This window comes from Pseudomonas sp. W5-36, assembly GCF_046540455.1.
Lineage (GTDB): Bacteria > Pseudomonadota > Gammaproteobacteria > Pseudomonadales > Pseudomonadaceae > Aquipseudomonas > Aquipseudomonas graminis_B.
Genome location: NZ_JAXCIQ010000002.1, coordinates 1 through 115,343 on the forward strand (window position 1 = coordinate 1; position 115,343 = coordinate 115,343).

Below are 115,343 nucleotides of genomic sequence, written 5' to 3' on the forward strand. Positions count from 1 at the left end.
TTGTGGATTTTTTTATGAGCGGTGGTGGGTTTGCCTGCCAGGGGCCGGGGGGAGGGGGTAGACCCACAAACACGGCGGGCCCCCCCCCCGGCAATACAGGGGGTACAAGGGGCGCGGCGCTGTCGTGTTCTGACGGCAGCGTCATCAGGCCGGCACCTGCATGCCATGGCGCAACTTGACCCAGGCACGGGTCAGCGCGGATGGACGCCGCCACGGGCGCATTGGCCGCTGAATTTCATCGGCCAGATCGCGGCCCACGCGGGCAAAGGCATAGCGTTCTTCGGCGAATCTTTGCCCTTCGCCCGCGATGCGCGCGGCAAGCTCGGGGTCGCTCTGCAGCAGGCGGATCTTCTCGACGGCTTCGTCTTCGGAGCGGTAGAACATGACGTTGCGCCCCTCTTCGAAGCCCAGCAGATCGTCCTCTTCACCCTGACTCCACGCGAGGAGCACGCAACCGCAAGCCATGGCTTCGAAATTCTTGATCATGAACTCGCCCATGCCGATGTCGGCGCTGACGAAAATCCTGATGCGATTAAGGGTTTCCAGGTATTCGGCGCCAGAGGCCGTGCGTGTCACCAGCATGCCGGCGCGCTGCGCGAGGTTTTCCACCAGCTGCTTGCGCTGGGAATACTCGCGGCTCTTCAGACTGCCAAGGAAGCCCACCGGAATGTCCCGGGGCTGCCCGAGATTGCGCAGCATTTCCTGGTCATAGCCCTTGGACACGAATACCGCATCAATGCCTTCGCCGCGCATACGCCGCGCCACCACCGCGCCCGACAGCAGCGCGCGACTCCACGGCAGTTGCCGGTACAGGCGCGAGTACATCCCGTGGTATTTGCTCGCGCTCATGTAATTCTGGTAAGCATCGTGCTCAAGAAAGATCAGCCCCGGGATGCACTTGAGCACCGCGCGCTGGCGAGCAAGCCGTTTGACCCGGGAGAAGATCACCACCCGGTCGTAGCTCTGATAGTCGACCGAGGCCAGAAACGGCCCGAGATTCAGCTGCTGTTGCTTGCTCAGGCGAAAGATGACGCAGTCGTCACACTGCTGCCGTACGGTTTCGTACAAGCCGTCCAGTATGACGCGCTGTTCATCCATCACCAGTAACATGACTTTCATACGTTCATATACCGAACTGCGAATACAAAAATGGCAGCGGCAAGGGGTGCCACTCTGCGCTGCGGGCGTCGGATCAGTCCTGGCTGCGGATCTTGTCGACGATGGCTGTCGTTGAACTGTTGGCGACAAGCCCCAACACTTTCACGGTGCCGCCATAAGAGGCGACGATGTCAGCGCCGACGACCTGATCAACCGAGTAGTCCCCGCCCTTCACCAGCACGTCCGGATGGACATGGGACAGAAGGTTTTCCGGGGTGCCTTCCGGGAAGCTGATCACCCAGTCCACCGCGCCCAGACCTGCCAGCACCGCCATGCGTCGATCAACGCTGTTGATCGGGCGGCCCGGGCCTTTCAGGCGACTCACCGACGCATCGTCGTTGACCGCCACGATCAGCCGATCGCCCTGCGCGCGGGCTTGTTCCAGGTAGGTGACATGGCCGGCGTGCAGAATGTCGAAGCAGCCGTTGGTGAAGACGATGGTTTCGTTGTGGGCGCGGGCGTCGTCAATGGCCAGCAGCAACTGATCGAGGGTCAGCACGCCGCGCTCGGAACCTTCGGCACGCTGGATGGCGCGACGCAACTCGGGCGCACTGATCGCGGCGGTGCCCAGCTTGCCTACGACGATGCCCGCCGCAAGGTTCGCCAGCGCGACCGCGTGCGGCAACTCCTCACCCGATGCAATGGCCGCTGCCAGCGTGGAAATCACCGTATCGCCGGCGCCGGTCACGTCGAAGACTTCCCGCGCACGGGCCGGCAGGTGCAGCGTCGGTTGGTCCGGGCGCAGCAGGGTCATGCCGTGCTCGCCACGAGTGACCAGCAACGCACCCAGATCGAGGTCTTTCATCAACGCTGCGCCTTTGGCGACCAGCTCTGCCTCGTCGACACAATGGCCGACGATGGCTTCAAATTCACTGAGGTTGGGCGTGATCAGGCTGGCGCCACGGTAGATGGCAAAGTCTTTGCCCTTCGGGTCGGCCAGCACGGGAATGCCACGGTCCCGAGCTGCCTTGATCAGGACTTGATGGTTCTTCAGCGCGCCCTTGCCGTAGTCGGACAGGACCAACACTTTGACGCCGTCGAGCAAGGCGTCGACCTCGCGGCTCAGGGCCTCGGGATCGGTGGCAAAGGGTTCTTCGAAGTCGATACGCAGGAGCTGCTGGTGCCGGCTCATTACGCGCAATTTGACGATGGTGGGCTGGTGGGCGATGCGTTGGAAGCAGGCGACGACGCCAGCGGCCTTGAGGCTGTTGCTCAGGCTGTCAGCGGCTTCGTCGGTGCCGGTGACGCCGACCAGTGACGCCTTGGCGCCCAGTGCTGCGATGTTCAACGCCACGTTGGCAGCACCGCCCGGACGGTCTTCGATCTGGTCGACTTTGACCACCGGCACCGGCGCTTCAGGGGAGATTCTGGAAGTGCCACCGTGCCAGTAGCGGTCGAGCATGACATCGCCGACAACTAACACTTGAGCCTGATCAAAACGCGGCATGGACAACTTCATCGAACAACCCGTGGCAGAAATGGACAAGGACGGAATCTTAGCACAGCGATCAGCGCTGGCTGGCCGGTTGGCCTCGAATCCCTTAGTGCTTCAAACGGCGCTTCAAATGGCGCCTTTAATGGTGCATCGGCTGTTGCAGTCAGGGACGCGGAAAGCGGCGAACCCAGAACACCTCATGCCGGCGAACAGCCTTGCGGAAGAATTCGTCGTCTCCCGTCAGCGGCCATTCGCGGCCGGCCAGCCAGCGTTGAATCTGCCGACGCAGGCGCTTCTTCAGGGGTGGTGGTCCCTGCAGGTCATGCTGCATCGCCAGAGCCATGGCTTTATCAAGTTGCACGTCCGCACTGAGCGACGTACTCCAGAGCTGATCAACCGACGGCGCTTCAACGAACGGCGGCAGCGCCACGCCTTTCCCCGCCAGACCCATGGGCCAGCGATCGTTGTCGTGCAGGTGATTGGCATAGAACAGCGCCACATCAGGCGTGTGCGCGCTTCTGTTCACCGCCTCATATAGGGCTTGAGTCGTGGCGATGTGGTCAGCGTGGGGGTCGAGCTCAGGGTGCGGCATGACAATGACGTCCGGTCGATGCGCGTCGAGCAACGCTGCAAGATCGGCAACAAGATTGTTCCAGGTCGGCGCGCCGTCCCGATCCCCTGGCAACAGCGAAGGGTTGTGCTGCCGCGCGCTGCGGATGTCGGTTTCTGAAGAGTCGCGAGAGCCAAACGGCCGATCCGGCGACTGCGCCATGGCCGGCAGTTGCAGGCAGTAGTAGCCCAACTGCACGCACTGGCTCTGGGGCACACCGCCCCACAACGGAATCGCCAGGCTGTCCCACGTGCGCAGGCGACCCTTGAGCCGCGCGGCATCGGCGCGGTTCAGCCCCAGTCGTTCATAGCGTTCGGCCTCGATCTCGCCCTGAGTCACCGTCACGATGCTGCACTCGGCAGCCTGGCTGTACAGGCCAAACGCTGCCAGTTCGGCATCGTCGGCGTGGGGCGCGAGGATCATCAACCGTTGCTGGCGGTAATCCGGGTTGCTCAGCACGTACAAACGGGCGGCATTGCCGATGCGACAGAACCCGCCCTTGAGGCGCAATGTGCTGTCAGCAACGACGTCGCGCTGACCGGTGAGGTTCACGTAGCGACGCCCGGCGAAACCCCGTTCGAAATCCTGGCGGTCGTCGCCGGCCAACACGTAAGGGTCCAGCCAGCGACCCAGCCAGCTGCTGCGCAGATCGAGCTCCAGCAGCAGCGTTTCGCCCTCGGCCAATGGCTCGCTCAGTTGCAGCATGCCGTTGACGACGGAGACAGCCTGCGACTGGGCCGCGTCGGGAAACTGATAGCGGTAGTCGCTCTTGGGCGAATAAAACAGATGGTCGGAGAACCAGGCTTCGTGGGCCACCCAGGCAGCAACGATCAGCAACGGCACCAGCCACCACGCGACCCCGATACCAATGCCGATCAGCAGCACCAGACCGATGATCAGCGCCAGACGCTTGTTGCGCCGATGTCGTTTCAGAAGCTGCTGCTTGCGCCCGGACATGTCATCCAACCTTGTAGACAGGCACCGCCTGGCACCAGCGGTCTTTGTATTCACGATCGGAGCGGCCGAAGGAATAGCGCAATGGCTTGTTCACCGCCCTCGCGTCAGCCCAGGCGTTCTGCGTGTTGACGAAGCTCAGCACGCTGCCGGCGCTCAGCGCCTGATGGGCCGGATCCACACCGCCGTTGATGTATTCCACCGACACCCAATGCGGCGACTCGACCCTGTACAGCACCTGAGCGGCAATGGGCTTGCCCTCCAGCAGGATCATCGAGCCGGTCATGAACTCGCGCATCAGCTCGAACACCTTGGCCAAGTGATCCTTGCCCGGTACATCGAAGCCCCAGCGGGCATGAAACAGGCTTGAGTAAATGCGCGCTTGTTCCTCGGACGTGAAATCCAGCATCGGCTGCACGACCCCGCCCGCCTCCTCAAGTAACCGCTGCTCGCGACGCTGGTTGTAGCGGAATTTCTTGGAATAGTCCTCGGGCGCGCGGGCGATCGCCAGGCTCTCGGCTTGCGGCTTGAGGGTGTCGATCTGGCCGGCGTTCAACTCCGACACATAGCTCATGCGCTGGCGCACTGGCACTGTCACCCCAGGGGCAACCGGCAGAATGATCTCTGCATTGCCCAGATCGAAGACCCGCCGATCACGCTGCTTGAGCACCTTTTTAGCCAGCGCCAGATCCCGGCCCCAGCAGGCGACCGCAGCGACAACGTTGCCGTCCTGCAGCCAACCCAGATACCGAACCGGAATATCCGCCAAACCGGCCAGACGCTCGATCACCTGAGGGTGCGTGGCAACGCTGCCGCCAAACTGCTGCCACGCGGTGGCGTAGGTCGATGCATCGATCGGGGTCCAGCCTCGCTCACGCCATGCGCGCAAGTGACTCAGCATGCATCGACTGCCCGATCGATTTCGACAGGCTCGTCTTCTTCGAACTGTTTGGCATGCAGGCGCGTGTAGTAACCGTTCAGCGCCAGCAGCTCGGCATGGGAACCGCGCTCGACGATACGGCCTTCGTCCATCACCAGAATAACGTCGGCTTTTTCGATGGTGGTCAGGCGGTGGGCGATGACCAGCGTGGTACGGCCCTGCATGACTTTTTCCAGCGCCTTCTGGATGTGGCGCTCGGACTCGGTATCCAGCGCCGAAGTTGCTTCGTCGAGAATCAGCAGCGGCGCATTTTTCAGCAGCGCGCGGGCAATTGCCAGACGCTGACGCTGGCCACCGGACAGCAGCACGCCGTTCTCGCCGACGAGGGTCTGATACTGCTGAGGCAGTTTGTCGATGAACTCGTCGGAATAGGCATCGGCCGAGGCTTTTTTGATCTCTTCCAGCGGCACGCCCGCCAGATCGCCATAGGCGATGTTGTTGGCGATGGTGTCGTTGAACAGCGTGACGTTCTGGTTCACCAGGGCGATCTGTCGGCGCAGGCTGCGCAGGGTGTAATCCTGAGTCTGGACGCCATCAAGGAGGATCTGGCCCTGCACATGATCGTAGAAACGCGGGATCAGGCTCGCCAACGTGGATTTGCCGCTGCCGGAGCGACCCACGAGCGCGACCATCTGGCCGGCTTCGGCGACAAAACTGACGTCGTTCAGCACGCGTTTTTCCGTGCCCGGGTAGGTGAACGTGAGGTTTTTGACCTCCAGACGGCCGGAAACCTTGTCGCGCTCTACCGTGCCCAGGTCCTGTTCAGTTTGCTCGTCCAGTTGCTCGAAGATGCTCTCCGCACCGGCGACGCCCTTCTGGATGGTGGAACTGACTTCGGACAGCTGGCGGATCGGCTTGGGCAGCAGGCCGGCCATGGTGATGTAGGCCACCAGATCGCCCGCCGAGGAATCGCCGCGCAGATAAAGGACAAGGAACATCACGATGGCCATGCCGCTGTAGGTCACCAATTGCAGCATCGGCGTGTAGACGGCACCGGTCTTGGTCATCGCCAGTTGCTTCTTGGTGTTGCTGCGGCTGGCCTTTTCGAAGCGGGCCTTTTCGTAGTCTTCGCCGCCAAAGCTGCGGACCACGCGATAGCCGTGAATGGTCTCGGACGCCACGTGAGTCACGTCGCCCATCGCCACCTGAATCTTCTTGCTCTGCTTGCGAAATTTCTTGCTGGTGCTGTTCACCATGACCGCGATGAGCGGCAGTATCGCCAGCATCACCAGGGTCAGTTTCCAGTTCATCCAGAGCAGCGCGCCGAACAGGAAGATGACCGTCATGCCTTCACGAATCACGACTTTGATCGCGTCGGTGGCAGCGCCGGTGACCATGGTCACGTTGAAGGTGATGCGCGAGATCAGATGCCCGGAGTTGCTGTTGTCGAAGAAGCGGTTGGGCAGCGTGAGCAATTTGTTGAACAGCACGACGCGCAGGTCATGGACCAGCCCGAGGGAGACGCGGGCCAGGAAGAAGTTGCCCAGATACGAGCCGGCACCTTGCCACGCCGCGATCAGCACGATCATCAGCGGCACCGCCTGCAGCAATTGCAGGTGGCCAATATAAGGGTTGCCGGGGAACAGGCTGGCTTCGGGATTGGCCAGGCCATCGACGAAGTATTTGAGGATGTAGGCGAGCATCGGCTGGGTGGACGCAAAGATAAGAAAGCCGACAATGCTCAAGCAGAAAAGGCCTATATACGGCCGCACATAGGTCAATAGACGAAAGTAAATCGCCAGGGTCGTTTTAGCTTGAGGATCAGGACTGCTCATGGGAATCCGCACGAAAAAATTAGGCGGGCATGGTAGCACAACCCATATTTGTCGACCCCTGCTGCGACCCAAGCGGGGCCGACTCGGGTAACATGCCGCATTTGTTCAGGTAAGTATGCCGATGCACCCAATGGAACACAGCGCCTATCTGGCCTTGCGAGAAAACGCCACCGTGCTCGAAGCGGACGGATCCGGTGACAAGGTTCTGTTGCTTGAGGACGGCACCATTCTCAAACTGTTCCGCCGCAAGCGCCTGATCAGCTCGGCCTTGCTGTTTCCCTACGCGCAACGCTTCGCCGACAACATCGAGGCCCTCAAAAAGCGCGGCATTCCCTGCCCGGACGTCATCGCCACCTACCGAATTGCCAGCATCAGCCGCGACGGCGTGCGCTACACGCCGCTCCCCGGCCTGACCATCCGCCAGGTGCTGAAAGAGCACGGTGAAAGCGCGCCACTGCGGGCTGAGCTGGGTGCGTTCATCGCCCGCTTGCACGATCAAGGTGTTTATTTCCGCTCGCTGCATCTGGGCAACGTGATCCTCACCCCCGAGTCAAAACTGGGGCTGATCGATATCTCTGACATGAAGTGCCAGCGCAGGACGTTGAGCGACTCGAAGCGGCTGCGCAATTTCCAACACCTGCTGAGGTATAAGGAAGATCGCGCGTGGCTGGTGGAAAGCGATGCGGGCGTGGCCTTTATTTCGGCTTACACCAAAGGCCGGAGCGCGCACTTTACGGCGCGTTTGCAGGCGCTGTTTGCGTAGAGGCGTCGGATTGGACGCCCAGCAGTTCGTCGAGGCGCTGCAGGGTGATTTTAGGAATAACCCGCTCCGGCATGCGGCTGACGCGGGATAGGTTGAACACCTGCATGCCGGTTCTTGGGAGAATCTTGCGGGCCATCAGCGCGAAGCTTGGCAGGATGTACTGCTCGAAATCCTCGTCCAGGCTGCTGGGCAAAGCCGCTTCTCCCTTCTCGTAAAAGCGCCCTCCGCCCTGACGCAGGTCCATTCCGACCACGAACACCTGACGAAACCCCAGATGGCAAACCAGCTGCAAGGCGCCGAAAGGAATGGTCCGGCTGCCGAAATAGCCTCGTTTGAGGTTCAGGCTGAAGCCGATACGATTGGGCTTGCGACGCAGCAGGGAGAAGTTCGAGATCAGCTCATCGTCGTTACGGATAGACCACGCATAGGCTCGATCTGACATGACGGCCTTGCCTTCCTGGCGATTGACCCGCTCCAGCAGATAGATCTTTTTGCCGTTCAGGGCAGTGGCGTCAGCCGCGTGAATCGCTTGAAGCACATCAAGGCTCATCGCCAGATGCTCGCCATGGCTGACCCCCATCAGTGCGAGCGCCGGCCGGCCGATGACGAAATTCGGATCGTCACACAGGTAATAGAAAGGCCGTATGCCCTCGTCGACACAGCGCACGATCGAGCCGTTCATGGCGACAACCGGCAGGCTCCGGTAATTGTGAAGCGGGAACTCGTTCGCCGAGGGTCCGGACGCCAGCAGCAGCACCGGCCCTGTGACAGAACGCCGTGAATGCGCGAAGTCCTGCAGGCAAACTTCCAGATCATGCCCTACCAGCCAGCGTTGCTCGCCCCGCGCTTCAACCCTCAGCACGCCGCGCCTCCCGCGAGATGGCCACGGCGCCGGCCAGCGGCAGCCAGAGCCATTCCCACACCAGATTGGGTGACCCAACGAAAGTGTGCAGCTCGACCGTCATCACCACGCCACCGGCGCAGAGGATCGCCAGCCAGAGCCGGGCGGTCTCCGAGGTCTTACGCGCTCGCGCCAGACAAGCGCCGGCGTGCAGCATTGTCGCCAGCAGCAGCGCCAGACCGACGATGCCGAACTGGTAGAGCACCTCGAAATACAGGCCGTGGGTATTGCGTACGATTTGCCCGGTGGAAAGGTGAACTTCCCCCAGCGGCGTACCGGCGCCAACCCCGAACCACCAGTGCCCGGCCAGTCGCTCGAACACCGCCAGCCAGACTTCGTTGCGCCCCGTCACGCCGCGGGTCTGCACTTCGTACGCCAGCTCGCTGAAGCCGAATATGAGCACGAGCGCGATGACGATAGCCGCCGGGATGAGAATGTTGCGGCGCAGTTTGCCGCTGGTCATGGTGCCGAGCAGCACCAGACCGCCGACCGATGAAGCCAGCCAGGCGCTGCGCGCGAACGTGAAGTAGATGTAGGTGGCAATAAGGGCGCAGCACAGCAACCAGAGAGCGATTTCGGCACGACGCCGTGAACGTAGCGTCAGCCAGACCCCGGCCAGCAGAAACAAGCCGTAGTTCATGCCGGCAACGATGGTGTTGCCGAAGTCGGCCACATCGGTCACGCCCGAGCCGGCCAGTGACATCTGCCGATAGCCCAGAACAAAGGCGCCGTGAATGGCGAGATTGAGCATCGAAAACCCGGCGAACAGGGCGACCACCGCCACCGAGATCTTGAGGATTTTTTCCCAGTCGAAGGTGCCGCTCGCCCGTATCACTCCAACGCCGATGAAAAACACGAGAATGAGCAGAAGCCGACGCAGGGATTTCATGTCGTCGTCGGCCAGGAGGCTGTTGATCAGCAGATAGGCGAACAGTAGCAGGACGGTATACGTCAGCGGACTGACTGAAAATGACCGCCGACTCAGCGCCGGCGCGGCGCAGAGCAAGGCAATGACCAGCGCCGCGCGAATGAACGCAGCCCAGGAACTTGACTCACCGGGCCACCAGAACGGCCCGAGAAATATGATCAGCATCACCACTGCAAGCAGTAAACCTGCAATGTACCCCGCACGTGCCGGCAAATTTTTTACAACCATTCCAATCCATATCCTGTGCTATGCAGCCGGGCGTTCATTGCTATCAGAGGCCAATGGCTGCCAGCGGTTCGAGTGAAATCAGGTTTCCGAAGTGAGCGCGACGACTTGCGGCAGCTGCCAGAAAACCGCTTTTACCGCCTCGTCGCTGAAACGGTCGTGCAGCCGCTGCAGCATCGCATCCGCGCAGGACTGGCGCAGTTCGGCGTCCATCCGCGAAAGATGTACCAGCCCTTGAGCCAACGGCTCGGCACCGCCCAGGGGGAACAGAATGCCCACGCCTTCGACGACTTCCTTCGCGCCGCCACAGGCTGTGGCCAGCAGCGGCACACCGGCCACCATGGCTTCGAGCAAGACCATGCCGAAGGGCTCGTGATCGGAACTCAGCGCGAATACGTCGAAGGCCTTGAAGTAGCGGCTGGCCTGGGTCACTTGCCCCGCCAGCATGACCTCGTGGCCGATGCCCAACTCGACTGCCAGGTGCTTGAGGTCTTGCTCCATTCGGCCCTGACCGAGAATCACCAGCTGGCTGTCAGCGGGCAGGTCGGGCAACGCCTGGGCGAAACCGCGAAGGAGCGTCGACTGGTCCTTGTCAGGGTGCAGCCGACCGACATTGCCCACCACCCACGCCTCCTGCGCCAGGCCCAATGCGTCGCGGGCCTCTTCGCGGGACAGCAGCGTAGCGCTGAGCTGATCGACATCGATGCGGTTGTAGAGGGTCTGGATACGCTCGGCCGGCCACTTGGGGAGGCATTTGCGTATGTCATCGCGCACGGCATCAGACACGCCGAGCAGGCTCAAACGGGAGCGGAACAGGTTAGCCAGCACCTTGCGGCTGCGACGCCGGTAATCACCAAACGCATGATGAACACCGATCACCGGCAAGCGAGTCGCGACGAGGGCGATGTAGGTCGGCTTGAAACGGTGGGTGATGCAAAACTGAAAGCTGCGCGACGCCGCGATCTTGCGCAGATCGCGAATGGCTCCCACCTTCATGCCACCAATGGCTTTGGAGCTGTACTCCATGAACAGCACTTCGTCCGACGCGCAGCTGGCTGCAACGTCGGCATCGGCGGCGCCGGTCAGAAATACCGTGGTGACCCGGTATCCCCTGCCCACGAACAGGCTGGCGTATTGACGGGCGCAGTCGAGGAACGGCCCGTCATAGCCGTGGCAGAACTGTAAAACATGACGCTCAGCTGAGCGTGTCATGGGTGTCCACGCCGTCTTTGACCACCAGAATGTCTTCCATGATCAGGTACTCCAGATCCGAGCCAAAGAACATGTTCAGCGCGTCGGTCGGCGAGCAGATCATTGGCTCGCCGCGGCGGTTGAGCGACGTGTTGAGCGAGACACCGTTGCCGGTCAGGTCTTCGAGCGCCTTCATCATGTCGTAGTAACGCGGGTTGTACTCGCGCTTGAGCACCTGGGCGCGGGACGTACCGTCTTCGTGGACGACTTCCGGCACACGGGTTTTCCACTCTTCCGCCACTTCGAAAGTGAAGGTCATGAACGGCGCCGGGTGATCGATCTTGATCATCTGCGGGGCGACGGTGTCGAGCATCGACGGGCAGAACGGCCTCCAGCGCTCGCGGAACTTGATCTGATGGTTGATGCGGTCGGCCACGCCGGCGACGCTCGGGCAGCCGATGATCGAACGACCACCGAGGGCGCGTGGGCCGAACTCCATGCGGCCCTGGAACCAGGCCACCGGATTGCCCGCGACCATGATTTTGGCGATGCGCTCGGGGGTGTTGTCGATCTGGCGCCAGGCCGGCTTGCTTGGGTGGCGGGCGCAGGCGGCGATCACGTCTTCGTTGCTGTAGGACGGGCCGAGGTAGACGTGTTCCATCTTCTCGACCGGCACGCCGCGAGCGTGGGAAACGTAGGCGGCAGCACCGACGGCAGTGCCGGCATCACCCGACGCCGGCTGAACGAACAGCTCTTTCACATCGGGGCGCGCGATGATTTTCTGGTTCAGCTTCACGTTCAGGGCACAGCCGCCGGCAAAGGCGAGCTTGCCGGTTTCCTTGAGGATGTCGCCCAGATAATGATCGATCATCTGCAGCGACAGCTTCTCGAACAGCGCCTGCATGCTGGCGGCGTAATGGATGTACGGCTCGTCGGCGATGTCGCCTTCGCGCTTGGGACCCAGCCACTCGATCAGTTTCGGCGAGAAGTAGAAGCCTTTGCCCTTCTCTTTGTAACGGCGCAGGCCGATGACGTTGGCGTATTCGGTGTTGATCACCAGTTCGCCGTTTTCAAAGCTGGCCAGACGGGAGAAATCGTATTTGGTCGCGTCGCCGTACGGTGCCATGCCCATGACTTTGAATTCGCCGTCGAGCATCTCGAAACCGAGGAATTCGGTGATCGCGCCATACAGGCCACCGAGGGAATCCGGATCGAAGAATTCCTTGATCTTGTGGATCTTGCCGTTTTCGCCGTAGCCGAAGAAGGTGGTGGCGTACTCGCCCTTGCCGTCGATGCCGAGGATCGCGGTTTTCTCTTGGAAACCGGAGCAGTGATAAGCGCTCGATGCGTGAGCCAGGTGGTGCTCGACGGGTTCGATCTTGATCTTTTTCGGATCGAAACCGAGTTGTTCCAGGCACCAGACGATCTTGTTGCGATAGCGCTTGTAGCGGCGGTTGCCCATCAGGATCGCGTCGAGTGCGCGGTCCGGGGCATACCAGTAGCGTTTGGCGTAGTGCCAGCGCGCTTCGCCGAACAGGCTGATGGGCGCGAAAGGAATGGCGACGACGTCGACATCGGAAGGCTTGATGCCCGCTTGTTCGAGGCAGAACTTCGCTGACTCGTAGGGCATGCGGTTCTTGGCATGCTTGTCGCGAACGAAACGCTCTTCTTCGGCCGCAGCAACCAGCTTGCCGTCGATGTACAGGGCTGCGGAAGGATCATGGCTAAGGGCGCCGGACAGGCCAAGGATCGTCAATGCCACTAGGGTCTAGCCTCTTAAGTCTGCATGCAGGCATCACGCGCCTGACAAATAAGGTGTGTCTGGCGCCACGGCGGCAGACAGCTAAAGGGCGGGATTATAGCGTAATGGCTCTGGAAGTGGTCGCAGGGAATGAAGTGCCGCGCGATGCATGCGTAGGACCGGCTTTAGCCGGGAAGAGGCCCGCATTGACACCCTCGATTATGCGGTGTGACACCCGGCGCCTTCACGGCTGAAGGCGGGCCTACAGGTTCGCTCCTCATCCCGTGCGTTAACTATTTAGCACCACGCGCTCCGGCGTTCTGATTGATTGATCGCTCGACGAATCATCGGGCTCTCGCCCGGCTCGCGCCTGCCATTTTGCGCAGAGCTCACTCAGGAATGCTTAACGCCATGGAAACATTTTCACCCAACCCGCCGGCGCTGGATCGGCTGACGACGCTGGCCACCGTACTCGACGCCGAGCTCCAGCATCTTCCGGATGCAGAGGCTTGCCTCAATACCCTGCCCCAGCCACTGAGCGCGGCGCACCAAAGGCTGTTGCTCTCGACCATCGAGCGCTTTTGGGCCCACGCCAGCGCCCGTGACATTTCGCGCCGCGAGCTGTTCGTGACTTGCATCGAATTAACCCTGCGTGATGACCTGCTGCTGAACATCGAAGAAGGCGAACTGCACCGCGACTATGCGCGCTGCCTGCCAGGCATGGAGGCTCGGGAGCATGTCGTGTTTAGCGCACTTGAGCTCCAGCTCGATGCACAGCGCAGCATCGAATTCGCCGGAGCGATCGTTGCGACCGCCCAACCGGGGCACACGCTGCTCTGGTTGCCGGGACAAGCCGTCGAATGCTTCGTGTCGAACGAGGCATTGCGCCAAGAGCTCGCCCGTCGAACCAACCACCCACTTCTGCGGTTGCCCCTCCTGCGCCTGATGCAAGACAGCACGCGCGACGCCTGGCTCGAGATCTCATCCGGGGGCGATGTCTTTCTGGAACCGGCCCAGCCTTCGGACTTTCAACTGAAGCCCATCAAAGGCTCGCCCTACGACCATGCCTTTGATCGCCTGCTGGCCAGGCAGCGTGTGGACATTGACGCGCTGTTCGCGACCGCCCACAACCTGTCGCATCAAACCCTTCAGGCCCGACTTGAAGACCTGCTCCACCAGCCGAAATCCTGGGGCCCCGACGGCGCCATTGCCGCTGCAGAGGAACGCCGCGCCCACCGCGATCAACGCCGCGTACGCCCCGGCTGGCTGGAAATGGCCAGCACCGAGCAGCGGGAGCGTTACGCCTCGGGCCTGATGAATTACGAGCGCGCGCGCAGCGTGTTGATGAGCGTCATGGACGGTGCCGCGTCCCCGGAGCAGTTCGCACGCAACCGTCTGCGCGCGCGACTGGCCAATGACTTGGGTATCGACGTCAATCCTGACGACATCCTGATCAGCACCCAACGAACGCTCCCCATCACCGGTACACCCTTCACAGCCATCCGTACGCTGACGAAGCTGGCGCTTTACGGCCTGCACCCGGGCGACGCAACGCCAGGTTCGGCATTCCAGATGAGCACCCGCCTGACCCGCAACGGCCAGCCGCTTGAGCCTGAATACAGTGCCCTGACGCCGGCCTACCTCGCCGAGGTCGTCAACGAGCAGGACCTGCGGATCCGATTCGGCCCAGCGCAACGCGAATCCCTTGGCTCGCCGACCACCCAGCGTCTGATGGCCGAGGCCATGCATCACCAACTCATCGCCCAAGCCCGCGGGGCGGAGTTGCAAGGGCACATTCAGCCCTCCGATCTGGCCCTCATCGAGGCACTGAATCCGGACACCGTCGCGCCGAGAAACCCCGCAGTGGCCGTTCAGCAGATCAAGCTGAATGTGCACGACACCCTGAGCAGCGTGCTGCTGTTGCGCACGCTCGAAGCCTCGGGGCGGTCGGACGGGTTGCTGATGTTTACCCCGGACAGCCCACTGCCTCGGCAGTTTTACCGCTTCGAGAACGAACGCCAACTGCTGGGCGAACTCGTGAGCTGGAGTCGGTCCGCAGATCTGAGTCGATTCTTGCTGGAGCAGATCACCGTCGGCAGACGGGCAGCCCTGGAAGACCAGTTGCGCGACTTGAGCGAAAAACCGGCGCCGGCTCAGGACTGGATCAGCTACGCGACCCTGCCCGATTACAACGCCGGTTTGCGGGCACTGGTGTCGGCACGGGTAAAGGTGAAACTGTCCGAACAACGGCTGCACACGCCTGACTGGTTCCTGCGAGCCTCCGCCGAACACCGCAGGCAACTGGTAGCACTGGAAGATGCGATTGTGGGTGCAGGTGAAATCTATCAGGCCGCTCCGCACACGCAGGTGACCGAGTTCGACGCCTACGCCCATCAGACAGCCACCCGCAAGATCAACGAGCTACTTGGTCTGCCGCCCGCCACGGTGGACCCTGACCGAATCATCATTCATACGCCCCGCGAAACCCTGTCCTACACCCAGATGCTGCGCGACGGTTACGACGACACGCTTGGGCTGCTCAAGGCATCTGCCGACACCACCGCCACCTTCAGCGGCCCCGAGGGCATCAACCTTACGCCACTGAGTCCGGAGAAAGTCGCCGGTTCGGTTCGTGGCCAGTGGCTGTCCGATCAGTACATCACGATGATTCGTCAGCAGCTGCTGGCGCCCGACAGCGAGGGTTATGACTGGCGCCGTCAACACAGTCTGGTGCTGACACAGCTGCAAATGCGCGCTGACGCGCTGCGCAGTTTTCTCCAGGGACACATCGACGCTTCACAACTGCGCTGGCTTAGCACTTCCATTCTCAACATGCATCAGGGCAGCCCCGCGGAGCGCCTGCACTACCCCGTCTACCCACTGAAGTTGAACGTGGACGTGATGGGCGTCGCCTCACGCGCCGAGACCATTCAAGGCTGTTTCCTGCTAACACCGCCTGAGGCGAGCACGCTGGGGCAGGTAATGCTGTATACGCCTCAGGCACCCGATGGCCGCGCCTTCCGACTGCTAAGCACTTTCAGCAACACCCTGTTGAGCCCGGGCATGGGCGACTACTACTTGAAGCGCGCCCGTGTGAAGGCCGGGATGCCGCTGGCATTTGCCCTGGCTGAACTGAAGAAAGGCGGCGGTCACAAACCTGCGTTGCCGAGCAAGCCGTTCAGCAACCTCCACGAGGTGTGCTTCAACCACGTTATCGAGCGCAAGATCCGCGATGTCGAGGACACCACGACCGGTCGTGCCGACATGCTCTGGCGACAGGTCTGGAGCAGCCTGGAGCTGATCGCGACCGCAGTGACCTTGCCCTTCCCCCCTGCCAGCTTTGCCGTCGGCATGGTCATCGCGGGCGCTGACGGTTATCGCGCACTGCAAGCCCTCGACGAGCGGGATCACGCGACCGCCAGCTTCTACGTGCTCAGCGCCTGGCTGAACACGGCGGGCGCTGCGGGTGATCTGCACTCGGGAATGAAAGGATTGGGCGGCGTGCTCAAAGACCTGACCGACCAAAATGCGGGCGGCAGGTATGCCCGGTCGGTTGCCCATGCCACCGATGAGACGCTGCAACCGATCGTGGTGGAGAACGAACTCTTCTGGGCCCCGCCACAATCTGCCAACCGCCACGTTCCGCTCCACAGAACCCGCGCGCTGATCCCCGAAACGCTTCAGCCCACCGGGCGTTATGCGCAAACCGATGTGACCGGCGTGTGGAGAGCCTTGCAGCAGGACAACCCGCCGGTGCGCGCCGCAGACACACTCGTCCATCCGCTTCACGCCGTTGATGTCTCTCTGGCGGACGCCGTGCCTCTGACCCGTCCGCACGGGCAGGGTGTCAGCGTCGTTCGCGGGAATTGCTACATTTCCCTGCAGGGCCAGACCTACCAGGTCCAGTACGACGCCAGGCTCGCCATTTGGCAGATCGTCGATCCGCGTAACCCGTTCGCCTTCTTTGGCCGCCAAACGGTGCGCCTCAACAGCCAGGGGCACTGGCAACTGCTTGAGCCAGCGCGGTTGCGCGGCGGCGTTCTGCCTTCATTCCGCCGGCTGGACGAAACCCCGGCAGGCCCCTCCACGGCGGTGGGTGACTTGAGCGATTACGAAATGCCGGAATCGCTGCAGCCCTACGTCTTCGGCATCGTCAGCCCAAAGCAGGCTGAACACTTTGAAGAAGGCCCGTTTGGTCTGCATGAGTTTTTCGACGACATTTTCCAGGGCGGTCGCTCGACCTACAGGACCCTGCGCCAGAATCTGTACCGCGATGCGAAAGCGTTCTTCGAGCAGCCGCCCCTCCCCGGCAAACCCGAGCTGCCAGTGCTCGCAGATGGCGTGACGACCCAGGGCTTCTTTGATGCAGTACTTGAGAAATCGAGCGGCCTGGTGATTGGTGAGGCACCGACGTCCATTGCCAGCAAGCAACTGCTGATCGACAACATGCCGTTGCTGGCAGAGCGCAAGGTCGAGGTGCTGTACATCGAGCATCTGCAGACCGACCAGCACACGCACAAGCTGCAGAAATACAAAGCGCTCGGCAGCAAGACGCGCAGCGGCTCCCACATGCTCAAGCATTATCTGGAGACCGTGAACGAGGGCGCACTCAAAAACGGCAGCGACCGATACGACTACTACCATCTGATCAAAGCGGCCCACCGAAACGGCATCGACGTTCGGCCGTTCAGCTCCTCGGTCAGCTATGACTACGCCGATAACGAAGTGGCGTCCGCTGCTGGTGACGCACTTGCGCCGCAAAAGATGGCAGTTTTCTTTGGTCACAAAGTGATCAGTGGCGACGTGCAGACGCATCCTGGCAGGCGCTGGATCGCGCTGCTCGACCACCGCACCGCCAACACCTGGCAGCAACAGCCGGGTATCAGTGAACTGCAAGGCGTACTCAGCGTGCGCGTCGAAGACGTACCGGTGGGCACACCACCCCAGATATCCCTGGACAGCGATGCCGTCATCAGCAGCGCTGCCTCGCGCGCAGATTTCAAAGTGCAGATCGGCAACCCGACTGTCCACAACGTGGCCGGCGCATCGTCGCCCGACAGTCCGGCCGGCACGTCACTGGACGACGCGCTTTACAGCTTTTTCGAACGACGCTCGCCCATGGAGTGGGGCCTGGACCCTAACCGCCGCGCCATCGTTTCCCATCGCAGAAGCGAGGTAAACCCGTACATCGGCGAGCACGGCTTTGAATGGAATCCGGCCGGTTACTGGACCCGCGCCGAGGCGGCGAACTGGAGCAGCGACTATCCTCTGGGCGCCATTCAGCAGTCACTGATCGATGACCGCTATCAACTGCCTGGCGACATGCAGAGCATCTTCCATGACCTTGCTCACTTCCGTCACAGAGGCCTGAATCCTGATTACTCTTTCATCGAAAGTCATTTGATCGAGGTGCGTGAACGGTTCTTCGAACTGGCGAATACGCTGCAAAAAGACGCGCGCTCGGTGCTCAACCTCGCCCTGCCTGAGCGCGTGATGTTGCCTGAAGTAAAAGCCGACACGCCGTTAAGCATGTTCATCGAAGAGTTGTACGAGAACACGTCCGGCGTGGTCATCGGGGAATCCCATTCGGCACGCGCCAGCAAGCGCTTCATCCTCGACAACATGGAACATCTGGCGCGCCAGGACGTGCGCACGCTGTACATGGAGCACCTGTTGACCGACCTCCATCAAGCCGATCTTGATCGCTTCGCTGAAACCGGGCTGATGAGCAAACGTCTGCTGCACGACCTCAAGCACATGGACAGAACATTTCTGACAGACCCGACTGGCGCCTACTCATTTGAGAACCTGGTGATTCAGGCCAAGCGGCACGGCATTGAAATCCGTGCCATCGACTGCACCGCCAGCTATTTCATCCGCCATCTGCCGAGCAGCTCCAACACCACGTGCCAACAGGTGCTCAGCTATTTTGCGTCTCGTACGATACGCAAGCACCAGCAGGTGATGGGGCCTCACAAGTGGATTGCCCTGGTGGGTGAAAGCCATGCCAACACGTTCAAGAACAGCGTGCCGGGCATCGCTGAACTGGAGCAAGGGATTGGCGTGCGGGTGATGGACGTGGCCCCGGGCAAGGCGCGCGGCATCATGATCGATCCGGGTGAACAGATCGCTGCGGGGCTGGGACACGAGCCGGTGCTGGTGAAGAATGACTTCCGCGTGGAGATCGAACTGCCCGCGCGACCTCAACTCGCGACCCCGGTGGGCGGCAGATTGCACAGTCCGGGCATGTTCCTGCTCGACGAATCCGTGGCCTTGCGGCCAACGATCGTGCATCGCTCAAGGGACCGCACGCTCAAGCACACGCCGGTGCGCTTCAATACCGCGGGCAAAGCCTACGTCGAGCGCGAGTCATGGCCGCAGGTCAATCGTCAGCCGTTCGATGACGTGCAGGCCCTGATCGACGCATTGGTGGAGATGAACCTCAATCACGTGAGCTGACGGGTCAGTCCGGCGCTTTTGAAACCGTCGGAATGCGCTGCTCCAGCAACTGGTGCAGCGCGCTGTCCGCCGGCCAGTTGCGCATGAAGCGCGCGCGATCTTTGGCGAACGCCGCCGCGAACGAGGTCTGGGAGCCATGCTGACACATGGCGTCCAGATCGATGAGCGACCAGCGATCGTTGTGCCAGAACACGTTGTGGCCTTTGAGATCGCCGTGGCTGATGCGCTCGCGGATCAACTGCGCAAACAACAGATCCAGCGCCTGCAACTCGGCTTCCGGCGCATCGCCGCTGGCCACGTAGGGCGCAAAGCGCTCGATGATGTCGGGGCCGGGCAGAAACTCGGTGACCAGGAACGCCTCTCGGCGCAGCCATACGAAGCGTTTTTCCAGCAGCGCCAGCGGTTTGGGCGTTGCGATGCCGAGGAACCGCAGCCGATTGCCTTCGCGCCATGAGTGCCAGGCGCGGGACGGTCGCCAGAACCGTTTGAGCCAATGCGCCAGGTTCTTGATGTTGTAACGCTTGATCACCAGCTCGCGGCCGGCGACGTCTACCTTGGCGACGCTGGCCGCACCACCGGTCTTGTACAGATGACCGCCCTCGACCAGCACGTCGGCCTTTTCCAGCACCGGCAACATCGACGCCACTTCCTCGCGACGAATCGCGCGCAGGGCGAACGGCCCGTCTTCGACGCTGAACAGGCTGCATTCACGGCCGATCTTGATCAGGTAATCCCGCAAGCGCCAACTGCGCACCTTGTCGATCTGCTTTTGCAGGGCCTCGACCGGCAAGCCATGCTCGCCATTGCTCAGCAGGTAATAGACCAGTAATTCTTCGGTGAACGGCTCCAGCGACTTCGGCAACTGGGCGAAGAACACGCCGAGGTTTTCCAGCACTTTTTGCCGCGACAACGGCTTGCCGGCTTCCTCAACGCGAATGCCTGCGCCGTCGATCACGTACAAGGTCGAGCCCTGACGCAGCAGATTGTCCAGGTGCAGATCTTCCTGCCACAGGCCTTTGGCGTGCATCTGGCCCACAACGGCGAGCGCATCGCCGAGCACCGACTGTTGTTCATCGGCCAGCGGCGGCAGCGCTTCCACCGATTTCCAGGCATCGCCCAGACTTTCGGCCTGATCCAGAAACTCGAACAGCAGCCAGCCGCCCTCACCTTCCTGCAGCCCGTCGGCCAAGAGCAACGGCGTCGGCAAGCCTTGCTTTGCCAAAGCCTGCACGCCGTCGCGCTCGCGCTGGAAATGCCGCGGGGCTTTCGGCCCGACCAGCAGCTTGGCCAGGACCGTGCGCCCGCGCCAGATGCCGGCGCCGACGTAGCGTTGCCCGGGCAGGACGCGCAGCAGGCTGAGCAATTGCAGCTCGGCAGGACCGGCCGCATCCTCCAGCGCAATGTTCATCGGCAGCGCCGGAGTGCGACCGGCGTTTTTCAGTTCAGACAAACGCATCGGCGCCCTCTTTGATCAAGCCTGTCCAGATTGCAGATCTGACAGGCAGTGAATCTCGTGTGCATCAAAACCGGAAATCACCGGTCACGGCGCTTGTGACTGCCCCGCTTGGCAACCCGCTGCCACCAAGCGTCAACCAGCCCGCTGTCGGTCGGGGCGTGCAGATAAGCGGCGAGCAGCTCGCGGATTTCGGTCTCGTTCCAGACCGGTGCGCGGCGCAGCAAAGGCTCGATGTCCTTGACCCGGTCGCGCTGGCCGAAGATCGACTTGCGCGTCTTCTCCAGGTCGATCAGCTGCGCCATGTACTCGCCGCCCCGCGCACGCATGAAAATATGCTTGGGATAGAAACAGCCATGCACCTGCCCGGCCTTGTGCAGCGTGCGCGCCAGTTGCCCGCAGGCCTGCAGAATCGCCAGACGCTCGGTGGCCGGCCGCTCGTGCCAGTCCTGCAACAGCGTGTCCAGGTCGGTCCAGCCATCCAGCGCCCGGGTCATGAGAATCGCGCGGCGCTCGCCGTCGACTTTCCTGTCGGCGTAAAACACCGCATGCAGCGCCGGAATGCCCAGCTTCTGATACAGGCTGATGTTGCGAAACTCCCGGGAAAACGAAGGCTCGCCGAACGGGTGATGCAGGGTGTACGTCAGGTAGTTGCTCTGGCGCTTGAGGTAATAACCGGAGCCTTCCAGCTCCAGGCGAAACACACTGCTCCAGCCGCCGCGACCGGTGTTGGGTTCATCCACCGCGTCGAGTTCGACGTTCCACAACGCATCGAAGTCCGCCAGACCGTGCCGCTCCAGCAGCCCCCTGTCGGCGTCAGCAATGAAAACACTCATTCACGACCCTCAAAAAAACTGACGATGTGGCGGATGCGCTTTTTGTCTGATTCGTTCAAGCGTTCGCGCCCACGGTATTGCAGATAGAAGCGCAGACGCTGAGTGGCCGACAGATGATATTTAGCCACCTTGTCTAGGCACGCAAGGTCTTTGGTGATCCGGTAGCGCAGCATGAAGCTGACCCAGAACGCCCCGTTGGGGCAGTCGATCAAGAACACCGTTGCCTGATCGTCCACCAGCAAGTTGCGCCACTTCAGATCGTTATGGGTGAAGTGATGGTCGTGCATGGTTCGGGTGTAACGCGCCACCTGCTGGCTGACGCCGTTGACCCATGAACGGCTGTCCAGGCGCGTGTCGTTGACCCGCGCCAGTTCGGACAAATCTTCGGTGCGCGGCAGCTCTCGGGTGATCAGCGCGCCGCGATCATACGCAGCGCCGTTGCGCTCCAGGCCCCAGGCGACGACTTCTGCCGTCGGAATGCCCCACTTGGCGAAGCGCTTGAGGTTCTGCCATTCGGACTTGACCCGTGGCCGTCCCAGATACCGGCGCAAACCCTTGCCCGCCGCGACGTAGCGCTTGACGTAGTAGTTCACGCCACCGCGTTCGACGCGGATGACTTCGGACAACGGATCGCGGGTCAGCCGCTCGCCTTTGAGGGCGAACACGGCGTCGAGGGTGCCGAAGTCGTCCGTCAGCGCGGCGTAGCCAGGCTCCAGCTTCCAACCCGCCATCAGAGCGCATCCCCGTAACGCAGTTTGCGCTGATAGAGCTTCTCGGCCTTGCCTTCAAGCCAGCTCAACAGCGCCGATTCCTGGGCGAGGATCTGCCGCAGCGGCTGCTGGAAATAGCCCTTGAGAAAGCGCAGTTTGTCGCGCCGGGTCAGGCCGATGTCCATCGCCGAGAAATACAGCGCGGCGAGGTCTTTGTTGCGCCAACGCTGGGTAATCGCCGGGCGCGTCTGGGCGCGGTGCAGGTCGATCACCGAGAGCCTGAAATCATCAGGCGTGACCGGCGTGTCGGTGTGCAGCAGAAAATGACAGATGTAGCAGTCGCGATGATTAACCCCGGCGCGGTGCATCATGCCCACCAGCCGAGCGACTTCAGCGATGTACGCGCGCTTCATGCGCGGCTCGGGCGGCTCGGTGCGCCAGTTGAGGCTGACGTCTTCCAGGCTCTCGGTCGGCGCCAGTTCTTCGGTGATGATGAACGAATGCTGCGTGGCTGGATTGTTGCCGCGCTCGCCGTACGCCACAGCGGTCATGGTCGGCACGCCGACTTCATGCAGACGGTTGACCGCGTCCCACTCCTGACCCGCGCCGAGCACCGGCAGTTTGGCGGTCAGCAGGTTCTTCGCCACTTCACCCCAGCCGATGCCGCGGTGAATCTTGACGAAGTAACCGCGCCCGTTGACCTCGGTGCGCAACGTGCGCCGGTTTTCGAGCTCGCGATAGACCTGGCCTTCAAGCGCCTCGACGGCTTCGAACGCATCGCGCCCGGCCCAGAGGCTCTTGAAGGGTTCAACAAGGATCAGTTTCATCCGTGGTGCTCCGCCAGAATCACATCCGCAGCGTGCTGCGGCATGCTGTAAAGATCAGCCGTGTCGGCGAATGTCAGCCCGTTGCGGCTCCAGGTGCTGCGCGCGGCGGCGTCCTTGAGGATGCGGGCCAGGTACTGATTGAGCTGGTTCTGTTCGAACGGCTCATCGAGCACCAGACCGCTGTCGGCCTCGGCGATGTAATGGGCGTAGCCGCACACCGCGCTGACCAGCACCGGGAGTCCTGCCACCAGCGCTTCAAGCAGCACGGTGCCGGTGTTTTCGTTGTACGCCGGATGAATCAACAGGTCGGCGCCCAACAGAAAACGCGGAATGTCGCTGCGCCCTTTCATGAAGGTGACGTGATCGCCCAGGCCCAGCGTCGTGCTTTGCAGCTGGAATACCTTGGGGTCGTCCTGGCCGATGACAAACAGTCGCGTGCGTTTTTTCAGTTCAGCAGGCAGCGCCGCCAGCGCCTTGAGGCTGCGGTCGACGCCCTTGGTCTTGAAGCCGGAGCCGATCTGCACGAGCAACAGGTCATCGTCGGCCAGCTTGAACTCGCGACGGAATTCAGCGCGGATTTCAGCCGCATTCGGCGGTGCGCGGCGGTCCTGAGAGATCCCCGGCGGCAGCAGATGAAAGCGCGCGAGCGGCGTGTCGTAATGCTTGATGAAAAGCGGCTGCTGCACCTCGGAGATCATCAGCACTTCGGTCTTGGCGTCTTTGCCGAACACCGCGCGTTCGTAGTCGGCGAAGTGACGGTAGCGGCCCCAGTATTTGTACAGGCCGTGGCGCAGGTTCTGGGCCTTGTCTTCGTAGCAGCCATCGGCGGCGTAGTACACGTCCAGACCGGGCATCTTGTTGAAGCCGATCAACCGGTCCACGGGACGCTTGGCCAGGTCGGCATTCATCCAGTCGGTGAGCTTTTCGTTGCGGCGGTGGTTGAAGATCGCCTTGACCGGCGCCACCAGCACTTCGAAGCCGGGCGGCACGTCGCCCTCCCAGATCAGCGTGTAGACGCGGATTTTATGGCCGCGCTGCTGGCACTCCAGGGCGATGCGCATGAAGTCACGCTGCAGGCCGCCGAAGGGGAAGTATTTATAAAGCACGAATGCCAGTTGCATCAGGGATGTTCCTTTGCCAGCAATAGCGCGCCTAACTGGTTCGCTACCCGCTCGGGATTCAGGCGAGTAAAGCACATGGGCCACTCGCGTTCGGTATCGACCTGACGCTGATCTTCAGGCGTCGGTCGGTAGGTGCATTTCTTTTGCAGGCACGGCGCGCAGGCGGGGTAATCGGCCGCCAGATGAACCTGCGAACGGCCGTAGGCGCCGGTCAGACCCGGATTGGTCGGGCCGAACAACGAAAGCGTCGGTACGTCCAGTGCGGCAGCCAGATGACCAAGACCGGTATCAACGGCGACGCAGCCCTGGGCGCTCGCCAGTACGCGAGCAACCCCTGCCAGATTGAGTTTGGGCAACACGACGGCATTATCAAGGCCATCGGCAATGCGCTCGGCACGCGCCTTCTCGGCCGGGTTGCCCCACGGCAGTCGCACTTCCAGTCCTTGGTTGATCATGCGTTCGGCCAATTGTCGCCAATACAGCTCGGGCCAGTGCTTGGTGTCCCACGTGGTGCCATGCAGGAACAGCACGAAGGGCGCGTCGTGTGTGGCAGTGAGCAGGCGGCTGCGATCAAGGCCGTAATCGCCCAGTCCCGCAGGCACCTGATAGCCCAGCGCCTGGCCGAACAGCTGACGCAAGCGCTCTACCGCATGCTGGCCCCGGGCAACGGCGTAGGGGCGATCGTAGAAACGAGCGGCCATGGGCTCGCGCGCAGAAGTCTTGCCCAGCCCGGCGACAGGCGCTTTGACATAGCGGGTCAGCCAGGCACTTTTCAGCAGGCCCTGGGCGTCGATCACCAGATCGTAGTGGGTGTCGCGCAGGCGCTGTTTGAACTGGCGCCATTCGCCATTCTTGACGGTCTGCCAGAGGTTCTTGCGCCAGCGACGGATCGCCACCGGAATCACGTTGGCGACCGCCGGATGCCAGGTCGGGATCTCGGAGAAGCCCTCTTCCACCACCCAGTCGAACTGGATGCCCGGCAGCGCGCCCATGGCGTCGGTCAGCGCGGGCAAGGTGTGGATCACGTCACCCAGTGACGAAGTTTTGATCAGCAGTACCCGCAAGTCAGGCGACCTCGACCGGGGCGGCGCCAATGCGGCCGAGGGCCTGGATCACCGAATCCGGCTCCAGCAGGCGCAGGCAGTTGTAATGGCCGAAGCGGCAGGTGCGCTCGAAACACGGGCTGCACTCGATGCCGAGGCGGACGATCTCGACTTCATCGGCCAGCGGCGGCGTGAAGCCCGGCGAGGTCGAACCGTACACCGCCACCAGCGGGCGATTCAGCGCGGCGGCCACGTGCATCAGCCCCGAATCGTTGGAGACCACGGCGTCCGCGCAGGACAGCAGGTCAATGGCTTCGGCCAGTGACGTGCCGCCGCTGAGGTTCATGGATTCTTCGCGCAGGCCCGGAATCAGCCGCTCACGAATGCTTTCGCCCACCCCATGGTCGTTCTTGGAGCCGAACAGCCAGACTTGCCAGCCTTCACGAATCTTCGCTTCGGCGACCTTGGCGTAATGCTCGGAAGGCCAGCGCTTGGACTCACCGAACTCGGCGCCCGGGCACAGCGCGAGCACGGGCCGATCAAGGCTCAGACCGAACTTGGTTAGCGCCGCGTCACGGCTGGCGGTTTCGATTTGCAGGCTGGGTTTGGGATAAGGGCGCGGCAATTCAGCGCCCTTGTCGTAGGCCAGCGCCATGAAACGTTCGATCATCAGCGGGTAACGCTGTTTGTCGAGGGTGCGCACGTCATTAAGCAGGCCGTAGCGAAACTCGCCACGCCAGCCGGTGCGTTTGGGAATGCCGGCGAAGAACGGCACCAGCGCCGACTTCAGGGAATTGGGCAGCAGAATCGCCTGATCGTACTGGCCCTTGAGGGACTTGCCGATGCGCCTGCGCGTGGCCAGTTCCAGCGCGCCATGGCCGAGCGGGAAGCTCAAGGCCGTGCGCACTTCAGGCATGCGCTCAAGGATCGGCCGGCTCCACTCGGGCGCCAGCACATCGATTTCGCACTGCGGGTGACGCTGTTTCAGGCACTGGAACAGCGTCTGCGCCATCACCATGTCACCGACCCAGCTGGGCCCTACGATCAGAATTCTCATGCTCATCCAAAAACGACCAGAAACGAGCAGGGAGGCCCATCAAACTGCGTGATGCTTGCACACACAGCCTGACGCCTCCCTGTCATAGCTTTATATAGATCCGTCAGATCCGGACCCTGCCAGCAATCAACCCAGCCCCAGCTGCCCCCAGAGCCGCATCACTTCACGCCGTTCGGTGGCGAACTGGTCGCCGGCCACAACACCCGGATCGTTCTGCAACGCCTGTCGGTGAGCGGCCGAGCGGTAGGCCTTGTAGGCCTCACGCAGCAGTCCGGCATCGGCGGCGGCCATCAAGCCCGCCTCTTCAAGGCCTTCGAGAATACGGATGTTATCGGTGTAACGAAGTAGCGCGGGATGCTCTCTGGACCACGCCAGAGCCGCGTATTGCACCATAAATTCAATATCGACGATACCTCCGGCGTCCTGCTTGAGGTCGAACCGCGCCGTCGGTTCAAATGCATTCGCCCCCTTGCCGGCCGCCGTTGCGCGGGTGCCGAGGTTGTCGCGCATCTTGGCGCGCATCTCGCTGACCTCCTGACGCAGCTTCGGCAGATCCCGCTCACGGCCCAGCACCAAAGCGCGAACGGCTTCGAACTGCCGGCCGACATCGGTGCTGCCCACCAGCACCCGCGCGCGCACCAACGCCTGATGCTCCCACGTCCAGGCCTCGTTCTCCTGATACCGGGAAAACGCCCCGAGCGAGCTCACCAGCAAGCCCGCCGCGCCAGACGGGCGAAGGCGCATGTCGACTTCGTACAACTGCCCGGAGTTGGTCTGGGTGGTGATCAGGTGAATGATCCGCTGACCGAGCCGGGTGAAAAACTGCGCGCCATCGATCGGCTTGGCGCCGTCGGTCTCAGCCTGGGGATCGCCGTCGTGGATGAACACCAGGTCCAAATCAGAGCCGTGTCCCAGCTCAATGCCGCCGACCTTGCCGTAGCCGACGATGACAAAACCGGGATCGCACAAGGTGCCATCCGGACGCCGCGGCGCGCCATGGCGGGCAACAGTGTGGCGCCAGGCGAGCGCCAGCACTTGCTCCAGAATCGCCTCGGCGAGCCAGGTCAGGTAATCGCTGACTTTCATCAGCGGCAGGCTGCCGGTGATTTCCGACGCAGCCACGCGCAGACGGTGCGCCAGCTTGAAATGCCGCAGGGCTTCCATTTGCTGTTCGAGATCGTCCTCGGGAATTCGCGTCAGACGCTCGCGCAGCTCAGCCGCCAGTTCAAGCGCCTGGGGCGGGCTGAACAGGCGACCTTCGTTAAGCAACTCATCGAGCAGCAACGGAAAGCGGGCGATCTGTTCGGCAATCCACGGGCTGGCCGCGCACAGGGTCAGCAATCGACGCAGTGCGCCGGGGTTCTCAGTGAGCAACACCAGATACGCCGAGCGACGGGCCACCGCTTCCACCAGCGGCAGTACCCGCTCCAGCACCAGATCGGGATTGTCGTGCTCGACCGCTTGGGCGAGCAGGCGCGGAATAAAGGCATCAAGCCGTTCGCGCCCCAGACGCTGCATTGAGCGCAGCTGTGAACTGTTGCGCAGGTTGCTCAGATTTTTCAGGGCCTTTTGCGCGTCGGCGAATCCGCCCTCCTGGAGCTGGAGGCAGGCGCTTTCCTCGTTCTGCGACTCTTCCCACAGCGGCAGCCACTCGCCACCGACGATTTCTTCGCCGTGGTCCTGCTGCCCATCTTCCTCGTCCGGGTCAGCGATGACCTGCCGGAAGTGCCACGCGACCCGCTCACGCCAATACATCAGTCGTTCATGGAAACTCGCCCAGTCGGCAAAGCCCATCATGAAGGCGATGCGCGATTTATCCTGCGGGTCGTCGGGGAGCATTTGCGTCTGCCGATCGGCGATCGCCTGAATGGCGTGCTCGGTGTAGCGCAAAAACTGATAGCCCTCACGCAACTCATTGATGACCGCAGCCGGCAAATAGCCCTGTCCTTCCAGGGTTTTCAGCACCTTGAGCAGCGGCCGCTGCTGCAGACTCAAATCGCGCCCGCCGTGAATCAGCTGGAACGCCTGGGCGATGAATTCCACTTCGCGGATGCCGCCGGACCCGAGCTTGATGTTCTCGGCCATTCCCTTGCGGCGGACTTCCTGCTGGATCAACTGCTTCATGGTGCGCAGCGCTTCAATGGCGGAGAAATCCAGGTAGCGGCGATAGACAAACGGCCGCAGCATGTCGAGCAACTCGCTGCCCTTCTCCTGATCGCCGCCCACCACCCGCGCCTTGATCATGGCGTAGCGTTCCCAGTCGCGGCCCTGATCCTGGTAGTACTGCTCCAGCGCGTTGAAACTGAGCACCAAGGCACCGGAAGACCCGTACGGCCGCAGGCGCATGTCGACACGAAAGACAAAGCCGTCGACCGTGACCGGGTCCAGCGCCTTGATCAATCGCTGACCCAGTCGGATGAAGAATTCCTGATTGTCCAGCGGCCGCTTGACGCCCTGGGTTTCGCCGCCTTCGGGGTAGGCAAAGATAAGATCGATGTCCGAGGACAGGTTCAGCTCGACGGCGCCCAGCTTGCCCATGCCGAGGATGACCATCTGCTGCGGCTCGCCGGTCCGACGGCCGGTCGGCGTGCCGAATTGCCGGCAATGCCGCTCATACAGCCACTTGTAAGCCAGATCAATGCAGCCATCTGCCATGTCTGAGAGATCGCGGCAGGTTTCCACCAGATCGGCCTGCCGGGTCAGATCCCGCCAGATAATTCGCACTTGCTGGCGCGTACGTTGACGACGTAGATTACGCCCCAGTTCATCGTCGCTGGCAGCCTGAATGACGGCACTGGCGATGTGCCCAAGCAGCTCGCCGGGCGCAAAACTGCGCTCCAGCTCACCGGATTCAGCGAGGTCGAGCAACATCAGCGGATCGCGCGAAACCTGATCGGCAACAAAATCGCTGGCCGCACAGACGCGGTCGAACGCCTGCAGCCGCGCCTCCGGCCAGGTCTGAAACGACTGCCTGGCTTCATCTGTCAGGGAATCAAGCGCGGTGCGCCAGGATTGGCCGGCCCGCGCGACCAACGGCATAAGGACAGCCGGCAGCTCGGCCAGCAGGGGAAGGCTCATGTTCTATCCTTGATCGGCGTTCAATTGCCAGCCCGACAAGGCGGTCGTAAACACGCCACGGACGGACTGTCGAACAAAGGTTAAAAATTGCTGATGGCTGGCGTTTCTTGGCTGCCAGCAGGTTATATCAGGCGACTCGTCAGATTTTTGCACCGACAACACTGCTTTATCGGACACTGCAACACGAGCGAAAACATCGCTTCGCTGTAGTTTTACTACTGTATATACAAGTCAAAAAGCTGAATTAGCCCAAGATTTGTAGTAAAACTACACAACGCCGGGAACCCATCCGGCCATCCAAGAATTTACATCGTCTGCCCACAAGGCCAGTCGTAACAAACTCAGGCAACCGATTCTGGAAGCCTTTCCGCCCTGGAGCAAGCCATGCAAGACCTCGATCCCGTCGAAACCCAGGAATGGCTGGACGCCCTGGAATCGGTTCTCGACAAAGAAGGCGAAGACCGTGCTCACTACCTGATGACCCGTATGGGTGAGCTGGCCACACGAAGTGGTTCGCAACTGCCTTACGCCATCACCACGCCTTATCGCAACACCATCCCCGTTACCCACGAAGCACGCATGCCTGGCGACCTGTTCATGGAACGCCGCATTCGCTCGCTGGTACGTTGGAACGCATTGGCGATGGTGGTCAAGACCAACATCGGCGACCCGGATCTGGGCGGCCACATCTCCAGCTTCGCTTCCAGTGCAACCCTGTACGACATCGGCTTCAACTACTTCTTCCAGGCCCCGACCGACGAACACGGCGGCGACCTGATCTACTTCCAGGGTCACGCATCGCCAGGCGTTTACGCCCGTGCGTTCATGGAAGGCCGTATCACCGAAGACCAGATGAACAACTTCCGTCAGGAAGTCGATGGCAACGGTCTGTCGTCTTATCCACACCCGTGGCTGATGAAAGACTTCTGGCAGTTCCCGACCGTTTCCATGGGTCTGGGTCCGATTCAGGCGATCTACCAGGCGCGCTTCATGAAGTACCTGGAGCACCGCGGTTACATCCCTGAAGGCAAGCAGAAAGTCTGGTGCTTCCTGGGCGACGGCGAGACCGACGAGCCGGAATCCCTGGGCGCCATCGCCCTGGCCGGTCGCGAGAAGCTCGACAACCTGATCTTCGTCGTGAACTGCAACCTGCAGCGTCTGGACGGTCCGGTTCGCGGCAACGCCAAGATCATCCAGGAACTGGAAGGCGTGTTCCGCGGTGCTCAGTGGAACGTGAGCAAAGTCATCTGGGGCCGTTTCTGGGACCCACTGCTGGCCAAGGACGTCGACGGCATCCTGCAACGTCGTATGGACGAAGTCATCGACGGCGAATACCAGAACTACAAAGCCAAAGACGGCGCGTTCGTGCGCGAACACTTCTTCAACTCGCCAGAACTCAAGGCGATGGTTGCGGATATGTCCGACGACGAAATCTGGAAACTCAACCGTGGCGGTCACGACCCGTACAAGGTCTACGCGGCGTACCACGCAGCGGTGAACCACAAGGGTCAGCCGACCGTGGTTCTGGCCAAGACCATCAAGGGTTATGGCACCGGCGCCGGTGAAGCGAAAAACACCGCGCACAACACCAAGAAGGTCGACGTCGACAGCCTGCGTCACTTCCGTGACCGCTTTGACATCCCGATCAAAGACGATCAGCTCGAAGCCCTGCCGTTCTACAAGCCGGAAGAAGGCAGTGCCGAAGCGCGCTACCTGTCCGAGCGTCGCGCTGCACTGGGCGGCTTCGTGCCACAGCGTCGCGCGCAGAGCTTCAGCCTGCCGACCCCGCCACTGGAAACCCTCAAGGCGATCCTTGATGGCTCCGGCGACCGCGAAATCTCCACCACCATGGCCTTCGTCCGCATCCTGACCCAACTGGTCAAGGACAAGGAAGTGGGTCAGCGCATCGTTCCGATCATCCCGGACGAAGCCCGTACCTTCGGTATGGAAGGCATGTTCCGCCAGCTCGGCATCTACTCGTCCGTAGGACAGCTGTACGAGCCGGTCGACAAAGAACAAGTGATGTTCTACCGCGAGGACAAGAAAGGTCAGATCCTCGAGGAAGGCATCAACGAAGCCGGTGCGATGTCTTCGTTCATCGCTGCAGGTACTTCGTACAGCAGCCACAACCAGCCGATGATTCCGTTCTACATCTTCTACTCGATGTTCGGTTTCCAGCGTATCGGCGATCTGGCATGGGCCGCAGGCGACAGTCGCACCCGTGGCTTCCTGATTGGCGGCACCGCCGGTCGTACCACCCTGAACGGTGAAGGTCTGCAGCACGAAGACGGCCACAGCCACATCCTGGCTTCGACCATCCCGAACTGCCGCACCTTCGATCCGACCTACGGCTACGAGCTGGCGGTGATCATTCAGGACGGCATGAAGAAGATGTTCGAAGAACAGCAGGACGTTTTCTACTACCTGACCGTGATGAACGAGTCCTACACGCAACCTGCCATGCCGGCCGGTTCCGAGGAAGGCATCATCAAGGGCATGTACCTGCTCGAAGAAGACACCAAGGAAGCCGCACACCACGTACAGCTGCTCGGTTCGGGCACCATCCTGCGTGAAGTGCGCGAGGCGGCGAAGATCCTGCGCGAGCAGTTCAACATTGGCGCGGACGTCTGGAGCGTCACCAGCTTCAACGAGTTGCGTCGCGACGGCCTGGCCGTAGAGCGCAGCAACCGCCTGAAGCCCGGCCAGAAGCCACAGTTGAGCTACGTTGAAGAATGCCTCAACGGCCGTAAAGGTCCGGTGATCGCTTCGACCGACTACATGAAACTGTTCGCTGACCAGATCCGTCAGTGGGTTCCGACCAAGGAATACAAAGTTCTGGGCACCGACGGCTTCGGCCGTAGCGACAGCCGCAAGAAGCTGCGCAACTTCTTCGAAGTTGACCGTCACTTCGTGGCGCTGGCCGCCCTGGAAGCCTTGGCCGATCGCGGCGATATCGAACCTAAGGTCGTGGCGGAAGCCATTGCCAAGTTCGGCATCGATCCTGAAAAGCGCAACCCGCTGGACTGCTAAGGTCTGCGTAACGATCGAATAGAGCGCTGAAATGTGCGCGAAACAGCCGCCGATGCGGAATTTACTTCGGTAAATGAGCATCCAGGCTGTTTCGTCGCAGATGAATCAGCGCAGTCGAGGAACAGGTTCTCCTAAGGAGAGACATTGTGAGTGAGTTAATTCGGGTACCCGACATCGGCAACGGTGAAGGTGAAGTCATTGAGTTGATGGTCAAGGTCGGTGATCGCATCGAAGCTGACCAGAGCGTGCTGACGCTGGAGTCGGACAAGGCAAGCATGGAAATCCCTGCGCCTAAAGCCGGTGTCATCAAGGCGATGAAAGTGAAGCTGGGCGACCGTCTGAAAGAAGGCGACGAACTGTTTGAGCTGGAAGTGGAAGGCGAAGCGGCGGCCGAGCCTGCTGCTGCACCTGCTGCCGCCGCGCCCGCCCCTGCTGCTGATAAGCCAGCCGAGAAGCCAGCCGAAGCCGAAGCAGCCCCTGCCGCAGCGGCTGCACCTGCTGCGTCGGATACCGTTCAGGATATTCACGTTCCGGACATCGGTTCGTCGGGCAAGGCTCGCATCATCGAGCTGATGGTCAAAGTGGGCGACAGCATCGAAGCTGATCAATCCCTGATCACTCTGGAATCCGACAAAGCCTCGATGGAGATCCCGTCTCCTGCCGCAGGCATTGTCGAAAGCATCAGCGTCAAGGTTGAAGACGAAGTCGGCACTGGCGACCTGATTCTGAAACTGAAAGTGGCGGGTGCTGCACCGGCTGCCGCGCCTGCTCAGGCGGCTGCACCGGCTCCGGCCAAGGCAGAAACGGCTGCTCCGGCTGCCGCTGCTCCCGCACCGGCTGCCAAAGCTGAAAGCGCTCCTGCACCTGCCGCTGCACCTGCGAACAATGGCGCCAAGGTTCACGCTGGCCCGGCGGTTCGTCAGTTGGCTCGCGAGTTCGGCGTCGAGCTGAACGCCGTGTCGGCAACCGGCCCTCACGGCCGTGTGCTGAAAGAAGACGTGCAGGCGTACGTCAAATCGATCATGACCAAGTCCAAGGACGCGCCTGCTGCTGGCGGCGCTGCCGGCGGCATGGGCATCCCGCCGATTCCGGAAGTCGATTTCAGCCGTTTCGGCGAAACCGAAGAAGTGCCGATGACGCGTCTGATGCAGCTGGGCGCAACCGGTCTGCATCGCAGCTGGCTGAACATTCCGCACGTCACGCAATTCGACCAGGCCGACATCACCGACCTGGAAGCTTTCCGTATCGCGCAGAAAGCCGTGGCCGAAAAAGCCGGCGTCAAGCTGACCGTGCTGCCGCTGCTGCTCAAGGCCAGCGCGCACATGCTCAAGGAGCTGCCGGACTTCAACAGTTCGCTGGCACCCAGTGGCAAGGCGATCATTCGCAAGAAATACTTCAACATCGGTTTCGCGGTGGACACACCGGAAGGCCTGCTGGTCCCGGTCATCAAGAACGTCGATCAGAAGAGCCTGCTGCAACTGGCGGCCGAAGCAGCTGAGCTGGCTGAGAAAGCGCGCTCCAAAAAGCTGTCGGCCAACGACATGCAAGGCGCCTGCTTCACCATCTCCAGCCTGGGTCACATTGGCGGGACCGGCTTCACGCCGATCGTCAACGCGCCGGAAGTGGCGATCCTTGGCGTGTCCAAGGCCACCATGCAACCGGTCTGGGACGGCAAGGCTTTCCAGCCCCGCCTGATGCTGCCGCTGTCGCTGTCCTACGATCACCGCGTGATCAACGGCGCCGCTGCTGCGCGCTTTACCAAGCGTCTGAGCGAATTGTTGGCGGACATCCGCACAATTCTGCTCTAAGCCGCCAACGGACGGTAAAGGGGACAGCGGTAAAGGGGACTGATTTATTTACAACGCTCCACCGTAAATGAATCTGTCCCCGTTCAGCGCCCCCGTTCAGCGCCAGGTTTAACGAGCTGCCACGCTCGTACCTCAACCCCGCTCACTGGCGGGGCTTTTTTTGCCGTTTGAAAAGCACTCATTCACGGCAACAAGTTCCTACAGTATTCGGTCGCGCTGCCGATAGCTGATCATGCACAAACACCAGCCGCTTGACCCTCACCCCGACAATCCGACCAATTACCTCCAGTAAATCAACCGTCTGCCGACAGATTTATAGCACTAAGCCATCGCGCTCACTTGTCAGCCCGTGCGCCATGATGCAACCTTGCGGCACGCGACTTAAAGACGGGCTCCTTGCCCGCGCGACAGCACCCTGAAAGCGAGTTCCTTCCATGAAAAGCCAACCTGATGCTGCCGGAAGACCGGCGGCCGAGGTCGTGACGCAACTACCGGTGCCCTCGCGGCTCGGCATGCTGCGTTTCGAGCGGCTGAATGAACCCAGCTGGGCCATGCTTTACCTGGACCCGAACTGCGAAAAGCACTTCAGCATGCCTGCCGTCGAACTCTGCGCGCTGGTGGGTACGCCTTACGCCAGTCTCATGGAGCCCGAAGCGCGCTATCAATTGCACGACGCCGTGCAGATGCAGCTGGCGGGCAGCGCCCATTACCTGATCCGCTACACCCTGCACACGACGCGCGGCCCGTTGGGTCTGGTGGAGATTGGTGAAGGGTACAAGCAACACAATCGGCATCTGCTGCGAGGTTACCTGATGGTGGTCGATGGGCAGGTCGAGCCCGGCGAACTGATCATCAGCCCCGATCTGGAGGTGCAGAACTCCCGCCTGCAGATCGCGCTGGAACTCAATCAACGAGCCCAGCACGAACAGTTGCTGCATCTGGAGCGGGTCCGCGCGCAGCAAAGCCTGATCCTGCGCCTGGCGCGCCATCGTTACAGTTCGAACAATTCGCTGCAGGAAGCGGCGGAGCTGATCACCAAAAGCGCCTGCGAGATCTACAACATCTCCTGCGCCAGCCTGTGGAACCTCAACGGCAAAACCCTTGAGCCGATTGCCGAGTATCGCCGCGATACCAGCACATTCCCCAAGACCGGCGCGATCGATATCAGTGAATTTCCCAGCTATCTGGACGTGCTGCACACCAGCCGCGCCATCGACGTCAACGATGTCGAGCAGGACCCGCGCACGCGCGAGCTGGTTCAGCGACTGCGAACCCAGGACATCACCGCCATTCTTGACGCTGCTGTGCGCATCGATGGCCAGGTGGTGGGCGTCCTGTGCCTCGAGCAAACCGGTATGCCACGGGAATGGCAGTCCGATGAGATTGCTTTTGCCGGTGAGCTCGCCGATCAGTTTGCCCATGCGATCAACAACCACAACCGCCGCACCGCCACCAGCGCCCTGCACCTGTTTCAGCGTGCCGTGGAGCAGAGCGCCAATGCGTTTTTGCTGGTCAATCGGGACGGCGTGGTCGAGTACGTCAACCCGAGCTTCACCGAGATCACTCAATACCCCGCCGAGGAAGTCCACGGACAGCAACTCTCGGAGCTTCCGGCGCTGGAGAATCTCAGCACGCTGCTGCTCGATGCGAACTCCAGCCTGGTCAACGGAAACAGCTGGCAGGGCGAGTTCAAGAGCCGACGCAAAAACCTGGAACCGTACTGGGGCCAGCTGTCGATTTCCAAGGTGTACGGGGATAACCGCGAGCTGACCCATTACATCGGCATCTACGAAGACATCACTCAGGCCAAGCTCTCCCAACAGCGGATCGAGCGCCTGGCGTACACCGACAATCTGACCAGTCTGGGCAACCGTCCGGCGTTCATCCGCACCCTGGACGAGCACTTTGCCCGCGACGTCGAAACGCCGATCAGTCTTTTGCTGGTGGACATCGACAACTTCAAGCGCATCAACGACAGCCTCGGCCACCAGACCGGCGACAAGTTGCTGATCAGCCTGGCTCGCCGCCTGCGCAACAGCCTGAGCCCGACCGGCATTCTGGCGCGCTTCGCCAGTAACGAATTCGCTGTACTGCTCGACGACACCAGTCCCGAAGAAGGCCAACGCGTTGCCAGCCAAGTGCTGAGCACGCTGGACAAGCCGATGTTCGTCGACAATCAGTTGATCAGCGTGACCGGCTCCGTCGGACTCGCCTGCGCCCCCATCCATGGCCGCGACCCGCAGACGCTGATGAAGAACGCCGGCCTGGCGCTGCACAAGGCCAAGGCCAACGGCAAGCATCAGGTGCAGGTGTTCACTGAAGCGCTGAACGCCGAAGCAAGCTACAAGCTGTTCGTCGAGAACAACCTGCGCCGCGCGCTGACGCAGAACGAACTGGAAGTCTTCTACCAGCCGAAACTGTGCTTGCGCAGCGGCCGCTTGTTGGGCATGGAAGCGCTGTTGCGCTGGAATCATCCGGAAAAAGGTATGATCCGCCCGGACCAGTTCATCAGCGTCGCCGAAGAGACCGGCCTGATCATCCCGATCGGCAAATGGGTCGCGCGTCAGTCCTGCCGCATGAGCAAGCAACTGACTGCTGCCGGCTACGGCAAGCTGCATGTGGCCATAAACGTCTCGCCGAAGCAGTTTTCCGATCCGGAGCTGGTCTCGTCGCTGGCCAGCATTCTGCGTGACGAACAGCTCGACCCGTCCCTGCTGGAACTGGAACTGACTGAGGGCTTGCTGCTGGAAGCGACCGAGGACACGCGATTGCAACTTGAGTCGCTGAAAACCTTGGGCCTGACCTTGGCGATGGATGATTTCGGTACGGGTTATTCGTCGTTCAGCTACCTGAAGAAATTCCCCATCGACGTGATCAAGATCGACCGCAGCTTCATTCGGGACATCCCGGATGATCAGGACGACATGGAAATCACCTCGGCGGTCATCGCCATGGCCCACAACCTCAAGTTGACCGTGGTCGCCGAAGGCATCGAGACGGCGGAACAACTGGCGTTCCTGCGTCGCCATCGTTGCGATGTGGGTCAGGGCTATCTGTTCGACAAACCGATTCCTGGCGAAGAGCTGATCGAGAAACTGCGTCGCTACCCGCGTGGCCCACTGGCCTGACCCCCCTTCCCCGCATCACACCAGTGCGGCACACTTGCCGCCCTGCATTTGCATCAGCCGATTCTGACCCCATATACGGTTTTCACTGACAAGTTGGTTGTCCTGCCCCAGAGAGGATGTGCCTCATGGTTTTGCGCTCGGAAATTCTTGTGAATAAAAACGCTCTCCCCACCGCTCAGCAGGCACTGCCAGGGCGCGAAACTCCCATGGCCCTGCCCGAAACCCATTTCGTCAACGGCACTCCTTTGCTTGGGCCGTTCTTCAACGACGTTGAGTTCGCGATCTTCGGTTTGGGCTGCTTCTGGGGGGCTGAACGGCGCTTCTGGCAGCAAGAGGGTGTGGTCAGCACCGTCGTGGGCTACGCGGGCGGCTTCACGCCGAACCCGACGTACGAAGAAGTCTGCTCGGGGCTGACAGGCCACTCCGAAGTGGTCCTCGTGGTGTACGAGCCTGCGAAGGTCAGCTATGAGCAACTGCTGGCGATGTTCTGGGAATTGCACAATCCGACACAGGGCATGCGTCAGGGCAATGATATCGGCACGCAATACCGCTCGGTGATCTATGCGACAACGCCTGAGCAACTGCAGGCGGCCAAGGCCAGCGCCGAGGTGTATCAGGCCGAGCTGAGCAAGGCCGGCCTGGGGGAAATCACCACCGAGATCGACCAGGCGCCCACCGTGTACTTCGCCGAGGCCTATCACCAGCAATACCTGGCGAAAAACCCCCAGGGCTACTGCGGTATTGGCGGCACCGGCGTCTGCATGCCGCCGAGTCTGGCGGGGAACTAAGCAGTCCCATTGACACACCGGGCGCTCTTCGCAGGACTGGCTTTAGCCGGAAAGGTGTCGGCTGTCACGTCGCAGAATTGAGGGTGTTGCCACTGGCCCCTCCCGGCTGAAGCCGGTCCTACTGACACCGCGCGTAACCCTTGTAGGACTGGCTTTAGCCGGGAAGAGGCCAGCCGTCACGCCGTGGAAATCAGGAGTGGTTACTCCGCAATCAGCCAATCCATCTTCCAGTCACCCTGGGTCTGGCCGAGCTTCTTCGCCAGCCATGGCATCAACTCGCGCAGCTCCTCTTCCAGCCCCCAAGGCGGATTGGCGATTGCCAGGCCGGAGCCGTTGAGGCTGTTGGGCGTGTCCAGCGGATGCACGAACAACTCGACCCGCAGCAGCTTCGGCGCGCCGGTTTCGGCCAGGTCCTGATAGAAGCGCTTGAGCGCGCGCTGGTCCTTGATCGGGTACCAGATGGCGGCGACGGTCTGGCGCATCCGTGCGATGGTTTCCTTGAGGGCGACGGAGCAGCGCTTCATCTCGTCGAGCTGCTCGAACGGAGGATCGATCAGCATCACCGCGCGCTTCTCGTGAACCGGCAACAACGCGCGGGGCACGTGCCAGCCTTCGCCAAGGTGCACGGCGACACGGCGGTCGTATTTCATGTTGTCTTTGAGCAGCGCGCCGTCTTCCGGGTGTTTTTCGTTAAGCAGCACGCGGTCCTGCTCGCGGGTCACGCGGCGGGCCAGTTCGGGAGAGCCCGGGTAATAACGCAGTTCGCCGGTCTTGCGGTTCATGTGGCGGATCGCGTCGATGTAACCAGCCGCCATGTCAGGCACGTCATCGGCATCCCAGAGACGACCTATGCCTTCGATCCACTCGCCGGTGCGCGTGGCCTGATCACCCTGCAAGTCATACAGGCCGATGCCTGCGTGGGTGTCGAGGTAAGCGAGTGGCTGCTCCTTGCGCGACATGAGTGCGATCAAGCGAGTCAGAACGATGTGTTTGAAAACGTCGGCGTGGTTGCCGGCGTGGAAGGCGTGGCGGTAGTTCATGGCGGCTCCTGGAAGGCTGCGGAGTTTAGCAAAACAGCTGAAGCTGCGCAGACCGCTCATGCCCTGACAACCGGAGGAGCCCGAACGACAGGCAAAAAAATCCCCGGTTAAGCCGTTACAAAACCGGGGTGAGGCATTTTCGCGGGCCAGAGGGTGACCAAACCGTACCCCGCGCAATGTAAGTGATCGGATTATGCCAAATGTACTAAACAGTTACATAGCCGAAAACGACACGGTGATGTGTATGCCAGACATCCGCAACCTCGACACTTGCCGAGCCACCATCGGCGCGACCAGAATCGGTTCAATCTGAAAAAACGGAGCGCACGTCATGATGCACGCAGACCTCATCGACCAGGACGACCTGATCAGCCAGCTCAGGGCGATCGGTTTAGACGTGCCTTCCGGTCTCAGCGCCGAACAGGCGTGCGCCCAGGCGGTGCGCGGACTGAATGACGATCGCGCCCGCGAACTGCGCAAGCTGGTGGAGAAACTGCTGAGCGGCAGCGCAACGATCCTGCCGGCCGTGCGCCAAGCGATTGATCAGCAGTTGTTGCCCGCGTTGGCGGCATACAACAAAAACACGCCTCGTTAGTTCGAGTATCGCTAACGTGTCCAGACAGGCACTTACAGGACGCCGGTCATAAGCAAGATGTTGCACCCGGCTGGCAATACTGGTCCGCCGGGGTATAGGTAAAACTGGCGCTTCCCGTTACATCGGCGGGCAGTGCGATATGAACGATTGGAATAAAAGACCCGCCTGTGCTTCTGAAAAAGTCCCATTGATCATGCCTGGCGCCTTTCAAACCACTGGCCTGTTCATAAAAGAACGCCTGAATGGGAAGTTGATTGGGAATATCCTGCGCCCATGCCTGGACCATCAACTCATTGTAATGATGCTGCAAACTGGCCGGTACCAGGTGCATGGCCTGAAGAGACTGATAGAACGATTCCGCACCCAACTCGTTCATCGAATCTCGCACATCGAACGAACATACATAACCATAAATATTGTTTTGATTGGCACCTGACGGGCCTTGATCAAAGTGCGCTTTCCATTGGGCCGCTGTCGAGATGCCCTGGGACTGGCAGCGAGCGCTCACACCGGGATACTGATTGCTCTCACCGCACCCAGGCTGCGCGCGAATCCATGTGTAGCCGTCGATGGGGAAAGAGCACAGCACTCGCAGGTGCTCTTTGCCTGCGGGCGCAGCGAGGATGGGATAGAGGATGAATCCGTTGTCTGTGCCCACCGCCAGGTGGTCGAAATTGGCGTCTTTGCGCAGATAAGAGAAGGATACGCCTGTCCTCCCGGGAACTGGGTTCCAGGCGTGGTAATCCATGGACTCGTTAGTGCCCCTGAACAATACCCCGGAACATAAAAACGCCGGCATCGACTCACTGCCGCAGTTGCGCCGAGTGTCCTGATAATTCGCCTGAATGGCCGCCGCCACCGCCGGGCCATCTAATGTATTAACGCTCTGACTCTTCTGAGGAGGCATGGTTTGACTGGTGCAACCGCAGACCAGCGCGATGGATAAAAGCAGGACGGACAGTTTCATGATGAGCGCTCATTGCCACAAACCGATTCCTTAAACAACGAAGGCCTTAAGGGTGTGGAAGTTTTTATACGCGCGCTATCGACTCACGAAAACTGTCAGAAATGACAGTGCCACCGAGATGGTTTTTTGAATTTAGCCACTTTGCCGCAGGGGCCTGATTCCGTCATTCAGAACTGACCGGAGCGATCATTCAGGACGGGGAGTTATTTCGAATCAATCTAACTGGCAGCAAATACGCCGGGCGGCCATGTGCTGCCGGGGAAGAGCTCCCCGGGCAGACTCACAGGTGTGATGGCCGTACTTTGCGTACAAGCCGCGGTGTTACAGCCGCACACTCGCAAACGTCGACTCGTTACGCGCCTGACTCAGCGCCGACAGCGGGCCTGACAACGGTGCGAGAACGATCGACTGCGGGATCGGCAGCATTGCCACCTGCTGCGTGGTATTGGAGCCGACGCGTTCGTCCCGTGGCGGAATGCCAAAGTATTCGCGGTAGCATTTGGAAAAGTGCGGCGTGGACACGAAGCCGCAGACCGAGGCCACTTCGATGATCGACATCGGCGTTTGCTTGAGCAACTGGCGGGCGCGGATCAGGCGCAGCTTGAGGTAATAGCGCGACGGCGAGCAGTGCAGGTATTTCTGGAACAGCCTTTCCAGCTGACGCCGGGACACGGCGACGTACACGGCGAGCTCATCCAGATCGATCGGTTCTTCGAGGTTGGCTTCCATCAGCGCAACGATTTCCTGCAGCTTCGGCTGATTGGTGCCGAGCATGTGCTTGAGCGGCACACGCTGGTGGTCCTGTTCGTTGCGGATGCGTTCGTAGACGAACATTTCCGAGATCGCGGCGGACAATTCGCGGCCATGATCGCGGCTGATCAGGTGCAGCATCATGTCCAGAGGCGCGGTGCCGCCCGAGCTGGTGAAGCGGTTGCGGTCGAGGGTGAACAGCCGCGTGCTCATGGCGACGCGGGGGAAAGCTTCCTGCATCGCGGCCAGACATTCCCAATGCACGCTGCAATCGAAACCGTCCAGCAAGCCCGCGCAGGCCAGTGCCCAACTGCCGGTGCACACCGCGCCCAGACGACGGGACTGGCGCGCCTGGCTTTGCAGCCAACTGACGTGTTCGCGGGTCACGGTGCGCTGAATGCCGACGCCACCGCAGACGATCACGGTGTCAAGCACCGGCGCTTTGTGCATGGCGGCGTCCGGGGTGATCTGCAGGCCGTCGCTGGCCCAGACCTGGCCGCCATCCGCCGTCAGTGTGGTCCAGCGATACAGCTCGCGGCCCGAGAGCTGGTTCGCCATACGCAGTGGCTCGACCGCTGACGCGAGGGAGATCAGTGTGAAGTTGTCCAGCAGCAGGAAGCCGATGGATTGGGGCGCACGGTTCTGGGGTTGAGCCCCGGAGTTGAACGTAGTCATCACACTTCTCCTCACGCGTAAAACGGTTGAAGGCCTCAGCAGAGGCTCTCGTTGTATCGCCCTCATCTGCGGAGAGCTTGGTCATTGCAACGCAAATGCCATGCCTAAAGTTGAATGGGCATTCAATAACTCCCGATTGCGACGTCGCGAAGCGTCTATTCGGGAGCGACACAACGATTCAAATCGCGACCCCCGGAATGGCTGGGGCGCAGGCGTGGCGGGCGGGATGAGCAATTCCGTAGCACTTGTGTGAACCATCGAATCGGCGGGCGGTCCGGGAGTGTCACCCGATGCACGGGGGGATCGACAGTCGGCGTTGGACCATGGATACGGATGGCATCCCGCCAGCTCAAGAGTGAGCGCGCGCCAAAACGTAGCGGGCTCAGTGGGGCGTGGGCGAAAAGCGAGCAGGCGGTTCTTATGCACCTGCTCCTGTCCCGGGGCTGTCCCGGGCGCTGGCGTTACCGACTCAACATTCGACGGCGCTGACCGCCAGCCCGCCGCGGGACGTCTCTTTGTATTTGTCGTGCATATCGGCGCCGGTGTCGCGCATGGTGCGAATGACGCGGTCCAGCGAGATGAAGTGCTGACCGTCGCCGCGCAGGGCCATTTGCGCGGCATTGATGGCCTTCACTGCAGCGATGGCGTTGCGCTCGATGCACGGCACCTGAACCAGTCCGCCCACCGGATCGCAGGTCAGGCCGAGGTTGTGTTCCAGACCGATTTCAGCCGCGTTGCACAGCTGTTCGGGCGTGGCACCCAGAATGTCCGCCAGCCCGGCCGCCGCCATGGCGCACGCCGAACCGACCTCACCCTGGCAGCCGACTTCGGCGCCGGATATCGATGCATTCTTTTTGCACAAAATACCGATGGCTGCGGCACCCAAGAGGTAATCGACCACGTTGGCTTCGCTGACCTCGTCGCTGAATTTGACGAAGTAATGCAGCACCGCCGGAATGATCCCCGCCGCGCCGTTGGTGGGCGCCGTGACCATGCGACCTCCCGCGGCGTTTTCTTCGTTGACCGCCAGCGCGAACAGGTTGACCCACTCCATCGCGCTCAACGTCGAGCCAATCACGTTCGGCTTGTTCAATTCCAGAAGGCTGCGATGCAGACGCGCTGCGCGACGACGCACGTTCAGGCCGCCCGGCAAAATACCCTCGTGCTTCAGGCCCAGCTCGACGCACGCTTGCATGGCACGCCACAGGTGCATGAGCCCGGCACGGATTTCGTCTTCGCTGCGCCAGACCTTCTCGTTTTCCATCATCAGCTGCGAGACTCGCAAGCCGTGGGTCTCGCAGAGCACCAGCAGCTCATCGGCACTGGAGAAATCGTAAGGCAGCACGGTTTCGTCGCGATCCAGCACGCCACTGGCGGCCTGGGCTTCATCGACGACAAAACCGCCGCCCACCGAGTAGTAAGTGTCGCGATGAAATTCGCCGTGCTCATTGAACGCGACCAGCGTCATGGCATTGGGATGGAACGGCAGGTTTTCGTCGATGAGCAACATGTCGCGCTGCCAGACGAAAGGGATCGGGTGATCGCCGTTGAGCTTCAAGGTGTCGGTCTCACGCAGTTCGGCGATGCGCTGACCGATCAGCCCGGGATCAATCGCATCGGGCCATTCGCCCATCAGGCCCATGATCACCGCGCTGTCGCTGCCATGGCCGACGCCGGTTGCCGACAGCGAGCCATACAGCCGCACTTCAACGCGACTCACCTGCTCTAGTTGATCGCGTTCGCGCAGGCCCTGGACGAACAACGCGGCAGCGCGCATGGGGCCGACGGTGTGTGAGCTGGAGGGGCCGATACCGATCTTGAACAGGTCGAACACGCTGATAGCCATTAACCGCAAACCTCCGAAAACAGGGCTCCCGGCGCGCCGCGCGGCCGGCGACGGAGCTGCTACGCTCAAGCAGCGATCCATCGAGATGGCGGCATCATCAGCCTTTTGTTTTACGAGGCGGCGTCTCACACCGACTCACCCATGCCCACCAACGTCGCGTCTGCTTTAACCGATACCTGAACACGATCGGCTGCCGATTCCGGCACTTTTTGCCGTATCGTCACTCTGCTTTTGTCCCGGGAATCATTCGGCGAGCAGGGAAAAAACCTGTAAGCGACGTCACTGATACTGGATACGACGCCCTGTGTACTGGATACGACGCCCCCTGTAGGCGTTTGTTTTTCCCTGTTACATGATCGTTGTCGACTCAATCGCCAGACGCAGTGATGGAGCTGTTTTCCCAACTTGACTCGCCGACACCAGAAAACGCATCAGCTGCGGTTGATGCCGAGAAGAAAACACCAAAGGAGTCCAACATGAAAGGTTCACAAAGGCTGTTGCTGGGCGTTGCGCTGAGTCTTCCTATCCTGGCCCAGGCCGCAGAGCCCGCCGCTTGCCAGATGGTCAATTTTTCCGATGTGGGCTGGACCGACATCACGGCGACCACCGCCGTCACCAGCGTCGTGCTGCAGTCGTTGGGCTACAAAACCAAAACCACGATGATTTCCGTGCCCGTGACCTACAAGTCGCTGGCCGATGGCAAGAACATGGACATCTTCCTCGGCAACTGGATGCCGACCATGGAAAACGACATCAAGGCCTACCGCGACGCCGGCACTGTCGAGACCGTCCGCGCCAACCTTGAGAACGCCAAGTACACCCTCGCCGTTCCCCAGGCGCTGTACGACAAGGGGCTTCACGACTTCGCCGACATCGTCAAATTCAAGAAAGAACTCGACGGCAAAATCTACGGCATCGAGCCGGGCAACGACGGCAACCGCCTGATCCAGAGCATGATCGACAAGAACGCCTTCGGCCTGAAAGACGCAGGCTTCAAGGTCGTCGAATCGAGCGAAGCCGGCATGTTGTCCCAGGTCGACCGCGCCTCGCGACGCAGCACCGACGTGGTGTTCCTCGGCTGGGAACCGCACCCGATGAACACCCGATTCAAGATCAAATACCTCACCGGCGGCGATGACTTCTTCGGCCCCGACTTCGGCAAAGCCACCGTCTACACCAACGTGCGCAAGGGCTACACCACCGAGTGCAGCAACGTCGGTCAGTTGTTGAAGAACCTGTCCTTCACCCTGCCAATGGAAAGCGCGCTGATGGGCAATATCCTCGACGAGAAGAAAAAGCCTGAAGTGGCCGCCAAAGCGTGGCTGAAGGCCAACCCTCAAGTACTCGACACCTGGCTGGCGGGTGTCACCACCGTGGACGGAAAACCTGGCCTGGAAGCCGCAAAAGCCGAGCTGACGAAGTAACTCGACAGGCAGGCGGGTACGCCCGCCTGTTGTCCTCTTTTCATCCCGCACGCGGACAACCGACATCATGCTGACTGATCATAAAATCCCTCTGGGCGAGTACATCGCCGGCTTCGTCGAATGGCTGACGCAGCACGGCGCCAGCACCTTCGACGCCATCGCTTCGTCACTGGAAACCATGATTCACGGCCTGACCGGCGGGCTGACCTGGTTCAACCCCTTCGTGCTGATCGGCCTGGTTGCCCTGCTTGCCCACTTCATTCAGCGCAAATGGGGCCTGACCGCATTTGTGATCATTTCCTTCCTGCTGATCCTCAATCTGGGGTACTGGCAGGAAACCATGGAGACCCTGGCGCAGGTGCTGTTCGCCACGGCGGTCTGCGTAGTGATCGGCGTGCCGCTGGGCATCATTGCCGCGCACAAGCCGATGTTCTACACCTGCATGCGACCCGTCCTCGACCTGATGCAGACGGTGCCTACGTTCGTTTACCTGATCCCGACCTTGACGCTGTTCGGCCTCGGCGTAGTACCGGGCCTGATTTCGACGGTGGTGTTCGCGATCGCTGCGCCGATCCGCCTGACCTACCTGGGCATCTGTGATGTCCCGCAAGAACTCCTCGACGCCGGCAAAGCTTTCGGCTGTTCGCGCCGTCAACTGCTCTCGCGCATCGAGCTGCCCCACGCCATGCCGAGCATCGCGGCCGGCATCACCCAGTGCATCATGCTGTCGCTGTCGATGGTGGTGATCGCCGCGCTGGTGGGCGCGGATGGCTTGGGCAAACCTGTGGTCAACGCACTGAACACTGCTGATATCGCTCTGGGCTTCGAAGCGGGCCTGGCGATCGTATTGCTGGCGATCATGCTCGACCGGATCTGCAAACAACCGGACGCCAAAGTGAGGACCGACGCATGAGCATCATCAAATTCGATCAGGTTGACGTCGTCTTCTCCAAAGACCCGCGTGAGGCACTCAAGCTGTTGGACCAGGGCCTTACGCGGGCCGAAATCCTCAAGAAAACCGGCCAGATCGTCGGCGTCGAAAAAGCCACGCTGGAGATCAACAAAGGCGAGATCTGCGTGCTGATGGGCCTGTCCGGCTCGGGCAAATCCAGCCTGCTGCGCTGCATCAACGGCCTGAACACGGTCAGCCGCGGTTCGCTGTTCGTCGAGCACGAAGGGCAGCAGATCAATATCGCTGCCTGCACCCCCGCCGAGCTGAAGATGATGCGCACCAAGCGCATCGCCATGGTGTTCCAGAAGTTCGCCCTGATGCCGTGGCTGACCGTGCGCGAGAACATCAGCTTCGGCCTGGAAATGCAGGGCCGCCCCGAGAAAGAGCGGCGCGCACTGGTGGACGAAAAGCTGGAGCTGGTCGGCCTGACCCAATGGCGCAACAAGAAGCCGGATGAGCTGTCAGGCGGCATGCAGCAGCGGGTCGGCCTGGCCCGCGCGCTGGCGATGGACGCTGACATTCTGCTGATGGACGAGCCGTTTTCGGCCCTTGATCCGCTGATCCGCCAAGGTTTGCAGGACGAACTGCTGGCGCTGCAGAAGAAGCTGAACAAGACCATCGTGTTCGTGAGTCACGACCTGGACGAAGCGCTCAAGCTCGGCACCCGCATCGCGATCATGAAGGACGGCCGGATCATTCAGTACAGCGTGCCGGAAGAGATCGTGCTCAATCCCGCCGACGAGTACGTGCGGACATTCGTCGCCCACACCAATCCGCTCAACGTGCTGTGCGGCCGGAGCCTGATGCGCCCGATCACCCAATGCACGCGCATCAACGGTTCTCAGGTCTGCCTGGACCCGAGCGACGACACGTGGATAGATCTCTCTGAAGGCAACGCCATCACCGGCGCCCACCAGCATGGCGCGACCCTTGATCTGCAAAGCTGGGAGCCGGGCCAGTCAGTGGAAAGCCTCGGCCGCAAACCGACCGTTGTCCACTCCGACATCGGCATGCGCGACGCCTTGCAGATCCGCTACCACACCGGCAACAAGCTCGTCTTGCAGGAGAACAACCAGTTGGTCGGCATCCTCGGCGACAGCGAGCTGTACCACGCATTGCTGGGCAAGAATCACGGCTGATTGCAGCTGCAAGCTTCAAGTTTCAAGCTGCAAGAAAAAGGCCGCCACGCCTCGACTCTTGCGGTTTGGAGCTTAAAGCTTGTGGCTGCCTTTCTGCGCCTGCAACTTTTTGTTGATTGAACGTTCAATTAAAAAGCTTTACAGTGAACGCCGTTTCCAGCCACCCACGATCACCCGGCAGATCAAGGAGCCCTACAGATGCCCAAGGTCGGTATGCAACCCATTCGGCGTCAACAGTTGATCCAGGCCACCCTTACGGCGGTCGATCAGGTGGGGATGGGCGATGCCAGCATTGCGCTGATCGCCAGACTGGCGGGGGTCTCCAACGGCATCATCAGTCACTACTTTCAGGACAAGAACGGCCTGATCGCCGCGACGATGCGCCACTTGATGAATGCGCTGATCGCCAGCGTCGCCGAACGGCGCCGGGCATTGAACGACGACAGCCCGCGGGCTCACCTGAAAGTGATCATCGAGGGCAACTTCGATGCCAGTCAGGTCAACGGTCCGGCGATGAAAACCTGGCTCGCCTTCTGGGCAACCAGCATGCATTCGCCCTCGCTGCACAGGTTGCAGCGGATCAATGATCACCGCCTGTATTCCAACCTCTGCTGCCAGTTCCGTCGCGTATTGCCGTTGGATGAAGCACGCAGCGCAGCCCGAGGGCTGGCGGCATTGATCGACGGATTGTGGCTGCGCGGCGCGCTGTCGGGCGACGCCTTCGACACCGAACAAGCGCAACGGATCGCCTACGAGTACATGGACTTTCAACTGGCAAAAGCGCCGAGCTGAAGCAGCCGGCATCACGACCAAGGCAGCGCACGGCGCACTCGGTCGTCACCCACCCAGATTACTGCGAGGATTTTATGGCCCGTTTCGAACTGCAAAAACTCTACATTGACGGCGGCTACGTGGACGCCAGCAGCAACGCGACCTTCGAGGCTATCAACCCAGCCAATGGCGAAGTCCTGGCCCAGGTCCAGCGCGCGACCCAAGAAGACGTCGAACGCGCTGTCGTCAGCGCTGAAAAGGGCCAGAAAATCTGGGCCGCCATGACCGCCATGGAGCGCTCGCGCATCCTGCGTCGTGCCGTCGACATCCTGCGTGAACGCAACGATGAGCTGGCCGAACTGGAAACCCTGGACACCGGCAAAGCGATCTCCGAAACCAAATACGTCGACATCGTCACCGGCGCCGACGTGCTGGAGTACTACGCCGGCCTGGTGCCCGCCATCGAAGGCGAGCAGATTCCGCTGCGTGACACTTCATTCGTCTACACCCGCCGCGAGCCGCTGGGCGTCACCGTCGGCATCGGCGCGTGGAACTACCCTATCCAGATTGCCCTGTGGAAGTCCGCCCCTGCGCTGGCAGCCGGCAACGCAATGATCTTCAAGCCAAGCGAAGTCACCTCGCTGACCACGCTGAAACTGGCAGAAATCTACACCGAAGCCGGCGTGCCGGACGGCGTGTTCAACGTGCTGACCGGCGCCGGCAGCGACGTCGGCAGCTGGCTGACCGAGCACCCGCGCATCGAGAAAATCTCTTTCACCGGCGGCGTGCAGACCGGCAAGAAAGTCATGGCCAGCGCCTCGAGCTCGTCGCTCAAGGAAGTGACCATGGAGCTGGGCGGCAAATCACCGCTGATCATTTTCGACGACGCCGATCTGGATCGCGCCGCTGACATCGCGATGATGGCCAACTTCTACAGCTCCGGTCAGGTCTGCACCAACGGCACTCGCGTGTTCGTGCCGAACGCCCTGAAAGCAGCCTTCGAAGCGAAAATCCTTGAGCGCGTCAAACGCATCCGCGTCGGGAATCCGCAGGACGACACCATCAACTTCGGCCCGCTGGTGAGCTTCGCGCACATGGAAAATGTGCTCGGCTACATCACCAAGGGCAAGGAAGAAGGCGCCCGCCTGCTGATCGGCGGCGATCGTCTGACCGAGGGTGAGCTGGGCAACGGCGCGTTCGTTGCGCCGACCGTGTTCACCGACTGCACCGATGAGATGACCATCGTCAAAGAGGAAATCTTTGGCCCGGTCATGAGCATCCTCAGCTACGAAACCGAAGAAGAAGTGATCCGCCGCGCCAACGACACCGAAATGGGTCTGGCTGCGGGCATCGTGACCAAAGACCTGAACCGCGCGCACCGCGTGATCCATCAACTGGAAGCCGGTATCTGCTGGATCAACGCCTGGGGCGAATCCGACGCGAAAATGCCGGTCGGTGGCTACAAGCAGTCGGGCGTGGGCCGCGAAAACGGCATCAGCTCGCTGGCGCAGTACACACGCATCAAGTCTGTGCAGGTTGAGCTGGGCGACTACGCGTCGGTGTTCTAGAAGCAGTTTTAAGCGGCAAGCGGCAAGCCTCAAGACAAAGCAACTGCAGTCCTGGTCTGCCGCTCACCCCATCAATCTCGCAGGCGCCGTCTCGCTGCTTTTTCTTGCAGCTTGAGGCTTGACGCTTGCAACTCCCAAGGAGATTTATCTTGGAATACGACTACATCATCATCGGCGCCGGCTCGGCCGGTAACACCCTCGCCGCCCGTCTCACCGAAGACGCAGGCGTCACCGTGCTGTTGCTTGAAGCCGGCGGCCCGGACTATCGCGCCGACTTCCGCACTCAGATGCCGGCCGCGCTCGCGTTCCCGCTGCAAGGCCGTCGCTACAACTGGGCCTACGAGACCGAGCCAGAGCCACACATGAACAACCGCCGTATGGAATGCGGTCGCGGCAAGGGCCTGGGTGGCTCGTCGCTGATCAACGGCATGTGCTACATCCGCGGCAACGCCATGGACTACGACGGCTGGGCAAAAAACCCGGGCCTGGAAGACTGGTCTTACCTCGATTGCCTGCCGTACTTCCGCAAGGCCGAAACCCGCGACATCGGCCCTAACGACTACCACGGTGGCGAAGGCCCGGTCAGCGTGACCACGCCTAAAGCGGGCAACAATCCGCTGTTCGCCGCGATGGTCGAAGCAGGCGTGCAAGCCGGTTATCCGCGCACCGACGACCTCAACGGTTATCAGCAGGAAGGTTTCGGCCCGATGGACCGCACCGTCACGCCGTTCGGCCGTCGCGCCAGCACCGCCCGTGGCTATCTGGACGAAGCGAAGAAGCGCTCGACCCTGACCATCGTCACTCACGCGCTGACCGACCGGATTCTGTTCGACAACAAGCGCGCCGTCGGCGTGGCCTACATGGTGGGCGACAGCGACACCCGCATCGAAGCCCGCGCTCGCAAGGAAGTCCTGCTGTGTGGCGGCGCCATTGCTTCGCCACAGATCCTGCAGCGTTCCGGCGTTGGCCCTGCACCGCTGCTGAAGAAGCTCGACATTCCGGTCGTTCACGACCTGCCGGGCGTTGGCGAAAACCTGCAAGACCACCTGGAAATGTATTTGCAGTACGCGTGCAAAGAGCCGGTCTCGTTGTACCCGTCGCTGCTGTGGTGGAACCAGCCGGCCATCGGTGCCGAGTGGATGTTCCTCGGTAAAGGGATCGGCGCCAGCAACCAGTTCGAAGCGGGCGGTTTCATTCGTTCGCGCGAGGAATTCGAGTGGCCGAACATTCAGTACCACTTCCTGCCGGTCGCGATTAACTACAACGGCAGCAAGGGCGTGCAAGAGCACGGTTTCCAGGCGCACGTCGGCTCGATGCGTTCGCCAAGCCGTGGTCGCGTGCAGCTGAAATCGAAGAACCCGCGTGAATACCCGAGCATTCTTTTCAACTACATGGCGTCCGAGCAGGACTGGCAGGAATTCCGCGACGGCATTCGCCTGACCCGCGAGATCATGCAGCAGCCAGCGCTGGACCAATACCGTGGCCGCGAAATCAGCCCGGGCATCGACGTGCAGAGCGACGAGCAGCTGGACACGTTTATCCGTGAGCATGCCGAGACTGCGTATCACCCATCCTGCTCGTGCAAGATGGGCACCGATGAAATGGCTGTCGTCGATGGCGAGGGCCGCGTGCACGGGATGGAAGGGCTGCGCGTGGTGGATGCGTCGATCATGCCGCTGATCACCACCGGCAACCTCAACGCACCGACGATCATGATGGCCGAGAAAATCGCCGACAAGATCCGTGGCCGCGCCCCGCTGCCGCGCAGCACCGCCGATTACTACGTCGCCGGCGACGCGCCCGTGCGTGGCAAGCCGATGCGTGAAGTGGGCCCGTTGGCGCAGTAACAGGCGCGACGTGGGCATATGTCAGTCCCACTAACGGCGCGCAGTGCGTCAGTAGGACCGGCTTCAGCCGGGAAGGGGCCAGTGGATACACCCTCGATTTTGCGGTGTGACACATTGCGCATTCCCGGCTAAAGCCGGTCCCACAATGGTCGTGCGCTGTGTCAGTGGGACCGGCTTCAGCCGGGAAGAGGCCAGTGGCTACACCCTCGATCTTTGCGGTGTGACACATGGCGCATTCCCGGCTAAAGCCGGTCCCACAATGGTCGTGCGCTGTGTCAGTGGGACCGGCTTTAGCCGGGAAGGGGCAAGTGGATACACCCTCGATTTTGCGGCGTGACACCTGACGAATTCCCGGCTAAAGCCGGTCCCACAATGGTCGTGCGCTGTGTCAGTAGGACCGGCTTCAGCCGGGAAGAGGCCAGTGGGTACACCCTCCATTTTGCGGTGTGACACCTGACGCATTCCCGGCTGAAGCCGGTCCCACAATGGTCGTGCGCTGTGTCAGTGGGACCGGCTTCAGCCGGGAAGAGGCCGGTGGATACACCCTCGATTTTGCGGTGTGACACATGGCGCATTCCCGGCTAAAGCCGGTCCCACAATGGTCAAGCGCTGTGTCAGTAGGACCGGCTTCAGCCGGGAAGGGGCCGGTGGCTACACCCTCGATTTTACGGTGTGACACCTGACGCATTCCCGGCTAAAGCCGGTCCCACAATGAGCACGCGCCGTGTCCGTGTCATCCATCCCTCCCCCGCTGCAGTGATCATCCGCGCTATGATTCGGGCCGTTGCCTGTCCGAATCGCCAAGGAGCCTTCCTGCATGTTCGACTTTTCCGCTCAGCTCAAGCAGCGGTTCGCCGCTCTGCAGAGCAGCGCCCCGTTTTTCTCCCTGCGTTACGTCAAACAGACCAGCCAGCATTTGTCGGTGCGCAAGAACGTTGCCGAGCCGCCACAATTAAGCATCGACGAAGGCGCGATGCTCACCGTGCGCGTCAACGGCGTCGAAGCCTATGCGGCCACCAACGACATTTCCCGGCGCGGGCTTCAATCGGCGCTGGAACAGGCGGAGATTCAAGCGCGGCAACTGGCCCCGCATTCCCTCCTCGACCTGCACGACCACGCTGTCGCCACCGCCCGTGCCGATTACCTCTCGCCCAACCTGCAGAACGCGTTTCCATCGCTCAGTGATTGCTACGCCCTGCTCAATGCCGAATCCGCGTCGGTGCCCAGGGACGAACGCCTGGTCAACTGGCAGGTGAGCCTGGGGCTTGAGAACGTCGAGCAGATCTACCTCAACAACGCCGGCGCCGAGATTCGCCAGGCCCAGCGCTTCGTCTTCCCCGGCCTGACCGTCACGGCTTACGACGGCCAGGACAGCCAGACCCGCAGCCTCGGTCGCGAGAACTTCGGCCAGCAGGGGGGCGCGGAAGTCATCGCGTCCTGCGGGATCATTGGCGCCGCAGTCAACGTCGCCGATCAGGCGCTGCAACTGGTCATGGCGCCGAACACGCCCACCGGGCCGCGCGATCTGCTGCTGACGCCCGACCAGATGACCCTGCAAATCCACGAATCCATCGGCCACCCGCTGGAGCTGGACCGCATCCTCGGCGATGAGCGCAATTACGCCGGCACCAGCTTCGTCAAAGCCAGTGACTTCGGCAGCCTGCAATACGGCTCAAGCCTGCTCAACGTGACCTTCGACCCGGAGATCCCCGAGCAACTGGCGAGCTACGGCTTTGATGACGATGGCACGCCGGCGAGCAAGCAATTCCTGATCAAGGACGGCGTACTGGTGAGGCCGCTGGGCGGCGCGCTGTCGCAATACCGCAGCGGTATGGAAGGCGTCGCCAACAGCCGCGCGTCGAGCTGGAACCGCGCGCCCATCGACCGCATGGCCAACCTCAACATCGAGCCGGGCGACAAGTCGATGGCGCAGCTCATTGGCGACACCGAGCACGGCATTTTGATGAGTACCAATCGCTCATGGTCGATCGACGACGCTCGCAACAAATTCCAGTTCGGCTGCGAGTGGGGTCAGTTGATCGAGAACGGCGAACTCAAGGGCGTGGTGAAGAACCCGAACTACCGCGCGATCTCTGCCCAGTTCTGGCGCAACCTCAGCGCGGTCGGCGACGCCAGCACCTTCAAGGTCCTTGGCACACCCAACTGTGGCAAAGGCGAGCCCAATCAAGTGATCCGCGTGGGCCATGCCTCGCCCGCTTGCGTGTTCGCGAGCGTTGATGTTTTCGGAGGTGACGCATGATGTCCCATCAAGCGCAATTCAAGGCCCTGGCCGAGTGGCTGCACGGCGCAGTCACCGCGGACGAGCGCTATACCTTGAGCTACGACGCCGAAGCGTCGGACTTTATCCGCTTCAACCACGCCAAAGTGCGTCAGGCCGGCCGCGTGCAGCAGGCCAGCGTGACGTTCAAGCTGATCGCCGCAGGCCGTCACGCCAACCTTAACCTCACGCTGTCAGGCGACGGCGAGGTGGATCAGCAACGCCTGAGCGAAGCCCTGCTTCAGTTACGGGAAACCCTGACGCTGTTGCCGGAAGACCCGTATCTGCAACTGAACGACGAGGCGTGGCAGAGCAGCAACGTGCAGGAGACGCCGTTGCCGGACAGCGCCCATGTCGTCGAGCAGATCGCGCAACTGGGCGAGGGGCTGGATCTGGTCGGCATCTACGCGGCCGGGCCGATCTATCGCGGCTTCGCCAGTTCCAGCGGTGCGCTGGGCTGGCATCAGGCCAACAGCTTCAATGTCGACTGGAGCCTGTTCCACGAGAACGGCCAGGCGGTGAAAGCCAACTACGCCGGCCACACCTGGACCGACGACGGCTTTGCACGGCGCTTCGCCCTGGCCCGTGAGCAATTGACGTTTCTTGGACGCCCGGCCCACGTCCTCGCGCCCGGGCAATACCGCGCCTATCTGGCGCCTGCCGCGCTGGAAGAAGTGATGGGCATGCTGTGCTGGGGTGGATTCTCTGCGCAGTCGCTGGCCGACAAGACCAGCCCCTTGCAGCGGCTGTACGACGGCCAATCCACGTTGAGCCCGTTGGTGAGCCTGAACGAGCAGGTCAGCGGCTCGTTGTCCCCTGCGTTTTCCGGCGAGGGTTATCCGCGCATGGACCTGTCGCTGGTGGCCGAAGGCGTGGCCCGGGATCGCATGATCGACTCGCGCAGCGCCGCCGAATACGGCCTTGTGGCCAACGGCGCGGGCTGGGGCGAGTCGCCAAGCGCGCTCAGCATGGACGGCGGTTCACTGGCGCTGGATGACGTATTGAAAGCGCTGGGCACGGGCCTGTACATCAGCAACCTGTGGTACCTGAATTTCTCGGATCGCACCGCCGGGCGCATCACCGGAATGACGCGCTTCGCCACGTTCTGGGTGGAAGACGGGCAGATCAAGGCACCGGTCAACACCATGCGCTTCGACGACAGTCTCTTCAGCCTGCTGGGCACGGCACTGGAACAACTGACCACAGAAAGGGAACTCCTGCTGTCGACGAGCACCTACAGTCAGCGCCAGACCGCCTCGAATCTGCTGCCGGGCGCGCTGCTGAGTGGGTTGACGTTGACGCTGTAAGGCGTGGCATTGCCTTCCGCAGGAGCGAGCTTGCTCGCAAATGCTGGCGATAGAGACGCAGCGGATGCAAGGGCCTCTTCGTGAGCAAGCTCACCCCCACAGGGATTGTGTTTGCTGCGAGACAGCGCGTCGTCTGGACGACGGGATATCTCCCACCGAGATCGTGCTTCAAGCAGTTACATCCGAGAAATAATCAGCCTGCTACCAGAAACCCAACAAGGACCCTCGATCCACATGCCGACCTCAACACCGCAGCTGGACGCCCGCACCCTGCGCTGGATGCCATGGGTCATTGCCATCGCCTTTTTCATGCAAAGCCTGGACGGCACGATCCTCAACACCGCGCTGCCTTCCATGGCCGGCTCGCTGGCGGAAAACCCGCTGCGCATGCAGTCGGTGATCATCGCTTACATGCTGACCATCGCCCTGCTGATTCCAGCGTCGGGCTGGATTTCCGACCGTTTCGGCATCAAGCGCATCTTCTTCAGCGCCATCCTGCTGTTCAGCTTCGGCTCGTTGCTGTGCGCGGTGTCCAACTCCCTCGGCATGCTGGTGGGCGCACGGGTGATTCAGGGCCTCGGCGGTGCGTTGATGATGCCGGTCGGCCGGCTCATCGTGCTGCGCGCCTATCCCCGAACCGAGCTGGTGCGCACCTTGAGCTTCATCACCATGCCCGCCCTGCTTGGCCCGCTGATGGGCCCGACGGTCGGCGGCTGGCTGGTGGAATACCTGAGCTGGCACTGGATCTTCCTGATCAACCTGCCGGTGGGGATTCTCGGCTGCTTCGCCGTGCGTAAGTTCATCCCCGATCTCCAAGGCGGCGGACGCACGCGCTTCGATCTGGCGGGGTTTGGGCTGTTTGGCGCCTCGATGGTGCTGATCACGATTGCCATGGAAGGGCTTGGCGAACTGAACCTCCCGCACTTGCGTGTGGTGATGCTGCTGTTTGGCGGCATGGCGTGTCTGGCGGCGTACTGGTTGCGCGCCAGTCACGTGGAAGCGCCATTGTTCTCTGCTCGGCTGTTCAAAACCCGCAGTTTTGCGGTGGGCATCATGGGCAATCTGTTTGCCCGACTGGGCAGCGGCGCCCTGCCGTTCCTACTGCCGCTGATGCTGCAAGTCGCCCTGGGTTACTCGCCTTCTCACGCCGGTATGAGCATGATTCCCCTGGCCCTTGCGGCGATGTTCGCCAAGCCGCTGGCAACCAAAGCTATCGAGCGATTGGGTTATCGCATCGTGCTGACCGGTAACACGCTGCTGCTGGGTATTCTGCTGGCGAGCATGGCGCTGGTCAGTGCCGACACGCCGTACTGGCTGCTGCTGATTCATCTGGCGTTTCTGGGCGGGGTGAACTCGCTGCAGTTCTCGGCGATGAACGCGGTGACGCTGATCGATCTCGATGACGCCAGTGCCGCCAGCGGCAACAGTCTGCTGTCAGTAGTTGCGCAGTTGTCCCTGAGTCTCGGCGTCGCCTGTGCGGCGGCGTTGCTCGGCGGGTTCAGCGACGACGTGGCCACGGGCGACGTCAGCGACGTACTCGGCGCGTTTCAACTGACCTTCCTGTGCGTCGGCGTGCTGGCGATGCTGGCGGCGTCGATCTTCCTGCAGCTGTCGCCCCGCATGGCCCCCGAAGCACCGGCGCGCAAACCGCAACCAGAGCCCGAGATCGAGGCGTGATTCACTCACCATTTATCGCGCGCGCCCCCAAGGCGGGGGCCGCGACCTGATACACTGCGCGACATTTTGTTTTGCAGGCCCGTCCCGTGACTAACACCGCTTTTAACTCACTGCCCCTTTCCGCCGCCATGCTGGCTAACCTGGAGTCCCTTGGTTATGCCGAGATGACGCCGATTCAGGCGCAGAGCCTGCCGGTGATCGTCAAGGGGATGGACCTGATTGCGCAGGCCAAGACAGGCTCCGGCAAGACCGCTGCATTCGGCATCGGCCTGCTCAATCCGATCAATCCGCGCTACTTCGGCTGCCAGGCCTTGGTGCTCTGCCCAACCCGCGAGCTGGCCGACCAGGTGGCCAAGGAAATCCGTCGTCTGGCGCGTTCCGAAGACAACATCAAAGTCCTCACCCTCTGCGGCGGCGTGTCGTTCGGCCCGCAAATCGGCTCGCTGGAGCACGGCGCGCACATCATCGTCGGCACGCCGGGTCGCATTCAGCAGCATCTGCGCAAGGGTTCGCTGGTACTGGACGGCCTGAACACGCTGGTGCTGGACGAAGCCGACCGCATGCTCGACATGGGTTTCTACGACGCCATCGCCGACATCATCGAGCAGACGCCCAAGCGTCGCCAGACTCTGCTGTTCTCGGCCACTTATCCGGTCGGCATCAAGCAGCTGTCCTCGAAATTCATGCGTGACCCGCAGACCGTCAAGGTCGAAGCGCTCCACGCCGACAGCCAGATCGAACAGATCTTCTACGAAATCTCCCCCGAGCAACGCCTCGAAGCGGTGGTCCGTGTGCTCGATCATTTCCGTCCGCAGTCCTGCGTGGCGTTCTGCTTCACCAAGCAGCAGGTTCAGGAAGTGGTCGATCACCTGACCGCCAAAGGCATATCCGCTGTCGGTCTGCATGGCGATCTGGAACAGCGTGATCGCGATCAGGTGCTGGCGATGTTCGCCAACCGCAGCACCTCGGTGCTGGTGGCCACCGACGTCGCCGCGCGCGGTCTGGACATCGATGGTCTGGACATGGTGCTCAACGTCGAATTGGCGCGGGATTCGGAAATCCACATCCACCGCGTCGGCCGTACCGGTCGTGCGGGTGAGACCGGCATCGCCGTCAGCCTCGTTGCTCCCGGCGAAAGCCAGCGCGCCCGCGCCGTTGAAGAGCTGCAGAAAGCGCCGCTCAACTGGCAGCAGTACGACCAACTGGAGCGCAAGGAAGGCGGCAAGCTGCTGCCGCCGATGACGACGCTGTGCATCGGTTCCGGCCGCAAAGACAAACTGCGCCCTGGCGACATTCTGGGCGCGCTGACCGGCGAAGCAGGTATTCCCGGCACTCAGGTGGGCAAGATCGCGATCTTTGATTTCCAGGCCTACGTCGCCGTGGAACGCAGCATGGCCAAGCAGGCACTGGAGCGTTTGAACAACGGCAAGATCAAGGGCAAATCCTTGCGCGTGCGGATTTTGTAAGCACCCGCAATACCGCATCACGCCCATTCGCGAGCAAGCTCGCTCCCACGGAGACCCCGCGAACCAGCGGGGGTGGAGTTCACCTACAAGTGAGCGACATCATGACTCCCTGTGGGAGCGAGCTTGCTCGCGAAGGCGTCAGCGCAACTTACATAGATCAATAGCTGTTAGAGGACACCGCTTTGCCCGTTACTGACGTTGTGATCATCGGCGCCGGCGCCGCAGGTTTGATGTGTGCATTCACGGCCGCCCAGCGCGGGCGCAAGGTCATGCTGATCGACCACGCCAACAAGCCGGGCAAGAAAATCCTCATGTCGGGCGGCGGGCGCTGCAACTTCACCAACCTGTACACCGAGCCCGCCAACTTCCTCTCGCAGAACCCGCATTTCTGCAAATCGGCGCTGGCCCGCTATACCCAGTGGGATTTCATCGAACTGGTGGGCAAGCACGGCGTGCCGTACCACGAGAAGAAACTCGGCCAGCTGTTCTGCGACAACAAGTCCAGCGACATCCTCAATCTGCTGCTCGCCGAATGCGACACCGCTGGCGTGAGCCTGCACATGGACACCTCGGTGCAGAGTATCGAGAAAGCCGACAGCGGTTATCTGCTGAAAACCACTCTGGGCGAACTCCGTTGCGAGTCGCTGGTGATTGCCACGGGCGGCCTGTCGATTCCAACGCTGGGGGCGACCGGTTTCGGTTATCAGGTCGGCAAGCAATTCGGCCATACGCTGTTGCCTACCCGGGCGGGCCTGGTGCCGTTCACCATCACCGATCAGTTGAAAGAGCTGTGCACCGAGCTGACCGGCACGTCGGTCGACTGCCTGGTGAGCTGTAACGACGTCAGCTTTCGCGAAAACATCCTGTTCACCCACCGCGGTCTGAGTGGGCCGGCGATTCTGCAGATCTCGTCTTTCTGGCAGCCGGGCGACACGGTGGAAATCAACCTGATGCCCGACCACGACGCCCCCAGCTGGCTGACCGAGCAACAGGCCGAACGCCCGAACAGTGAACTGAAAACGCTGCTCGGCGAGATTTTCACCAAGAAAATGGCCAACCTGATTGCAGAGCAGTGGTTCGTGTCCAAGCCGATGAAGCAGTACACCCACGCCGAACTGGCCGACATCGCCACCAAACTGGCGAGCTGGCAGGTGGTACCGGCGGGCACCGAAGGGTATCGCACGGCGGAAGTGACACTGGGCGGCATCGACACCCGTGAAGTGTCGTCGAAGACCATGGAATCCCTTAAATCGCCGGGCCTCTACTTCGTCGGCGAGGTGCTGGATGTCAGTGGGCATCTGGGCGGTTTCAACTTCCAGTGGGCCTGGGCGTCAGCGTATGCGGCGGCGCAATTCGTCTGACACTTATCAGGGAGGCCCGCTACGACAGCTGCCGACCCCGATCCGTGGGAGTGAGCTTGCTCACGAATAGGCCGGTGCAGTCGATACATCTCCAGAGACCGGTCCTCAGCCTTCGTGAGCAAGCTCACTCCCACAGGTTTGTGTTCGCCAGCAGGATCGGGGGCGCCCCGGAATAAATTTTGCTAACCGGATGTACAGCGCGCATCCGGCGCTGTACATATCCCTCAGCAAAATCAATCGCGAACAAGGCCGTCAGCGTTCATGGCATCGACATCGTTGCGCAATACATTCCGCCGTCTCTGGGCGCTGGACAAGTTTTCCTACAGCGTGCGGGTTTTTATCGCGCTGACCGGCAGCATGGCGCTGTGCTGGTACCAGAACGAGATGTCCCAGTTGATCCCGCTGTTCCTCGGGATTATCGCCAGCGCCCTGTCGGAGACCGATGACAGCTGGCAAGGCCGCCTCAATGCGCTGGCCGTGACGCTGGTGTGTTTCAGCATCGCGGCGCTGTCCGTGGAGCTGCTGTTCCCCTACCCCGTGGTGTTCATCTGCGCGTTTGCCTTCGCGGCGTTCTGCCTGACGATGCTCGGCGCGCTGGGTGAGCGCTATGGCGCGATTGCCTACGCGACGCTGATTCTCTCGGTCTACACCATGATCGGCGTCGATCAGCGCGGCGGGGAAGTCACCGATTTCTGGCACGAACCGATGCTGCTGGTCGCAGGCGCCGCGTGGTACGGCCTGCTGTCGGTGCTGTGGCAGATGCTGTTTTCCAATCAGCCGGTGCAGCAGGCGCTGGCCCGACTGTTTCGCGAGCTGGGCCTGTACCTGAAGCTCAAATCAGAGCTGTTCGAGCCGATTCGTACTCTGGATATTGAAGCCAAGCGCCTTGAACTTGCCAAGCAGAACGGCAAGGTCGTCGGCGCGCTCAACGTGACCAAGGAAATCATCCTTAACCGCGTCGGCAGCGGTCGCCCGGGTTCGAAGGTCAGTCGCTACCTGAAGCTGTACTTTCTGGCCCAGGACATCCACGAACGGGCCAGTTCGTCGCACTATCCCTACAACTCCCTGGCCGAAGCGTTTTTTCATAGCGACGTATTGTTTCGCTGCCAGCGCCTGCTGCGCCAGCAAGGCCGCGCCTGCCGTGACCTGTCGGCGTCGATCCAGCTGCGCCAGCCGTTCATCTATGACGACAGCTTCGCCCACGCGCTGAATGATCTGCGCGCCTCCCTCGAACACCTTCGGATTCAGAGCAATCCGGCGTGGCGCGGGCTGCTGCGTTCGTTGCGGGCGCTGGCCAATAACCTTGGCACCCTCGACCGGCTGCTCAGTGATGCGAGCAATCCCGACGCCCTGGCCGACGCCACCGACAGCAGCCTGCTGGACCGCTCACCGCGCAACCTCAAAGACGTCTGGACGCGCCTGCGCCTGCAACTGACGCCGACCTCGCTGCTGTTCCGTCACGCCCTGCGCCTGCCGTTGGCGCTGGTCATCGGCTACATCATGGTTCACCTGATTCACCCGTCCCAGGGGTACTGGATCATCCTCACCACGGTGTTCGTCTGCCAGCCCAGCTACGGCGCCACGCGACGCAAACTCGGGCAGCGCATCATCGGCACGGCCATTGGCCTGACGGCGGGCTGGATTCTGTTTGACCTGATCACCACGCCAGTCCTGCAATCGATGTGCGCGGTGCTGGCCGGCGTGGTGTTCTTCGTCAACCGGACCACGCGCTACACGCTGTCGACGGCGGCGATCACGGTGATGATTCTGTTCTGCTTCAATCAGGTCGGCGACGGTTACGGCGTGTTCCTGCCGCGCTTGCTGGACACGCTGCTGGGCAGCCTGATCGCCGGCCTGGCGGTGTTCCTGTTCCTGCCGGACTGGCAAGGTCGCCGGCTCAACAAGGTGCTGGCCAACACGCTGTCGTGCAACAGCATTTACCTGCGTCAGATCATGCAGCAATACGCGAACGGCAAGAGTGACGATTTGGCCTATCGACTGGCCCGCCGCAACGCCCATAACGCCGACGCGGCGCTGTCCACCACACTGGCCAACATGCTCATGGAGCCGGGGCATTTCCGCAAAGAGGCCGACGTCGGTTTTCGCTTTCTGGTGCTGTCACACACCCTGCTCAGTTACCTGTCGGGGCTGGGCGCGCACCGCGACGCACCGCTGCCGCCTGAAGTGCGCGAGCAACTGATCGAGGGCGCCGCAGCAAGCCTTGCCGCGAGCATCGATGAGATCGCCCAAAGCCTGGCGATGCGTGAGCCGGTTGCCGTGCAAAGCGATGCCGAAGAAGCGCTGGCAACGAGCCTGGAACAGATGCCGGAAGAGATCGACGAGGGCCAACGGCTGGTGCAAACCCAACTGGCGCTGATCTGCCGTCAGCTGGGCCCACTGCGCACGCTGGCGGCCCACTTGATCAAAGAGCCGGTCAAAGAACCCGACATCACAGACCGTGCAGCTTGATGAGCTTGTCGTACGTGCCGTCCGCTTTCATGTCGGCGATCGCCTTGTCGAAATCCATAACGATCTGCTGGTGATCCGCCCGCTTGAGGCTCACCAGCACATGCAGACTGTTTTCGCTGAGTGATTTGGGCAGGAATTCGACGTCTGCCTGCACGTCTGCAGGCTCGCGTTTGAGGGCAAACCGCGCCGCGTACTCGTCTTCCACCGTCAAGCCGACCCTGCCCGCAGCGAGCATCCTGACGGCGATCGAGAAACTCGCCACCGGCACCTTTTCCAGGTTGGCATCGGCGTCGAATTCCGGCGAATAGGCGTAGCCGCGCACCACTGCAATCGAATAGCCGTGCAGCTGGGACAGGGTCTGAAATTCGATGGAGGCGTCTTTGCGCTTCAGAAAACGCAGGCGGTTGATCAGGTACGGCGCGGAGAACACGCCAATGCGCGTGCGGTCTTCGCTGTACCAGGCGTTGATGACGATGTCATACCGCCCTTCGCTCAGCCCATGAATCGCCCGCGCCCACGGCACTTGCTCGTATTCGGTGTCATAGCCCGCGCGGCCCAGTGCCGTGCGAATCAGGTCAGTGGAAAGCCCGTCGTGCAGCAATGACACGTCGGCATAGGGCGCCCACGCATCGCCGGCGAGACGCAATGTCTGCGCGACCGCGCCCTGGGCTATCAGCATCATTCCCAACAGCCCTGCGGCGCACAGCAAACGCGTCATGCTCAGCTTCCTTGTGGCAACTGGCCTTCAGTGAAGACTCATTTTGAGCTTTGCACAACTGGTAACACTGTGATGTTTGTGCAGCAGTTCAACAAAATGACAAACCGTTAACCGCACCCTCCGTCTCGCCCGGTTTGCCGCGAATTTGGGCTTGCCCCGATATGCGTTTAGTATCCGGCATCCACTTCTTCTCGCAGGCCGGCGTCATGTCTATCAACTGGATTTGCAAACACCATACCGACCTTGGAAAAGAGCAGCTGTACGCCATCCTGCAACTGAGGGCGCAAGTGTTCGTGGTGGAGCAGAAATGCTGGTATCTGGACGTCGACGGTCAGGATTTGCTGGGCGATACCTGCCATCTGATGGCCTGGCAAAATGATCAGCTGGTCGCTTACCTGCGCCTGCTGGACCCGATTCAGCAGAACGGTGACGTGACCATCGGCCGGGTGGTGACTGCACCATCGATGCGCAACAAGGGAATGGGCCATGAGTTGATGGTTCAGGCGCTGAAGCACGCTGAGCTCCAATGGCCGGACCAGCCGATTTTCCTCTCGGCCCAGGCGCACTTGCAGGGCTACTACAGCCGCTACGGTTTCAATCCGGTGGGCGAGGTCTACGTCGAGGACGGCATTCCGCACATCAGCATGCGTCGCGATCTGGACTGATCCGGCATCTGAACCCCGATGGCTCTTGCTGGGCCGGATCCATCCGGACTCGGACCACTTGTTGGACCTTTGTAGGACCTTCGTAGGACCGGCTTTAGCCGGGAAGCTCTTGAATCAACGCCCCTGACACGACGTCACGGATAGCCCAGCACCGTCTTGATGGTCTGCAGATTCCCCTCGATCCAGCGGCGGTCAATCGCGCCCCAGTCACGAATCCGGTAACCGCCGGCATGATTGCGGGCGCCATCAAGTTGCTCGAACTCGCAGACAATATCCAGATCAGCCAGCGCCGCAATGGTGTCCTGAGCGGTGCGACGGGGCATGCCGGTGACGTCGGTCAGGGCCGGGACGCTGCTGGCGATGCCGCTGTCGATCAGATACGCCACATACAGGCGGCGATAAAAACTGCTCTTGGTCTTGCTGACTTCCATCAAAACTTCCTTGAAAAGCGTTAGCGGCTGATCAGCGCACGGCCGTCTGCATGTCTCGCCAGGTCAGGTAGATGCGCAGGTCGAATTCCAACTGGTGATAGCCCGGCTGCATGTGTTCGCACAATTGATAAAACGCCTTGTTGTGGTCCGACTCTTTAAAATGCGCCAGTTCGTGGACCACGATCATCTTCAGAAACTGCGGCGCCGCCTCCTTGAACAACGCCGCCACCCGGATTTCCTTTTTGGACTTGAGCTTGCCGCCCTGCACCCGCGACACCGTGGTATGCAGGCCCAGCGCCCGGTGGGTCAGGTCGAGGCGGTTGTCGAACAGCACTTTGTCGATGTTTGGCGCGTTGCGCAGGTATTCCTGTTTGAGCGATAGGGCGTAGGCATACAGCGCCTTGTCGCTCTGGATTTCGTGACGATCCGGGTAACGCTGCTGCAGATAATCCGTCAGCCGGTTCTGCGCGATCAGTTGCCGAACCTGATCCTGCAGGCCTTCGGGATAGGCCTGCAGGTATTTCAGCGGCATGGGCGTGGTGACAGTCATGGTCGAACCGGGTCGCGGGAAAAGCGCGAGTCTACCGCGTCAGTCCTGGCCGAGCAGCTGTAACGCGATCGGCAGGTCGACCGGCTCGACGAAACGCTCTGCCTCCAGGGGCGGCATCGGGTGAGCGATGAGAAAGCCCTGAATGATCTGGCAGCCGTTGTCGACCAGCCACTCATACTGCTCGTAGGTTTCGACGCCCTCGGCAATCACCTCGATATCGAGCATGCGACACAGGTCAATGATGCTGCGCGCAACGGCCAGGTCTCGGGGCGATCCCAGCATGCCGCCAATGAAGTGCCGATCGAGCTTCAGGGTGTCCAGATCGAGGTTGCGCAGGTGGGCAAGGGAGCTGTCGCCTGCACCGAAATCATCCAGCGACACGCGCACGCCGATGTCATGCAGGTTCTGCAGCTGCTTGCGGCTGTGCACCAGATTGTGGACCAGCGATGGCTCGGTGAGCTCGATTTCCAGCTGCCGGGGTTTCAGGCCATGTATCTGCATCGCACGTTGCAGCTCGGCCGCAAGATTGGGCAGGCTGAATTGCGCCGGGCTCACGCTGACGCTCATGATCAGATCGTCCGGGAATACGTCGCTCCAGCGTTGGCGCTGCGCCGCACCCTGCTCGAAAATCCAGCTGCCGAGCTTGTTGATCAGCCGCGTCTCTTCCAGCAGCGGGATGAACACGCCTGACGGCACGTCGCCCGCGTCCGGATGGTGCCAGCGCAGCAGCGCCTCGAAGCCCCGGGTCTTGCCGGTGACGACATTGACCTGCGGCTGGTAGACCATGGAAAAGTCTTTGCCATCGATTGCCGTGCGCACGCTCTCTTCGAGCATCAGACGCGAGCGCGCGCGACCATTCATGTACTGATCGAAGAAACGATATTGCTGACGCCCTGCCCGCTTGGCTTCGTACATGGCAATGTCCGCCGCACGCAGCAGGCCATCCAGATTGGCGCCGCAGTCCGGGTAGACTGCGATGCCGATACTGGCTCCCAGCGTGGCTTCGACCCCGTCCACCAAACGCCGCGCGGACACACGCTCGATCAGCTTTTCGGCGACCTTGGCAGCGTGTTCGGGGAAATCCAGCCCGTCGATGACCACCACGAACTCGTCGCCGCCCATCCGCGCAAGAACGTCGTAAGGACGCAGGCAGTCTTTCAACTGCCCGCCGACCCACTGCAACACCTGATCGCCGGCGTCATGGCCCAGAGAGTCGTTCACATCCTTGAAGCCGTCGAGGTCCAGGTACAGCACAACCAGGTATTTGCCCGCATGCTCATTGCGCAGCAGCATCCCTTCGACCGTCTGATAGAAACCACGGCGGTTCAGCAGACCGGTGAGCGAATCCGTCACGGCCTGGTGCTCGAGCTGACTGTAGAGGTCACGCACCACTGACATGTCGAGCACGCTGAGCACCATGGCACGCTGCTCGGCGGGCAGCGGCGCGCAGGACAACGAAACCGGGACCTGACGCCCCTCGGGTGTTCGCAACACGGCGTCGTGGACGCGGTAGGTGTCAGCACGGCGATAGTGATGATAAAAGCCGGAGTCGACCCATTCCCCGACGCTGGGCTCGTGCAAATAGGCGCGCAACGCGGTGCCGCGCAGCTCGCCGTCAGTCATGCCCAGCAAGCGGCAGATCGCCGGATTGGCGAAACTGACAACGCCGTCTTCGGACACCACAAGAATGCCTTCAGCCACGTTCGCCAGCACCGAGGCGTTGAATGCCCGCGCCGATTCAAGCTCGCGGCTCAGCTTCTGCAGGGCACGCCGATTGTGCTGCTGCTCAAGAAGCGCCTGAACCTTGGGCCTGAGAATATTGGGATCGAAGGGCTTGAACAGGTAATCGACTGCGCCGCTGGCGTAGCCCTTGTGCACCGAGTCGCGGGATTGTTCGTTGGCAGTGAGAAAGATGATCGGCGTCAACCGCGTTCGCAGACTGCCACGCATAAGGCGGGCGACTTCGAAACCATCCATGTCCGGCATTTGCACATCAAGCAGCACCAGATCGACATCTCGGTCCAGCAAAATACCCAACGCTTCCATGCCTGAGGCAGCGGTGATGATTTCCCGGTCCTGTCGCTGCAGGACTGCGCACATGGTCACCAGATTTTCCGGGTAATCATCAACAACCAACAATACTGATTTGCCACTTAGTGGCAGGGACTGCACGCATTCCATGCTGCTACTCATCATTCACTTTACTGCCCGGGGAACGTCCCCGCTGAGGGCCTGATAGGCCATTACTCTAGCTTCGATTGGGGAAAAAAGAAGGCGGCCATAGTAGCGCCATCCAAAAAGTGCCATCCAAAAAGTGCCATCCAACCGACTAACGGTAACGGCGCTGAATGTCAGGAGGACTCTGCGCTGCGGCTCAAATAGCGGCACTTTGACGTCAACCATCCGATAGATTCACGTTAACAAACGCGCCGTGGAACCGTATAAAAAGCTGCCCCCAACCCCCTTTCGCCCGCAACTTTGCTGGCAATGAGACATATCGGACGACTAGACATGATTGATTTGGGAACGTGGAATCTGAGCATTCCAGTGGGCTCGCCCCCCGCCACTATCGAGACACAGCAACTGCTTCAAGGTTACGACGGCAAGTACTTCAAGTCCGGCTCATCGAACATCACATTCTGGGCACCGGTCACCGGAAGCAAGACCGCCAATGCGATCTACCCACGTACCGAATTGCGCGAGACCTGGTCCAACGGCACGCTGCACAACTGGTACTACCAGGACGCCGACAATTACCTGAATGCCAAGCTCAAGGTCCTTCAGGTGCCGTCCTCCGGCAGGGTGGTCATCGGTCAAATCCACGTCTACGAAAGCACGCAGCCCCTGCTGAAGGTCGAATATCAGTACCTGGAAGCGACGCACATGGGCAACATCGTCGCAAAGGTCCGCTATCACCCCGACGACAAAAAAGCGCGCGTAATCACGGTGGCGGAAAACGTCAGCCTGAACGAGACGTTCAATTACGTGATCCACCTGAATAAAGCCGGGTTGCTCAGCGTGACCGCCCACGGGATGGGCTGGAACGACCGGATCAGCGCCACCTGGAGTAAACAGCAGCTTTACTTCAAGGCCGGGGTCTATACCCAGGATCACACTGGCTATACCAGCGAAGGCGGCAAGACCATGTTCTTCAACCTGGACGCCGACCACAACTAAATCGGGTGCGGTCGCTCAAGAGCCCGAGCGTTGACGTCGCGCGGGCTTTGAGCAGGCGGCCTTTACGCCGCCTTGTACTCTTTTTCTGCTGCTTCAAAGCGCGTCAGCATGCCCGGCGTCGGGCCTTTACCGACGACGCTGAACAGCACGATGGCGATGCTGGCGAAGATGAAGCCGGGGATGATTTCGTACAGGCCCAGCAGCTCGAAGTGCTTCCACACCACGACGGTAATCGCGCCGACGAGAATCCCCGCCAGCGCGCCGTTGCGGGTCATGCCTTTCCAGATCACCGAGATCAGCACCACTGGCCCGAATGCCGCGCCGAACCCTGCCCAGGCGTAGCTGACCAGACCCAGCACGCGGTTTTCAGGATTTGCGGCCAAGGCGATCGCGATCAGCGCAACCAGCAGCACCATGGCCCGGCCTACCCACACCAGCTCTGTCTGGGACGCGCTTTTGCGCAGAAAGGCTTTGTAGAAGTCTTCGGTCAGCGCACTTGAACAGACCAGCAACTGACAGCCCAGCGTGCTCATGACCGCCGCAAGAATCGCCGACAGCAGCACACCGGCGATCCACGGATTGAACAGGATCTTGGCCAGCTCGATGAAGACGCGCTCGTGGTTTTCAGTCACGGGCCCTGCCACCTCCGGATGCGCCGAAAAGTACGCGATGCCGAAGAAACCCACGGCAACGGTGCCGCCCAGGCAGAGGATCATCCAGGTCATGGAAATACGGCGGGCCTTGGCAATCGACCTGACCGAGTCAGCGGCCATGAAACGCGCCAGGATGTGCGGCTGACCGAAGTAGCCCAGGCCCCAGCCCATCAGCGAAATGACGCCGATGAAGGTGGTGTTCTTGAGCATGTCGAAGTTGCTCGGGTCCTGCGCTTCGATGGCCATGAACGTGGTGTCGACGCCACCGGTCGCCAGCAGCACGATGATCGGCGTAAGGATCAGCGCGAAGATCATCAGGGTGGCTTGCACGGTGTCTGTCCAGCTGACGGCCAGGAAGCCGCCGATGAAGGTGTAGGCAATCGTCGCCGCAGCGCCGGCCCACAAGGCGGTTTCGTAGGACATCCCGAACGTGCTTTCGAACAGCCGCGCGCCGGCGACGATGCCGGAGGCGCAGTAGATCGTGAAGAACACCAGAATCACGATGGCGGAAATCACCCGCAGCAGGCCGCTGCTGTCTTCAAAGCGGCTGGAGAAGTAATCCGGGAGGGTCAGCGCATCGCCGTTGTGCTCGGTCTGTACCCGCAGGCGACCGGCGACGAACAGCCAGTTCAGGTAGGCCCCGATGATCAGCCCGATGGCGATCCAGCTTTCCGACAGACCGGACATGTAAATCGCGCCCGGCAAGCCCATGAGCAGCCAGCCGCTCATGTCCGATGCACCGGCTGAAAGCGCCGTGACCACACTGCCGAGGCTGCGCCCGCCGAGAATGTAGTCCGAGAGATTATTGGTGGAGCGGTAGGCCATGAGTCCTATGAGGACCATCGCGGCGATGTAGATCACGAAGGTGATCAAGGTAGGGTTGCTGACACTCATCGGTTAGGTTCCGGCGTTGTTTTTATAGGCGCGAGCACAGCGACGTTCTCCTGAGGCATCAGGTTCGCAGCAAGGCTGCTCGCGTATGTTGCGGGCTGGCAAAAAGTTCTCCGCTGCACACCGCTTGAATGCACCAAAGCGGCGCATCCTAGAGGACATCCCGGAGCAGGTGCAACCCGAAAAAAGACTTCACTGAGCTTTTTTACAAATTAGATCAAAGTGCCACATATGCCGTGTTTACGGGGAGCTGCCAAATAGAGCCCTGCCCTGCGGGGCACCTCAACGGAGCTGAATCAGGGCGGTTTGGCTCAATACGGGGCACCCGTGAAACACTTTGAAAAAAGCGGTTGCACCCGGTTGCACCCTTGCAGTCGCACAGCTAATCTTGCCGCAGCTAAGCCACATGACCGTGGCTGTCATGAGGATAAGAAATGGCCACCACCACCCTCGGTGTCAAACTCGACGACCCCACCCGTGAGCGATTGAAAGCGGCGGCGCAGTCCATCGACCGGACGCCCCACTGGCTGATCAAGCAGGCGATCTTCAATTATCTGGAGAAGCTCGAGGGCGGTGCGACGCTGAATGAACTCAGTGGACAAGGTGGCAAAGACGCCGACGATCAGGGTGACCTGCCCGCCGAAAATGGCCATCAGGCATTTCTTGAATTCGCCGAAAGCATTCTTCCCCAGTCGGTGTTGCGCGCTGCGATCACCTCGGCCTACCGCCGCCCCGAGCCTGAAGTGGTGCCGATGCTCATCGAGCAGGCGCGCCTCCCTGCGCCGATGGCCGATGCAACGCACAAGCTCGCCGCGTCGATTGCCGAAAAGCTGCGTAACCAGAAGAGCGCCGGCGGGCGCGCCGGCATCGTCCAGGGCCTGCTGCAGGAATTCTCGCTGTCATCCCAGGAGGGCGTGGCACTGATGTGTCTGGCTGAAGCCTTGTTGCGCATCCCCGACAAAGGCACCCGCGACGCGTTGATCCGCGACAAGATCAGCACCGGCAACTGGCACCCGCATCTGGGCAACAGCCCGTCGCTGTTCGTCAACGCCGCCACGTGGGGCCTGCTGCTGACCGGCAAACTGGTCAGCACCCACAACGAGGCCGGCCTGACCTCCTCGCTCAGCCGCATCATCGGCAAGTCCGGCGAACCGATGATTCGCAAGGGCGTGGACATGGCCATGCGCCTGATGGGCGAGCAGTTCGTCACCGGCGAAACCATCGCCGAGGCCCTGGCCAACGCCAGCAAGTTCGAGGCGGAAGGTTTCCGTTATTCCTACGACATGCTCGGCGAAGCAGCGCTGACCGAGCACGACGCGCAGAAATACCTGGCGTCCTACGAGCAGGCCATCCACTCGATCGGCAAAGCTTCCCACGGCCGTGGCATCTATGAAGGGCCGGGCATCTCCATCAAATTGTCCGCCCTGCACCCGCGTTACAGCCGGGCGCAATACGAGCGCGTGATGGACGAGTTGTACCCGCGCCTGCTTTCGCTGACCTTGCTGGCCAAGCAATACGACATCGGCCTGAACATCGATGCCGAAGAAGCCGACCGCCTGGAGCTGTCGCTGGATCTGCTTGAGCGCCTGTGCTTCGAACCGCAACTGACCGGCTGGAACGGCATCGGTTTTGTCATTCAGGCCTATCAGAAGCGCTGCCCTTACGTGATCGATTACGTCATCGACCTGGCACGCCGCAGCCGTCATCGCCTGATGATCCGTTTGGTGAAAGGCGCGTACTGGGACAGCGAAATCAAGCGCGCTCAGGTCGAGGGCCTGGAAGGCTACCCGGTCTACACGCGCAAGGTTTACACCGACGTTTCCTACATCGCCTGCGCGCGCAAACTGCTGTCGGTGCCGGAAGTCATCTACCCGCAGTTCGCGACCCACAATGCCCACACGTTGTCGGCGATTTACCACATTGCCGGTCAGAACTATTACCCCGGTCAGTACGAGTTCCAGTGCCTGCACGGCATGGGCGAGCCCTTGTATGAGCAGGTCGTAGGCAAAGTCGCCGACGGCAAGCTGAACCGGCCGTGCCGGGTGTATGCACCGGTCGGCACCCACGAAACGCTGTTGGCGTATCTGGTGCGTCGACTGCTGGAAAACGGCGCCAACACTTCCTTCGTCAACCGCATCGCCGACCAGTCCATATCGATACAGGAACTGGTGGCCGACCCAGTGTCCAGCATCGAGCGCATGGCGACTCAGGAAGGTGGTTTCGGCCTGCCGCACCCGCGCATTCCGTTGCCGCGCGACCTGTACGGCAGCGAACGCGCCAACTCGGCCGGCATCGACATGGCCAACGAACACCGTCTGGCGTCGCTGTCTTCGGCCCTGCTCGCCACGGCGCACAACGACTGGAAGGCCGGCCCTATGCTGGGCAGCCCGGTCAGCGCCGGCACTGAAGCGCCAGTCCTGAACCCGTCCGATCTGCGTGACGTGGTTGGCCACGTGCAGGAAGCGAGTCTGGAAGACGTCGATAACGCCCTGCTCAGCGCCCTCAGCGCCGGCCCGATCTGGCAAGCGACGCCGCCCGCCGAACGTGCCGCCATCCTTGAGCGCGCCGCCGACCTGATGGAAGCCGAGATTCAGCCGTTGATGGGCCTGCTGGCTCGCGAAGCCGGCAAGACCTTCGCCAACGCTATCGCCGAAGTGCGCGAAGCCGTGGATTTCCTGCGCTACTACGCGGTGCAGGCGCGCAATGATTTCAGCAACGACGCTCACCGCCCGTTGGGCCCCGTGGTATGCATCAGCCCGTGGAACTTCCCGCTGGCGATTTTCAGCGGTCAGGTCGCCGCAGCCCTGGCGGCGGGCAATCCGGTACTCGCCAAACCCGCTGAACAAACACCGCTGATTGCCGCGCAGGCCGTCCGCATTCTGCTCGAAGCCGGTATTCCCGAAGGCGTGGTGCAACTGCTGCCAGGCCGGGGTGAAACCGTCGGCGCGCGACTGGTCGGCGATGATCGCGTCAAGGGCGTCATGTTCACCGGCTCTACCGAAGTTGCCCGCTTGCTGCAGCGCAACGTCGCCGGCCGTCTCGATGCCCAGGGCCGGCCGATTCCGCTGATCGCTGAAACCGGTGGCCAGAACGCGATGATCGTCGATTCCTCGGCGCTGACTGAGCAAGTGGTCATCGACGTGGTGTCCTCGGCGTTCGACAGCGCCGGTCAACGCTGCTCAGCGCTGCGCGTGCTGTGCCTGCAGGAAGACTCCGCCGATCGTGTCATCGAGATGCTCAAAGGTGCGATGGCTGAGAGCCGCCTCGGCAACCCGGAACGCCTGTCGGTGGACATCGGTCCGGTGATCGATCAAGAAGCCAAGGCCGGTATCGAGAAACATATTCAGGCCATGCGCGACAAAGGCCGCACTGTGTATCAGGTCGCCATTGCCGACAGCGACGAGATCAAGCGCGGCACCTACGTGATGCCGACGCTGATCGAGCTGGACAGCTTCGACGAGTTGCAACGGGAAATCTTTGGCCCGGTACTGCACGTCGTGCGCTACAAGCGCCGTGAGCTGGACACGTTGATCGCGCAGATCAACGCCTCCGGTTATGGCCTGACACTGGGCGTGCACACGCGCATCGACGAGACCATCGCCAAGGTCATCGACAACGTCAACGCCGGCAACATGTACGTCAACCGCAACATCGTTGGCGCCGTGGTGGGTGTGCAGCCGTTCGGTGGCGAAGGTCTGTCGGGGACCGGTCCGAAAGCCGGTGGACCGCTGTATCTGTACCGTTTGCTGTCGACGCGCCCCGCCGACGCCGTGCAGAAATCCTTCGCCGCCCGCGATGCACAACAGGCGCCGGACACCCGCATGCAAGAGGCGATGCTCAAGCCGCTGAATGCGCTCAACGCCTGGGCAGGCACTCAGCAACTCAGCGGCCTGGAAGCGCTGTGCAGCCAGTTCGCCGAGCAATCCCAAAGCGGCGTGACCCGCACGCTCATGGGCCCCACCGGCGAGCGCAATAGTTACAGCATCCTGCCCCGTGAACACGTGTTGTGCCTGGCCGAGGATGAGACGGATCTGCTGGCGCAACTGGCCGCCGTGATGGCGGTGGGCAGCACGGCGATCGTGCCGGACGTTGAGCCGGCCAAGTCGCTGCGCAACCGTCTGCCGAAGGACGTTCAGTCGCGCATCAAGCTGGTCGCCGACTGGCACAAGGATGAGGTCGCCATTGACGCGGTATTGCACCACGGTGATTCCGATCAGTTGCGCGCCATCTGCGAACAGGTCGCTCAACGCAGCGGCGCTATTGTCGGCGTTCACGGCTTGTCCAAAGGCGAAACCAACATTGCATTGGAGCGCCTGGTGATCGAGCGTGCGCTGAGCGTGAATACCGCAGCAGCGGGCGGTAACGCGAGCCTCATGACGATCGGATAAGTGCAGGGGGTGCGCAGGTCATCCGACCTGCGTTCACCCCCCGTTTGATCGCCCCATCACCCGCATCAATCATCCTGTTCACCCCTCCCCCTCGCCCCTAGACTCGACGGCATTCCCAAGAAAGGTACGCCGCCATGTCCGAGACGCTGCTCAGTTCCCGCAATCTGGCTTTCGAGCTGTATGAAGTGCTGGACGCCGAGGCGCTGACCCAACGCGAGCGTTTCGCAGAGCACAGTCGGGAAACCTTCGATGCGGCGATCAGCACGGCACGCAACGTCGCGGAGAAATACTTCGCGCCCCACAACCGTAAAAACGACGAGAACGAGCCGCGCTATGAGAACGGCGCAGCGGTGCTGATCCCGGAAGTAAAGCCCGCCGTGGACGCTTTCCTCGAGGCTGGTTTTCTCAATGCCGCCCGGGACTTCGAAGCCGGTGGCATGCAGCTGCCGACCCTGCTTTCTCAGGCCTGCTTTGCCCACTTCCAGTCCGCCAATGCCGCGACGGCGTCCTACCCTTTCCTGACCATGGGCGCGGCAAATCTGATCGAAAACTTCGGCACCGACGAGCAAAAGCGGCGCTTTTTGCAACCGATGATCGAGGGTCGCTTCTCCGGCACTATGGCTTTGACCGAGCCCCACGCGGGCTCGTCGCTGTCAGACATCCGCACCCGCGCCGAGTCCGCCGCAGACGGCAGCTATCGCCTGCGCGGCAACAAGATCTTTATCTCGGGCGGCGATCATCCGCTCTCCGAAAACATCGTCCACCTGGTCCTCGCCAAACTGCCCGACGCACCAGCGGGCGTTAAAGGCATTTCCCTGTTCATCGTCCCCAAGTTTCTGGTTAACGACGACGGCAGCCTCGGTGAGCGCAACGACGTCCTCCTGGCCGGCCTGTTTCACAAGATGGGCTGGCGCGGCACCACGTCTACCGCGCTGAACTTCGGCGACAACGGCAACTGCGTCGGCTACCTGGTTGGTAAGCCCCATCAAGGCCTCAGCTGCATGTTCCAGATGATGAACGAGGCGCGCATCGGCGTCGGCATGGGCGCAGTCATGCTGGGTTATGCCGGTTATCTGTATTCACTGGAATACGCCCGCGAACGCCCCCAAGGCCGACTGCCTGACAGCAAGTCACCGGACGGCGCGCCGGTATCCATCATTCAGCACGCCGACGTGAAACGTATGCTGTTGACGCAAAAAGCCTACGTAGAAGGCTCGTTTGACCTGGGTCTGTACGCCGCTCGCCTGTTCGACGACACGCAAACGGGCGAGAGCGAGGAGGTGCGTAAACACGCCCACGAGCTGCTCGACCTGCTGACGCCCATCGTCAAGTCCTGGCCCTCGGAGTTTTGCCTGAAGGCCAACGAACTGGCGATCCAGATTCTCGGCGGCCATGGTTACACCCGGGAGTACCCGGTGGAGCAGTACTACCGCGACAACCGCCTGAACCCGATTCATGAAGGCACCCACGGCATTCAGTCGCTGGACCTGCTGGGCCGGAAACTGGCGCAAAACGGAGGCGCCGGGCTCAAGCAACTGATTCGTTTGATCGCTGATACCTGCGAGCGCGCGCAGGCCCATGAATCGCTGACGGTATTGCGACAACCCTTGGAGCAACTGGTCGCCCGCCTGCAAGCGGTCACCCTTGGATTGCTCACCGATCTGAGCCAGGGCAAGGTCAACGCGACACTGGCCAACTCGGCGCTGTACATGAAGGCGTTCGGGCACGCAGTGATTGGCTGGCGCTGGCTGGCGCAGGCGATTCGCGCCCAGGAAGGGTTGGAGAAGAACGACGAAGCCGATAGCGACTTCTACAAGGGCAAGTTGCAGGCCGCCCGGTACTTCCTGACATGGGAAGTACCGGGCTGCCATCATGAACTGGCGATCCTCGAGCGCCGGGATGATGCGTGCCTGACGATGCACGACGCGTGGTTCTGAGTGCCGCGCTCACCTGCTACCAGTCGTGTCCATTTCCGATTTCGACAGGCGCTTTGCGTTTGAACGGGAAGAAGTGATCCTGCAATGCTTCCAGCTGCCGCTGAAACGCGGCGGAGCGAACGGGCAGGTGACTGGGCGGATCGATGCCCAGGTGATAGTAGTCCGGCCGCTGCTCTCGCAACACATCGTTGAACAGCGCCGGGCCCGTCAGCTCGAGCACGGTTTTGCGGTACCCCTTCATGGCCTGCGAGGTCAGCAACTCGGTGACCGGCGTGGAACGATCAACCGTGGGAGGGGGCGTCTCGAAAAACCCGGGCTGCGCCTGGTTTCGCAAGGCCAGCTCTTCGCTGAGACGAGCAAGCACAGGGTTTCCCGCATGACTGGCGAACAGGCTATTGCCATAGCCGCGAAAATCCAGCGAGGGCACAGCAACCGCTTTGCCGAGCAGCAAGTCGCCATGGGCCGCCTCAAGATGAACACCGTTGATGGAAGCGGTCAGCACATCATCGGAGTCCATGTAGATGCCTCCGTAGGCGTCGATCAGGGGATAACGGAGGATGTCGGAGGCGGCAGCATAGTTTTTACCTGCACCGCCTCGTGCCTCGCGATACAGCGCCTGATGCCTGCCGCGAAGGAACGCCGCGAAGAAATTCTCATCCTGCAGGTTCGACACCGCCAGCGACGGCGCACGACTTTTCACGCTCGCGCGAATGCGATTCAGCGTTTCCTGACTGTCGACATCCACATGCAAAACAGACTGAAAATCCGGGCTGCGATTTGCGTTTCTGATGAGGTTTTCCATGCGGGCTTCCTCCAGCGGCTGATCGCCCACCCATATGTAGTGAATCTTTCTCGGTATCGGCTTGAGGTGAGTGGGCAGGGTGGGCAGCCGGGGGAGTTCGACCACCTCGACGGTGGCCTGCGGATTGATAGGCTGGGGTTCATCCAGCACGCTTCGCGACTGCCAGTCTCCATTCTGGTCCAGCCTCAGCCCTCTTGAGTCGGTGCCCGGAAGCTTCCAGGTTTTCGCGTCGTCATCGTAAATGACCCCGCGCTGTCTGCCATCGATCATGATCGAATAACGCCCGCCAGACGTGCTGACGCCGTCGATGGGAATCGCCACCTTGATCGCGGGGGCATCCGGCTGCAGGAAACCACTCTGGGTCGGTGGCAGGACCTCGGGCAGATCAACGATCGAGACGCCCTCAGTGGGGCCCGCCGCCTCTCCCCGGAGGTTTTCGCCACCCGGCTCGATTTTCAGTCGGTTGGCGAAGGGCAGATAAAACCGCTCCACTTCCTCCAGACGTTCCGAATACGCGACGGAGAGTATGTTGCTGGTCGCCCGATAGTTTCCGGTCAGCAGCCCCGCATAATCGGGCCGGGACGACTTAATGACGTCCAGGAACAAACCGGGTCCCGTGATACGGGACACTTCGGCGAGATACCTCTTGGCGTCCGAGGACGAATGTTTGAGGGCCCTCAACGCCTCTTCCCCCAGTTTGAATCGCTGGTGCAACGCTGTCTCCATCGCTCTGAGCACCGGATTATCCCGATGGCTGGCAAAGTGACTGTTTGCAGGGCCGACGTGCATGAGCGTTTCGGAGCTGACTGACCTGCCCACCAGCACATCGGAAGGGCCTGCGGCAAGTGCCTGGCCCTTGAACGACTGGGCCAGGACATCATCGCAATCCATGTAGATGCCCCCGTACTCCCTGATCAGGCGGTACCTGAGCACATCCGCAGCGGCCGCAAGGTTCTGGTTCTGGCCATGACGGAAGTAGGCGTACGGCTCGGCACTTTCCTGTTCGTACAGGGAAAAGCCATCGAAGAACTGCTCGTCCTGGAGGCTCGAAATGGTCATCTGGGGAAAGCTGGAAAATTCAGCCTGCAACTGCTGCTCGGCGGTCAAGCCGTCCACTGTTGCGGAGTAATCGATATCGACATGAAGTGCGAACTTGAGATCCGGACTGGTCCTGATGTTCTGTTTGATCGTTTCGATCAGGTCTGGTCCGGGCAATCCATCGCCTAGCCAGATCTGATGAATCGTACGATCGATGGGCAAAGACTTCGCAGACACGCCTGGCAGCCGCGGAAATGTGTAAACCGTGTCATTCACACCGGCGCGAAGGCGGCCTTTGACGCTCAGATAACGACGCTCGTCCCCCACGCTCCACTTGCCGTTGTTATCCAGCCAAAGCAGCTCCTCAGTGACTTTATGTCTCCAGCACGCGACGTCAGCATCGTAATACACGCCCGTACCTTCCGGCGTATTCATGGCGTAAAACCGATGGACCTGATGACCGGCACTGTTAGTCAGCGTCCTCTGCTCAATGCCGTCCATCGGCACATCGATCTGAACCCGGGGCTGTGCCCGAACGCGCTCGACAGGTGCAGTCACGCCCTGGTCTTTCGTGGAAGCCGCTGTGACGGCATCGCCATAGCTTTCCCCTCCCCGCAGTCCAGGCCTCAGGTCCAGGTCTGAATAGAACCCATTAAGGCGCTTGATATAAGGACCTTTGATGGCCGCATCTTCGGGAGAGAAAATCCGGTACTGCTTGACCGAATCGACCCGCTCGACCCGGTAGATCTTCGAATGAATCCTGGCGAAATAAACGGCCTCGCCTGACGCCGGATCGACGGATTTGTACACGGCGCCGACGTCATCGCGTGTCCAGCTGCCCGAAAGATCAAGGGGCTCGCTGTACTCGAACCGGGTCAGCTCCGCTCGTAAACGTGGGGGCAACGATCGAAGGCCCTCTGGCTCAACACCAAACGCCTTCGCGCTGTCATAACCTGCTTCGTGCTGGGTTTTGCGCAGCAGGCGACTGTGCTCTTCCTGCGCCAGTCGGGCCTCTCGTGCGCTTGCATCTTCGTTGGCTCGCTCGTGCGCCTGCTGCGCAATCTCCTCATCGATCTCCTGCTGTTGTGCAGACGCTGCCGCTTTCTGCTCGGCGCTCCGACTGTCGATCACCTGCCCCACTTCATCTGCCGCACCCGGAACGACTTCGCCTGCACGCTGCGCCGCAGCGGCTGCGTCAATAATCTCCACGGCGCCCTGGGCAATGGCCGGCACCGCATTCAAAACACCGAAGACAAGGCGGCCAACACCGTTTTTTCGTTCTTCATAGGTCTTGCCCTCGATCACCTCGTCTGCCCCTAGCCCCAGAAGCGCGACCGACATCGCCGCCAATGGCAGCCACAGCTCGGGCACGACCATTGCGATGGCTCCCGTGACGCTGATGGCGGTGGACAACCGCTGCGCGAGCACCTCTTTGCGGTAGTCGCTTTGCGTGCGAATACTCAGCGCCGCATCAGAGCGCTGCCGATCCTGCAGGCTTTGGCGAAAGTGGGAAAACGGCCAAGGGGAAAGTGCGGCACCGAGCGCGATCTCCCGATAAGGGGGCCAACTGCCTGTCGCACCGTTCAGCAGGTGCGGAAAGACCGCAAGACCGGCCAGCGTCGTATGGAGACCGCTCAGAAAAAGACCGTCGCTGTCGTCTTCAAGTTTGAAGTGACGCTCCAGGGCCTGCCGTTTGCGGGTGTCTTTACACTGCAGCGCGATCCAGTTCTGTAGCGCTGTGAGATCGTTGAAGCCATGAAAAGGCGACGAGTTGCCGGGGATATAAACCACTAGCCGGCCTGTCTGTTCATCCCTGATCACAATGATGTCGGTCGCTGCATAGCGATACAGAATGAGTTCGCGGAACGTGAACGCATGGGAAAGAGGTGCATCGCGGAATGATTCGAATGTCAGTTGCTCCCAGGCTTGTGACGGATCGAGGCCCAGGGACTTGAGCACCAGCGCTTTGTCCTCCTGGCTCATCGAGCCTTCGGAATGCTGGATGTAGGCTGACTTGAGCAAGGCAGCCTTGAGAAGCAGGTTGTAGTCACCGCCATGCTGTTCCCAGAACGTGTCGAGCGTCCTCTCGTAGTGATCGAGCAATGCGTTATCCCAGACGAAGGCCTTGAACGCCTTGGGGTCGATGGACGTGTGGGTGGAGGCATCAAATCGCTGCGGGGAGGTTCTGCGATAAACGGCCTCATAGGCGAAACAATCCGGAAGGTTCAGAGGCGTGGGCGAGACACGTGCGGGATACCCTCCCTCGCGATACGACTGCACGTGACCCAGATGATCAAACCAGTCGCCGTTACCTGCCTGCTGCCAGTTATGCATCAGCGCGTCGGTCAGCGTGAAGGCGTGAGCGATGTTGGCTCGCTGGGGCGCAGCATCCTGACCATTGAGGTACAGCGTGGTGATCAGCAATTCATCAGGGTCAGTTTCTTCCGGGAAGTGCTGGAGCAGGTAGGCTTGCGCCTGCGTGCGTGCGTAGTCATGGGGCGATTCGTACCGCACGTGCTGCTGACCGAGCCAGTCGCTCAGCAGCGTGGCGTGAGCGTCGACTTCTTTCCCGGGGGCAGGCTCGACGGGCCACCCGTCTTGGTCGCGCGGCACGGGTGGCTCATTCCAGCCACTGTCTCCCCAGTCTTCGCCTCGCTGGCCACCCCAGCCCGAAGGTCGCGAGCTGTCGCGGCTGCGCCCAGGCGCGTCAGCTCTGCGCTGCGGAGCGGTCGTATCCTTTCTGTCTTTCATAACCCGACATCCTGTCAGTGAGTGAGCCCTTAGAGTCCACCGACAGGCACGCCGGGCCGCCATAGATAATTATTGCTTACGAAATGAGCAGGCAGTTCAGGGTTGTTGAGACGGGAAAAAACAATCGACCAACACCCGCCCGGCGCTTCCCAGTCGGGCCGCGTAATCCTGGCGACTGAAAGGCTCTGCGGTTCGCATGTCGAGCAATTTTCGGCCCGGGACCGGACCGGTGACTTCGCGCAGCTGTACTTTCATGAACCGATAAAACGTCCCGATCACTTGCTCGATGCTGTCGATCTGAAAATAGTGCCCGGGCAAAAAGATAGCCTCAGCCTCGTCCGGACTCGCGGAGAACGGCGCGATGGGTGCCGCGCCCAAGTACTGTTTTTCCGGCAGCACAAACACCACGCTGGTGTCGTCGAAACGGACCGGGGTATTCGTGGCACTGGCATGGGCGCCTGCCTGACTGCTGGCAAAAGTGCGCGCCTGATAGGGATTTTCGCTGAACGAGGTGATGTCGGTATTGACCAGCACATCGCCCACGGTCACCTCGCCGGTGCGAAAAAAGGCCCCCGACGTACCACGCGCCCCACTGCCGCCGCGATACAGTGCGACGTCATTGTTGTACCCCAGCGTGCTGACATCCTCGACGAGCTTTTGTACCAGCGCGACTTGATCGGAATAGATCGCCACGCCGGTTCGCAAAAACTGGTTATACGCATCGTCTTCGTGGGTGTAGTGCTTGATGGAAGAGCCGACGTATTCACCGTCTGCGGTCTTGAACACGCGATGCTTGGCGCCCCACTGATCAAAATGCACGTCTTCACCCTCGGAGTCGGTCGAGACTATTTCCTGTGGCTCCATGCAGAACACTTCCACCACGGCCTTTTGCCGGGCCAGAGCGGCCTCGGAATACAGCTGCTCATCAAACAGGTTGAGCTGCATGAAGCGATCCCAGAATGCCGATTGCACGCTGGAAAAGGGCGTCGCAGGCGGCGAAGTGACCGCCAGGGCGCCGGCGTCCATGGGTGCACCGCCAGCAAGGCCCGGGATGGGAAGCCGTTCCCACCGGCCTTGCCCATCGAACCGAACCGGGCATCTGCCACTGAACGCAAACGGGTTCTGGGGATCGACGATGACCCAGCTGCCCAGGCTTTCATCGAGGCTCAAACGATGCGCCTGCCCGTCGATGAACGCCCATGTCTCGCCATTGCCCAGCCGATATGTCCCTTCATGGAGCCCTTGCTCCGAGACCGGCGTCAGCGATTCAAGGACAACGTTGTTGCTCATGCCGGACAAAGGATCGGTGGCCACGGGAGTCGGCATGGCATCGGCACCTGCGCTCAGCCCCGTTGGGCTTCGGGGCCTCATGGGTTCCCTGACATCAGCTCCCAGGCGCGACAGCAGCGGCAGGTTCACGAACAGATAAATAGCGCTGGCGATGGCGCCCAAGATACCCCGCCTGCGTTGTTCGGCGTTTTTAGCGTTGACCGCCTGATCGATGCTCAATCCGGTGCTGATCAGGCTCGCGCCCACCACAGCCAATGCCAGCGGCCAACCCAGCGGCGCCAGATTGCCGAACACGGAGAGAAAGGCGTTCAGATACCCCAGCCAGATCTGCTTGCGAAGATCGCTGTTATCGGTCAGCAGGGTGGTGGCGTCAGCGGTCATGTCGTGACGGGCGACATCACGAAGATAGGCGAACGGATCACCCGGAATCGGTGCCGCCCCGCGATTGACGAGTCGATCGACCCCCGCGTTATCGTGGTCGCTCATCAGCAGCTGAGTCACATCGCGCTGAAACGCAACGCGGTGCGTGTCCCAATCGCTCGCCGAATGCAGAAAGCGAGCGCAAATAGCCTCTCGAGTGCCAAGGGAAAGGAACTGCCCCTTCAACCATTCGTACACCTGTTGATGGGTATCGAAGCAGTAGAAAGGGGTTTGCGCACCGCAGACATAGAGGATCTGACGGCCACCCTCATCGACAACACGCAAAATGTCCCGAGCCTTGAACGCGCCCAGCTCCAGATGGAACACCGATACCGCTGACGTCGCAGGCGCGGGGTCACGCAGCTGCTCAAGCGTCACAGAGTCACCCCCGGCAGTCAGGACGCTGCGCAGTACGTCGAAATCCGTCGCCGACAACAGACCTCTGCTCAGGCTTTCTCCCGCAGACGCCAGGTAGCGCACCTTGGCAAGCACGCAGAAGTTGTCGCTGTGCTGAGCCCAGAACCGGTCCATCTGGCGCCGGTAGCCCGCACTGAAATCGAGGGCCCAGAAATCGTTGAGCACCTCTGCCGGAAGCATGCGCACTTCATTCTGTTCATTGAAAACGCCATGTTCGGGGCCGTCGGTGTAGAAACCTCCATACACCGCCAGCTCGTCCGGGGCTTGCTGGTCGCTAACGTCGAAACGGCGAATCACCAACTCGGTCATCGTCATCGACTTCACCGCCTTACCAGCATGCTGCCATCCGGTAAAAGACCGTGAACTGCTGCTGGCGGTTGAGAAACGATGCCAATACACCTGATCAGGATCCAGATGCTTACCGGTGTGCCTGAAAATGATGTTCTGCGCAGCGGACCTCGCCAGCGCGTTGAGATCGGGGTAAACGGCGACATAACGGCTCGCCATTTTTTTGAGCTGACGCTCATCCGATTCGGGTAATGGGTGGGCTTGTACGTTCATGGTGATCACTTCTTCTGGATAGAAACAGAAGGTGACCAGAGTCCACGCCAATGACTGGCATAAATAGGTATTACCGCCGTCATCTGGGAAACGTGTATGCACAGCGGCATGCGAGTGGCAGGGCGGGCCCTGCGGCAACATTAGCCCACCCATCTGGAATTACGCTTTGACAGCCATGCAATTCAACAGGTTAAATCCCTTGGCACGCGGACTGCATGGTCAGTTCGCGCCCTCGTTTGTTCGAATTCGTTTCTGGAGTACCGCCCTTGGATGCCACGACCATCAACAGCCTGTTCCTGATCGGCGCGTTGCTGGTGGGTGCAAGTATTCTGGTCAGCTCGCTGTCCTCCCGCCTCGGCATTCCCATTCTGGTGATCATCCTCGCCGTCGGCATGGTGGCGGGCGTCGATGGCGGCGGCATCATCTTCGATAATTACCCAACGGCCTATCTGGTCGGCAACCTGGCGCTGGCGGTCATCCTGCTCGATGGCGGCTTGCGCACGCGGGTGGCGAGCTTCCGGGTTGCACTTTGGCCCGCCTTGTCGCTGGCGACGGTCGGGGTGCTGATCACCACGGGGCTGACCGGCATGGTTGCCGCCTGGCTGTTTGACCTGAACATCATCCAGGGCCTGTTGATCGGCGCCATCGTCGGTTCCACAGACGCCGCCGCCGTGTTCTCGCTGCTGGGCGGCAAAGGCCTGAACGAACGGGTGACCGCCAGCCTTGAAATCGAATCCGGCAGCAACGACCCGATGGCGGTGTTCCTCACCGTCACGTTGATCGACATGTTGTCCAGCGGACAGACCGGCCTGCACTGGAGCCTGCTGGGCCACCTGATTCAGGAATTCGGCATCGGCGGCATCATCGGGCTGGGCGGCGGCTGGATCATGCTGCAGCTGGTCAACCGGATTAATCTGGCCAACGGCCTGTACCCAATCCTGGTGGTCGCCGGTGGTCTCGTCGTCTTCGCACTGACCAACGCCATCCACGGCAGCGGCTTCCTCGCGGTTTACCTGTGCGGTCTGGTACTGGGCAACAAGCCGATTCGCAGCCGCCACGGCATTCTGCACATGCTCGACGGCATGGCCTGGCTGGCACAGATCGGCATGTTCCTGGTGCTCGGCCTGCTGGTCACGCCCCATGATTTGCTGCCGATCGCGCTGCCGGCGCTGGGCCTGGCGTTGTGGATGATTCTGGTGGCGCGGCCGCTGTCGGTGCTGGCGGGGCTGCTGCCCTTCCGGGTGTTCCACGGTCGCGAAAAAGCCTTTATCGCCTGGGTAGGCTTGCGCGGCGCGGTACCGATCATTCTGGCGGTTTTCCCGCTGATGGCCGGCCTGCCCCATGCGCAGCTGTACTTCAACCTCGCGTTCTTCATCGTGCTGGTGTCGCTGCTGGTTCAGGGCACGAGCCTGCCGTGGGTGGCGAAATGGCTGAAAGTGACGGTGCCGCCTGATCCGGCGCCGATCTCCCGCGCGGCGCTGGAGGTGCATGTCACCAGCGAGTGGGAGCTGTTCGTGTATCGCCTTGGCGCCGAAAAGTGGTGCATCGGTGCCGCGTTGCGCGAGCTGAAAATGCCCGAAGGCACGCGGATCGCAGCGCTGTTCCGTGGTCAGCAACTGCTCCACCCGTCGGGTAGTACGGTGCTGGAAGTCGGCGATCTGCTGTGCGTCATCGGCCACGAACACGACCTTCCTGCCCTCGGCAAGCTGTTCAGTCAGGCGCCGCAGCGGGGTCTGGATCTGCGCTTCTTCGGCGACTTCGTTCTCGAGGGAGACGCTGAGCTGGGGGCTGTCGCGGCACTCTACGGCCTGAAACTCGACGGGCTGGATCCGGGGATGCCGCTGAGTCAGTTCATCATTCAGAAGAATCGCGGCGCGCCGATCGTGGGCGACCAGATCGAATGGAATGGAACTATTTGGACGGTTGCGGTTATGGACGGGAACAAGATCCTCAAAGTGGGCGTCAGATTCCCCGAAGGAAGCCGCCCGGGCCCCGGGCTGTTCCTTTAAACTGCCCCCCATTTCTGCTCGCTCGACCCGGTGTCTATGTTCACGCTGCGAAACCTTTTTGCCTCGGCCCTGCTTGGGCTGTGCCTGTCGTCCGTACCGGCGCATGCCGCCGATACGCCTCCCCTGTCCAGCGAGGCCGTCCAGCGCAGTCTGGACAAGATCGCCGACCGCAAGCTGACCGCTGACGACCAGAAAGCGCTGCAGCAGGTGTTGGAACAGACGCTGACGTTTCTGTCCAGCCAGAAGGACAACCAGCAGAAGCTGGAAGACCTGAAAAAGCAGCTTGCCGATGCACCCCGACAGACCACCGAGAACCAGCGCGAGCTGACCAAGCTCAAAGCCAGCAAAGTCATACCGGTCGCGCAGCGTTACGCCAATCTGGACGTGCCGCAGCTTGAGCAAGTACTGAGTCAGCGCAGCGCCCAGCAGGCTGATCTGCAGAAAGCCCTCAATGATGCCAACAGCCTGACCATCACCGCGCAAACCAGACCAGAGCGCGCCCAGGCCGAGATCAGCAGCAGCCAGACGCGCATTCAGGCCATCAACAGCATCCTCAAGTCCGGCAAGGACGGTGGCAAGACCATCAACGCCGACCAGCGCAACGCCTTGAACGCTGAGCAGGCCTCGTTGAATGCATTGATTGCCCTGCGTCGTCAGGAGCTCGCCGGCAACAGCCAGTTGCAGGACCTCGGCGGCAGCCAGCGCGATTTGCTCACGGAAAAGGTCAATCGCCAGGATCAGGAAATCCAGGACCTGCAAACGCTGATCAACGAGAAGCGTCGCGCCCAGTCCCAGGAAACCGTGGCGCAGTTGTCCCTCGAAGCGCAGAAAGCAGGCGGCAGCAGCCTGCTGGCGACCGAAAGCGCCGCCAACCTCAAGCTCTCCGACTACCTGCTGCGCGGCACAGACCGCCTCAACGAGCTGACCCAGCAGAACCTGAAAACCAAGACCCAGCTGGATGCCATCACGCAAACCGATCAGGCGCTGGACGAGCAGATCAACGTGTTGAGCGGCAGCCTGCTGCTGTCGAAAATCCTCTACAAACAGAAGCAGTCGCTGCCCAAGCTCAAGCTCGACAGCGGCCTGGCTGACGAAATCGCCGACATTCGCCTGTACCAATTCGAGGTCAATCAGCAGCGCGAGCAGATGAGCAGCCCAAGCGCTTACGTCGACACGCTGCTGGCGACGCAGAAGCCGGAAGACGTCACGCCTGCGCTGCGCAAGACGCTGCTTGATCTGGCGACCACGCGCAGCGACCTGCTGGAGCGGCTGAACCGCGAGCTCAGTGCGCTGCTCAACGAATCCATCACCCTGCAGCTCAATCAGAAACAGCTGGTCAGCACGGCCAACAGCCTGCGAGCCACCCTTGATGAGCAGATGTTCTGGATTCCGAGCAACAAGCCGCTGGACCTGGAGTGGTTCGAGCGTATTCAGCCGCGACTCGTCAAACAGGTGACCACCCTGCCCTGGACGTCCAGCGTCAGCGAGCTCTACGACGGACTGACCCAGCGTCCGCTGATCTTCCTGCCGCTGTTTCTGGTGATCGGCGCGCTGATGTGGAAACGCAAGGCGCTGTACGACAAGCTCAATCGACTGCACGCCGACATCGGCCACTTCAAACGGGACCGGCAGTGGCAGACGCCGCTGGCCATTTTCATCAACGTGCTGCTGGCGATGCCGTTGTCGCTGACCCTGGCGGTGTGTGCATTCGCGCTGCAGATCGACGCCCGCGGGCAGAACATCAATCTGGGTTCGGCACTGCTGCAAGTGGCGCTGGCCTGGCTGGTGTTCTACACCGCCTACCGGATTCTCGCGCCGGGGGGCGTGGCGCAATTGCACTTCCGCTGGGAAAAACCGCAAGTGGAATTCCTGCGCGGCTGGATCCGTCGTCTGGGTCTTGTGGTGCTGGCGCTGGTGACAGTGGTCGCCGTGGCCGAGCACGAACCTTCAGCGCTGGCCGACGACGTGATCGGCATCGCCGTGGTGCTGACGTGCTACGCCCTGATGACTTGGCTGCTCGCGCGCCTGCTGCTCACCAGCCCGACCCACCACAGCGCTTCACTGTTTCGCCGCGCAGTGGGGCTGGCCTTTACCGCCCTGCCCGTCGCGCTGTTCGTCGCCGTGTGCTTTGGCTATTACTACACCGCGCTGAAGCTCAGTGATCGCCTGATCGACACGCTGTACCTGCTGATGCTGTGGCTGGTCATCGAAGCCGCCTTCGTGCGCGGGCTGAGCGTCGCCGCTCGCCGTCTGGCTTACCAGCGCGCGCTGAGCAAACGTCAGGCCGCGAAAGAAGCCGGAGAAGGCGAAACACTGATCGAAGAGCCGACGCTGGACATCGAGCAGGTCAACCAGCAGTCGCTGCGACTGATTCGTCTGGCACTCATCGCAGGCTTCATCGGCGCGCTCTACTTCGTCTGGGCCGACCTGATTTCGGTGTTCTCGTACCTCGATAACATCACGCTGTACGAGTACACCAGCGGCACGGGCGCCAACATCAACATGGTGCCGATCAGCCTCGGCGATTTGATCGGAGCCCTGGTGATCATCGGCATTACCTTCGTTTTGGCCGGCAACTTGCCGGGCCTGCTGGAAGTGCTGGTGCTGTCGAAGCTCAACCTCAAGCAGGGCAGTTCGTACGCGACCACCACATTGCTGTCGTACACCATCGTCGGCGTGGGGTTTGTCTCCACGCTGTCGGCCCTCGGCGTGAGCTGGGACAAGCTGCAATGGCTGGTGGCGGCGCTGTCACTGGGCCTGGGTTTCGGCATGCAGGAGATCTTCGCCAACTTCATCTCCGGGATCATGATCCTGTTCGAACGCCCGGTGCGGATCGGCGACACGATCACCATTGGCGCCCTGTCGGGTACGGTGAGCAAGATCCGCATCCGCGCGACCACCATTACTGACTTCGACCGCAAGGACATCATTGTCCCGAACAAGACGTTCATCACCGGACAACTGATCAACTGGTCGCTGACCGACACCATCACCCGCGTGACGCTGAAGCTGGGCGTGGATTACGGCTCGGATCTGGACCTGGTGCGCAGCCTGCTGCTCAAGGCCGCCCGTGATAATCCGCGAGTCTTGAAAGAGCCCGAACCGATCGTTTACTTCCTCAATTTCGGTGAAAGCACCCTCGACCACGAGCTGCGCATGCATGTGCGTGACCTGGGGGACCGCAACCCGGTGCTCGACGAGATCAACCGGTTCATCAACAAGGAATTCAAGAAGCAGCACATCAATATCTCGTTCCGGCAGATGGAGGTTTACCTCAAGAATATGCAGGGACAGGAGTACAAGATGGTGCCGGTCGAGCCCGAGCAGAAAACCATCACGCCGACCACTGTTGTGTCTCCAGCGCCAAAAGATGCTCCGGAGCCGCCCGAAGTCAGGCTCGACTGACCATGGAAAACCCAGCAGAATGGTCGGACATTCTGCTGGAGGCATCCCTTGAAAGCCCTCGACGAGCTGACTTTCGATAATCGTTTTGCCCGTCTGGGTGATGCGTTTTCCACCACCGTGCTGCCCGAGCCCATCGCCGAACCGCGGCTGGTGGTTGCCAGCGAAGCGGCCCTCGCGTTGCTCGATCTGGACCTCGCTCAGGCAGAACAACCTCTGTTTGCTGAAATTTTCAGCGGTCACAAACTGTGGGCCGAGGCCGATCCGCGGGCGATGGTTTATTCGGGTCATCAATTCGGTTCGTACAACCCGCGCCTGGGTGATGGCCGCGGTTTGCTGCTCGGCGAGGTATATAACGACGCCGGCGAACACTGGGACCTGCACCTGAAGGGCGCCGGACAGACACCGTACTCGCGCATGGGCGATGGTCGTGCTGTATTGCGCTCGTCGATCCGCGAGTTTCTGGCCTCAGAAGCTCTGCATGCCTTGGGCATCCCGACCAGCCGCGCGGCCTGTGTGATCGGCTCCAGCACCCCGGTGTGGCGCGAAACCCAGGAGCGTGCGGCGATGGTGCTGCGATTGGCGCAAAGCCACGTGCGCTTCGGCAGCCTCGAGTACTTCTTCTACACCAAACAGCCGGAACAGCTGAAGCAACTGGCCGATCACGTGCTGTCCCTGCACTACCCCGAGTGCCTGGAACAGCCCGAACCGCACCTGGCGATGTTTCGCGTGATCGTCGAGCGTCAGGCCGAGCTGATTGCCAAATGGCAGGCCTATGGCTTCTGTCATGGCGTGATGAACACCGACAACATGTCGATTCTCGGCATCACCTTCGACTTCGGCCCGTTCGCGTTTCTGGATGACTTCGACCAGCATTTCGTCTGCAACCATTCCGATCACGAAGGCCGCTACTCCTTCAGCAATCAGGTCCCCATCGGCCAGTGGAACCTCAGCGCATTGGCGCAGGCGCTGACGCCCTTCGTCAGCGTCGAGGATTTGCGCGGGGCGCTGGACCTGTTTCTGCCGCTGTATCAGGCGCATTACCTGGACCTGATGCGCCGACGTCTGGGCCTCACAACGGCGGAAGAGGATGACGCTGAGGTGATCGCGGGCTTACTCCAACTGATGCAGAACAGCGGCGTCGACTACACCCTGTTTTTCCGCCAATTGGGGGAGGAGTCAGCCGAGGTCGCGGCAGGCACGTTGCGCGGCGACTTCGTCGACATGCTCCGCTTCGACGCCTGGGCCGACGCCTACAAAGCCCGCATCGCCCGCGAACCCGAGTCCAGCCAACAGGATCGCCGCACGCGCATGCACGCGGTCAATCCGCTGTACATCCTGCGTAACTACCTGGCCCAACGCGCCATCGAAGCGGCCGAACAAGGCGATGACAGCGAAGTCCGCCGCCTGCATCAGGTGCTGTGCACACCGTTCGATGAGCAGCCTGGAATGGAGGGTTATGCACAGCGTCCGCCGGATTGGGGCAAGCATCTGGAGATCAGTTGCTCGTCGTGAGTGGGGGTGAGTTGACGTCAGATAAAGACCTCTGCCGGCACGCCGAAACGTTCCGAAATCTTGCGGATCTGCTTGAGGCTCAACTGGCGCTCGCCTGAGAGTATTTCGGAAATGACGGACTGATTCCCCACTTCAGGCATGTCGCCTTGGCCAAGGTTGTGCTCGTGCATCAGGTAACGCAGCGTCTCGGAGCCTGAGGCCATAGGCATGGGCCGATGCTCATGGTCATAGGCTTCAATCATTTCGCTGACCAATATGGCGAGACGATTCAGAGGGTGCTGCTCATCCTCTCCGATGATCTCCAACAGTTCGTCGAGCCCGCTGACAAGCAGGTCATATTCAGCTTCCGTTTCAGGCCGAGTCAGCAATGGCGCCAAGTGATGCCAGTGCTCCGCAGCCTGTTTAATGAGCGCGCTCATTGCTCATCCCTCCATTTAGCTTTGTCGTATTCACGATGGTCGAACACATGCTTTATGTACAGCCGCTGCGCTGAGTAGTTAACCGACGCAATCAGCCGGATCTTGTTCCCGCCGATATCAAAAACATGAAATCTTCCCACTTTATCTGTAGAGGGCAACACCGCTCTCATCGCACTAAAATCGTTCAGCCTGGATGCTTTGATTAAGCGGTACCAAGCGTCCAGAGCCGTTGCCGATTGTGGCCATCTCTTTTTTGCCTCCCAGATTCGCTTTTCAGTGATGACGTGCATTTCCCTACCGTTGTGCGTGCAATATCCAGCTTAGCGACCCATCCGACCATTACCAACTGCAATGGCCGGAGCATTTTTTATCCTGCTGCCTTCTCATTCCTGGTCGTGGTACCCACTTGCTCAACTTGCGTACCGGAATTCGCAGCCGCTGGCTTTTCAAGTCCGTGCGCCGCCGTAGCTGGCTCAGGTGAACTACGAGGCGCGAACTTCTTCGTGTAGGCGATGTTGTTTGGGTCGGCTTTCTTGTCTTTGCTGGTGTCGACGATGCCGGCCAGAATGTCATAGAGGGTCAATTTGCGGTCCGCCGCCTGACGTCCAAAAGCGCCCGGCAGGCTGGGCAGCGTCGGGGCACTCTTGATTCGCGCCTCCAGAATGGCTTGCGCTCCCTTGGGATAACTCACCGCCCTTTCAATCGCGGGCAGCGACTTGAGGTAGCTCAGAGCGTCGTTGTAGAACCGGGAGGCCTTGCCCGTCCGGGCTTGCTCGATCACTCCCCCGTTTATCGCAACCTTGCGCCAGTCCTCGTCCATCTTCTGCACGCCCTGCCAGGCCGCACGCCGTTCGTTGAGCGTGAAGCTTGCGCTGTCGTCAAAGGCAATCAGGTTCAGTTGTTCGCGGGAGAGGTTCTCGAACGGGCTCTTGGCGTTCTTGTCGCCCGCCAGCGTCCGGGTCACGAACGCACTGGCCTCGCGCGCGCGGTCCAGCAATTCAGGGTCGTTTGTCTGGGGCACTTCCATCGCCCGGGTGCCGCTGTTGGCCGCGCGGCCTTCGATCAAAAACTCATTGATGCGATTACGCCCGTATTGCCCCAATTCGGCATGGGTCATCCCTGCGTCTCTCTTCTCGGCTCGCGCTGCGCTCTCGTTCAACTGAGCCGCCAGTGTCGAAAACGTCGCTTTGTCGGCAGTCGCCGGTGCGGCCTTGTCGACAGCTTTTGGATCGCTGGTCGCGACAGTGCCGAGGGCTTGTGTTTTGTTCGCGACAACCGCTGCAACGGCGGCCTGGATCTGGCTGATCAGGGGCGACTCCCTGGCTATGAGATGACAGGGGCCGACGCGCATATTCGTCAGTCAGCCCCTCGCGTCGACACTAACGACGGGCAGGGAGGGCGAACAGTTGGGCGAACGGGGGATGCTTTCGGACAATTAGCGCTTGGGGATTCGGCTTAACGCGCGCAGTCAGGGGCTGGGACCAAGGATGAAAGGGGAGCTTGTTGCTTCTTCAGGTTTGAGATTTTGTGAGCGAGGGGTACCCCAGCGAGCGATGAAAAGGTGAGCCAGCTCACACCTCGGATTTGAGGTAGCCAACGAAGCCAGCCATTTACGACGACCCGGCGATAACGGTGAAACCGTAAAGCTTGATAACTCACCCCGCCGGCTCCACCTAGTAGTCATCAACCCTACTCAGGCCTCTGCCATGTCCGATTCCCTGCTGATCCCCTGCCCGCATTGCAACGGGCTCAATCGCATCCCTGCCGCGCGGGTGTCCGACCAGCCGAAATGCGGGCGTTGCAAGCAGCCGGTTTTGCTGAGCAAGCCGTTCAACCTGACGCAGGGCGATTACGCCATTCAGATAAAGGGCGATCTGCCGTTGCTGGTGGACGTCTGGGCCGAGTGGTGCGGGCCGTGCAAATCCTTCGCGCCGACGTTTGAGCAAGCGGCAACTCAGCTAAGCGGTAGGGTTCGCCTGGCGAAGCTGGACAGTGAAGCCAATCAGCAGCTTTCCGCGCAGCTGGGCATTCGCTCGATCCCGAGTTTGATCCTGTTTAAGGACGGTCGTGAAGTTGCCCGGCAGAGCGGCGCGATGCCGTTGCAACAGCTGATGGCCTGGCTGACCAGTCAGGGAATATGAAAGGCGTTTCCTCGGCGATCGAAGTGCGTGACAGCCAGCGCTGTAGGGATGTTCTGAAAGCGCTTCTTTGCCCCGAGTCCGTCGAATTCTGCGTCTAGGCTTCGCCATTCCTATCGGCACCCTGGAGTGGTTAGCAATGACATACGTGGTCAGAGAGGGCGATTCAACGACAACCGGCGGCGTGGTGTTGAGCGCTTCAGGCTCGCACACATGGGAGGAGCGGCGCCTGGCGCGGATGGGCGATCCGGTCTGGTGCGAGGGGTGTGCACAGATCGGCTTCATTGCCCAAGGCAATCCGACCTTCATCGACGAACTCGTCGCCGTGGCGACCCATGGACAGACGGTGCGCTGCGGCTGCGCGGAAGGCACCCATCGCCTGATCGCCAGCCAGGATCAGCTTCAGGCCGACATGGACGCGACCATCGACATTCCCAAGGACATGGCCGAAAAGGCGCGCAAGCGAGCCAAGCACATGACCCGAGCCCGTCGGGAAAGCCACGCGCCGCTGGCCTGAGCCTTGATCTTGCCTCGCATCTCGTCAGTCAGCGATTCCCGGCACCCGTTTCCAGCAAATGATGCAGCTCAATAAACTGCTGAGTCAGCTTATGCCGCGGTTCCAGATGGATCAGCGGCATGTTGGCCTGGTGGGATTCACGCATCTTGATCGAGCTGGTGAGGTAGACCGGCAGCACCGGCAGCCCTTCCGCGATGAGTTCATCAAGGATCTGCTGGGGCAGGCTCGCCCGCGCCTGGAACTGGTTGACGATAATGCCCTCCACCTCCAGATCCTCGTTGTGATCTTCCTTGAGCTCTTCGATTTCTTTCAGCAGCCCGTAAAGCGCCTGACGGGAGAAACTGTCGCAGTCGAACGGAATCAGCACCCGATCCGCCGCGATCAACGCCGACACCGCGTAAAAATTCAGCGCCGGGGGCGTGTCCAGGTAGATGCGCTCGTAATCTTCGCTCAGCTCATCCAGCAGTTTGCGGAGCTTGTTGATCTTGTGCTTGGCTTCCAGCTTGGGCTGCAGATCAGCCAGCTCCGCCGTAGCGGTCACCACATGAAGGTTGTCGAAGGGCGTCTCGTAGATGTCGACCTGGTTCTTTTTAGCCCCAGGCCCGGACGACAAGGTCTGCTTGAAGAAATCGGCGATGCCCATGGGAATCTCGTCGCCAGTCAGCCCGGTCAGGTACTGCGTCGAGTTGGCCTGGGCATCAAGATCGATCAACAGCGTCCGATAACCTTCATGAGCACTGACAGCCGCCAGATTGCAGGCGATGCTGGACTTGCCAACACCGCCCTTCTGATTGAACACCACACGCCGCATGTAAGACTCCCTGTTGCTGTCTAGCTGTGAAGGATCGCCTATGACCCGATGAATGGTCCCGAGTCTAGGCAATCGCGATGAGTAGGGCGAGTCTCTCGGAAAAATCTGACGGCAAGCACCCAGCCTGGAACATCAGAAGTCTGGTTGCACCTACAAAATGATGTCAGACGCCACTGCTCTGCCCCTAAGAGTAGTCCTCAGTAAACTCACTATTTGTTTCAACGTTTGCCTCAGTGCGCTGGCATCGAGATAATGCCCGTCACTCGGTGATGGCGCCGCGCCATAGCCTGTGTCATTTCGGCGACTCGAAGCCCGGGAATACAAATTGTCGGCACACCTGGAAGGTAAAGCTTCATGATTCGCGCTTTGTTGCTGTTATGCGTGCTGTTAGTCAGTGGCTGCGCCAGCCATGCGCCGCTGCCTGCGCAAATACCTCACATCAAATTCCCCGTGCAGCTGCAGGTCCAGCGTGAGCAAGCCAGTCAGCGCGAAGAGTGGCTGATGACGATTCAGAAGGAGCGCCACGGCCTGCGCTTCTCGTTGCTGGACACCCTCGGTACTCCCGTGGCGCGTCAGCAGCTTCGCGAAGAGCGCTGGAAGGCAGACAGCCAACTGCCCCCCAACCACGAGGCAAGGGAGCTGTTCGCCGCCGTGCTTTTCGCCCTGACGTCCCTCGAGGAAGTGCGCTTTGACTACCCTGGCGTGCAGCTGCGTCCCTATGGTCGCAGCCTGGACGATCGCTGGTTTGTCGATTACGCCTCCGCGGGTGTGTTCCGGATCAGCATGGAGAGCGGCGAACTGAAATACGTGGTCACTCCACTCTTGGGCAAGGTGAGCAAATGACGGCGTTGCCCTGCACTCTGGACCATCTGCAATAACGCCATCGGCTTCTACACCGTGCCTCGGCTTCAGCCCGCCTTGCGCGTCACCAGTTCGACAAACGCCTTGGCCATGGGCGATTTCTGATCCTTGCGCTGCACCAGCCACACCGCTGAGGTGGCCTGGGCATCAAGCAGCGTCCGGTACACCACCCCGTCGATGCGCATGCGTTGATAGGACGCCGGCAGCACCGTCACGCCCAGTCCGGCTGCCACCAGACCAATGATGGTCATCGCCTCGCCCGCCTCCTGGGTGAACAACGGGCTGAAACCCGCCTCCCGCGCCAGATCCAGCAACTGCGCGTAGAGCCCGCTGCCGTAGCTGCGCGGGAAGAACACAAACGGCTCACTGGCCAGTTCCCGCAGATAAATGCCGCGTTCCGAGCCCTCGGCCAGTGGATGGTCCGAGCGCAGGATTGCCACCAACGGCTCGTGCAACAGCTCCACGGCGACCAGTGAATCCGGCAGCGGCAGGGGCCGCATGATGCCCACTTGCATCGACTCGTTCTCGAGCCGCTCGGCAACCTCCCGGCTGCTCATTTCCTGAAGCGCCAGGTGCACAGCGGGATAGCGCTGGCGAAACGCGAAGATGGCCTGCGGGATGCTTGAGGTGAACGGCGCGGATGCCGTAAAGCCGATCTTCAGCTCGCCCAGCTCGCCCAACTGCGCGCGCCGAGCGACGTCCGAGGCCTTCTCGACCTGCGCCAGCACCAGACGGGCTTCATCGAGGAACAACCGGCCCGCCTCGCTCAGTTCCACCCGGCGATTGGTGCGCTCAAACAGACGCGCGCCGAGTTCCTGCTCCAGGGCCTGAATCTGCTGGCTCAACGGCGGTTGCGAGATGCCGAGCGCCTGAGCGGCCCGACCAAAATGCAGCTCTTCAGCGACAGCGATGAAGTAACGCAGGTGTCGTAATTCCATGGTCATCCCAGTAGGTCGTGAAACCTATCAAACAGGTCGAACAATATATTGGAAGCAATCGTTAGCCGACTATATTCTTTTGCCACTGCTCCCCGCTCTCCCGTCTGAGGTCACCCGTGAATACTGCTGCATCCCCTTCTGCGTCCGCCGAGTTCACCACTGCGGCCATCCCGTTGGGCGACACGTACATCGAGAAGGACACGCCCGCTTTCATTCGCACGGTGCTGGCGCTGTTTTCTGGCGGTTTCGCGACGTTTGCGCTGCTGTACTGCGTGCAGCCGATGATGCCGGTGCTGTCGCGGGACTTCTCCATCAACGCCGCCCAGAGCAGCATGATTCTCTCGGTGTCCACCGCGATGCTGGCGATCGGGTTGCTCATCACCGGCCCCGTTTCCGACCGCCTCGGGCGCAAATCGGTGATGGTGTTCTCGCTGTTTTCGGCCGCCCTCTTCACCATCGCCAGCGCACTGATGCCGACCTGGGAGGGCGTGCTCATTACACGGGCGTTCGTGGGTTTGTCGCTGAGCGGCCTTGCCGCCGTTGCCATGACCTATCTCAGCGAAGAGATCCACCCGCAGCACATCGGCCTGGCGATGGGTCTGTACATCGGTGGCAACGCCATCGGCGGCATGAGTGGCCGGGTGATCACCGGGGTGTTGAGCGATTACGTCAGCTGGCACACGGCACTGTTGATCATGGGCATCATCGCGCTGGGCGCAGCCGGTGTGTTCTGGAAAATCCTGCCACCGTCGCGCAATTTCCGCGCACGACCGCTCAATGGCCGCAGCCTGCTGGAAGGCTTCGTCCTGCAGTTCCGTGATGCCGGGCTGCCGTGGCTGTTTCTGGAAGGCTTCCTGCTGATGGGCGCGTTCGTGACGCTGTTCAACTACATCGGCTACCGCTTGCTGGCAGACCCATACAACCTGAGCCAGGCCGTGGTCGGGCTGTTTTCGGTGGTGTACCTGTCCGGCATCTACAGCTCGGCGAAGATCGGCGCACTGGCCGATCAACTGGGCCGGCGCAACGTCTTGTGGGCCGTGATCGTGCTGATGCTCGCCGGCGTGGCGCTGACCCTGTTCACCCCGCTGCTGGTGGTGATCGTCGGCGTGCTGATGTTCACCTTCGGCTTCTTCGGCGCCCACTCCGTCGCCAGCAGCTGGATCGGCCGCCGCGCCATCAAAGCCAAAGGCCAGGCATCCTCGTTGTACCTGTTCAGCTACTACGTAGGCTCCAGCGTTGCCGGCACCGGCGGCGGCGTGTTCTGGCACTACGCCGGCTGGAACGGCATCGGCGCCTTCATCGGCACGCTCCTGCTGATCGCCCTCGCCGTTGCGCTGAAACTGGCTAAAGTGAAACCGCTGGCGGTGAATGTGCAGGTTTGAAGGGTGTATGCGTTTTCGCACAAATCGCGGCATCGTTTCACATCTTTCGCGTCTACCTCGCCTGACAGCAAAGCGTGAATAGTTGATTCACGCTTTGCTGCTATGATTAGATCTTTCAAACATAAGGGCCTTAGGGCTTTTTTCCAGACTGGAACCACAAAGGGAATTCGCCCCGATCATGCGAGACGGCTTAGCCAGATCCTTGGTGTTATGGCCTTTGCACGAAACGCTAATGACTTAGATATACCCGGTTTCAGGTTGCATCCTCTGAGGGGTGACCTGACCGGATTTTGGTCTGTATCAGTGAGCGGAAACTGGCGAATTATTTTTAGATTTATCGAGAACGACATCGAATTGGTCGACTATCTCGACTACCACTGACAGGAGTCACTGGCATGAGAATGCATAATCCTCCGCACCCTGGTGAAATCATCCAAGAGATGCTTCCGGAGATGAATATTAAAATTGCCGAAATGGCAAGGCGGCTTCACTACTCTCGCGAGATGTTGTCACGGGTCATCAATTGCCGTGCGCCGGTCAGCCCGGATCTGGCCGTCCGACTGGAACGCGCCGGTCTGAGCACTGCACGAATGTGGCTGGCATTACAGATGAGCCACGACCTCTGGCAGGCCGAGCACCGGGAGCAGCCGCCCATAACGCCGTTGTATATCGCACCGACGATCACTGCAGCCTGAACCCCACACAAAAACGCCCGGCATGTGCCGGGCGTTTTCATAGCTGCAAAGCGCTTACTGGTGATACTTCGCCGACATTTCGTGCACCGCTTCGATGAAGGCGCCGGCATTGGCCGGGTTGACTTCGGGGGTGATGCCGTGGCCAAGGTTGAAGACGTGGCCGGTGCCGCTGCCGTAGCTGGCGAGGATGTTCGAGACTTCCTGGCGGATGGCGTTTGGGTTGGCGTAGAGCACAGTCGGGTCCATGTTGCCTTGCAGCGCGACCTTGCTGCCGACGCGGCGGCGGGCTTCGCCGATGTCGCAGGTCCAGTCCAGGCCCAGCGCATCGGCGCCCGCGTCGGCGATGCTTTCCAGCCACATGCCGCCGCCTTTGGTGAACAGGATGACCGGCACTTTGCGCCCGTCGTGCTCACGGATCAGGCCGTTGACGATCTTGCGCATGTAAGCCAGTGAGAATTCCTGATACGCCGCAGCCGAAAGGCTCCCGCCCCAGCTGTCGAAGATCTGCACCGCCTGGGCGCCTGCCAGAATCTGGCCGTTCAGGTACGCCGTGACCGATTGTGCGAGCTTGTCGAGCAGCAAGTGCATGGCCTGCGGGTTGTCGTAGAGCATGGCCTTGGATTTACGGAAGTCCTTGGACGAGCCGCCTTCGACCATATACGTCGCCAGGGTCCACGGGCTACCGGCGAACCCGATCAGCGGCACACGGCCGTTGAGCTCGCGGCGAATGGTGCTGACCGCGTCCATGACGTAGCCGAGGTCTTTCTGCGCGTCAGGGATCGGCAGCGCTTCGATGTCAGCCAGGGTGGTGACGGTTTTGCGGAAGCGCGGACCTTCGCCGGTTTCGAAGTACAGGCCCAGGCCCATGGCATCGGGAACGGTGAGAATGTCGGAGAACAGAATGGCGGCGTCGAGCGGATAGCGCTCAAGGGGCTGCAGGGTAACTTCACAGGCGAACGCCGGGTTCATGCACAAGCTCATGAAGTCTCCGGCCTTGGCGCGACTGGCGCGGTACTCCGGGAGGTAGCGGCCGGCCTGGCGCATCATCCATACAGGCGTGACGTCAACAGGCTGCTTGAGCAGGGCGCGAAGGAAACGGTCGTTCTTCAGGGCAGTCATGTCGGCATCCGGAAAAAAAGTGCGGGCATTTTCTCAGACACCAACATAAAAGGCACGGTCGGTGCCGTGCCTTTTATTTATCGGGGCGATTTGTCGCATCAATGCAGCGGCGAGCTTCAAGCGGCAAGCTTCAAGTAAAAGCAGATCAGCGTCTGCCATTAGCTTGTGGCTTGGCGCTTACCGCTTACCGCTTACCGCTTGCAGCTTGCGTCAACTAGACGCCCAGATAATCCAGAATCCCTTCAGCCGCGTTGCGGCCTTCAAAGATCGCCGTCACCACCAGATCAGACCCGCGCACCATGTCGCCGCCGGCGAAGATCTTCGGGTTGCTGGTCTGGTGCTTGAACTGGCCCTGCTCCGGCGCCACGACACGGCCCTGGCTGTCGACCTGGATACCCTGCGGATCGAACCACAATGCCGGGCTTGGCCGGAAGCCGAAGGCGATGACCACGGCATCCGCCGGGATGATCTCTTCGGAACCCGGAATCGGCTCCGGGCTGCGACGGCCTCGCGCATCCGGCTCGCCCAGGCGCGTTTCGACGACTTTCACGCCTTCGACCCGATCCTCGCCCACGATGGCGATGGGCTGACGGTTGTACAGGAACCTTACGCCCTCTTCCTTGGCATTCTTCACTTCCTTGCGCGAGCCCGGCATGTTTTCTTCGTCGCGACGATAGGCGCAGGTCACTGACTTGGCGCCCTGGCGGATCGACGTGCGGTTGCAGTCCATCGCCGTGTCACCGCCGCCGAGTACCACGACCTTCTTGCCCTTCATGTCGACGAAATCTTCCGGCGACTTTTCAAAGCCCATGTTGCGGTTGACGTTGGCGATCAGGAAATCCAGCGCGTCGTGCACGCCCGGCAAATCTTCACCGGGGAAGCCACCCTTCATGTACGTGTACGTGCCCATGCCCATAAACACCGCGTCGTACTCTTCCAGCAACTGCTCGACGGTGATGTCCTTGCCGATCTCGGTGTTGAGGCGGAACTCGATGCCCATACCGGTGAACACTTCGCGGCGATTGCTCAGCACGCTCTTCTCGAGCTTGAACTCGGGAATACCGAAGGTCAGCAGACCGCCGATTTCCGGGTTCTTGTCGAACACCACCGGCTTCACGCCGCCACGCACCAGAACGTCAGCGCAACCAAGACCCGCAGGCCCTGCGCCAATGATTGCCACGCGCTTGCCGTTGGGCACGACGCGGGACATGTCCGGGCGCCAGCCCATGGCGAAGGCCGTATCGGTGATGTACTTCTCGACCGAACCAATGGTCACCGCGCCGAAGCCGTCGTTGAGGGTGCACGCGCCCTCGCACAGACGATCCTGCGGGCACACACGGCCGCAAACTTCCGGCAGGGTGTTGGTCTGGTGCGACAGCTCGGCGGCCGCGAGGATGTTGCCCTCGGAGACCAGCTTCAGCCAGTTGGGAATGAAGTTATGCACAGGGCATTTCCATTCACAGTACGGGTTGCCGCAACCCAGGCAACGGTGCGCCTGATCGGCGGACTGCTGAGGCTTGAAAGGTTCGTAGATTTCCACGAACTCTTTCTTGCGCTGACGCAGCAGTTTCTTCTTCGGATCTTTACGCCCGACTTCGATGAACTGGAAGTCGTTACTGAGACGTTCAGCCATGGTGTTAGAACTCCTGACTACAGCCCCAAGCGCCACGCTTGAAGCTGCAAGAAAATCATGTTCGCAGGCACTCGCGCGCTGCCGTTAACTGGCGGCTTGAAGCTTGCCGCTCGCAGCTGCTGTTATTGCGGATTCGCGCGGGTGCTGGACAACAGCGACTTCAAGTTGGCTGCCTTCGGCTTCACCAGCCAGAAGCGGCGCAGGTAGTCGTCCAGGTTTTCCCAGAGATTGCGGCCCCACTCACTGTCGGTTTCGGTCACGTATTCGGCCAGCACGCGCTCCAGATGGCTGCGATAGGCTTCCATCGCTTCGCCGCTGATGCGCTGGATCTCGACCAGTTCGTGGTTGACCCGGTCAACGAAGGTGTTGTCCTGGTCGAGCACGTAGGCGAAGCCGCCGGTCATGCCTGAGCCGAAGTTGTAGCCGGTCTTGCCCAGCACGCAGACGAAACCGCCGGTCATGTATTCGCAGCAGTGATCGCCCGTGCCTTCCACAACGGTGTGAGCGCCGGAGTTACGCACCGCGAAACGCTCACCTGCCGTGCCCGCCGCGAACAGCTTGCCGCCGGTCGCGCCGTACAGGCAGGTGTTACCGATGATGGCGCTGTCCTGGGTCTTGAACGGGCTGCCTTTCGGCGGCACGATCACCAGCTTGCCAGCGGTCATGCCTTTGCCGACGTAGTCGTTGGCGTCGCCTTCCAGGTACATGTTCAGACCGCCGGCGTTCCACACGCCAAAGCTCTGACCGGCCGTGCCCTTGAAGCGGAAAGTCACCGGCGCGTCGTTCATGCCCTGGTTGCCGTGGAGCTTGGCGATTTCGCCGGAAATCCGCGCACCGATGGAGCGGTCGCAGTTGCAGATATCCAGTTCGTAGTCGCCGCCGCTCTTGGCCTGAATGGCAGAGATCGCCAGTTCCACCATCTTCTCGGCCAGCAGGCCTTTGTCGAACGGCGGGTTGCGCTCGACCTGGCTGAACTGCGGCTTGTCGGCTGGAATATGGTCGCTACCCAGCAGGGGCGTCAGGTCCAGATGCTGCTGCTTGGCGGTTTCACCCGGCAGGATGTCCAGCAGGTCGGTACGCCCGATCAGCTCTTCCAGCGAACGAACGCCCAGCTTCGCCAGCCACTCGCGGGTTTCTTCAGCCACGTAGGTAAAGAAGTTGATCACCATGTCGACGGTGCCGATGTAGTGGTCCTTGCGCAGCTTGTCGTTCTGGGTCGCGACGCCGGTGGCGCAGTTGTTCAGGTGGCAGATGCGCAGGTATTTGCAGCCCAGCGCGATCATTGGCGCCGTACCAAAGCCGAAGCTTTCGGCGCCAAGGATGGCTGCCTTGATCACATCCAGGCCGGTTTTCAGGCCGCCGTCCGTCTGTACCCGGACCTTGCCGCGCAGGTCGTTGCCGCGCAGGGTCTGGTGGGTCTCAGCCAGGCCGATTTCCCATGGCGAGCCCGCGTATTTGATGGACGACAGCGGCGACGCACCGGTGCCGCCGTCATAGCCGGAGATGGTGATCAGGTCGGCGTAGGCCTTGGCCACACCGGCCGCAATCGTGCCCACGCCTGCTTCAGCCACCAGCTTGACCGAGACCAGCGCGGCCGGATTGACCTGCTTGAGGTCAAAGATCAGCTGCGACAAGTCTTCAATGGAGTAGATGTCATGGTGCGGCGGCGGCGAAATCAGCGTCACGCCCGGCACTGCGTAACGCAGCTTGGCGATCAGGCCGTTGACCTTGCCGCCCGGCAATTGACCACCCTCGCCCGGCTTGGCGCCCTGGGCGACTTTGATCTGCAGCACGTCGGCGTTGACCAGGTACTCAGGCGTTACGCCAAAACGGCCGGTCGCGATCTGTTTGATCTTGGAGCTGCGGATGGTGCCGTAGCGCGCCGGATCTTCGCCGCCCTCACCGGAGTTGGAGCGCGCGCCCAGGCGGTTCATCGCCTCGGCCAGCGCTTCGTGGGCTTCCGGCGACAGCGCGCCCAGCGAGATACCCGCCGAGTCGAAGCGCTTCAAAATGGCTTCAAGCGGTTCGATTTCATCGATGCCCAGCGGCGTGTCGAGCTCTCTGACCTTGAGCAGGTCACGGATCATCGACACCGGACGGTTGTCCACCAGCGCTGTGTATTCCTTGAATTTAGCGTAATCACCCTGCTGAACGGCGGCTTGCAGCGTCGCCACCACATCAGGGTTATAGGCGTGGTATTCGCCACCGTAGACAAACTTCAGCAGCCCGCCCTGCTGGATCGGCTTGCGCGCGCTCCAGGCTTCGAAGGCCAGAGCTTTCTGCTCGGCTTCGATATCGACGAAACGCGCGCCCTTGATGCGGCTCGGCACGCCACGGAAGCTCAGGTCACAGACTTCTTCCGACAGGCCAATGGCTTCGAAAAGCTGCGCGCCACGGTACGAAGCGACGGTCGAGATGCCCATCTTCGACAGGATCTTCAGCAGGCCTTTGGTGATGCCTTTGCGGTAGTTCTTGAAGACTTCGTACAGATCGCCCAGCACTTCGCCGGTACGGATCAGGTCGCCCAGCACCTCGTACGCCAGGAACGGATAGACCGCCGAGGCGCCGAAGCCGATCAGCACGGCGAAATGGTGCGGATCGCGTGCTGTTGCGGTCTCGACCAGGATGTTGCTGTCGCAGCGCAGGCCTTTTTCGGTCAAACGGTGATGCACCGCACCGGTGGCCAGCGACGCGTGAATCGGCAGTTTGCCCGGCGCGATATGGCGGTCGCTCAGGACGATCTGGGTCTTGCCCGAACGCACGGCCTCTTCAGCCTGATCGGCGATGTTGCGCACGGCCGCTTCCAGGCCCATGGCTTCGTCGTAGTTCAGGTCGATGATCTGACGATCAAAGCCCGGACGATCCAGAGTCATCAGCGAGCGCCACTTGGCCGGGGAAATGACCGGCGAGCTGAGGATCACGCGAGACGCGTGCTCCGGCGACTCCTGGAAAATGTTGCGCTCGGCACCGAGGCAGACTTCCAGCGACATGACGATGGCTTCGCGCAGCGGGTCGATCGGCGGGTTGGTGACCTGCGCGAACTGCTGACGGAAATAGTCGTACGGCGTACGGACACGACGCGACAAGACCGCCATCGGCGTGTCATCGCCCATGGAGCCGACCGCTTCCTGACCCTGCTCACCCAGTGGGCGCAGGATCTGATCACGCTCTTCGAACGTGACCTGGAACATCTTCATGTACTGCTTGAGCTGATCCGGGTTGTAGAACGCCGAACCGTGGTCGTGGTCTTCCAGCGTCGCCTGAATACGCAGGGCGTTTTTGCGCAGCCACTGCTTGTACGGATGGCGCGACTTCAGACGGCTGTCGATGGCATCGGTATCGAGGATCTGCCCGGTTTCGGTGTCCACGGCGAAGATCTGGCCCGGACCGACACGGCCCTTGGCGATAACGTCTTCCGGCTTGTAGTTCCACACGCCGATTTCCGACGCGAGGGTGATGTAGCCGTTCTTGGTGGTGACCCAGCGCGCAGGGCGCAGGCCGTTACGGTCCAGCAGGCAGACCGCATGGCGACCTTCGGTCATGACGATGCCGGCCGGGCCGTCCCACGGTTCCATGTGCATGGAGTTGAATTCGTAGAACGCGCGCAGATCCGGGTCCATGGTTTCGACGTTCTGCCACGCCGGCGGCACGAGCATGCGCACACCACGGAACAGGTCGATGCCACCGGTCACCATCAGCTCGAGCATGTTGTCCATGCTCGAAGAGTCCGAGCCCACGCGGTTGACCAGCGGGCCCAGCTCGTCGAGGTCCATCAGGTCGTTGGTGAACTTGGTGCGACGGGCCTGGGCCCAGTTGCGGTTACCGGTGATGGTGTTGATCTCGCCGTTGTGCGCGAGGAAGCGGAACGGCTGTGCCAGCGGCCATTTCGGCAGGGTATTGGTCGAGAAGCGCTGGTGGAACACGCAGATCGCGGTTTGCAGGCGTTCGTCGTTGAGGTCCGGGAAGAATGCCGTGAGGTCACGCGGCATCATCAGGCCTTTGTAGATGATGGTCTTGTGGGAAAAGCTGCAGATGTAGTGGTCAGTGTCGGCGGCGTTGGCCACTGAGGAGCGACGACGTGCGCAGAACAGCTTGATCGCGAATTCCTGATCGCTCAGGCCTTCGCCGCCGATGAACACCTGCTCGATCTTCGGCAGACGCTCGAGGGCCAGGCGGCCCAGCACGCTGGTGTCGATCGGCACCTGGCGCCAGCCGATCAGGGTCAGGCCGGCCGCCAGGATTTCACGGTTCATGTTTTCGCGGGCGGCTTCGGCCCTGGCGTCGTCCTGATTGAGGAAGACCATGCCAGCGCAATACTGACGCGGCAGGTCAACGCCGAAATGCTCGGTGGCCACTGCACGCAGGAAGGTGTCCGGTTTTTGCATCAACAGCCCGCAACCGTCACCGGTCTTGCCGTCGGCGTTGATACCACCACGGTGGGTCATGCAGGTCAGGGCTTCGATAGCCGTCTGCAACAGGTGATGACTGGGCTCGCCTTGCATATGGGCGATCAGGCCGAAACCACAGTTATCCTTGAATTCTTCTGGATGGTACAGACCTGCTTTCATAGACACATTCTCACCAGGCTGCCCCTTAACGAGGCAAATTTCTTTTCAATTCAACCATTTACCATCCACGCCGAACGTATGCCGGCTTTGCGGGAGCAAAAGGGAGGTCATTGTACACAGCGACACAAGTCCTCACAAATTTGACGACGAAGTGTCGCAAATTTATGTCGCATTCATGAAAGGTTTTATATCGATTCTCGTGCTAGCCAGAGCTTTTTTGCGAGTCTGACCAATGAGAGCCCGAAGATCAATGCGCGTCTGAGACGCAGACACCGTAAGGCGCGCTGCTCGTTGGCAGCACGCTCATGCGTGATATCGGGAGGGCCAAGCGAGGGACCTGGATAAGGTCCCTGCATCATCAGCGGGCGGCGGCGAGTTCCTGTTGGATACTGCCGACAGTACGAGGCCAAGGTTTACCAGCCTGAACCTTCTCTGGCAAGGCCTTGATAGCGGTCAGTGCCGCATTGCGGTCTGCGAAGCTGCCGTACGTCACCACGAACAGAGGCTTGCCCTGCAGGGTTTTCTTGAAGTAACGGTACTCGGCGCCCTGCTCTTTCACGTAGCTCTGAGCGGTGGCTTCGGAGCTGGTGCCGAGGATCTGCACCACGTAATGCGTCGGTGCCTGACCCGCATACCAGCCGCTGCCCGCCGCGCCAGACGCTGCGGCTGCCGGCTTGGCCGCCGGTGCCGGGGCAGGTTTGGCGGTGGCCACCTGGGTCGGCGCCGGCGCAGGTTTCGCGGCAGGGGCCGGAGCGGGCGTCGGCTTGGCGGCCGGGGCCGGACGCGTTGCCGGGACCGGCTGCTGCGCCACGGTCGGCGCAGGGCTTGCTGTCGCGCCCACCGGTGGCGCAGTGGTGGTCACGGTCGGCGGCTGCAGCGATTGATTAGCCGCAGGACCGCCATCTTCGCCATCACCCTCGCCCGAGCCTGCGGCCTCAGCCAGCGGCGCTCGGGTCGCAGGTTGCGAGCCATTCATAGGGAGCGGCATTGGCTGCGAGTTACCGGCGAACTCGATGGCCGGGCCACCGTTGTTCGATTGTTGCGCAGGCGCCTGGCCCTGACCCAGAGGCAGTTGAGCCTGGGAGTTGGCTGGCGCCGTGGCAGGAGCGTTGCTGCGGCCTGGAATCAGCCACGCCGCGAGAACGGCCGCGACAACAACCCCACCCAAAGCCAACACGTGTTTCTTAGGCATTTTGAACCCCATACTTGGACGCTTGACCGCAGAGCGGCTGGCAATCATGGCTTCGATCATCGAATCGCGCGCGACCTGGTTGATCGCGCCTGGCCATCCACCGGACTGCTCGTGGATATCAGTGATCTGCGCGGCGCTGAACAACTCAACACCCTGCCCTGCGCCTTCGAGACGCTGAGCCAGATACTCACGGGTTTCTTCTTCGGTGTACGGCGCCAGCTCGATAACGTGGAAGCGTTCTTCCTCGGTACCGCTCTCGGCGCACAGCTGATCCAGGCGATCAATGATCGAAGCCTCGCCGAACAGGAAGACATGCGGACGCCCTTCCGGGGTGCCTGCTGCCAATCCCAACAACGCTTCGAGTGCGGATTCGCCCAGTTGTTCGGCATCGTCCACCAGGATGTAGACTTCCTGGCCGGTCAGCGCCAACTGCACGACTTGCGCCAGGATCGGACGCATTTCCGCTTGAGCAACGTTCAGCGCCTGAGCAACCTGGCGCAACACGCCCGTCGCATCACCGGCGCCGCGCGCGGACACCACAACGCTCTGCACCGACTGCTTGTTGGTACTCGCCACCAGCGCCTGACGCAACAGCGTTTTGCCGCTGCCCTGAGGCCCGGTCACGACCAGCAGCAGCTGGCTGTAGCGCGCGAGGTGATGCAGCTGGCCCAGCACGGGCTTGCGCTGTGCGGGGAAGAACTTGAAGCCGGGAACCCGCGTTGCAAAGGGGTCATGACTCAACTGGTAATGACCGAGGAAGGCCTCATCGGCGTGCAAACTAGTCATGGATTTCTCATTAACCTCTAAGCTGATCCACCAAGGCGCGGTAGTCCGCGACCAGTGTGGCCTGTAGTACTTCTTGTGGATATTCGTCAGTTACCACTGCTTCACCGATGCGACGCAACAGCACCAGGCGCAGACGACCGTCAATGACCTTTTTGTCCACCGCCATGTGCTCGAGGAAGTGCTCGGGCGTCATGTCTTGCGGCGGAACCACCGGCAAGCCGGCGCGCTGAAAAATACGGATGCCGCGGTCACGTTCCTGCTCGCTGATCCAGCCCAGACGCGCCGACATTTCCAGCGCCATCACCGTGCCTGCCGCCACCGCCTCGCCGTGCAGCCACACGCCGTAACCCATGTGGGTTTCGATGGCATGGCCGAAGGTGTGGCCGAGGTTCAGCGTGGCACGCACACCAGACTCGCGCTCATCGGCGCCAACGACAGCCGCCTTGGCGGCGCACGAGCGCTCGATTGCCCTCGTCAGTGTGACCTGATCCAGCACGCGCAGCTTGTCCATGTTCTCTTCGAGCCACGTCAGGAACGGTTCGTCACAGATCAAACCGTATTTGATGACCTCGGCAAGACCGGCGGACAGTTCGCGTTCAGGCAGGGTGTTCAGCGACAACGTGTCGATTAGCACCGCATTGGGCTGATAGAAAGCACCCACCATGTTTTTGCCCAGCGGGTGATTGATGCCGGTTTTGCCACCGACCGAAGAATCGACCTGGGAGAGCAGTGTGGTCGGCACTTGAATGAATTCGACGCCGCGCTGGTAACAGGCAGCCGCAAAGCCGGCCATATCACCGATAACGCCTCCGCCCAGCGCAATCACCGTGGTGCGGCGGTCGTGGCGTGCGGTGAGCAACGCGTCGAAGATGGTTTGCAGGGTTTCCCAGTTCTTGAAGGCTTCACCGTCGGGAAGCACGATCGGCAAGACGCTGTAACCGGCGAGGGATCGGGTGAGGCGTTCCATGTAGAGCGGCGCAACGGTGGCGTTGGAGACGATCGCCACCTGTTTACCGGCAATGTACGGCTTGAGCAACTCGGGCTGATCCAGCAAGCCTTCGCCGATATGGATCGGGTAGCTGCGTTCGCCAAGCTCGACCTTGAGTGTCTGCATGTGTCCCCACGCTGTTAACAATTGGTTGCCTGTGCACGTCTTGAAAAACGCCAACACCGGCTATGGCGCAAGGCCATGTAGCGACCCCACTTTTGATGGTCGCCGAGGATAGCGCATTTCCGTCTGCGCTTTAACGGGGAGGAAGCTCGGCCAGCAGAGCGAGGATGTCGATAACCACCATTCGCGGGGGCCGCTCATCGGTTTCGATGATGACATCGGCGATCTCGCGGTACAGCGGATCGCGGATAGCCAGCAGTTCGCGCAGCACCCGGGCCGGGTCAGCCGTGCGCAACAATGGGCGATTGCGATCCCGCGAGGTCCGGCCCACCTGCTGCTCAACGGAAGCGTGCAAATACACCACCCGACCACCGGCATGCAGGGCGCGGCGATTTTCTTCGCGCATGACTGCGCCTCCGCCGGTTGCCACGACTACGCCGTCCAGTGCGGAGAGCTCGGCGATCATCGCCTGTTCACGATCACGAAAACCCGCCTCGCCTTCCTTGTCGAAGATCCAGGGAATATTGGCGCCCGTTCGCAGCTCGATTTCCTTGTCGGAATCCTTGAACGGCAGTCGAAGCTCTTTGGCCAGCAAGCGGCCGATGGTGCTTTTACCAGCCCCCATCGGCCCCACAAGAATTAAATTTCGCACAGAATCAACGACTCACAGCAATCGCCTGGTTGTTCATGATACGCGGAGTGAGAAACACCAACAGCTCGGATTTTGACTCCGAAACCACATCGCGCCGGAAAAGGCGGCCAACATACGGCACATCGCCTAAAAATGGCACCTTGTCGACGACTTTACTCTGCGTATTCGAGAACACGCCACCAATTACGATGGTCTCGCCATCGGCCACCAGCACCTTGGCGTTGACTTCGTTTTTCTTGATCGGTGGCACACCCAGCACCGTATTCACGTAGTCAGGCTCATCTTTCGTGACCTTGACCTCCATGATGATGCGGTTGTCAGGCGTGATCTGCGGGGTCACTTCCAGGGACAGCGACGCCTCTTTGAACGACACCGACGTCGCGCCGCTGGAACTGGCCTCCTGATACGGCACTTCCGTACCTTTCAGGATTTTCGCGGTTTCCTTGTCCGAGGTAACGACCTTGGGCTGCGAGACCACTTCGCCGTTGCCGCTCTTCTCCATCGCCGTCAGTTCGAGATCGAGAATCGTGTTGTTAGTCAGGAAGCCCAGGCCGATCGACGAAGTGGCGTCGGTTACGCCCATGTCGACGTAAGGGCCATTGGTCGCCGAGGCGCCTGTCACCGTGCCACTGCCGCCGGTGGTGAAATTGCCCTTGCTGCTCGAACCACCCCAGCGCACGCCCAGAGACTTGTCGTAATCGACGTTGGCCTCGACGATGCGCGCCTCAATCATCACTTGGCGCACCGGAATGTCCAGTTGCGAAACGATGCGGCGCAGCTCGTCCAGACGGTCCTGGGTCTGGTAGGCAATGATGTTGTTGGTGCGCTCATCGACCGTAATCGAACCGCGCTCATCGGTCTTCGATTCAGCGCTGGTGACCGACTGGAACAGCTTGGCGATGTCGGCCGCCTTGGCGTAGTTGACCTGCAGCAACTCGCGACGCAGTGGGGCCAACTCGGAAATCTGCTTCAGGGACTCCAGCTCTTGACGCTCCCGCGCGGCGATCTCGTCGGCCGGACCGACCAGCAAGACGTTGCCGATCTTGCGCTTATCCAGGCCTTTGGTCTTGAGCACCAGATCCAGCGCCTGGTCCCACGGCACGTTCTGCAGGCGCAGGGTGATGCCGCCTTGAACGGTGTCGCTCGCCACGAGATTGAGGTTGGTGAAGTCGGCGATCAGTTGCAGCACCGAACGCACGTCGATGTCCTGGAAATTAAGCGACAGTTTCTCGCCGGTGTAGACCAGTTTCTCCGAGTTGCGGCGCTCCTGATCTTCGTTGGTCAGGGGACGCACGCTAATGGTCAGCTTGTTGTCGGTCTGGTAGGCGGAGTAGTCGAACGCGCCGGACGGCTCGATGGAAATACTGGCCTTGTCACCCGTGGCGCTGGAATTGACGAACTGCACCGGGGTCGCGAAATCCTTGACGTCCAGACGTACGCGCAGGGGTTCAGGCAACTGGGTTTTGGCGAAGTCGACGCGGATCTTGCCGCCCTGCTCCTGAATGTCCGGGGCAATGCCGGTGTCGCTCAGCTCGATGATGACGTTGCCTTCACCCAACTCGCCGCGCTGGAAGTCGACGTTTTTCACCGACCGTGGGCCTGGCGCGTACGAGCGGGCAACAGGTTTTGCCGATTGCGCGGCCGGCACACTCACTCGCGCCGCGCCCATGGCGGTACTTGGCTGCGAGCCCTGGGCCGCAGCAGCGCCCTGGCCCACGACCACGAACAGGTTGTTGCCGTCGACACGCGAGCTATAGGGCGCGAGCGTGGTGAGGTTGATGATCACCCGCGTGCGGTCCTTGGCTTCGACGACCACAACGCTGTGGGCGTTGCCTGAACCCAGGTCACGGCTTTTGATTGCCAGTTGGCTGGTCACCCCCGGCAGGTCCAGCGCGATTCGTGCCGGCTGCTCGGTGGTGTAGCCGCGCGGCGCCGCCACCGGACCGTCGAAGGACAGTTTCAGTTCGACTCGATCCCCCGGCAATGCGGCGACATCCAGCGTCTTGAGGTTAGCCGCCTGGACAACCGGTGAAAGCATCGCCATCCCTAGCGACAGGCCGATAATCGAAAGAATCCTGTTCATGTTCACATTCCACCACTGTGCAGATCCGAAGGTGCTTCGCTTGCTTGCCGTCTTCATGAGCGTTCCTTGAGGGAAATACTGAGCGGTCGCTCAAGCCACGCGCCCTCTCCATCCGGAACGATTTCCATCACTTGCACCGCCGAGTCGGTGATCGCCGTGATCCGGCCATCGTTACGCCCCAGGTAATCGCCCACTTTCACCCGATGCACGCCCCCCGCCCCGCGAAGCAGCGCGAACGTGCCGGTTTCATTGCTCAACGTGCCGACCATTTCGAAGGAGTCGATGTTGAAGCCTTCGAGGAACTGCTTCACCCGCGTCGGATCAGGCTGCACCAGGTGCGAGCCCTTCGGACGGTTAACCAGATCGATCTTGATCGGCGGCTGAAACGGACTGCGCAAACTCGCCGCCGCATAGGTAAAGGCCTCATACGGCCGGAACTTGGGCATCGGCTCGATGGTGCCCACCGGCCGTGCGCGCACCTCGGCCATGAACTGCTTGAGATCGTCAAACTCATTCGAGCTGTCGCAACCCGCGAGCCCCATCAGCGTGACGCCGACGCACAACCAACGCACCGCGCTCATTTCGCTGGCCCTTTCGTGTCAACGTTCTGAAGACCTTTGTCGTTATACCGGTAGGTCTTGGCAAGGATGCTCATGCGCAGCTTTCCGGGGGACTTGGCGTCCAGCGGTTTGATCTCGAAGTCATGCAGCGTCACGATTCGTGGCAGGCTGGCGACGCCACTGGCGAAGGTCGCGAGGTCGTGATAACTGCCTGTCACGGTAATCTGGATCGGCAATTCAATATAAAACTGCTGAGCCTCTTCAGGGAGCAGCTTGATCTCCTCGAACTCCAGGCCGCTGCCCAGACCGGTGCGGGTGATGTCTTCAAGCAGGCCGGGGACTTCAGTGTCGCTCGGCAACTGCCGCAGCAAGGCGCCGAAGGTGTTTTCCATCTCCACCATCTGGCTCTTGTAGGCCGCGAGGTTGGCAGCCTGGTAGGCCTTGGTCGCGAACTGCTCTTTCAGCGCCGTCTCTTCGCCACGGGCCTGATCGAGCTGAGTCTGCATGTCCTGTATATAGAAGAAGTACCCACCGGCCAGCACCAGCGCCAGCAACAGCGCGCCGGCAATGGTCTTGACCGCAGCAGGCCATGAACCCAGGTTATTGATGTCCAGGTCGTTAAGGTCGATCTTTTTGAGGCTATCGAGCCAATCATTCATGCTCATGGCTTGACCCCCTCAACGGCTGGCTGCGTCTGGCGCACCGTCAACTGAAAGGTGTTGGTCTGATCCACGCCACCCGCCGCAGTGTTCGCCTTGACCTCGGTCAGACTCGGCGACTCCAGCCAGTCAGAGGCATCCAGATTCCGCAGCAGGTCCGACACCCGGTTATTGGATTCGGCAGCGCCGGAAATGCTGATCATCTGGCCGGTCATCTTCACGTCGTTGAAATAGACGCCATCGGGGAGGGTACGAGCCATCTGATCGAAGATGCGCCCGATGATCGGCCGGTTGCCCTGCAGGTCCTGAATGATCTTCATCCGCTCCAGCAATTGTTTGCGACGCGCCTTGAGCTCACTGATCTCTTTGATGCGCGCGTCGAGCTGGACGATTTCGGTCCTGACGAATTGATTGCGGGCGTTCTGATGGGCGATGGCACTGCTCAAATATTGATCAGCCAAAAGAATGGCGCCGATGCCCAGCACCAGCACACCGGCCAGCGCCAGAATGAAGCGCTTCTTGCGCTCCTCGCGCTGCTGCTCACGCCAGGGAAGTAAGTTGATCCGTGCCATCAGTCGAAGCTCCTCAGGGCCAGACCGCACGCGATCATCAGTGCAGGCGCATCGCTGGCGAGCGCGCCGGCGTTGACCTTGACGCTCAGCGCCATGTCGGCAAAGGGGTTTGCCACCAGCGTTGGCGTGCCCAGGCGCTCCTGGATCAGCCGATCAAGACCGGAAATAGAGGCGGTGCCGCCGGCCAGCATGATGTAGTCGACGCGGTTGTACTGCCCGGCCGCGAAGAAAAACTGCAGCGAACGGGACACCTGCTGCACCACGGCGTCTTTGAACGGCTGCAGAACTTCCATGACGTAGTCGTCGGGGAGCCCGCCCTGCTTTTTCGCAAGCCCGGCCTCGCTGACGGACAAACCATAACGGCGCTGGATTTCTTCGGTGAGCTGGCGACCGCCAAATAATTGTTCGCGGGTATAAATGATGCGGCCATTGTGCAGCACGCTGAGGGTGGTCATGGTCGCGCCGATGTCGATGACGGCGACCGTCAACTGTTCGTGGTCCTGGCCCAGTTGCGCAGACAACAGACCGAACGAGCGCTCCAAGGCATAGGCTTCAACGTCGACGACGCGAGCGGTCAGCCCGGCCAGTGCCAGCGCGGCTTCGCGAACTTCTACGTTTTCCTTGCGGCAAGCGGCCAGCAATACTTCGACGCGTTCGGGATTACGCGTCGAGTAGCCTTGGACTTCGAAATCGATGGCGACTTCTTCCAGCGGATAGGGAATGTACTGGTCGGCCTCGATCTTGAGCTGGTTTTCCATCTCGTCGTCGGAAAGGCCTGCGTCCATCTCGATGGTCTTGGTAATAACAGCCGAACCTGCAACGGCAACCGCCGCGATTTTGACGTTACTCTTGGCTTTTACCAGCAGACGCGTCAAAGCACTGCCGACACCTTCGAGCTCCGCGATGTTCTTTTCGACCACTGCGTTGGCCGGCAGCGGTTCGACCGCATAAGACTCGACCTTGTAACGGTTGCCGGACCGACTTAGCTCCAGGAGCTTGACCGAGGTGGAGCTAATATCGATCCCTAGAAGGGTGTTGGCCTTCTTACTGAAGAGTTCGAACACAACCGATTCCCTATGCGTTTCCGTCACTTACGGATGATTTCTAGTCCAGTGCCACTGTCGGCTGACTTGACAGTAGCGCAAATAACGCTCGACGACGAAAAATGCTTATAATGCCCAGCGTTTTTTTCGTGTAGCGAAGCTTCAAGGCGTGTTCATTTGTAAATGCCTGCGTCTAACTCATTCTTTTTTCTGGAAATCCAAAAGCCTTGATACGCCTGCTGAAGTTTGTCTGGTGGTCCATCGTCGCGGTCGTCTGCGGGCTGGTGCTCGGCCTGAGCGGCGCCTTCCTCTACCTAGCCCCGAACCTGCCCTCGGTCGATGCGCTGCGCAATATCCAGCTGCAGATCCCGCTGCGAGTGTTCAGCAGCGACGGCAAGCTGATTGCAGAGTTCGGCGAAATGCGCCGCTCTCCCATCCGTTTCGCCGACATTCCCCCCAATTTCATTCACGCCTTGCTGTCTGCCGAAGACGATAACTTCGAGAACCACTACGGCGTGGACCCGAGCAGCCTGATGCGCGCGGCCAGCCAATTGGTCAAGAGCGGTCACATTCAGTCCGGCGGCTCGACCATCACCATGCAGGTCGCGAAAAACTATTTCCTGACCAGCGAGCGCAGTTTTTCGCGCAAAACCACCGAGATTCTCTTGGCCTTGCAAATCGAGCGCCAACTTACCAAGGACGAGATTCTCGAGCTGTACGTCAACAAGATCTATCTGGGTAACCGGGCTTACGGCATCGAGGCCGCAGCGCAGGTTTACTACGGCAAATCCATCCGCGACCTGAGCGTTGCGCAGATGGCAATGATTGCCGGTCTGCCCAAGGCGCCGTCACGATTCAACCCACTGGCCAACCCGGTGCGCGCCAAAGAGCGCCGCGACTGGATTCTGGGCCGCATGTTCAAGCTGGGGAAAATCGACCAGAACACCTACCAGACCGCCCTTGTCGAGCCGATCAACGCCAGCTACCACGTTCAGAGCCCTGAAGTGAACGCGCCGTATATCGCTGAAATGGCGCGCGCCGAAATGGTGGGTCGTTATGGCAGCGCAGCCTACACAGAAGGCTTCCGGGTCACCACTACCGTGCCGAGCGGCTTGCAGGAAGACGCCAACAAGGCGGTGCAGGACGGCCTGATCGAATACGACCAGCGCCATGGCTATCGCGGGCCTGAGAGCCGATTCCCCGGCCTGACCCGCGAGGGCTGGGTGCAGGAACTGAGCAAACAGCGTCCGATCAGCGGTCTGGAGCCGGCCATCGTCACCCAGGTCGACAAGACCGGCATTCGCGTACTGACCCGCAGCGGCGAGAACGAAGAAACCGTCGCCTGGGACAGCATGAAGTGGGCCAAGGCGTTCCTGAACACCAACAGCGTTGGTGCCAATCCCAAGCAGCCTGGCGATGTGGCCCATGTCGGCGATCTGGTGCGTTTGCAGCGTCAGCCGGACAACTCGCTCAAGTTCAGCCAGCTTCCGGTGGCGCAGAGCGCGCTGGTTTCGCTGGATCCGCAGAACGGCGCGATTCGCGCGCTGGTCGGCGGTTTCGCGTTCGAGCAGAGCAACTACAACCGGGCAATGCAGGCCAAGCGTCAGCCGGGCTCCAGCTTCAAACCGTTCCTGTACTCGGCAGCGCTGGATAACGGCTACACCGCCGCCAGCCTGGTCAACGACGCGCCGATCGTGTTCGTCGACGAAACCATCGACAAGGTCTGGCGCCCGAAGAACGACACGGGCACCTTCCTCGGTCCGATTCGGCTGCGCGAGGCGTTGTACAAGTCGCGTAACCTCGTGTCGATCCGCCTGCTGCAAAGCCTGGGCGTGAACACGGCCATCAACTACATCACGCGCTTTGGCTTCAACAAACAGGACTTACCGCCCAACCTG

Annotated in this window: 77 protein-coding genes (1 of these 77 running past the window's edge); 33 read left to right on the forward strand and 44 right to left on the reverse strand. The window is 61.1% G+C overall.

The window, feature by feature from the left end:
• Positions 1-144: 144 nt before the first annotated feature.
• The 5 genes from SLW74_RS02975 to msbA form a co-directional block, all read right to left on the reverse strand.
• Entirely contained in the window at positions 145-1,119 is a 975-nt protein-coding gene (locus tag SLW74_RS02975; RefSeq protein ID WP_065987841.1) for a glycosyltransferase, read from the reverse strand.
• 73 nt (positions 1,120-1,192) lie between these two features.
• Positions 1,193-2,617, reverse strand: a complete 1,425-nt coding sequence (gene hldE, locus SLW74_RS02980) for a bifunctional D-glycero-beta-D-manno-heptose-7-phosphate kinase/D-glycero-beta-D-manno-heptose 1-phosphate adenylyltransferase HldE (protein ID WP_065987842.1) — start codon at positions 2,615-2,617, stop codon at positions 1,193-1,195.
• Between the two features lie 139 nt (positions 2,618-2,756).
• The gene (locus SLW74_RS02985; RefSeq protein WP_410928100.1) at positions 2,757-4,160 is read right to left on the reverse strand and encodes a PIG-L deacetylase family protein; all 1,404 of its coding nucleotides are present in this window, start codon (positions 4,158-4,160) and stop codon (positions 2,757-2,759) included.
• 1 nt (position 4,161) lies between these two features.
• A complete protein-coding gene (locus SLW74_RS02990) occupies positions 4,162-5,058 on the reverse strand; it encodes a GNAT family N-acetyltransferase (protein WP_410928101.1) in 897 nt (298 codons plus the stop codon).
• Positions 5,052-6,872, reverse strand: a complete 1,821-nt coding sequence (gene msbA, locus SLW74_RS02995) for a lipid A export permease/ATP-binding protein MsbA (RefSeq protein WP_065987845.1) — start codon at positions 6,870-6,872, stop codon at positions 5,052-5,054. Before msbA ends, SLW74_RS02990 begins: the two co-directional genes overlap by 7 nt.
• A 121-nt stretch (positions 6,873-6,993) precedes the next feature.
• On the opposite strand from msbA, the gene SLW74_RS03000 reads away from it, so the two are divergent.
• On the forward strand, positions 6,994-7,635 hold the full coding sequence (locus tag SLW74_RS03000) for a lipopolysaccharide kinase InaA family protein (RefSeq protein ID WP_065987846.1): 642 nt from the start codon (positions 6,994-6,996) through the stop codon (positions 7,633-7,635).
• On the opposite strand, the gene SLW74_RS03005 is transcribed toward SLW74_RS03000, so the two are convergent.
• From SLW74_RS03005 to SLW74_RS03020, 4 genes are all read right to left on the reverse strand, one after another.
• The gene (locus SLW74_RS03005) at positions 7,604-8,497 is read right to left on the reverse strand and encodes a lipopolysaccharide core biosynthesis protein (RefSeq protein ID WP_410928102.1); all 894 of its coding nucleotides are present in this window, start codon (positions 8,495-8,497) and stop codon (positions 7,604-7,606) included. The genes SLW74_RS03000 and SLW74_RS03005 overlap by 32 nt on opposite strands.
• Positions 8,484-9,692: an O-antigen ligase family protein gene (locus tag SLW74_RS03010; protein ID WP_192135390.1), complete on the reverse strand. Its 1,209-nt coding sequence runs from the start codon at positions 9,690-9,692 to the stop codon at positions 8,484-8,486. Before SLW74_RS03010 ends, SLW74_RS03005 begins: the two co-directional genes overlap by 14 nt.
• Before the next feature lie 78 nt (positions 9,693-9,770).
• A complete protein-coding gene (locus tag SLW74_RS03015) occupies positions 9,771-10,901 on the reverse strand; it encodes a glycosyltransferase (RefSeq protein WP_410928103.1) in 1,131 nt (376 codons plus the stop codon).
• On the reverse strand, positions 10,885-12,642 hold the full coding sequence (locus SLW74_RS03020; protein WP_410928104.1) for a carbamoyltransferase: 1,758 nt from the start codon (positions 12,640-12,642) through the stop codon (positions 10,885-10,887). The genes SLW74_RS03015 and SLW74_RS03020 overlap by 17 nt, the downstream gene beginning before the upstream one ends.
• Before the next feature lie 390 nt (positions 12,643-13,032).
• Between SLW74_RS03020 and SLW74_RS03025 the strand changes: the two genes are divergently transcribed.
• Positions 13,033-19,080 (forward strand): dermonecrotic toxin domain-containing protein, encoded by a 6,048-nt coding sequence (locus tag SLW74_RS03025; protein ID WP_410928105.1) that lies wholly within the window; start codon positions 13,033-13,035, stop codon positions 19,078-19,080.
• Positions 19,081-19,084: 4 nt separating this feature from the next.
• Here the strand turns inward: SLW74_RS03025 and SLW74_RS03030 are convergent, their stop codons facing one another.
• The 8 genes from SLW74_RS03030 to glnE all read right to left on the reverse strand — a co-directional run bounded on the left by SLW74_RS03030 (position 19,085) and on the right by glnE (position 29,205).
• The gene (locus SLW74_RS03030) at positions 19,085-20,536 is read right to left on the reverse strand and encodes a lipopolysaccharide kinase InaA family protein (RefSeq protein WP_410928106.1); all 1,452 of its coding nucleotides are present in this window, start codon (positions 20,534-20,536) and stop codon (positions 19,085-19,087) included.
• A gap of 77 nt (positions 20,537-20,613) precedes the next feature.
• A complete protein-coding gene (locus tag SLW74_RS03035; protein ID WP_369303899.1) occupies positions 20,614-21,369 on the reverse strand; it encodes a lipopolysaccharide kinase InaA family protein in 756 nt (251 codons plus the stop codon).
• Positions 21,366-22,100: a lipopolysaccharide kinase InaA family protein gene (locus SLW74_RS03040; RefSeq protein WP_065987853.1), complete on the reverse strand. Its 735-nt coding sequence runs from the start codon at positions 22,098-22,100 to the stop codon at positions 21,366-21,368. Before SLW74_RS03040 ends, SLW74_RS03035 begins: the two co-directional genes overlap by 4 nt.
• Positions 22,100-22,906 (reverse strand): lipopolysaccharide core heptose(I) kinase RfaP, encoded by an 807-nt coding sequence (gene rfaP, locus SLW74_RS03045; protein ID WP_410928107.1) that lies wholly within the window; start codon positions 22,904-22,906, stop codon positions 22,100-22,102. The genes SLW74_RS03040 and rfaP overlap by 1 nt, the downstream gene beginning before the upstream one ends.
• Positions 22,903-24,027, reverse strand: a complete 1,125-nt coding sequence (locus SLW74_RS03050; RefSeq protein ID WP_410928108.1) for a glycosyltransferase family 4 protein — start codon at positions 24,025-24,027, stop codon at positions 22,903-22,905. The genes rfaP and SLW74_RS03050 overlap by 4 nt, the downstream gene beginning before the upstream one ends.
• Positions 24,027-25,091: a lipopolysaccharide heptosyltransferase I gene (gene waaC / locus SLW74_RS03055; RefSeq protein WP_410928109.1), complete on the reverse strand. Its 1,065-nt coding sequence runs from the start codon at positions 25,089-25,091 to the stop codon at positions 24,027-24,029. The genes SLW74_RS03050 and waaC overlap by 1 nt, the downstream gene beginning before the upstream one ends.
• A gap of 1 nt (position 25,092) precedes the next feature.
• Positions 25,093-26,127, reverse strand: a complete 1,035-nt coding sequence (gene waaF / locus SLW74_RS03060; protein ID WP_192130982.1) for a lipopolysaccharide heptosyltransferase II — start codon at positions 26,125-26,127, stop codon at positions 25,093-25,095.
• Between the two features lie 126 nt (positions 26,128-26,253).
• A complete protein-coding gene (glnE, locus tag SLW74_RS03065; RefSeq protein WP_410928110.1) occupies positions 26,254-29,205 on the reverse strand; it encodes a bifunctional [glutamate--ammonia ligase]-adenylyl-L-tyrosine phosphorylase/[glutamate--ammonia-ligase] adenylyltransferase in 2,952 nt (983 codons plus the stop codon).
• 384 nt (positions 29,206-29,589) lie between these two features.
• Here glnE and aceE point away from each other — a divergent pair, with 384 nt between their 5' ends.
• The 4 genes from aceE (at position 29,590) to msrA (ending at position 37,959) form a co-directional block, all read left to right on the forward strand.
• On the forward strand, positions 29,590-32,235 hold the full coding sequence (aceE, locus tag SLW74_RS03070) for a pyruvate dehydrogenase (acetyl-transferring), homodimeric type (RefSeq protein ID WP_065987859.1): 2,646 nt from the start codon (positions 29,590-29,592) through the stop codon (positions 32,233-32,235).
• A 146-nt stretch (positions 32,236-32,381) separates the two neighbouring features.
• Positions 32,382-34,043, forward strand: coding sequence for a dihydrolipoyllysine-residue acetyltransferase (gene aceF, locus SLW74_RS03075; RefSeq protein ID WP_192130978.1), 1,662 nt, complete (start codon positions 32,382-32,384; stop codon positions 34,041-34,043).
• A 434-nt stretch (positions 34,044-34,477) separates the two neighbouring features.
• Positions 34,478-37,171, forward strand: a complete 2,694-nt coding sequence (locus tag SLW74_RS03080) for a putative bifunctional diguanylate cyclase/phosphodiesterase (RefSeq protein ID WP_369319073.1) — start codon at positions 34,478-34,480, stop codon at positions 37,169-37,171.
• A 125-nt stretch (positions 37,172-37,296) separates the two neighbouring features.
• The gene (msrA, locus tag SLW74_RS03085) at positions 37,297-37,959 is read left to right on the forward strand and encodes a peptide-methionine (S)-S-oxide reductase MsrA (protein ID WP_369319072.1); all 663 of its coding nucleotides are present in this window, start codon (positions 37,297-37,299) and stop codon (positions 37,957-37,959) included.
• A gap of 200 nt (positions 37,960-38,159) precedes the next feature.
• Here the strand turns inward: msrA and SLW74_RS03090 are convergent, their stop codons facing one another.
• Positions 38,160-38,999 carry a 23S rRNA (adenine(2030)-N(6))-methyltransferase RlmJ gene (locus SLW74_RS03090; RefSeq protein ID WP_192130972.1) on the reverse strand — a complete coding sequence of 280 codons (840 nt, stop codon included), beginning with the start codon at positions 38,997-38,999 and terminating at the stop codon, positions 38,160-38,162.
• Between the two features lie 331 nt (positions 39,000-39,330).
• On the opposite strand from SLW74_RS03090, the gene SLW74_RS03095 reads away from it, so the two are divergent.
• Entirely contained in the window at positions 39,331-39,594 is a 264-nt protein-coding gene (locus tag SLW74_RS03095) for a hypothetical protein (RefSeq protein WP_410928111.1), read from the forward strand.
• Between the two features lie 46 nt (positions 39,595-39,640).
• On the opposite strand, the gene SLW74_RS03100 is transcribed toward SLW74_RS03095, so the two are convergent.
• From SLW74_RS03100 to SLW74_RS03110, 3 genes are all read right to left on the reverse strand, one after another.
• On the reverse strand, positions 39,641-40,561 hold the full coding sequence (locus SLW74_RS03100; protein WP_410928112.1) for a halovibrin HvnA: 921 nt from the start codon (positions 40,559-40,561) through the stop codon (positions 39,641-39,643).
• 321 nt (positions 40,562-40,882) lie between these two features.
• Positions 40,883-41,986, reverse strand: a complete 1,104-nt coding sequence (locus SLW74_RS03105) for a GlxA family transcriptional regulator (RefSeq protein WP_065987867.1) — start codon at positions 41,984-41,986, stop codon at positions 40,883-40,885.
• 469 nt (positions 41,987-42,455) lie between these two features.
• A complete protein-coding gene (locus SLW74_RS03110) occupies positions 42,456-43,832 on the reverse strand; it encodes an L-serine ammonia-lyase (protein WP_192130968.1) in 1,377 nt (458 codons plus the stop codon).
• Positions 43,833-44,308: 476 nt separating this feature from the next.
• On the opposite strand from SLW74_RS03110, the gene SLW74_RS03115 reads away from it, so the two are divergent.
• The 12 genes from SLW74_RS03115 (at position 44,309) to yccS (ending at position 62,091) form a co-directional block, all read left to right on the forward strand.
• Complete coding sequence (locus SLW74_RS03115; protein ID WP_410928113.1) at positions 44,309-45,256, forward strand: choline ABC transporter substrate-binding protein; 948 nt, start codon at positions 44,309-44,311, stop codon at positions 45,254-45,256.
• A gap of 64 nt (positions 45,257-45,320) precedes the next feature.
• On the forward strand, positions 45,321-46,169 hold the full coding sequence (choW, locus tag SLW74_RS03120) for a choline ABC transporter permease subunit (protein WP_192131039.1): 849 nt from the start codon (positions 45,321-45,323) through the stop codon (positions 46,167-46,169).
• Positions 46,166-47,347 (forward strand): choline ABC transporter ATP-binding protein, encoded by a 1,182-nt coding sequence (gene choV, locus SLW74_RS03125; RefSeq protein ID WP_065987871.1) that lies wholly within the window; start codon positions 46,166-46,168, stop codon positions 47,345-47,347. Before choW ends, choV begins: the two co-directional genes overlap by 4 nt.
• Positions 47,348-47,545: 198 nt before the next feature.
• On the forward strand, positions 47,546-48,139 hold the full coding sequence (gene betI / locus SLW74_RS03130; protein ID WP_065987872.1) for a transcriptional regulator BetI: 594 nt from the start codon (positions 47,546-47,548) through the stop codon (positions 48,137-48,139).
• A gap of 74 nt (positions 48,140-48,213) precedes the next feature.
• Entirely contained in the window at positions 48,214-49,686 is a 1,473-nt protein-coding gene (gene betB / locus SLW74_RS03135) for a betaine-aldehyde dehydrogenase (RefSeq protein ID WP_410928114.1), read from the forward strand.
• Positions 49,687-49,835: 149 nt separating this feature from the next.
• Positions 49,836-51,533, forward strand: coding sequence for a choline dehydrogenase (gene betA, locus SLW74_RS03140; RefSeq protein ID WP_296315298.1), 1,698 nt, complete (start codon positions 49,836-49,838; stop codon positions 51,531-51,533).
• Between the two features lie 817 nt (positions 51,534-52,350).
• Entirely contained in the window at positions 52,351-53,793 is a 1,443-nt protein-coding gene (locus tag SLW74_RS03145; RefSeq protein ID WP_410928115.1) for a TldD/PmbA family protein, read from the forward strand.
• On the forward strand, positions 53,793-55,118 hold the full coding sequence (locus SLW74_RS03150) for a TldD/PmbA family protein (RefSeq protein ID WP_410928350.1): 1,326 nt from the start codon (positions 53,793-53,795) through the stop codon (positions 55,116-55,118). Before SLW74_RS03145 ends, SLW74_RS03150 begins: the two co-directional genes overlap by 1 nt.
• A 234-nt stretch (positions 55,119-55,352) precedes the next feature.
• Positions 55,353-56,795, forward strand: a complete 1,443-nt coding sequence (mdtD, locus tag SLW74_RS03155; RefSeq protein WP_192130963.1) for a multidrug transporter subunit MdtD — start codon at positions 55,353-55,355, stop codon at positions 56,793-56,795.
• 86 nt (positions 56,796-56,881) lie between these two features.
• Entirely contained in the window at positions 56,882-58,261 is a 1,380-nt protein-coding gene (gene dbpA / locus SLW74_RS03160; RefSeq protein ID WP_083233000.1) for an ATP-dependent RNA helicase DbpA, read from the forward strand.
• A gap of 182 nt (positions 58,262-58,443) precedes the next feature.
• On the forward strand, positions 58,444-59,622 hold the full coding sequence (locus SLW74_RS03165; protein ID WP_410928116.1) for an NAD(P)/FAD-dependent oxidoreductase: 1,179 nt from the start codon (positions 58,444-58,446) through the stop codon (positions 59,620-59,622).
• 261 nt (positions 59,623-59,883) lie between these two features.
• Positions 59,884-62,091 carry a YccS family putative transporter gene (yccS, locus tag SLW74_RS03170; protein ID WP_065986569.1) on the forward strand — a complete coding sequence of 736 codons (2,208 nt, stop codon included), beginning with the start codon at positions 59,884-59,886 and terminating at the stop codon, positions 62,089-62,091.
• Here yccS and SLW74_RS03175 read toward each other — a convergent pair.
• Positions 62,072-62,809, reverse strand: coding sequence for a substrate-binding periplasmic protein (locus tag SLW74_RS03175; protein WP_065986571.1), 738 nt, complete (start codon positions 62,807-62,809; stop codon positions 62,072-62,074). The genes yccS and SLW74_RS03175 overlap by 20 nt on opposite strands.
• Before the next feature lie 206 nt (positions 62,810-63,015).
• Between SLW74_RS03175 and SLW74_RS03180 the strand changes: the two genes are divergently transcribed.
• Positions 63,016-63,474: a GNAT family N-acetyltransferase gene (locus SLW74_RS03180; protein ID WP_065986732.1), complete on the forward strand. Its 459-nt coding sequence runs from the start codon at positions 63,016-63,018 to the stop codon at positions 63,472-63,474.
• Positions 63,475-63,608: 134 nt separating this feature from the next.
• On the opposite strand, the gene SLW74_RS03185 is transcribed toward SLW74_RS03180, so the two are convergent.
• The 3 genes from SLW74_RS03185 to SLW74_RS03195 are packed head-to-tail and all read right to left on the reverse strand — an operon-like array spanning position 63,609 to position 66,636.
• The gene (locus SLW74_RS03185; RefSeq protein ID WP_065986572.1) at positions 63,609-63,905 is read right to left on the reverse strand and encodes a helix-turn-helix domain-containing protein; all 297 of its coding nucleotides are present in this window, start codon (positions 63,903-63,905) and stop codon (positions 63,609-63,611) included.
• A gap of 31 nt (positions 63,906-63,936) precedes the next feature.
• Complete coding sequence (locus tag SLW74_RS03190) at positions 63,937-64,437, reverse strand: YgjP-like metallopeptidase domain-containing protein (protein WP_410928351.1); 501 nt, start codon at positions 64,435-64,437, stop codon at positions 63,937-63,939.
• Positions 64,438-64,494: 57 nt separating this feature from the next.
• Positions 64,495-66,636 carry a putative bifunctional diguanylate cyclase/phosphodiesterase gene (locus SLW74_RS03195; protein ID WP_065986576.1) on the reverse strand — a complete coding sequence of 714 codons (2,142 nt, stop codon included), beginning with the start codon at positions 66,634-66,636 and terminating at the stop codon, positions 64,495-64,497.
• Positions 66,637-66,966: 330 nt separating this feature from the next.
• Here SLW74_RS03195 and SLW74_RS03200 point away from each other — a divergent pair, with 330 nt between their 5' ends.
• The gene (locus SLW74_RS03200; RefSeq protein ID WP_065986578.1) at positions 66,967-67,632 is read left to right on the forward strand and encodes a polysaccharide lyase family 7 protein; all 666 of its coding nucleotides are present in this window, start codon (positions 66,967-66,969) and stop codon (positions 67,630-67,632) included.
• A gap of 62 nt (positions 67,633-67,694) precedes the next feature.
• Here the strand turns inward: SLW74_RS03200 and putP are convergent, their stop codons facing one another.
• Positions 67,695-69,179: a sodium/proline symporter PutP gene (gene putP / locus SLW74_RS03205; protein ID WP_410928117.1), complete on the reverse strand. Its 1,485-nt coding sequence runs from the start codon at positions 69,177-69,179 to the stop codon at positions 67,695-67,697.
• 431 nt (positions 69,180-69,610) lie between these two features.
• Here putP and putA point away from each other — a divergent pair, with 431 nt between their 5' ends.
• Both putA and SLW74_RS03215 read left to right on the forward strand, forming a co-directional pair.
• Positions 69,611-73,564 carry a trifunctional transcriptional regulator/proline dehydrogenase/L-glutamate gamma-semialdehyde dehydrogenase gene (gene putA, locus SLW74_RS03210; RefSeq protein WP_410928118.1) on the forward strand — a complete coding sequence of 1,318 codons (3,954 nt, stop codon included), beginning with the start codon at positions 69,611-69,613 and terminating at the stop codon, positions 73,562-73,564.
• Between the two features lie 134 nt (positions 73,565-73,698).
• Positions 73,699-75,501, forward strand: coding sequence for an acyl-CoA dehydrogenase (locus tag SLW74_RS03215; RefSeq protein WP_410928119.1), 1,803 nt, complete (start codon positions 73,699-73,701; stop codon positions 75,499-75,501).
• A 16-nt stretch (positions 75,502-75,517) separates the two neighbouring features.
• On the opposite strand, the gene SLW74_RS03220 is transcribed toward SLW74_RS03215, so the two are convergent.
• Both SLW74_RS03220 and SLW74_RS03225 read right to left on the reverse strand, forming a co-directional pair.
• Positions 75,518-80,092: a dermonecrotic toxin domain-containing protein gene (locus tag SLW74_RS03220; protein WP_410928120.1), complete on the reverse strand. Its 4,575-nt coding sequence runs from the start codon at positions 80,090-80,092 to the stop codon at positions 75,518-75,520.
• 96 nt (positions 80,093-80,188) lie between these two features.
• Positions 80,189-82,780 carry a dermonecrotic toxin domain-containing protein gene (locus tag SLW74_RS03225; protein WP_410928121.1) on the reverse strand — a complete coding sequence of 864 codons (2,592 nt, stop codon included), beginning with the start codon at positions 82,778-82,780 and terminating at the stop codon, positions 80,189-80,191.
• Between the two features lie 266 nt (positions 82,781-83,046).
• On the opposite strand from SLW74_RS03225, the gene SLW74_RS03230 reads away from it, so the two are divergent.
• From SLW74_RS03230 to selO, 3 genes are read left to right on the forward strand one after another with little or no spacing between them, the layout of a single operon-like run.
• Positions 83,047-84,789, forward strand: a complete 1,743-nt coding sequence (locus SLW74_RS03230) for a potassium/proton antiporter (protein WP_065986589.1) — start codon at positions 83,047-83,049, stop codon at positions 84,787-84,789.
• Positions 84,790-84,825: 36 nt separating this feature from the next.
• A complete protein-coding gene (gene mscK / locus SLW74_RS03235; protein ID WP_410928122.1) occupies positions 84,826-88,194 on the forward strand; it encodes a mechanosensitive channel MscK in 3,369 nt (1,122 codons plus the stop codon).
• Between the two features lie 48 nt (positions 88,195-88,242).
• Positions 88,243-89,706: a protein adenylyltransferase SelO gene (gene selO, locus SLW74_RS03240; protein WP_410928123.1), complete on the forward strand. Its 1,464-nt coding sequence runs from the start codon at positions 88,243-88,245 to the stop codon at positions 89,704-89,706.
• Between the two features lie 17 nt (positions 89,707-89,723).
• Here selO and SLW74_RS03245 read toward each other — a convergent pair whose 3' ends face one another.
• The 3 genes from SLW74_RS03245 to SLW74_RS03255 form a co-directional block, all read right to left on the reverse strand.
• Complete coding sequence (locus SLW74_RS03245; RefSeq protein ID WP_065986595.1) at positions 89,724-90,125, reverse strand: type II toxin-antitoxin system HigA family antitoxin; 402 nt, start codon at positions 90,123-90,125, stop codon at positions 89,724-89,726.
• Positions 90,122-90,415, reverse strand: coding sequence for a type II toxin-antitoxin system HigB family toxin (locus tag SLW74_RS03250; RefSeq protein WP_410928124.1), 294 nt, complete (start codon positions 90,413-90,415; stop codon positions 90,122-90,124). The genes SLW74_RS03245 and SLW74_RS03250 overlap by 4 nt, the downstream gene beginning before the upstream one ends.
• Positions 90,416-90,492: 77 nt before the next feature.
• Positions 90,493-91,476, reverse strand: coding sequence for a hypothetical protein (locus SLW74_RS03255; RefSeq protein WP_410928125.1), 984 nt, complete (start codon positions 91,474-91,476; stop codon positions 90,493-90,495).
• Between the two features lie 355 nt (positions 91,477-91,831).
• Here SLW74_RS03255 and trxC point away from each other — a divergent pair, with 355 nt between their 5' ends.
• Together trxC and SLW74_RS03265 are read left to right on the forward strand one after the other, a co-directional pair.
• A complete protein-coding gene (gene trxC, locus SLW74_RS03260) occupies positions 91,832-92,266 on the forward strand; it encodes a thioredoxin TrxC (protein ID WP_410928126.1) in 435 nt (144 codons plus the stop codon).
• Between the two features lie 136 nt (positions 92,267-92,402).
• Entirely contained in the window at positions 92,403-92,780 is a 378-nt protein-coding gene (locus SLW74_RS03265; protein WP_192130928.1) for a PAAR domain-containing protein, read from the forward strand.
• 28 nt (positions 92,781-92,808) lie between these two features.
• On the opposite strand, the gene SLW74_RS03270 is transcribed toward SLW74_RS03265, so the two are convergent.
• Positions 92,809-93,591: a ParA family protein gene (locus SLW74_RS03270; RefSeq protein ID WP_065986605.1), complete on the reverse strand. Its 783-nt coding sequence runs from the start codon at positions 93,589-93,591 to the stop codon at positions 92,809-92,811.
• Positions 93,592-93,945: 354 nt separating this feature from the next.
• Here SLW74_RS03270 and SLW74_RS03275 point away from each other — a divergent pair, with 354 nt between their 5' ends.
• Complete coding sequence (locus SLW74_RS03275) at positions 93,946-94,434, forward strand: DUF3261 domain-containing protein (RefSeq protein WP_369318337.1); 489 nt, start codon at positions 93,946-93,948, stop codon at positions 94,432-94,434.
• A gap of 65 nt (positions 94,435-94,499) precedes the next feature.
• Here the strand turns inward: SLW74_RS03275 and SLW74_RS03280 are convergent, their stop codons facing one another.
• Positions 94,500-95,390 carry a LysR substrate-binding domain-containing protein gene (locus tag SLW74_RS03280; RefSeq protein WP_410928127.1) on the reverse strand — a complete coding sequence of 297 codons (891 nt, stop codon included), beginning with the start codon at positions 95,388-95,390 and terminating at the stop codon, positions 94,500-94,502.
• A 116-nt stretch (positions 95,391-95,506) separates the two neighbouring features.
• Here SLW74_RS03280 and SLW74_RS03285 point away from each other — a divergent pair, with 116 nt between their 5' ends.
• The 3 genes from SLW74_RS03285 to SLW74_RS03295 all read left to right on the forward strand — a co-directional run bounded on the left by SLW74_RS03285 (position 95,507) and on the right by SLW74_RS03295 (position 97,467).
• Positions 95,507-96,772, forward strand: coding sequence for an MFS transporter (locus SLW74_RS03285; protein ID WP_410928128.1), 1,266 nt, complete (start codon positions 95,507-95,509; stop codon positions 96,770-96,772).
• 102 nt (positions 96,773-96,874) lie between these two features.
• Positions 96,875-97,153 (forward strand): type II toxin-antitoxin system RelE/ParE family toxin, encoded by a 279-nt coding sequence (locus SLW74_RS03290; protein WP_083233002.1) that lies wholly within the window; start codon positions 96,875-96,877, stop codon positions 97,151-97,153.
• 14 nt (positions 97,154-97,167) lie between these two features.
• Entirely contained in the window at positions 97,168-97,467 is a 300-nt protein-coding gene (locus SLW74_RS03295) for a HigA family addiction module antitoxin (RefSeq protein WP_410928129.1), read from the forward strand.
• A 54-nt stretch (positions 97,468-97,521) separates the two neighbouring features.
• Here the strand turns inward: SLW74_RS03295 and hemE are convergent, their stop codons facing one another.
• The 11 genes from hemE to SLW74_RS03350 all read right to left on the reverse strand — a co-directional run bounded on the left by hemE (position 97,522) and on the right by SLW74_RS03350 (position 113,466).
• Positions 97,522-98,586, reverse strand: coding sequence for a uroporphyrinogen decarboxylase (gene hemE / locus SLW74_RS03300; RefSeq protein WP_410928130.1), 1,065 nt, complete (start codon positions 98,584-98,586; stop codon positions 97,522-97,524).
• 214 nt (positions 98,587-98,800) lie between these two features.
• The gene (locus tag SLW74_RS03305; protein ID WP_065986613.1) at positions 98,801-100,219 is read right to left on the reverse strand and encodes an FAD-dependent oxidoreductase; all 1,419 of its coding nucleotides are present in this window, start codon (positions 100,217-100,219) and stop codon (positions 98,801-98,803) included.
• 122 nt (positions 100,220-100,341) lie between these two features.
• On the reverse strand, positions 100,342-104,787 hold the full coding sequence (gene gltB, locus SLW74_RS03310) for a glutamate synthase large subunit (RefSeq protein ID WP_410928131.1): 4,446 nt from the start codon (positions 104,785-104,787) through the stop codon (positions 100,342-100,344).
• A 358-nt stretch (positions 104,788-105,145) separates the two neighbouring features.
• Positions 105,146-106,765 carry an SPOR domain-containing protein gene (locus SLW74_RS03315; RefSeq protein WP_065986616.1) on the reverse strand — a complete coding sequence of 540 codons (1,620 nt, stop codon included), beginning with the start codon at positions 106,763-106,765 and terminating at the stop codon, positions 105,146-105,148.
• A 10-nt stretch (positions 106,766-106,775) separates the two neighbouring features.
• Positions 106,776-107,879, reverse strand: a complete 1,104-nt coding sequence (gene aroB, locus SLW74_RS03320) for a 3-dehydroquinate synthase (protein WP_410928132.1) — start codon at positions 107,877-107,879, stop codon at positions 106,776-106,778.
• Between the two features lie 130 nt (positions 107,880-108,009).
• Positions 108,010-108,528 (reverse strand): shikimate kinase AroK, encoded by a 519-nt coding sequence (gene aroK / locus SLW74_RS03325; RefSeq protein WP_065986620.1) that lies wholly within the window; start codon positions 108,526-108,528, stop codon positions 108,010-108,012.
• Positions 108,529-108,532: 4 nt separating this feature from the next.
• Positions 108,533-110,611, reverse strand: a complete 2,079-nt coding sequence (pilQ, locus tag SLW74_RS03330) for a type IV pilus secretin PilQ (protein ID WP_065986738.1) — start codon at positions 110,609-110,611, stop codon at positions 108,533-108,535.
• A gap of 53 nt (positions 110,612-110,664) precedes the next feature.
• Positions 110,665-111,192: a pilus assembly protein PilP gene (locus tag SLW74_RS03335; protein WP_192130912.1), complete on the reverse strand. Its 528-nt coding sequence runs from the start codon at positions 111,190-111,192 to the stop codon at positions 110,665-110,667.
• Positions 111,189-111,836: a type 4a pilus biogenesis protein PilO gene (gene pilO, locus SLW74_RS03340; RefSeq protein WP_065986624.1), complete on the reverse strand. Its 648-nt coding sequence runs from the start codon at positions 111,834-111,836 to the stop codon at positions 111,189-111,191. Before pilO ends, SLW74_RS03335 begins: the two co-directional genes overlap by 4 nt.
• A complete protein-coding gene (locus SLW74_RS03345) occupies positions 111,833-112,402 on the reverse strand; it encodes a PilN domain-containing protein (protein ID WP_192130910.1) in 570 nt (189 codons plus the stop codon). The genes pilO and SLW74_RS03345 overlap by 4 nt, the downstream gene beginning before the upstream one ends.
• Positions 112,402-113,466 (reverse strand): pilus assembly protein PilM, encoded by a 1,065-nt coding sequence (locus SLW74_RS03350; RefSeq protein ID WP_065986628.1) that lies wholly within the window; start codon positions 113,464-113,466, stop codon positions 112,402-112,404. Before SLW74_RS03350 ends, SLW74_RS03345 begins: the two co-directional genes overlap by 1 nt.
• Before the next feature lie 209 nt (positions 113,467-113,675).
• On the opposite strand from SLW74_RS03350, the gene SLW74_RS03355 reads away from it, so the two are divergent.
• Positions 113,676-115,343: the 5' portion of a penicillin-binding protein 1A gene (locus SLW74_RS03355; protein WP_410928352.1), read on the forward strand. Its footprint extends 807 nt past the window's final position; only the first 1,668 of its 2,475 coding nucleotides appear in the window; the start codon lies at positions 113,676-113,678; the stop codon falls past the right edge of the window.

Bases quoted from the DNA above. Each gene is read 5' to 3' on its own strand.
- aroB (WP_410928132.1), bottom strand. From the start codon at position 107,879: ATGCAGACACTCAAGGTCGAGCTTGGCGAACGCAGCTACCCGATCCAT.
- aceE (WP_065987859.1), top strand. From the start codon at position 29,590: ATGCAAGACCTCGATCCCGTCGAAACCCAGGAATGGCTGGACGCCCTG.
- trxC (WP_410928126.1), top strand. From the start codon at position 91,832: ATGTCCGATTCCCTGCTGATCCCCTGCCCGCATTGCAACGGGCTCAAT.
- SLW74_RS03035 (WP_369303899.1), bottom strand. From the start codon at position 21,369: ATGAGTGTTTTCATTGCTGACGCCGACAGGGGGCTGCTGGAGCGGCAC.
- SLW74_RS03290 (WP_083233002.1), top strand. From the start codon at position 96,875: ATGATTAGATCTTTCAAACATAAGGGCCTTAGGGCTTTTTTCCAGACT.
- SLW74_RS02990 (WP_410928101.1), bottom strand. From the start codon at position 5,058: ATGCTGAGTCACTTGCGCGCATGGCGTGAGCGAGGCTGGACCCCGATC.
- hemE (WP_410928130.1), bottom strand. From the start codon at position 98,586: ATGACTGCCCTGAAGAACGACCGTTTCCTTCGCGCCCTGCTCAAGCAG.
- SLW74_RS03095 (WP_410928111.1), top strand. From the start codon at position 39,331: ATGATGCACGCAGACCTCATCGACCAGGACGACCTGATCAGCCAGCTC.
- SLW74_RS03175 (WP_065986571.1), bottom strand. From the start codon at position 62,809: ATGACGCGTTTGCTGTGCGCCGCAGGGCTGTTGGGAATGATGCTGATA.
- SLW74_RS02985 (WP_410928100.1), bottom strand. From the start codon at position 4,160: ATGTCCGGGCGCAAGCAGCAGCTTCTGAAACGACATCGGCGCAACAAG.
- SLW74_RS03030 (WP_410928106.1), bottom strand. From the start codon at position 20,536: ATGCGTTTGTCTGAACTGAAAAACGCCGGTCGCACTCCGGCGCTGCCG.
- SLW74_RS03215 (WP_410928119.1), top strand. From the start codon at position 73,699: ATGTCCGAGACGCTGCTCAGTTCCCGCAATCTGGCTTTCGAGCTGTAT.
- putP (WP_410928117.1), bottom strand. From the start codon at position 69,179: ATGAGTGTCAGCAACCCTACCTTGATCACCTTCGTGATCTACATCGCC.
- mdtD (WP_192130963.1), top strand. From the start codon at position 55,353: ATGCCGACCTCAACACCGCAGCTGGACGCCCGCACCCTGCGCTGGATG.
- SLW74_RS03185 (WP_065986572.1), bottom strand. From the start codon at position 63,905: ATGGAAGTCAGCAAGACCAAGAGCAGTTTTTATCGCCGCCTGTATGTG.
- SLW74_RS03225 (WP_410928121.1), bottom strand. From the start codon at position 82,780: ATGAACGTACAAGCCCACCCATTACCCGAATCGGATGAGCGTCAGCTC.
- SLW74_RS03245 (WP_065986595.1), bottom strand. From the start codon at position 90,125: ATGAGCGCGCTCATTAAACAGGCTGCGGAGCACTGGCATCACTTGGCG.
- putA (WP_410928118.1), top strand. From the start codon at position 69,611: ATGGCCACCACCACCCTCGGTGTCAAACTCGACGACCCCACCCGTGAG.
- waaF (WP_192130982.1), bottom strand. From the start codon at position 26,127: ATGAGAATTCTGATCGTAGGGCCCAGCTGGGTCGGTGACATGGTGATG.
- msrA (WP_369319072.1), top strand. From the start codon at position 37,297: ATGGTTTTGCGCTCGGAAATTCTTGTGAATAAAAACGCTCTCCCCACC.
- yccS (WP_065986569.1), top strand. From the start codon at position 59,884: ATGGCATCGACATCGTTGCGCAATACATTCCGCCGTCTCTGGGCGCTG.
- SLW74_RS02975 (WP_065987841.1), bottom strand. From the start codon at position 1,119: ATGAAAGTCATGTTACTGGTGATGGATGAACAGCGCGTCATACTGGAC.
- SLW74_RS03010 (WP_192135390.1), bottom strand. From the start codon at position 9,692: ATGGTTGTAAAAAATTTGCCGGCACGTGCGGGGTACATTGCAGGTTTA.
- SLW74_RS03180 (WP_065986732.1), top strand. From the start codon at position 63,016: ATGTCTATCAACTGGATTTGCAAACACCATACCGACCTTGGAAAAGAG.
- msbA (WP_065987845.1), bottom strand. From the start codon at position 6,872: ATGAGCAGTCCTGATCCTCAAGCTAAAACGACCCTGGCGATTTACTTT.
- SLW74_RS03305 (WP_065986613.1), bottom strand. From the start codon at position 100,219: ATGGCTGAACGTCTCAGTAACGACTTCCAGTTCATCGAAGTCGGGCGT.
- SLW74_RS03195 (WP_065986576.1), bottom strand. From the start codon at position 66,636: ATGGAATGCGTGCAGTCCCTGCCACTAAGTGGCAAATCAGTATTGTTG.
- mscK (WP_410928122.1), top strand. From the start codon at position 84,826: ATGTTCACGCTGCGAAACCTTTTTGCCTCGGCCCTGCTTGGGCTGTGC.
- SLW74_RS03295 (WP_410928129.1), top strand. From the start codon at position 97,168: ATGAGAATGCATAATCCTCCGCACCCTGGTGAAATCATCCAAGAGATG.
- SLW74_RS03115 (WP_410928113.1), top strand. From the start codon at position 44,309: ATGAAAGGTTCACAAAGGCTGTTGCTGGGCGTTGCGCTGAGTCTTCCT.
- pilQ (WP_065986738.1), bottom strand. From the start codon at position 110,611: ATGAACAGGATTCTTTCGATTATCGGCCTGTCGCTAGGGATGGCGATG.
- pilO (WP_065986624.1), bottom strand. From the start codon at position 111,836: ATGAGCATGAATGATTGGCTCGATAGCCTCAAAAAGATCGACCTTAAC.
- SLW74_RS03040 (WP_065987853.1), bottom strand. From the start codon at position 22,100: ATGGCGGGTTGGAAGCTGGAGCCTGGCTACGCCGCGCTGACGGACGAC.
- glnE (WP_410928110.1), bottom strand. From the start codon at position 29,205: ATGAGCCTTCCCCTGCTGGCCGAGCTGCCGGCTGTCCTTATGCCGTTG.
- SLW74_RS03275 (WP_369318337.1), top strand. From the start codon at position 93,946: ATGATTCGCGCTTTGTTGCTGTTATGCGTGCTGTTAGTCAGTGGCTGC.
- SLW74_RS03090 (WP_192130972.1), bottom strand. From the start codon at position 38,999: ATGAACTACCGCCACGCCTTCCACGCCGGCAACCACGCCGACGTTTTC.
- choV (WP_065987871.1), top strand. From the start codon at position 46,166: ATGAGCATCATCAAATTCGATCAGGTTGACGTCGTCTTCTCCAAAGAC.
- SLW74_RS03025 (WP_410928105.1), top strand. From the start codon at position 13,033: ATGGAAACATTTTCACCCAACCCGCCGGCGCTGGATCGGCTGACGACG.
- SLW74_RS03280 (WP_410928127.1), bottom strand. From the start codon at position 95,390: ATGGAATTACGACACCTGCGTTACTTCATCGCTGTCGCTGAAGAGCTG.
- SLW74_RS03265 (WP_192130928.1), top strand. From the start codon at position 92,403: ATGACATACGTGGTCAGAGAGGGCGATTCAACGACAACCGGCGGCGTG.
- SLW74_RS03270 (WP_065986605.1), bottom strand. From the start codon at position 93,591: ATGCGGCGTGTGGTGTTCAATCAGAAGGGCGGTGTTGGCAAGTCCAGC.
- SLW74_RS03200 (WP_065986578.1), top strand. From the start codon at position 66,967: ATGATTGATTTGGGAACGTGGAATCTGAGCATTCCAGTGGGCTCGCCC.
- SLW74_RS03250 (WP_410928124.1), bottom strand. From the start codon at position 90,415: ATGCACGTCATCACTGAAAAGCGAATCTGGGAGGCAAAAAAGAGATGG.
- SLW74_RS03150 (WP_410928350.1), top strand. From the start codon at position 53,793: ATGTCCCATCAAGCGCAATTCAAGGCCCTGGCCGAGTGGCTGCACGGC.
- betI (WP_065987872.1), top strand. From the start codon at position 47,546: ATGCCCAAGGTCGGTATGCAACCCATTCGGCGTCAACAGTTGATCCAG.
- SLW74_RS03335 (WP_192130912.1), bottom strand. From the start codon at position 111,192: ATGAGCGCGGTGCGTTGGTTGTGCGTCGGCGTCACGCTGATGGGGCTC.
- SLW74_RS03145 (WP_410928115.1), top strand. From the start codon at position 52,351: ATGTTCGACTTTTCCGCTCAGCTCAAGCAGCGGTTCGCCGCTCTGCAG.
- SLW74_RS03110 (WP_192130968.1), bottom strand. From the start codon at position 43,832: ATGGCTATCAGCGTGTTCGACCTGTTCAAGATCGGTATCGGCCCCTCC.
- SLW74_RS03015 (WP_410928103.1), bottom strand. From the start codon at position 10,901: ATGACACGCTCAGCTGAGCGTCATGTTTTACAGTTCTGCCACGGCTAT.
- gltB (WP_410928131.1), bottom strand. From the start codon at position 104,787: ATGAAAGCAGGTCTGTACCATCCAGAAGAATTCAAGGATAACTGTGGT.
- SLW74_RS03220 (WP_410928120.1), bottom strand. From the start codon at position 80,092: ATGAAAGACAGAAAGGATACGACCGCTCCGCAGCGCAGAGCTGACGCG.
- SLW74_RS03080 (WP_369319073.1), top strand. From the start codon at position 34,478: ATGAAAAGCCAACCTGATGCTGCCGGAAGACCGGCGGCCGAGGTCGTG.
- hldE (WP_065987842.1), bottom strand. From the start codon at position 2,617: ATGAAGTTGTCCATGCCGCGTTTTGATCAGGCTCAAGTGTTAGTTGTC.
- SLW74_RS03000 (WP_065987846.1), top strand. From the start codon at position 6,994: ATGCACCCAATGGAACACAGCGCCTATCTGGCCTTGCGAGAAAACGCC.
- SLW74_RS03255 (WP_410928125.1), bottom strand. From the start codon at position 91,476: ATGCGCGTCGGCCCCTGTCATCTCATAGCCAGGGAGTCGCCCCTGATC.
- betB (WP_410928114.1), top strand. From the start codon at position 48,214: ATGGCCCGTTTCGAACTGCAAAAACTCTACATTGACGGCGGCTACGTG.
- SLW74_RS03190 (WP_410928351.1), bottom strand. From the start codon at position 64,437: ATGCCGCTGAAATACCTGCAGGCCTATCCCGAAGGCCTGCAGGATCAG.
- SLW74_RS03050 (WP_410928108.1), bottom strand. From the start codon at position 24,027: ATGCAACTGGCATTCGTGCTTTATAAATACTTCCCCTTCGGCGGCCTG.
- SLW74_RS03100 (WP_410928112.1), bottom strand. From the start codon at position 40,561: ATGAAACTGTCCGTCCTGCTTTTATCCATCGCGCTGGTCTGCGGTTGC.
- SLW74_RS03105 (WP_065987867.1), bottom strand. From the start codon at position 41,986: ATGACTACGTTCAACTCCGGGGCTCAACCCCAGAACCGTGCGCCCCAA.
- rfaP (WP_410928107.1), bottom strand. From the start codon at position 22,906: ATGAAACTGATCCTTGTTGAACCCTTCAAGAGCCTCTGGGCCGGGCGC.
- SLW74_RS03345 (WP_192130910.1), bottom strand. From the start codon at position 112,402: ATGGCACGGATCAACTTACTTCCCTGGCGTGAGCAGCAGCGCGAGGAG.
- SLW74_RS03315 (WP_065986616.1), bottom strand. From the start codon at position 106,765: ATGACTAGTTTGCACGCCGATGAGGCCTTCCTCGGTCATTACCAGTTG.